The sequence below is a fragment of the Pseudomonas sp. 8AS genome (genome assembly GCF_902506505.1).
GTDB lineage: Bacteria > Pseudomonadota > Gammaproteobacteria > Pseudomonadales > Pseudomonadaceae > Aquipseudomonas.
This window is the reverse complement of sequence record NZ_LR733406.1, coordinates 336755-452097: the sequence shown is the minus strand read 5'-3', so window position 1 is coordinate 452097 and position 115343 is coordinate 336755. Positions and strand designations below refer to the sequence as shown.

The 115343-nt window shown below is 64.6% G+C and carries 97 protein-coding genes, 1 pseudogene and 1 riboswitch (2 of these 99 running past the window's edge); of the genes and pseudogenes, 77 read left to right on the top strand and 21 right to left on the bottom strand.

The genetic code is table 11. From position 1 onward, the window contains the following. Positions 1-534, bottom strand: partial view of an acetyl-CoA carboxylase biotin carboxylase subunit gene (locus GV001_RS02020; protein WP_160077617.1) — the beginning only. It extends 882 nt beyond the left edge of the window; 534 of the gene's 1416 nt are visible here — the first part of the coding sequence; the start codon lies at positions 532-534; the stop codon falls past the left edge of the window. A 188-nt stretch (positions 535-722) separates the two neighbouring features. Between GV001_RS02020 and GV001_RS02015 the strand changes: the two genes are divergently transcribed. The 15 genes from GV001_RS02015 to GV001_RS01945 all read left to right on the top strand — a co-directional run bounded on the left by GV001_RS02015 (position 723) and on the right by GV001_RS01945 (position 15819). Further along, entirely contained in the window at positions 723-1685 is a 963-nt protein-coding gene (locus GV001_RS02015) for a LysR family transcriptional regulator (RefSeq protein ID WP_178091794.1), read from the top strand. A gap of 73 nt (positions 1686-1758) precedes the next feature. Next, on the top strand, positions 1759-2439 hold the full coding sequence (locus tag GV001_RS02010) for a GntR family transcriptional regulator (protein WP_160077615.1): 681 nt from the start codon (positions 1759-1761) through the stop codon (positions 2437-2439). A 116-nt stretch (positions 2440-2555) separates the two neighbouring features. Then, positions 2556-3494, top strand: a complete 939-nt coding sequence (locus GV001_RS02005; RefSeq protein ID WP_160077613.1) for a 4-hydroxyproline epimerase — start codon at positions 2556-2558, stop codon at positions 3492-3494. Further along, entirely contained in the window at positions 3491-4603 is a 1113-nt protein-coding gene (locus tag GV001_RS02000; protein ID WP_160077611.1) for an FAD-binding oxidoreductase, read from the top strand. The genes GV001_RS02005 and GV001_RS02000 overlap by 4 nt, the downstream gene beginning before the upstream one ends. Beyond that, on the top strand, positions 4596-4829 hold the full coding sequence (locus GV001_RS01995) for a 2Fe-2S iron-sulfur cluster-binding protein (protein WP_160077609.1): 234 nt from the start codon (positions 4596-4598) through the stop codon (positions 4827-4829). Before GV001_RS02000 ends, GV001_RS01995 begins: the two co-directional genes overlap by 8 nt. Further along, positions 4829-6070, top strand: coding sequence for an FAD/NAD(P)-binding oxidoreductase (locus tag GV001_RS01990; protein WP_160077607.1), 1242 nt, complete (start codon positions 4829-4831; stop codon positions 6068-6070). The genes GV001_RS01995 and GV001_RS01990 overlap by 1 nt, the downstream gene beginning before the upstream one ends. Before the next feature lie 189 nt (positions 6071-6259). Beyond that, a complete protein-coding gene (locus GV001_RS01985) occupies positions 6260-7027 on the top strand; it encodes an AraC family transcriptional regulator (RefSeq protein WP_178091793.1) in 768 nt (255 codons plus the stop codon). Between the two features lie 305 nt (positions 7028-7332). After that, positions 7333-8097: a transporter substrate-binding domain-containing protein gene (locus GV001_RS01980; RefSeq protein ID WP_372238568.1), complete on the top strand. Its 765-nt coding sequence runs from the start codon at positions 7333-7335 to the stop codon at positions 8095-8097. Between the two features lie 31 nt (positions 8098-8128). Next, positions 8129-9871: an aconitase X gene (locus tag GV001_RS01975; RefSeq protein WP_160077603.1), complete on the top strand. Its 1743-nt coding sequence runs from the start codon at positions 8129-8131 to the stop codon at positions 9869-9871. A 20-nt stretch (positions 9872-9891) separates the two neighbouring features. Next, the gene (locus tag GV001_RS01970; RefSeq protein WP_160077601.1) at positions 9892-10557 is read left to right on the top strand and encodes an amino acid ABC transporter permease; all 666 of its coding nucleotides are present in this window, start codon (positions 9892-9894) and stop codon (positions 10555-10557) included. An 11-nt stretch (positions 10558-10568) separates the two neighbouring features. Continuing rightward, positions 10569-11219, top strand: coding sequence for an amino acid ABC transporter permease (locus GV001_RS01965; protein WP_160077599.1), 651 nt, complete (start codon positions 10569-10571; stop codon positions 11217-11219). Continuing rightward, positions 11212-11934, top strand: coding sequence for an amino acid ABC transporter ATP-binding protein (locus GV001_RS01960; protein ID WP_160077597.1), 723 nt, complete (start codon positions 11212-11214; stop codon positions 11932-11934). Before GV001_RS01965 ends, GV001_RS01960 begins: the two co-directional genes overlap by 8 nt. Positions 11935-11972: 38 nt before the next feature. Further along, entirely contained in the window at positions 11973-13010 is a 1038-nt protein-coding gene (locus GV001_RS01955) for a proline racemase family protein (protein WP_160077595.1), read from the top strand. Between the two features lie 141 nt (positions 13011-13151). Next, on the top strand, positions 13152-14096 hold the full coding sequence (locus tag GV001_RS01950) for a dihydrodipicolinate synthase family protein (RefSeq protein ID WP_160077593.1): 945 nt from the start codon (positions 13152-13154) through the stop codon (positions 14094-14096). 139 nt (positions 14097-14235) lie between these two features. Continuing rightward, positions 14236-15819, top strand: coding sequence for an aldehyde dehydrogenase (NADP(+)) (locus GV001_RS01945; RefSeq protein ID WP_160077591.1), 1584 nt, complete (start codon positions 14236-14238; stop codon positions 15817-15819). Between the two features lie 166 nt (positions 15820-15985). On the opposite strand, the gene GV001_RS01940 is transcribed toward GV001_RS01945, so the two are convergent. The 3 genes from GV001_RS01940 to hexR form a co-directional block, all read right to left on the bottom strand. Next, entirely contained in the window at positions 15986-16993 is a 1008-nt protein-coding gene (locus GV001_RS01940) for an Ldh family oxidoreductase (RefSeq protein WP_160077589.1), read from the bottom strand. 116 nt (positions 16994-17109) lie between these two features. After that, positions 17110-17310, bottom strand: a complete 201-nt coding sequence (locus GV001_RS01935; protein WP_160077587.1) for a PA3496 family putative envelope integrity protein — start codon at positions 17308-17310, stop codon at positions 17110-17112. 128 nt (positions 17311-17438) lie between these two features. Further along, complete coding sequence (hexR, locus tag GV001_RS01930; RefSeq protein WP_160077585.1) at positions 17439-18305, bottom strand: transcriptional regulator HexR; 867 nt, start codon at positions 18303-18305, stop codon at positions 17439-17441. A 110-nt stretch (positions 18306-18415) separates the two neighbouring features. On the opposite strand from hexR, the gene zwf reads away from it, so the two are divergent. From zwf to GV001_RS01870, 12 genes are all read left to right on the top strand, one after another. After that, positions 18416-19843 (top strand): glucose-6-phosphate dehydrogenase, encoded by a 1428-nt coding sequence (zwf, locus tag GV001_RS01925; RefSeq protein ID WP_218583050.1) that lies wholly within the window; start codon positions 18416-18418, stop codon positions 19841-19843. 280 nt (positions 19844-20123) lie between these two features. Beyond that, complete coding sequence (locus GV001_RS01920; RefSeq protein ID WP_160077581.1) at positions 20124-20642, top strand: Hcp family type VI secretion system effector; 519 nt, start codon at positions 20124-20126, stop codon at positions 20640-20642. A 175-nt stretch (positions 20643-20817) separates the two neighbouring features. Beyond that, complete coding sequence (gene tssI / locus GV001_RS01915) at positions 20818-22911, top strand: type VI secretion system tip protein TssI/VgrG (protein WP_160077579.1); 2094 nt, start codon at positions 20818-20820, stop codon at positions 22909-22911. Further along, positions 22896-23726, top strand: a complete 831-nt coding sequence (locus GV001_RS01910) for a DUF4123 domain-containing protein (RefSeq protein ID WP_160077577.1) — start codon at positions 22896-22898, stop codon at positions 23724-23726. The genes tssI (GV001_RS01915) and GV001_RS01910 overlap by 16 nt, the downstream gene beginning before the upstream one ends. Positions 23727-23746: 20 nt before the next feature. Continuing rightward, positions 23747-27100: a LysM domain-containing protein gene (locus tag GV001_RS01905; protein WP_160077575.1), complete on the top strand. Its 3354-nt coding sequence runs from the start codon at positions 23747-23749 to the stop codon at positions 27098-27100. A gap of 4 nt (positions 27101-27104) precedes the next feature. Next, positions 27105-28088, top strand: a complete 984-nt coding sequence (locus GV001_RS01900; RefSeq protein ID WP_256664844.1) for a tetratricopeptide repeat protein — start codon at positions 27105-27107, stop codon at positions 28086-28088. Next, positions 28088-29062: a tetratricopeptide repeat protein gene (locus GV001_RS01895; RefSeq protein ID WP_160077573.1), complete on the top strand. Its 975-nt coding sequence runs from the start codon at positions 28088-28090 to the stop codon at positions 29060-29062. Before GV001_RS01900 ends, GV001_RS01895 begins: the two co-directional genes overlap by 1 nt. Positions 29063-29148: 86 nt before the next feature. Beyond that, complete coding sequence (locus tag GV001_RS01890) at positions 29149-29850, top strand: transposase (protein WP_160083117.1); 702 nt, start codon at positions 29149-29151, stop codon at positions 29848-29850. A 44-nt stretch (positions 29851-29894) separates the two neighbouring features. Further along, on the top strand, positions 29895-30662 hold the full coding sequence (locus GV001_RS01885; protein WP_160077571.1) for a hypothetical protein: 768 nt from the start codon (positions 29895-29897) through the stop codon (positions 30660-30662). A gap of 157 nt (positions 30663-30819) precedes the next feature. Then, the gene (locus GV001_RS01880; RefSeq protein WP_160083115.1) at positions 30820-31521 is read left to right on the top strand and encodes a transposase; all 702 of its coding nucleotides are present in this window, start codon (positions 30820-30822) and stop codon (positions 31519-31521) included. A 235-nt stretch (positions 31522-31756) separates the two neighbouring features. After that, positions 31757-33085, top strand: a complete 1329-nt coding sequence (gene yegQ, locus GV001_RS01875; RefSeq protein ID WP_160077569.1) for a tRNA 5-hydroxyuridine modification protein YegQ — start codon at positions 31757-31759, stop codon at positions 33083-33085. Between the two features lie 91 nt (positions 33086-33176). Continuing rightward, positions 33177-33265: riboswitch (glycine riboswitch) on the top strand. A gap of 118 nt (positions 33266-33383) precedes the next feature. Next, the gene (locus GV001_RS01870) at positions 33384-34004 is read left to right on the top strand and encodes a trimeric intracellular cation channel family protein (protein ID WP_160077567.1); all 621 of its coding nucleotides are present in this window, start codon (positions 33384-33386) and stop codon (positions 34002-34004) included. Between the two features lie 6 nt (positions 34005-34010). On the opposite strand, the gene GV001_RS01865 is transcribed toward GV001_RS01870, so the two are convergent. Beyond that, positions 34011-36890, bottom strand: a complete 2880-nt coding sequence (locus tag GV001_RS01865; protein WP_160077565.1) for a bifunctional diguanylate cyclase/phosphodiesterase — start codon at positions 36888-36890, stop codon at positions 34011-34013. A 185-nt stretch (positions 36891-37075) separates the two neighbouring features. On the opposite strand from GV001_RS01865, the gene uvrD reads away from it, so the two are divergent. The 3 genes from uvrD (at position 37076) to GV001_RS01850 (ending at position 40656) form a co-directional block, all read left to right on the top strand. Next, a complete protein-coding gene (uvrD, locus tag GV001_RS01860) occupies positions 37076-39283 on the top strand; it encodes a DNA helicase II (RefSeq protein WP_160077563.1) in 2208 nt (735 codons plus the stop codon). Positions 39284-39335: 52 nt separating this feature from the next. Then, positions 39336-40007: an outer membrane protein gene (locus GV001_RS01855; protein ID WP_160077561.1), complete on the top strand. Its 672-nt coding sequence runs from the start codon at positions 39336-39338 to the stop codon at positions 40005-40007. Positions 40008-40080: 73 nt separating this feature from the next. Beyond that, complete coding sequence (locus GV001_RS01850; protein ID WP_160077559.1) at positions 40081-40656, top strand: TetR/AcrR family transcriptional regulator; 576 nt, start codon at positions 40081-40083, stop codon at positions 40654-40656. A gap of 110 nt (positions 40657-40766) precedes the next feature. Here the strand turns inward: GV001_RS01850 and GV001_RS01845 are convergent, their stop codons facing one another. Next, positions 40767-41399, bottom strand: a complete 633-nt coding sequence (locus GV001_RS01845; RefSeq protein ID WP_160077557.1) for an FMN-binding negative transcriptional regulator — start codon at positions 41397-41399, stop codon at positions 40767-40769. 160 nt (positions 41400-41559) lie between these two features. On the opposite strand from GV001_RS01845, the gene GV001_RS01840 reads away from it, so the two are divergent. The 4 genes from GV001_RS01840 to GV001_RS01825 all read left to right on the top strand — a co-directional run bounded on the left by GV001_RS01840 (position 41560) and on the right by GV001_RS01825 (position 45496). Then, positions 41560-42399 (top strand): Tim44 domain-containing protein, encoded by an 840-nt coding sequence (locus tag GV001_RS01840; protein WP_160077555.1) that lies wholly within the window; start codon positions 41560-41562, stop codon positions 42397-42399. Positions 42400-42527: 128 nt separating this feature from the next. After that, a complete protein-coding gene (locus GV001_RS01835) occupies positions 42528-42896 on the top strand; it encodes a VOC family protein (RefSeq protein ID WP_160077553.1) in 369 nt (122 codons plus the stop codon). Between the two features lie 11 nt (positions 42897-42907). Next, the gene (locus tag GV001_RS01830) at positions 42908-43342 is read left to right on the top strand and encodes a 3'-5' exoribonuclease (RefSeq protein WP_160077551.1); all 435 of its coding nucleotides are present in this window, start codon (positions 42908-42910) and stop codon (positions 43340-43342) included. 150 nt (positions 43343-43492) lie between these two features. Further along, the gene (locus GV001_RS01825) at positions 43493-45496 is read left to right on the top strand and encodes a PhoX family phosphatase (protein WP_160077549.1); all 2004 of its coding nucleotides are present in this window, start codon (positions 43493-43495) and stop codon (positions 45494-45496) included. Between the two features lie 219 nt (positions 45497-45715). On the opposite strand, the gene GV001_RS01820 is transcribed toward GV001_RS01825, so the two are convergent. After that, complete coding sequence (locus GV001_RS01820; RefSeq protein ID WP_160077547.1) at positions 45716-46180, bottom strand: aminoacyl-tRNA deacylase; 465 nt, start codon at positions 46178-46180, stop codon at positions 45716-45718. Between the two features lie 145 nt (positions 46181-46325). On the opposite strand from GV001_RS01820, the gene GV001_RS01815 reads away from it, so the two are divergent. Continuing rightward, positions 46326-46733: an SMI1/KNR4 family protein gene (locus GV001_RS01815; protein ID WP_160077545.1), complete on the top strand. Its 408-nt coding sequence runs from the start codon at positions 46326-46328 to the stop codon at positions 46731-46733. 69 nt (positions 46734-46802) lie between these two features. Here GV001_RS01815 and GV001_RS01810 read toward each other — a convergent pair whose 3' ends face one another. The 4 genes from GV001_RS01810 to GV001_RS01795 form a co-directional block, all read right to left on the bottom strand. Next, positions 46803-47495, bottom strand: a complete 693-nt coding sequence (locus GV001_RS01810) for a sensor histidine kinase KdpD (protein WP_160077543.1) — start codon at positions 47493-47495, stop codon at positions 46803-46805. Beyond that, complete coding sequence (locus GV001_RS01805) at positions 47492-49096, bottom strand: tetratricopeptide repeat-containing response regulator (RefSeq protein WP_160077541.1); 1605 nt, start codon at positions 49094-49096, stop codon at positions 47492-47494. The genes GV001_RS01810 and GV001_RS01805 overlap by 4 nt, the downstream gene beginning before the upstream one ends. 200 nt (positions 49097-49296) lie before the next feature. Continuing rightward, positions 49297-49959 carry a GntR family transcriptional regulator gene (locus GV001_RS01800; protein ID WP_160077539.1) on the bottom strand — a complete coding sequence of 221 codons (663 nt, stop codon included), beginning with the start codon at positions 49957-49959 and terminating at the stop codon, positions 49297-49299. Between the two features lie 146 nt (positions 49960-50105). Beyond that, positions 50106-50876, bottom strand: a complete 771-nt coding sequence (locus GV001_RS01795; protein WP_160077537.1) for an SDR family NAD(P)-dependent oxidoreductase — start codon at positions 50874-50876, stop codon at positions 50106-50108. A gap of 122 nt (positions 50877-50998) precedes the next feature. On the opposite strand from GV001_RS01795, the gene GV001_RS01790 reads away from it, so the two are divergent. The 5 genes from GV001_RS01790 (at position 50999) to GV001_RS01770 (ending at position 56392) form a co-directional block, all read left to right on the top strand. Continuing rightward, a complete protein-coding gene (locus tag GV001_RS01790; protein WP_160077535.1) occupies positions 50999-52390 on the top strand; it encodes an aspartate aminotransferase family protein in 1392 nt (463 codons plus the stop codon). A gap of 141 nt (positions 52391-52531) precedes the next feature. Beyond that, positions 52532-53899: a glutamine synthetase family protein gene (locus tag GV001_RS01785; RefSeq protein ID WP_160077533.1), complete on the top strand. Its 1368-nt coding sequence runs from the start codon at positions 52532-52534 to the stop codon at positions 53897-53899. Between the two features lie 41 nt (positions 53900-53940). Continuing rightward, positions 53941-54699: an SDR family NAD(P)-dependent oxidoreductase gene (locus GV001_RS01780; protein ID WP_160077531.1), complete on the top strand. Its 759-nt coding sequence runs from the start codon at positions 53941-53943 to the stop codon at positions 54697-54699. A gap of 648 nt (positions 54700-55347) precedes the next feature. After that, positions 55348-55824: an acyl-CoA thioesterase gene (locus GV001_RS01775; protein WP_160077529.1), complete on the top strand. Its 477-nt coding sequence runs from the start codon at positions 55348-55350 to the stop codon at positions 55822-55824. Positions 55825-55984: 160 nt separating this feature from the next. Next, positions 55985-56392: a DUF3301 domain-containing protein gene (locus GV001_RS01770; RefSeq protein WP_160077527.1), complete on the top strand. Its 408-nt coding sequence runs from the start codon at positions 55985-55987 to the stop codon at positions 56390-56392. Positions 56393-56511: 119 nt separating this feature from the next. On the opposite strand, the gene GV001_RS01765 is transcribed toward GV001_RS01770, so the two are convergent. Then, positions 56512-57393, bottom strand: a complete 882-nt coding sequence (locus GV001_RS01765) for an alpha/beta fold hydrolase (RefSeq protein ID WP_160077525.1) — start codon at positions 57391-57393, stop codon at positions 56512-56514. A gap of 327 nt (positions 57394-57720) precedes the next feature. Beyond that, positions 57721-58689, bottom strand: coding sequence for a GTP-binding protein (locus tag GV001_RS01760; protein WP_160077523.1), 969 nt, complete (start codon positions 58687-58689; stop codon positions 57721-57723). Between the two features lie 73 nt (positions 58690-58762). On the opposite strand from GV001_RS01760, the gene GV001_RS01755 reads away from it, so the two are divergent. Next, positions 58763-59116: an NADH:ubiquinone oxidoreductase gene (locus GV001_RS01755; protein WP_160077521.1), complete on the top strand. Its 354-nt coding sequence runs from the start codon at positions 58763-58765 to the stop codon at positions 59114-59116. Between the two features lie 7 nt (positions 59117-59123). Here GV001_RS01755 and zigA read toward each other — a convergent pair whose 3' ends face one another. After that, positions 59124-60329 carry a zinc metallochaperone GTPase ZigA gene (zigA, locus tag GV001_RS01750; protein WP_160077519.1) on the bottom strand — a complete coding sequence of 402 codons (1206 nt, stop codon included), beginning with the start codon at positions 60327-60329 and terminating at the stop codon, positions 59124-59126. Positions 60330-60500: 171 nt separating this feature from the next. On the opposite strand from zigA, the gene folE2 reads away from it, so the two are divergent. Then, positions 60501-61394 (top strand): GTP cyclohydrolase FolE2, encoded by an 894-nt coding sequence (gene folE2 / locus GV001_RS01745; RefSeq protein ID WP_160077517.1) that lies wholly within the window; start codon positions 60501-60503, stop codon positions 61392-61394. Positions 61395-61457: 63 nt separating this feature from the next. After that, the gene (locus GV001_RS01740) at positions 61458-61691 is read left to right on the top strand and encodes a hypothetical protein (protein ID WP_160077515.1); all 234 of its coding nucleotides are present in this window, start codon (positions 61458-61460) and stop codon (positions 61689-61691) included. 23 nt (positions 61692-61714) lie between these two features. Here GV001_RS01740 and GV001_RS01735 read toward each other — a convergent pair whose 3' ends face one another. The 4 genes from GV001_RS01735 to cfaB all read right to left on the bottom strand — a co-directional run bounded on the left by GV001_RS01735 (position 61715) and on the right by cfaB (position 67490). Continuing rightward, the gene (locus GV001_RS01735; protein ID WP_160077513.1) at positions 61715-63604 is read right to left on the bottom strand and encodes a DUF2207 domain-containing protein; all 1890 of its coding nucleotides are present in this window, start codon (positions 63602-63604) and stop codon (positions 61715-61717) included. Positions 63605-63682: 78 nt separating this feature from the next. After that, positions 63683-65632, bottom strand: a complete 1950-nt coding sequence (locus tag GV001_RS01730; protein ID WP_160077511.1) for a DUF2207 domain-containing protein — start codon at positions 65630-65632, stop codon at positions 63683-63685. Position 65633: 1 nt separating this feature from the next. Next, positions 65634-66200, bottom strand: coding sequence for a LemA family protein (locus tag GV001_RS01725; RefSeq protein ID WP_160077509.1), 567 nt, complete (start codon positions 66198-66200; stop codon positions 65634-65636). 105 nt (positions 66201-66305) lie between these two features. After that, positions 66306-67490: a C17 cyclopropane fatty acid synthase CfaB gene (gene cfaB / locus GV001_RS01720; RefSeq protein ID WP_160077507.1), complete on the bottom strand. Its 1185-nt coding sequence runs from the start codon at positions 67488-67490 to the stop codon at positions 66306-66308. A 548-nt stretch (positions 67491-68038) separates the two neighbouring features. Here cfaB and tssA point away from each other — a divergent pair. The 34 genes and pseudogenes from tssA to GV001_RS01550 all read left to right on the top strand — a co-directional run bounded on the left by tssA (position 68039) and on the right by GV001_RS01550 (position 112386). Further along, positions 68039-69601: a type VI secretion system protein TssA gene (tssA, locus tag GV001_RS01715; RefSeq protein ID WP_160077505.1), complete on the top strand. Its 1563-nt coding sequence runs from the start codon at positions 68039-68041 to the stop codon at positions 69599-69601. Between the two features lie 44 nt (positions 69602-69645). Beyond that, on the top strand, positions 69646-70143 hold the full coding sequence (tssB, locus tag GV001_RS01710; protein WP_160077503.1) for a type VI secretion system contractile sheath small subunit: 498 nt from the start codon (positions 69646-69648) through the stop codon (positions 70141-70143). A gap of 23 nt (positions 70144-70166) precedes the next feature. Further along, positions 70167-71642: a type VI secretion system contractile sheath large subunit gene (tssC, locus tag GV001_RS01705; protein ID WP_160077501.1), complete on the top strand. Its 1476-nt coding sequence runs from the start codon at positions 70167-70169 to the stop codon at positions 71640-71642. 5 nt (positions 71643-71647) lie between these two features. After that, positions 71648-72052 carry a type VI secretion system baseplate subunit TssE gene (gene tssE / locus GV001_RS01700; RefSeq protein ID WP_160077499.1) on the top strand — a complete coding sequence of 135 codons (405 nt, stop codon included), beginning with the start codon at positions 71648-71650 and terminating at the stop codon, positions 72050-72052. Between the two features lie 24 nt (positions 72053-72076). Then, the gene (locus tag GV001_RS01695; RefSeq protein ID WP_160077497.1) at positions 72077-72604 is read left to right on the top strand and encodes a PAAR domain-containing protein; all 528 of its coding nucleotides are present in this window, start codon (positions 72077-72079) and stop codon (positions 72602-72604) included. Further along, positions 72601-73458, top strand: a complete 858-nt coding sequence (locus GV001_RS01690; protein WP_160077495.1) for a glycine zipper family protein — start codon at positions 72601-72603, stop codon at positions 73456-73458. The genes GV001_RS01695 and GV001_RS01690 overlap by 4 nt, the downstream gene beginning before the upstream one ends. 31 nt (positions 73459-73489) lie before the next feature. Continuing rightward, positions 73490-74056, top strand: coding sequence for a hypothetical protein (locus GV001_RS01685; protein WP_160077493.1), 567 nt, complete (start codon positions 73490-73492; stop codon positions 74054-74056). 376 nt (positions 74057-74432) lie between these two features. Then, positions 74433-76223 carry a type VI secretion system baseplate subunit TssF gene (gene tssF, locus GV001_RS01680; RefSeq protein ID WP_160077491.1) on the top strand — a complete coding sequence of 597 codons (1791 nt, stop codon included), beginning with the start codon at positions 74433-74435 and terminating at the stop codon, positions 76221-76223. Beyond that, complete coding sequence (gene tssG, locus GV001_RS01675) at positions 76187-77194, top strand: type VI secretion system baseplate subunit TssG (RefSeq protein WP_160077489.1); 1008 nt, start codon at positions 76187-76189, stop codon at positions 77192-77194. The genes tssF and tssG overlap by 37 nt, the downstream gene beginning before the upstream one ends. Positions 77195-77205: 11 nt before the next feature. Continuing rightward, the gene (gene tssH / locus GV001_RS01670; protein WP_160077487.1) at positions 77206-79815 is read left to right on the top strand and encodes a type VI secretion system ATPase TssH; all 2610 of its coding nucleotides are present in this window, start codon (positions 77206-77208) and stop codon (positions 79813-79815) included. Between the two features lie 34 nt (positions 79816-79849). Beyond that, complete coding sequence (locus tag GV001_RS01665; protein WP_160083113.1) at positions 79850-81361, top strand: sigma-54-dependent Fis family transcriptional regulator; 1512 nt, start codon at positions 79850-79852, stop codon at positions 81359-81361. A gap of 16 nt (positions 81362-81377) precedes the next feature. Continuing rightward, complete coding sequence (locus tag GV001_RS01660; RefSeq protein ID WP_160077485.1) at positions 81378-83489, top strand: type VI secretion system tip protein VgrG; 2112 nt, start codon at positions 81378-81380, stop codon at positions 83487-83489. After that, positions 83486-84334 (top strand): DUF4123 domain-containing protein, encoded by an 849-nt coding sequence (locus tag GV001_RS01655; protein WP_160077483.1) that lies wholly within the window; start codon positions 83486-83488, stop codon positions 84332-84334. Before GV001_RS01660 ends, GV001_RS01655 begins: the two co-directional genes overlap by 4 nt. Beyond that, a complete protein-coding gene (locus GV001_RS01650) occupies positions 84331-85158 on the top strand; it encodes a hypothetical protein (RefSeq protein WP_160077481.1) in 828 nt (275 codons plus the stop codon). Before GV001_RS01655 ends, GV001_RS01650 begins: the two co-directional genes overlap by 4 nt. 5 nt (positions 85159-85163) lie before the next feature. Beyond that, positions 85164-87302 carry a lipase family protein gene (locus tag GV001_RS01645; protein ID WP_160077479.1) on the top strand — a complete coding sequence of 713 codons (2139 nt, stop codon included), beginning with the start codon at positions 85164-85166 and terminating at the stop codon, positions 87300-87302. After that, positions 87295-87630 carry a hypothetical protein gene (locus GV001_RS01640; protein WP_256664843.1) on the top strand — a complete coding sequence of 112 codons (336 nt, stop codon included), beginning with the start codon at positions 87295-87297 and terminating at the stop codon, positions 87628-87630. Before GV001_RS01645 ends, GV001_RS01640 begins: the two co-directional genes overlap by 8 nt. A gap of 63 nt (positions 87631-87693) precedes the next feature. After that, complete coding sequence (locus GV001_RS01635) at positions 87694-87828, top strand: type VI secretion protein (protein ID WP_160077477.1); 135 nt, start codon at positions 87694-87696, stop codon at positions 87826-87828. Positions 87829-87848: 20 nt separating this feature from the next. Continuing rightward, positions 87849-89078: a type VI secretion system-associated FHA domain protein TagH gene (gene tagH / locus GV001_RS01630; RefSeq protein WP_160077475.1), complete on the top strand. Its 1230-nt coding sequence runs from the start codon at positions 87849-87851 to the stop codon at positions 89076-89078. Between the two features lie 17 nt (positions 89079-89095). Then, positions 89096-89575 (top strand): type VI secretion system lipoprotein TssJ, encoded by a 480-nt coding sequence (gene tssJ, locus GV001_RS01625; protein WP_160077473.1) that lies wholly within the window; start codon positions 89096-89098, stop codon positions 89573-89575. 4 nt (positions 89576-89579) lie between these two features. Then, positions 89580-90911, top strand: coding sequence for a type VI secretion system baseplate subunit TssK (gene tssK, locus GV001_RS01620; RefSeq protein WP_160077471.1), 1332 nt, complete (start codon positions 89580-89582; stop codon positions 90909-90911). Between the two features lie 2 nt (positions 90912-90913). Then, complete coding sequence (gene icmH / locus GV001_RS01615; protein ID WP_160077469.1) at positions 90914-91777, top strand: type IVB secretion system protein IcmH/DotU; 864 nt, start codon at positions 90914-90916, stop codon at positions 91775-91777. Between the two features lie 6 nt (positions 91778-91783). After that, positions 91784-95305, top strand: a complete 3522-nt coding sequence (gene tssM, locus GV001_RS01610) for a type VI secretion system membrane subunit TssM (protein ID WP_160077467.1) — start codon at positions 91784-91786, stop codon at positions 95303-95305. After that, complete coding sequence (locus tag GV001_RS01605; protein WP_160077465.1) at positions 95305-96036, top strand: PP2C family serine/threonine-protein phosphatase; 732 nt, start codon at positions 95305-95307, stop codon at positions 96034-96036. Before tssM ends, GV001_RS01605 begins: the two co-directional genes overlap by 1 nt. Continuing rightward, positions 96033-97013, top strand: coding sequence for a serine/threonine-protein kinase (locus GV001_RS01600; RefSeq protein WP_256664842.1), 981 nt, complete (start codon positions 96033-96035; stop codon positions 97011-97013). Before GV001_RS01605 ends, GV001_RS01600 begins: the two co-directional genes overlap by 4 nt. Before the next feature lie 13 nt (positions 97014-97026). After that, positions 97027-99555, top strand: a complete 2529-nt coding sequence (tssI, locus tag GV001_RS01595) for a type VI secretion system tip protein TssI/VgrG (protein WP_160077463.1) — start codon at positions 97027-97029, stop codon at positions 99553-99555. Next, positions 99552-103010: a hypothetical protein gene (locus GV001_RS01590; RefSeq protein WP_160077461.1), complete on the top strand. Its 3459-nt coding sequence runs from the start codon at positions 99552-99554 to the stop codon at positions 103008-103010. The genes tssI (GV001_RS01595) and GV001_RS01590 overlap by 4 nt, the downstream gene beginning before the upstream one ends. Then, complete coding sequence (locus GV001_RS01585; RefSeq protein WP_160077459.1) at positions 103010-104335, top strand: hypothetical protein; 1326 nt, start codon at positions 103010-103012, stop codon at positions 104333-104335. The genes GV001_RS01590 and GV001_RS01585 overlap by 1 nt, the downstream gene beginning before the upstream one ends. Positions 104336-104363: 28 nt before the next feature. Continuing rightward, positions 104364-105590 (top strand): annotated as a pseudogene (gene tssI, locus GV001_RS01580) (type VI secretion system tip protein TssI/VgrG); the annotation flags it as partial. Positions 105591-105775: 185 nt separating this feature from the next. Next, positions 105776-106917 (top strand): IS3 family transposase gene (locus GV001_RS01575; RefSeq protein WP_160077457.1). Its coding sequence is split into 2 segments (ribosomal slippage): positions 105776-106028 and positions 106028-106917, totalling 1143 coding nucleotides; the frame shifts between segments, so codons are not numbered across the junction. 215 nt (positions 106918-107132) lie between these two features. Further along, positions 107133-109787: a glycoside hydrolase family 19 protein gene (locus GV001_RS01570; RefSeq protein ID WP_160077455.1), complete on the top strand. Its 2655-nt coding sequence runs from the start codon at positions 107133-107135 to the stop codon at positions 109785-109787. 1 nt (position 109788) lies between these two features. Continuing rightward, positions 109789-110496: a hypothetical protein gene (locus GV001_RS01565; protein WP_160077453.1), complete on the top strand. Its 708-nt coding sequence runs from the start codon at positions 109789-109791 to the stop codon at positions 110494-110496. A gap of 9 nt (positions 110497-110505) precedes the next feature. Further along, complete coding sequence (locus GV001_RS01560; protein WP_160077451.1) at positions 110506-110835, top strand: DUF3304 domain-containing protein; 330 nt, start codon at positions 110506-110508, stop codon at positions 110833-110835. A 232-nt stretch (positions 110836-111067) separates the two neighbouring features. Next, entirely contained in the window at positions 111068-111673 is a 606-nt protein-coding gene (locus GV001_RS01555; protein ID WP_160077449.1) for a hypothetical protein, read from the top strand. Between the two features lie 53 nt (positions 111674-111726). Continuing rightward, entirely contained in the window at positions 111727-112386 is a 660-nt protein-coding gene (locus GV001_RS01550) for a hypothetical protein (protein ID WP_160077447.1), read from the top strand. On the opposite strand, the gene glmS is transcribed toward GV001_RS01550, so the two are convergent. The 3 genes from glmS to glmU all read right to left on the bottom strand — a co-directional run. Continuing rightward, positions 112347-114209, bottom strand: a complete 1863-nt coding sequence (gene glmS, locus GV001_RS01545) for a glutamine--fructose-6-phosphate transaminase (isomerizing) (protein ID WP_160077445.1) — start codon at positions 114207-114209, stop codon at positions 112347-112349. The genes GV001_RS01550 and glmS overlap by 40 nt on opposite strands. Before the next feature lie 11 nt (positions 114210-114220). Next, on the bottom strand, positions 114221-114994 hold the full coding sequence (locus GV001_RS01540) for a DeoR/GlpR family DNA-binding transcription regulator (RefSeq protein ID WP_160077443.1): 774 nt from the start codon (positions 114992-114994) through the stop codon (positions 114221-114223). A gap of 137 nt (positions 114995-115131) precedes the next feature. After that, positions 115132-115343, bottom strand: the final stretch of a protein-coding gene (gene glmU, locus GV001_RS01535; protein ID WP_160077441.1) for a bifunctional UDP-N-acetylglucosamine diphosphorylase/glucosamine-1-phosphate N-acetyltransferase GlmU. It continues 1147 nt past the right edge of the window; the window shows 212 of its 1359 coding nt (coding positions 1148-1359); its start codon lies off the right edge, out of view; the stop codon is at positions 115132-115134.

Genomic DNA, 115343 nt, shown 5'->3' with positions numbered 1-115343 from the left:
CTGTTCCAGCTCCTCGCGGCTGTTGCAGCGGCGGATGCCGCGCCCGCCGCCGCCGGAGGTGGCCTTGAGCATCACCGGGTAACCGATGCGCTCGCCTTCGCGCAGGGCCTCGGCGATATCCGCCACGTTGCCCTCGGTGCCCGGGGTGCAGGGCACGCCGGCGGCGATCATGCTGCGCCGCGCCTCGGTCTTGTCGCCCATGCGGCGGATCACCTCGGCGCTGGGGCCGATAAACTTGATCCCGCGCTCGGCGCAGATCTCCGCCAGCTCGGCGTTCTCCGAGAGGAAACCGTAGCCGGGGTGGAGGGCGTCGCAGCCGGTTTCCACGGCCAGGTTCACCAGCTTGCGCGGGTTCAGATAGCCGGCCAGCGGGTCTTCGCCGATGCTGTGCGCCTCGTCGGCGCGCTTGACGTGCAGCGCCATGCGATCCGCCTCGGAATACACGGCCACCGAGCGGATGCCCATCTCGGCGCAGGCGCGCACGATACGGACGGCAATCTCGCCGCGGTTGGCGATGAGGATCTTCTTGATCACGAGCCTGGTTCCTCGATCACGTGAACAAACGGCCGCAGCAGGGCGGTCGACGGGTGACCGTACGAAGTGTAGCGGTCTTGCATTTACCCTACGCCGACGCGGTGATTAACCAAAATCAATATTTGTTGGGTTAGCCATTAGTAAAGACTTATAGTTGAACGAGTCAACCTTACCGGCGAGCCCTGGAAATGCGTAAATCATTGATGCGCATGACATTTCGTCAGCTGCAGATTTTCCGTGCGGTATGCGAGAGCCGCTCCTACAGCCGCGCCGCCGAGGAAATGGCCCTCACTCAGCCGGCCGTGAGCCTGCAGATCCGCCAGCTGGAGGAGCTGATCGACCAGCCGCTGTTCGACTACGTGGCCAAGAAGCTCTACCTGACCCCCGCCGCCGAGGCGCTGCTGAAAGCCAGCGAGGACATCTTCGGCCGCCTGGAGAGCCTCGACATGCAGCTCTCCGACCTGCAGGGCTCGCTGCAGGGCCAGCTCAACCTGGCGGTGGAGTCCAGCGCCAAGTACCTGGTACCGCACCTGTTCGCCGCCTTCCGCGCCCAGCACCCGGAAGTCAGCCTGCAGCTGGTGGTGATCAACCATGCCCAGGCGGTCAGGCGCCTGTCGGTAAGCCGCGACGACCTGCTGATCATGTCCCAGGTGCCCAGCGAGCTGGCGCTGGATTTCTTCCCGTTCTTCACCAACCCGATCATCGCCGTGGCGCCGCCGAACCATCCGCTGTGCTCGCTGCAGCGCCTGCGCCTGAGCGATCTCAGCGGCTTCCCCCTGCTGGTGCGCGAGGCCGGCTCGGGCACCCGCCGCGCCTGCGAGGAATACTGCCACCAGAAGCGCGCGCACTTCGCCCAGGTCATCGAGATCGGCTCGAGCGAATCCCAGGTCGAGGCGGTGATCGCCGGCCTCGGCCTGGCCCTGCTGCCGCGCCACGCGGTGCGCCTGGAACTGGCCGCCGGGCTGCTGCGCGAGCTGCCGGTGGAGGAACTGCCGCTGCTGCGCAGCTGGTGCGTGGTGCACGGCCGCGGCAAGCGCCTGTCGCCGGTGGCCCAGGCCTTCCTCGACTTCATCCGCGCCGAGCGGCTGCAGATCAACCAGCTGGCCGAGCGCTTCAACCAGCCCGGCCCGCGCAACGAAGACGAGCGGTAGAGGCCGCGCCAAGCGAAGCCAAGAGAACTTCGTATATTATATTCGCAAGACCTCAGCCATCAGGTATCGTCCCGTGCCTCTACCCACCTTCAGCGCGCCCAATCTTGGGCTCGCGCCATCGGCTTCGGAAACCATCGCCAAGCACCTGCGCGAGGCGATCATCTCGGGGCACTTCGCCGAGGACGAGCCGATCCGCCAGGACGACATCGCACGGCTGTTCAACGTCAGCAAGATCCCCGTGCGCGAGGCGCTCAAGCGCCTGGAAGCCGAAGGTCTGGTGCTGTTCCAGCGCAACAAGGGCGCGGTGGTCACGCGCATCTCGGAACCCGAGCTGGCGCAGATGTTCGAGGTGCGCGTGCTGCTCGAGGTGCAGGCCATTCGCCTGGCCGTGCCGAACATGACCGAGGCCACCTTCGCCCGGGCGGAAAGCATCTGCCAGGCGTTCCTCGGCGAGCTGGACGTGGGCCGCTGGGCCGAACTGAACTGGCAACTGCACACCTGCCTGTACGAGCCGGCCCAGCGGCCGTTCCTGGTCAGTCTGATCCGCTCCATCCACGACAAGCTGGAGCGTTATCTGCGCATGCAGATGAGCCTGTCGGAAGGCAAGGAGCGCGCCGACCACGAGCACCGCGACATCATCGCGGCGTGCCGCGCCGGGAATGCCGACCTCGCCGCGCAGCTGATCGAGGCGCACATCAACGGCGTCTGCCAGACCCTCTACGCCCAGCTGCCCGGCTACAAGCAGGGCACCTGACCGGGCGCCCGCCGCTGTGCCGATTTCGTCAGAGGGCCGGCCGAAATCCATCAAGCCGGGCGGGGCCGCGCAGGGTCACCCTTGCAGGCACCTTCCCTGCCCGTGGGGCCTGCCTGATGCAACGTATCCGTGTCCTCGACTCGCACACCGGCGGTGAACCGACCCGCCTGGTACTCGACGGTTTCCCCGACCTGGGCCCTGGCAGCATGGCCGAACGCCGCCAGTTGCTGGCCGAGCGCTTCGACCAGTGGCGCAGTGCCAGCGTGCTGGAACCGCGCGGCAGCGATGTGCTGGTCGGCGCCCTGCTGTGCGCGCCGGTCGAGCCGAGCGCCTGTGCCGGAGTGATCTTCTTCAACAACAGCGGCTACCTCGGCATGTGCGGCCACGGCACCATCGGCCTGGTGGCGTCCCTGGCCCACCTCGGGCGCATCGGCCCGGGCGTGCACCGGATCGAGACGCCGGTCGGCACGGTCGAGGCGACCCTGCACGAGGACCGCTCGGTCAGCGTGCGCAACGTCCCCGCCTACCGCCTGCACCAGGACCTGAGCCTGGAAGTCCCCGGCTACGGCCGGGTCTGCGGCGATGTCGCCTGGGGCGGCAACTGGTTCTTCCTGATCGCCGAGCACGGCCTGCGGGTTGCCGGCGACAACCTGGAAGCGCTCATGGCCTACAGCTGCGCGGTGCAGCAGGCCCTGGAGCACCAGGGCATCCGCGGCGACGACGGCGGCCTGATCGACCACATCGAGCTGTTCGCCAGCGATGCGCAGGCCGACAGCCGCAGCTACGTGCTGTGCCCGGGCAAGGCCTACGACCGCTCCCCCTGCGGCACCGGCACCAGCGCCAAGCTGGCCTGCCTGGCGGCCGACGGCAAGCTGCAGCCGGGGCAGGTCTGGCGCCAGGCCAGCGTGATCGGCAGCCAGTTCGAGGCCAGCTTCCAGTGGGCGGCCGACGGCTCGCAGATCATCCCGACCATTCGCGGCCGCGCCTACCTCAGCGCCGAAGCCGAGCTGCTGATCGAGGACGAGGATCCGTTCGCCTGGGGCATCCGCCTGTGAGCGATGCGCGCAGCGCCGACATCATCGTCATCGGCGCCGGCATAGTCGGCGCCGCCTGCGCCCATCAGCTGGCCCGCCGCGGCCTGCGCGTGCTGGTGCTGGACGCCGGCCTGCGCGCCGCCACGGCCGCCGGCATGGGCCACCTGATCGTGCTCGACGACAACCCGGCGGAACTGGCGCTCAGCCAGTACTCGGTGCAGCGCTGGCGCGACTGGGCCCACGAGATGCCCGAGGACTGCGCCTACCGGCAGAACGGCACGCTGTGGCTGGCCGCCAATGCCGAGGAAATGGCCGTGGCCGAAGCCAAGTTCGGCGTCCTGCGCGAGCACGGCCTGGCCTGCGAGCTGCTCGGCGCCCAAGCCCTGGCCGACTGCGAACCGGAGCTGCGCGCCGGCCTGCATGGCGGCCTCAAGGTCACCGGCGACGGCATCCTGTATGCCCCCAGCGCCGCCCGCTGGCTGCTGCAACAGGCCAATATCAGGCTGCGCCCGGCCCAGGTGGTGGAAGTCGCGGGCAACCGCGTGCGCCTGGCCGACGGCCAGTGGCTGGGTGCCGACGCCGTCATCCTGGCCAACGGCATGCACGCCACCGACCTATGTCCGGAGCTGCCGATCGAGCCGAAGAAAGGCCACCTGCTGATCACCGACCGCTACCCCGGCATGATCCGCCATACCCTGGTCGAGCTGGGCTACGTCACCAGCGCGCACAACGCCAGCGGCCCCTCGACCGCCGCCAATATCCAGCCGCGCCCGACCGGCCAGCTGTTCATCGGCGCCTCGCGCCAGTTCGGCACCAGCGACCCCGAGGTCGAGCCCTGGATGCTGGCCAAGATGCTGCGCCGCGCCGTCGACTACATACCCGGCCTGGCCCGACTCAACGGCATCCGCGCCTGGACCGGTTTCCGCGCGGCCAGCCCGGACGGCCTGCCCCTGCTCGGCGAACACCCGCACCAGCCCGGCCTGTGGCTGGCCGTCGGCCACGAAGGGCTCGGCGTCACCACCGCCCCCGGCAGCGCCGACCTGCTGGTCGCCCAGCTGTTCGGCGAGCAGGCGCCGCTGCCCGTCGCCCCCTATCTGCCCCAGCGCTTTCTCGGAGACGCGCATGCCTGAACTCAGTCTCGACGGCCGCCCGCTGCGCGTGGCCGAAGGCACCACGGTGGCCGCCGCCCTGGCGCTCGGCGCCGACGGCTGCTGCCGCTCCTCGGTCAGCGGCCAGCGCCGCGCGCCGTTCTGCGGCATGGGCATCTGCCAGGAATGCCGGGTGGACATCGACGGCCAGCGCCGCCTGGCCTGCCAGACGCTGTGCCGCGACGGCATGCGGGTGGAGACGCGCTGATGCATGTCGACCTGCTGATCATCGGTGCCGGCCCCGCCGGCATGGCCGCCGCCCTGGCCGCCGCCCCCAGCGGCGCGCGCATCGCCGTGCTCGACGACAACCCGGCCGCCGGCGGGCAGATCTGGCGCGACGGCCCGCAGGCGCAGCTGCCGGCGCTGGCCCGCGAGTACCGCCAGCGCCTGGCCGCCCAGGCCAATATCGAGCTGCTGCCGGCCACCCGCGTGGTCGCCCTGGCCGGCCCCCAGGCGCTGCTGGTCGAAGACCCGCAGCAGGGCCGGGTGATCCACTACCAGAAACTGATTCTCTGCACCGGCGCCCGCGAGCTGCTGCTGCCCTTCCCCGGCTGGACCCTGCCCGGCGTCACCGGCGCCGGCGGCCTGCAGGCGCTGATCAAGGGCGGCCTGCCGGTGCAGGGCGAGCGCATCGTCATCGCCGGCAGCGGCCCGCTGCTGCTGGCCAGCGCCGCCACCGCCCGGCACAACGGCGCCAAGGTGCTGCATATCGCCGAACAGGCCGGCTGGAGCGCCGTGGCCGGCTTCGCCGCACAGCTGCCGCGCTGGCCGCACAAGCTGCTGCAGTCCTTCGGCCTGTTCCACCCCGGCTATCGGGCGAACAGCCATGTCATCGAAGCGCTGGGCGACGGCCGCCTGGAGGCCGTGCGCCTGAGCATCGGCGGGCAGATCCGGGAAGTCGCCTGCGAGCGCCTGGCCTGCGGCTTCGGCCTGATTCCCAATCTGCAGCTGGGCCAGGCCCTGGGCTGCCGCATCGACGACGGCGCCATCGCCGTCGATGCCTGGCAGGCCAGCAGCCTGGCCGGGGTCTACGCCGCCGGCGAGAGCACCGGCTTCGGCGGCAGCGAAAAGGCCCTGGTCGAAGGCGCCATCGCCGGCCATGCGGCGGTCGGTGAGCACGCCGCGGCGCAGCGCCTGTGGCCGCAGCGCCAGCGCTGGCAGCGCTTCGCCGCCGCACTGAACGCCGCCTTTGCCCTCGGCAACGAGGTGAAAAAGCTGGCCCGGCCGGACACCCTGATCTGCCGCTGCGAGGACGTACCGCTAGCGGCCGTGGCCGATCAGCACGGCTGGAGCCAGGCCAAGATGGCCAGCCGCTGTGGCATGGGCGCCTGCCAGGGGCGGGTCTGCGGCGGCGCCGCCCAGGCGCTGTTCGGCTGGCAGCCGGCGGCGCCACGCCCGCCCTTCAGCCCGGCGCGCATCGACACCCTGCTCCAGCTCGGCGACGACTGAGCCCGTAGGATGGCTTGAGTCGCCTGCGACGATAGCCATCGCAGTGGCCCGCGATGGGTATCGCTGCACTCAACCCAGCCTACCGGAATAGCGCGCGAGCCTTCTAACAGGCGCCAAGGTGGCAGAGCGCTTGTCCGTTGCCGCCGTCGCTGCGCAGAATGGGCGCCTCCCAGCCCCGGCCCATCGCCCATGCTCGACCTGCTGCCGCCCGCCCCCGCCGACCTGCCCAGCCTGCTCGCCAGCCTGGGCGCCGTGGCGCCGCTGTTCGACGCCCTGCCCGGGGTGGTGTTCTTCATCAAGGACGAGGCGGCGCGCTACGTCATGCTCAACCAGACCCTGGTGCAGCGCCTGGGCTACCGGCACAAGGCCGAGCTGCTCGGGCGGCGCGCCGAGGAAGTCTTCCCGGACCGTTTCGGCACCCTCTATACGGCCCAGGATCACCAGGTCCTGGCCTCCGGCACCCAGCTCGAAGACCAGCTGGAGCTGCACCTCTACCCCGGCCGCCAGGCCGGCTGGTGCCTGACCCACAAGCTGGCACTGCGCGATGCCCAGGGCCGCATCATCGGCATGGCCGGGGTGTCCTGCGACCTGCCCAGCGCCCACTCCAACCACCCGGCCTACCGCAAGGTGGCGGCGGTCGATGCGCATATCCGCCAGCATTACGCCCAGCCCATCAGCCTCGGCGAGCTGACCGCGATTGCCGGCCTGTCGGTGGCCCAGCTGGAGCGGCACTGCAAGCGCATCTTCCAGCTCAGCCCGCGGCAGATGATCCACAAGGCCCGCCTGGGCGCGGCCACCCAGCTGCTGGGCCAGGATCTGCCGATCACCGAAATCGCCCTGCGCTGCGGCTACACCGACCACAGCGCCTTCAGCCGCCAGTTCAAGGCCCACACCGGCCTGTCGCCCAGCCAGTATCGCGACTCGCTCGGCACCCGCGCGCAGCCCACTGCGCCATAACGAGACACGCCGCTCCTTTATGTAACACCTGGGCGTAACCGTACGGCACATTTCGTGACTGTCCGGTCTCGCTCTCACGTTCCTTTCGCTACGCTGAACACGTCAGGCCTGCATTGCAGAGCGCTCCGGGCCGCCCGCAGGGCCACCGGGCAAGCTGGCATGCACTCTGCATATAAAATATCGTATACGAAATCTTCGGAACTTAATCCGATCCAGCACCTGCCCAACCGAACGACAGAAGAGAGATATCCATGAAATCCAAGCTTCTTTCCGTAGCAGTCTGCACCCTTCTCGGCTCCACCCTGATGAGCAACGCCTACGCCGACAAGCTCGATGACATCATCGGCTCCGGCAAGCTGCGCTGCGCCGTGACCCTGGACTTCCCGCCCATGGGCCTGCGCGATGAAAACAACGAACCCGCCGGCTTCGACGTCGACTATTGCCATGACCTGGCCAAAGTCCTCGGGGTCACCGCCGAAGTGGTCGAAACCCCCTTCCCGGATCGCATCCCGGCCCTGATCTCCGGGCGCGCCGACGTCATCGTCGCCTCCACCTCCGACACCCTGGAGCGCGCCAAGACCGTGGGCATGACCGTGCCCTACTTCGCCTTCCAGATGGTCGTGCTGACCCGCGAGGACGCCGGGGTGAACAGCTACGCCGACCTCAAGGGCAAGAACCTCGGCAACACCAGCGGCACCTATGAGGCCATCGCCCTGGAGAAGGACCAGAAGGCCTGGGGCGAAGGCAGCTTCCGCGCCTACCAGTCGCAGAACGACACCATCCTGGCCGTGGCCCAGGGCCACATCGACGCCACCGTGGTGACCAACACCGTGGCCGCCGCCACCCTCAAGTCGGGCAAGTACAAGGGCCTGAAGATCGCCGGCGACGCGCCCTACGTCGTCGACTACGTGTCCCTGGCCGCCAAGCGCAGCGAGTACGGCCTGATCAACTACCTCAACCTGTTCGTCAACCAGCAGGTCCGCAGCGGCCGCTACCAGGAACTGTGGCTGAAGTGGGTGGGCAAGGACATCGCCCCGGCCAACCTGACCGTTCCCGGCGTGTACTACTGATAACGCCCCGCCCAAGCCTGGAGACATCTGTATGTCTGAAGTCCAGATCAGCGGCCGCAGCCTGGTGCACGGCAGGGGCCAGGGCCCCTGGCTGTGCGCCGATGTGGGCCTGAGCTTCTGGGGCGGGATCGACCCGCTCAGCGGCGAGGTGATCGATCGTCACCACCCGCTGAGCGGTCAATCGGTGGCCGGGCGCGTCCTGGCCATCCCCAGCGGACGCGGCTCCTGCACCGGCAGCAGCGTCATGCTGGAACTGATCCTCAATGGTCATGCCCCGGCCGCCCTGGTGCTGGCCGAGGCCGACGAAATTCTCAGCCTCGGCGTACTGGTCGCCGAGCTCATTTTCCAGCGTTCGCTGCCGGTGCTGTGCATCGGTCATGAGCGCTTCGCCGAACTGCCCCGCGCCGGCTTCGCCCGCCTCGACGGCGAGCACCTGCAGCTGTTCGACCAGGCTCCGGCAACGGCCTGGCAGGCCGACGGCGCAAGCGTCGTGGCGCCGGCCACCAGGGTGACACTCAGCGCCGTCGACCAGGCCCTGCTGGCCGGCGAACACGGCAAGGCCGCCCAGGTCGCCATGCAGCTGCTGCTGCGCATGGCCGAACTGCAGGGCGCCGACGCGCTGATGGATATCCGCCAGGCGCACATCGACGGCTGCATCTACACCGGCGAGGCCTGCCTGCGCTTTGCCCGCCAGCTGCTCGAATGGGGCGCCCGCGTGCGGGTGCCGACCACCCTCAATGCCATCTCGGTCGACCAGCGCCGCTGGCGCGCCCTGGGCATCGACCCCGCCTTCGGCGAACCGGCCAGTGCCCTGGGCGATACCTACATGGCCATGGGCGCGGCGCTCAGCTATACCTGCGCGCCCTACCTGCTGGACAGCGCCCCCGAGCGCGGCGAGCAGATCGCCTGGGCCGAGTCCAATGCGGTGGTCTACGCCAACAGCGTGCTCGGCGCGCGGACCCTGAAATACCCGGATTTCCTCGATATCTGCATCGCCCTGACCGGCCGCGCGCCGCATATCGGCTGCCACCTCGACGCCGGCCGCCGGGCCACCCTGCGCATCGATGTGCCGGCCCTGGACGGCGCCGACGATGCCTTCTGGCCGCTGCTCGGCTACCACGTCGGCCTGCTCTGCGGCAGCGCCATCCCGGTGATCTGCGGCCTGGAGCGCAGCGGCGCCGGCAGCGACGAGCTGAAGGCCTTCGGCGCGGCCTTCGCCACGACCTCGGCGGCGCCGATGTTCCATATCGCCGGCATCACCCCGGAAGCGCCCGATGCCGAAAGCGCCCTGGGCGGCCAGGCGCCGCTGCGCCACCTGCGGGTCAGCCAGGCCGACCTGCTGGGCAGCTGGCACGAGCTGAACAACGCCAGCGAGCCCGCGGTGGAGCTGGTCGCCCTGGGCAACCCGCATTTCTCCCTCGGCGAATGCGCGCGCCTGGCCGAGCTCTGCCGCGGCCGCCGCAAGCATGCGCAGACCGCCATGGTGGTGACCTGCGGTCGCGCCGTGTTTGATCAGGCGGCAGCCGCCGGGCATGTCGCCTGCCTCGAGGCATTCGGCGTGCAGCTGGTCACCGACACCTGCTGGTGCATGCTCGACGAACCCGTCGTGCCGCGCCAGGCCCGGCGCCTGATGACCAATTCGGGCAAGTACGCCCACTACGCCCCCGGCCTGGTCGGCCGTCAGGTGCACTTCGGCAGCCTTGCCGCGTGCGTCGACGCCGCCTGCACGGGAACCAACCCCCTCCACGTTCCGGCCTGGCTCGGTCGCCACTGAGTCAAGGGAGCCACAGCGCGATGTTCGACTACACCTTTCACTGGCACACGGCGCTCAAGGCGCTACCGGACATGCTCGGCGGCGCCTGGGTGACCCTGGAGACCGCCGCCCTGTCGATGATCTTCGGCGTCCTCATCGCCCTGCTGCTGACGGTCATGCGGCAGATGCACAACCCGCTGCTGCGCCACTTCGCCAATACCTGGGTCTCGATCGCGCGCAACACGCCGTCGCTGTTCCAGATCTACATCCTCTACTTCGGCCTCGGCACCTTCGGCCTGCATGTCAGTTCCTGGGTCGCCCTGCTGGCGGGGATCACCTTCAACAACGCCGGCTACCTGGCGGAGAACTTCCGCGGCGGCCTCAAGGCGGTGCCGGACACGCAGATGCGTGCCGCGCGCTCGCTGGGCATGAGCGCGTTTCAGGCCTACCGCATGATCATCGTGCCGCAGCTGCTGCGCATCGTCTTCCACCCCCTGTCCAACCAGATGGTCTGGGCGGTGCTGATGACCTCGCTGGGGGTGATAGTCGGGCTCAACAACGACCTCACCGGCGTGACCCAGGACTACAACGTGAAGACCTTCCGCACCTTCGAGTACTTCGCCATGGCGGCGGTGCTCTATTACCTGATCGCCAAGACCATCGTGCTGGCTGCACGGCTGATGGCCTGGCGCCTGTTCCGCTACTGAGGAAGGCCGACATGTTTACTACCAGCCTCACCTCCAACGACCTGCTGTTCATGCTCAACGGCGCCTGGGTGACCCTGCAGCTGACCGCCGGCGCCATGCTCATCGGCACCCTGGCCGGGGTCATCTTCGGCCTGCTGCGCGCCTCCGCGCCGCGCCTCAGCCTGCCGCTGGCCTGGCTGCTGGATGTGTTCCGCAGCGTGCCGCTGCTGATCCAGTTCGTCCTGTTCAACTCGATGAAGAGCATCGCCGGGCTCGACATCAGCGCCTTCAGCGTCGGCTGCCTGGTGCTGGGCGTCTACTGCGCGGCCTTCTGCACCGAGATCGTGCGCAGCGGCATCCTCGCGGTGTCGCCCAACGTGCGCCGCGCCGCCCGCTCGCTGGGCATGAACTACTGGCAGGACCTGCGCTACATCGTGCTGCCGCTGGCCACCCGCGTGGCCTTCCCCGGCTGGCTGAACCTGGTGCTGTCGGTGATGAAGGACACGGCACTGGTCATGTGGATCGGCATCATCGAGCTGCTGCGTGCCTCGCAGACCGTGGTTACGCGCATTCAGGAGCCGCTGCTGGTGCTGTGCATCGCCGGCCTCATCTATTACGTCATGAGCCTGGTCGTGGCCCGCCTCGGCAACCGGCTGGAAAAAAGGTGGCAGGAAAATGATTGAGATCGACAACGTCTATAAATCCTTCGGCGAGCTCGAAGTCATCAAGGGCGTCAGCCTGACGGTGAACAAGGGCGAGGTGGTGTCGATCATCGGCGGCTCCGGCTCCGGCAAGTCGACCCTGCTGATGTGCATCAACGGCCTGGAGCCGATCCAGAAGGGCAGCATCCGCGTCGACGGCATCGAGGTGCACGCGCCGGGCACCGACCTGAACAAGCTGCGGCAGAAGATCGGCATCGTGTTCCAGCAATGGAACGCCTTCCCCCACCTGACCGTGCTGGAGAACGTCATGCTGGCGCCGCGCAAGGTGCTCGGCCTGAGCAAGGAAGAGGCCGAGGCCATGGCGGTCAAGCAGCTCACCCACGTCGGCCTGGCGGAGAAGCTCAAGGTGTTCCCCAGCAAGCTTTCCGGCGGCCAGCAGCAGCGCATGGCGATCGCCCGCGCCCTGGCCATGAGCCCGGACTACATGCTGTTCGACGAGGCCACCAGCGCCCTCGACCCACAGCTGGTGGGCGAGGTGCTGGACACCATGCGCCTGCTCGCCGAGGAAGGCATGACCATGATCCTGGTGACCCACGAGATCCGCTTCGCCCGCGACGTGTCCGACCGCGTGGCGTTCTTCCGCAACGGCCTGGTGCACGAGATCGGCTCGCCCGAGCAGGTCATCGGCAACCCGCAGAAGCCGGAGACCGCGGACTTCCTCAAGTCGGTGCTGTAACCAGCCCCAAGCCCATCCCCGCCAACCAGGAGACAGCAATGCGTTCGAGCAAGGTCATCCATGTGGTCAGCTGCCACGCCGAAGGCGAGGTCGGCGACGTCATAGTCGGCGGCGTCGCCCCGCCGCCAGGCGCCACCGTCTGGGAGCAGTCGCGCTGGATCGCCCGCGACCAGGAGCTGCGCAACTTCGTGCTGAACGAGCCGCGTGGCGGCGTGTTCCGCCACGTCAACCTGCTGGTGCCGGCCAAGGACCCGCGGGCGCAGATGGCCTGGATCATCATGGAACCGGCCGACACCCCGCCGATGTCCGGCTCCAACTCGCTGTGCGTGTCCACCGTGCTGCTCGACAGCGGCATCCTGCCGATGAGCGAGCCGCAGACCCGCCTGGTGCTGGAGGCCCCCGGCGGGCTGATCGAGGCCGTGGCCGAGTGCTCGGGCGGCAAGGTGCAGCGGGTCGAGGTGAAGAACGTGCCGTCCTTCGCCGACCAGCTGGACGCCATGATCGAGGTCGAAGGCCTCGGCAGCCTCAAGGTTGACACCGCCTACGGCGGCGACAGTTTCGTCATCGCCGATGCGCGCACCCTGGGCTTCGCCCTGAGCGCCGACGAGGCCGCCGACCTGGCCGCCATGGGCCTGAAGATCACCCGCGCGGCCAACGAGCAGCTGGGCTTCGTCCACCCCACCAACCACGACTGGGACCACATCTCCTTCTGCCAGATCGCCGCCCCGCTGGAGCGCGTCGACGGCGTGCTGAGCGCCGCCAACGCGGTGGTGATCCGCCCCGGCAAGATCGACCGCTCGCCCTGCGGCACCGGCTGTTCGGCACGCATGGCGGTGATGCAGGCGCGCGGCCAGCTGCAGGTGGGCGAACGCTTCGTCGGTCGCTCGATCATCGGTTCAGAGTTCCACTGCCGCATCGACAGCCTGACCGAGGTTGCCGGGCGCCCGGCCATCGTCCCCTGCCTGTCCGGCCGGGCCTGGATCACCGGCACCCACCAGCACCTGCTCGACCCCGACGATCCCTGGCCGCAGGGCTACCGCCTCTCGGATACCTGGCCGGTCGAGCCGAAGCCGTAACCGCTGTTTTTCAAGATTTGCCAACCGCCGCCTCGCCGGCGCTATGAACCGGGCTCAGGCCCAACCCGTGTAAACAAGGGCTGAAAACGACCCTTTTCTTTCGTATACGAAATACTTTGACTCTGCCCAGGAGGCAACAGCATGAACAGCTCCATCTTCACCGGCACCATCCCCGCCCTGATGACCCCCTGCACCGCCGAACGCAAGCCGGACTTCGACGCCCTGGTGCGCAAGGGCAAGCAGCTGATCCAGGCCGGCATGAGCGCCGTGGTCTACTGCGGCTCCATGGGCGACTGGCCGTTGCTCACCGAGGCCGAACGCCAGGAAGGGGTGGCGCGCCTGGTCGCCGCCGGCATTCCGACCATAGTCGGCACCGGTGCGGTGAACAGCCGCGAAGCCGTGTCCCACGCCGCCCACGCCGCCAAGGTCGGCGCCCACGGCCTGATGGTCATCCCGCGCGTGCTGTCCCGTGGCGCTTCGCCAGCCGCCCAGGAAGCGCACTTCGCCGCCATTCTCGAAGCGGCGCCGCAGCTGCCGGCGGTGATCTACAACAGCCCGTACTACGGCTTTGCCACCCGCGCCGAGCTGTTCTTCAAGCTGCGTCGCCAGTACCCCAACCTGATCGGCTTCAAGGAATTCGGCGGCGCCGCCGACATGCGCTACGCCGCCGAGCACATCACCTCGCAGGATGACCAGGTGATTCTCATGGCCGGCGTCGATACCCAGGTGATGCATGGCTTCGTCAATTGCGGTGCGACCGGCGCCATCACCGGCATCGGCAACGTCCTGCCGCGCGAAGTGCTGCAGCTGGTCGAGCTGAGCAAGCAGGCCGCCAAGGGCGACGCCATCGCCCGCCGCCGTGCCCTGGAGCTGTCCGAGGCGCTCAACGTGCTGTCGTCCTTCGACGAAGGCTGTGACCTGGTCCTCTACTACAAGTACCTGATGGTGCTGGGCGGCGACCCGGAATACAGCCTGCACTTCAACGCAACCGATGCGCTCAGCGATGCCCAGCGCAACTACGCCGAAACCCAGTACAAGCTGTTCCGCCAGTGGCACGCCAACTGGTCGGCCGAACAGGAAGCCTGATCGCCGTGCTTCGGCCGGGTGCTCACATGCATCCGGCCGATCCGGCATGCCATAGCCAGGTTGATCGGCAGTTTGCCGCGTTCAACTGAACAGCTAAGGCCTTTTCGTACCTGCTCACAGGCCCCAACAGGAGCTGACAATGCCCGCCATCACCGGCCACAACTTCATCGCCGGCGGCCGTAGCGCCGCCGGTAGCGTCACCCTGCAGAGCCTCGACGCCACCACCGGCGAGGCCCTGCCCTACAGCTTCCACCAGGCCACCGAGGCCGAGGTGGACGCCGCCGCCCGTGCCGCCGCCGCCGCCTACCCGGCCTACCGCAGCCTGAGCGCGGTGCGCCGTGCCGAATTCCTCGAAGCCATCGCCACCGAGATCGATGCCCTCGGTGACGACTTCGTCGCCATCGTCTGCCGCGAGACCGCCCTGCCGGCCGCGCGCATCCAGGGTGAGCGCGGCCGCACCAGCGGCCAGATGCGCCTGTTCGCCCAGGTGCTGCGCCGCGGCGATTTCTATGGAGCGCGCATCGACCGCGCCCTGCCCGAGCGCCAGCCGCTGCCGCGCCCGGATATCCGCCAGTGCCAGCTGGGCGTCGGCCCGGTAGCCGTATTCGGCGCCAGCAACTTTCCCCTGGCGTTTTCCACGGCCGGCGGCGACACCGCCGCGGCGCTGGCCGCCGGCTGCCCGGTGGTGTTCAAGGCCCACAGCGGGCACATGGCCACTGCCGAGCGGGTGGCGCAGGCCATCGTCCGCGCGGCGGAACAGACCGGCATGCCGGCCGGGGTGTTCAACATGGTCTACGGCGGCGGGGTCGGCGAATGGCTGGTCAAGCACCCGGCGATCCAGGCGGTGGGCTTCACCGGCTCGCTGAAGGGCGGTCGCGCCCTGTGCGACATGGCCGCCGCGCGCCCGCAGCCGATCCCGGTGTTCGCCGAGATGAGCTCAATCAACCCGGTGCTGGTGCTGCCGGCGGCCCTGGCCGCGCGCGGCGAGCAGATCGCCCGCGAGCTGGCCGACTCGGTGGTGCAGGGCTGCGGCCAGTTCTGCACCAACCCGGGCCTGGTCATCGGCATCGCCTCGCCCGCCTTCAGCCTGTTCAGCGCCAACCTGATCGCCGAAATCGGTCGGCGCCCGGCGCAGACCATGCTCAACAGCGGCACCCTGCACAGCTACGCCAAGGGCGTGGCCGCGCTGCACGCCCACCCCGGTGTGCGCCACCTGGCCGGCCAGCCGCAGGAAGGGCGCCAGGCCCTGCCACAGCTGTTCCAGGCCGATGTGCGGCTGCTGCTGGAGCACGACGCGCTGCTCCAGGAAGAGGTGTTCGGCCCGACCACCGTGCTGGTTGAAGTGGCCGACCAGGCTGAGCTATTGAACGCCCTGAACGCCCTGGGCGGTCAGCTGAGCGCCAGCCTGATCGCCGAGGCCGCCGACCTGGAGCAGGCCGCGCCCCTGGTGGCGCTGCTCGAACAGAAGGCCGGACGGCTGCTGCTCAACGGCTACCCCACCGGGGTGGAAGTGTGCGACGCCATGGTCCACGGCGGCCCCTACCCGGCCACCTCGGATGCCCGCGGCACCTCGGTCGGCAGCCTCGCCATCGAACGCTTCCTGCGCCCGGTGTGCTACCAGAACTACCCGGACGCCCTGCTCCCGGACGCCCTGAAAAGCGCCAACCCGCTGGGCATTGCCCGCCTGGTGGACGGCAAGAGCACGCGGGAGCCGCTGCTCTGATTCGTGTCGGCACGGATCGGTAGCTTCCGCACCCCTTACCCCGGCCTTGCGCCGGGGTTTTTTATCCTGCGTACCCGCCCTGTGGCAGGGGATAGGTTGGCGTTGAGCGAAGCGAAGCCCAACAGCCCGGGCCCGACCCGGGCTCAGGAATCTGTCGGCACCGCGTTCAAGCCAGCAACTCCAGCAGATCCTTGTGCAGTGCCCGCGGGATCTCCACCCCCTCGACCAGGCTGCGCGCGCGCGCCTCGTAGCGGCGTTGCGACGGCAGGCGCGCGCCCTGTCCCTGGATCGCCGCGAACAGCGCTTCGGCCCGCAACAGGTGCTGGTCGGCATCGGCGCCGAGGAAGCGTTGCGGATCGAAGGCGATGATCAGCTCGCCATGGAACGGCAGGCCCTTGCTGCCGGCATCGTAGGCCAGCGATTCGGCACTGGTCAGGTCACCGATCAGCGGGCCGGCGATCAGCTCGACCATGGCCGACAAGGCCGAGCCCTTGTGCCCGCCGAAGGTCAGCATGGCGCCGTGCTCCAGCACCTCGTTGGCATCGGTGCAGGGCCGTCCCTCGGCATCCACCCCCCAGCCCTCGGGCAGGGCCTGGCCGGCACGGCGATGCAGCTCGATATCGCCGCGGGCGATGGCGCTGGTGGCGAAATCGAAGATGAACGGCTGGCCATCGGGACGCGGCCAGCCAAAGGCGATCGGGTTGGTGCCGAACAGCGGACGCTTGCCCCCGGCCGGCGCCACATAGGCCTGGGTCGGGTTGCAGGCCAGGCCCACCAGCCCCTGCTCAGCCAGGCTTTCCAGCTCGACCCACAGGGCCGAGAAATGCACGCAGCGGTTGATCGCCAGGGCGGCGATACCATTGGCCCGGGCCTTTTCGCACAGCACCGGCAGGCCGGCCTGGAAGGCCAGTTGCGAGAAGCCGCCATTGGCCTCGACGCGCACCACGGCGGGCGCCTGATCGATGACCTGCGGCTCGGCATCGGCGACCACCTTGCCGGCCTTGAGCGTGGCCACGATACCCAGCAGGCGGTACAGGCCGTGGGAGGCGCAACCATCACGCTGGCCGGCCACCACCGTGGCGCTGATGGCCTCGACATAGCCTTCGCTGAAGCCGTGTTTGCGCAGGATGGCCTGCGCCAGTTCGCGCGCTTGCGCCAATGTCAGTCGGATCATGTGGGGCTCCCTTGCTATCCACTGGCTACAGTGGCCTGCGGGAGCCCTCCAGGCTTGATCGCTTTGCCGTGCGCCCATGCCGAATTCGGCACAGCCCGAATCCGGCCGCGCAGCACTCAGTGGAAATGGCGGACGAGTTGCGGCGTCATCAGACCGCCCATGGCGCCCAGCTCGGGGAAGTCGCTGACTTCCTGATTCAGCCGGCGCTGTTCCGAATAATCCTCGATGGCCCGGCGAAAGCGCATGCGGCGCAGGTCTTCCTGCTGGCGGCGCGAGCGGCTGGCGGACTGTTGCTGGTCAGCGTGATGGCGGGACATGGCACGACTCCAGTGCGGATGCGGGAAGCATCAGCATGCGGGGGAGCCATGACGGTTTGCCGACAAGGTGGTGAAGATCGGGTGACGCCAGCGCCCAAGAGCCGGCCGGCTAGCGCTGGGCGCCCCGTTCAATCCTCGGCGGCGCGCACCGACTTGGGTGACAGACGCAGGCTGCGCAGGCTGCGCTTGACGCTTTTCAGGTGGTTGACCAGGTCCGGCCCGCGGGCCATGGCCACGCCCATGGCCAGCACGTCGATCACCACCAGGTGGGCGATGCGCGAGGTCAGCGGGGTGTAGATCTCGGTGTCTTCCTGCACGTCGATGGCCAGGTTGACCGTGGCCAGGTCGGCCAGCGGGGTCTGGCTGGGGCACAGGGTGATCAGCGTGGCGCCGGACTCGCGCACCAGGTTGGCGGTGATCAGCAGGTCCTTGGAGCGCCCGGACTGGGAGATGCAGATGGCCACGTCGGTGGGCTTGAGGGTCACCGCGCTCATCGCCTGCATGTGCGGGTCCGAGTAGGCCGCGGCGGTCAGCAGCAGGCGGAAGAACTTGTGCTGGGCATCGGCGGCCACCGCGCCGGAGGCGCCGAAGCCGTAGAACTCGATGCGCTGGGCATGGGCGATGGCGTTGATGGCCTTCTGCAGGGCCTGGGTATCCAGGCGCTCGCGCACCTCCATCAGGGTGTGCAGGGTGGTGTCGAAGATCTTCAGGCTGAAGTCGGTGACCGAGTCGTCTTCCTGGATCGCGAACTGGCCGAAGCTGGCCCCCGCCGCCAGGCTCTGCGCCAGGCGCAGCTTGAGGTCCTGGAAGCCGGTGCAGCCGATGGCGCGGCAGAAGCGCACGATGGTCGGCTCGCTGATGCCGACCTCGTGGGCCAGGTCGGCCATGGAGCTGTGCATCACCGCCGAAGGGTCCTGCAGGACGTAGTCGGCAACCTTGAGTTCGGACTTGCGCAGCAGATGGCGGGACTGGGCGATGTGTTGCAACAGATTCACGGGCGGGACTCGGGTTATGATCAGGCTGTAGTGATCTTGTAGTTATACTACATGAGCGACTGCACCGCACAGGCAAACCCGGAGTCATCCTGTTGAACACCCCCTGCGACATGCTGGTTTTTGGCGGTACTGGCGACCTGGCCCTGCACAAGCTGCTGCCCGCCCTCTACCACCTGCACCGCGACGGCCGCCTGGCCGCCGACATGCGCATCCTCGCGGTGGCGCGCAACGTGCTCAGCCGCGGCGACTACCAGGCCCTGGCCGAGCGCCGCTGCCGCGCCCAGGTGGCGCGCAGCGACTTCGACAACGCCACCTGGGCCAGCTTCGCCGAACGCCTCGACTACCTGGCCATGGATGCCTCGCAGAGCGCCGAATTCGGCCGCCTGGGCAAGTTCCTCGGCGCCGGCAGCTGCCAGCGCGGACGCATCTACTACCTGGCCACCGCCCCCGACCTGTTCGAGTCGATCGCCGAGAACCTAGCCATCGCCCGCCTGGCCGGCGAGCACACGCGCATCGTCCTGGAAAAACCCATCGGCCACTCGCTGGAGTCGGCCCGCGAGATCAACGCGGCGATCGGCGCGGCGTTCAGCGAGGCCCAGGTGTTCCGCATCGACCACTACCTGGGCAAGGAGACGGTGCAGAACCTGATGGCCCTGCGCTTCGCCAACGCCCTGTTCGAACCGATCTGGCGCGCCGGGCACATCGACCACGTGCAGATCAGCGTCAACGAGACCCTCGGCGTGGAGAACCGCGGCGCCTACTACGACCATGCCGGCGCCATGCGCGACATGCTGCAGAACCACCTGCTGCAGCTGCTCTGCCTGGTGGCCATGGAGGCGCCGGTGCGCTTCGACGCCGAGGCGGTGCGCAACGAGAAGGTGAAGATCCTCGAGGCGCTCAAGCCGATCAGCGGCCTGGACGTGCAGGACAAGACCGTGCGCGGCCAGTACGCCGCCGGCAAGATCGGCGGGCAGGAAGTGCCGGCCTACTACTTCGAGAAACAGGTCGACAACGACAGCGATACCGAGACCTTCGTCGCCATCCAGGCCGAGGTCGACAACTGGCGCTGGGCCGGCGTGCCGTTCTACCTGCGCACCGGCAAGCGCATGGCGCGCAAATGCTCGGAGATCGTCATCCAGTTCAAGCCGGTGCCGCACCGCCTGTTCGAAGCCAGCCAGGCCAACCGCCTGGTGATCCGCCTGCAGCCGGAGGAGCGCATCAGCCTGCAGCTGATGGGCAAGAGCCCGGGCAAGGGCATGCGCCTGACGCCCATGGAACTGGACCTCAACCTGGCCCGGGTATTCCCGCAGAAACGCCGCTGGGACGCCTACGAGCGCCTGCTGCTGGACGTGATCGAGGGCGATTCGACCCTGTTCATGCGCCGGGACGAAGTCGAGGCGGCCTGGGCCTGGGTCGACCCGATCCTCGAAGGCTGGCTGGAGTACTACCAGAGCCCGCGCCCCTACCCGGCCGGCAGCGACGGCCCGGAACAGGCGCAGAGCCTGCTGGAGCTGCAAGGCCGCACCTGGCAGGACTGACTGCGCCAGTTATTGCACAGCCCGGCCGCCGTCAGCGCCCGCCGAACACCCCGCAGCCCCTGCCCGCCACGGCCCTTGGCCGCCTGCGCAGGTTTCTGCGCAGCCCTGCGCAAAGCCTTGCACAGCTTTCTGTGCGCCAATTGGCAGGCGTGTTTTCCCTCGACCAAAGAGAAGACGCAACCATTTGTTTTTGAATGACTTTTCATTACTGGCACAGCTCTTGAACTGAACCTGGCTCCCGGACCAGACAAGGTCCATGACCCAGGCAAGGAGAGCACTCATGCCAACACCCGCGTATATGACCCTCGAAGGCACCAAACAAGGTCTGATCACCGCTGGCACCTTCACCGAGGATTCGGTCGGCAACATTTTCCAGGAAGGTCATGAAGACCAGGTGCTGGTACAGGCCTTCAACCACCAGGTGATCATCCCGCGTGACCCGCAGTCCGGCCAACCGACCGGCCAGCGCGTGCACAAGCCGCTGATGATCACCAAGGTGTTCGACAAGTCCTCGCCGCTGATCTTCAACTCGCTGACCTCCGGCGAGCGCCTGAACAAGTGCCGCATCGAGTGGTACCGCACCTCCGCCACCGGCACCCAGGAGCACTACTACACCATCGAGCTGGAAGACGCGGTGATCGTCGACGTGCAGTCGCGCATGCCCAACTGCCAGGACCCGGGCATGGCCCACTTCACCCACCTGGAAGACGTCTACTTCACCTACCGCAAGATCGTCTGGACCCACGAAGTGTCCGGCACTTCCGGCTCGGACGACTGGCGTTCGCCGATCTCCGCCTAAGGCAGTGCGCCGCTCGGGTTGAGCCTGAGCCAGGGAGAGGGGCATTTTTGCCCCCCGCGTCACTGCACGCCCGTGGCGCATCCCGGACAATGCACAGGCCTGCAGGAACGCAGACCGCACTACCCGCATCGGCCAGGTCTCCTGGCCGATGCCATTTCGGCAGAAGGAACAACGGATGTTCGCCCCAGCCAACCAGACCCATCTCAGCCTGAGCATCGAAGGCGTCGCGCACGACCTGCAAGTGCTCGAACTCAAGGGCTTCGAGGCCCTCAGCCAGCCCTTCGTCTTCACCCTGGAACTGGTCAGCGAACAACCCGACCTCGATCTTCAAGGCCTGCTGCACCAGCGCGCCTTTCTCGCCTTGTCCAGCCAGGGCAATGGCATCCACGCCTACATCCACCAGGCCGGCCGTGGCGAATCCGGCAAGCGCCTGACCCGCTACCAACTGGTCCTGCGCCCGCAGCTGGCCTACCTGGCGCACCGTACCAACCAGCGCATCTTCCAGCAGCTCAGCGTGGCCGAGATCATCGCCAGCATCCTCGAAGAGCACGGCATCGTGCAGGGCGCGTACAAATTCCAGCTCGGCGCCAGCTACCCCAAACGCGACTACTGCGTGCAGTACGACGAGAGCGACCTGCACTTCGTCCAGCGCCTGTGCGAGGAAGAAGGCATCCACTACCACTTCCAGCACAGCCAGGAGGGCCATGTGCTGGTCTTCGCCGACGACCAGACCGCCTTCCCGCGCCTGGCTCCGGTGGCCTATCAGCAGGACTCCGGCCTGGTCGCCGATGATCCGGTGATCAAGCGCTTCGGCCTGCGCCTGGCCACCCGCACCAGCCACGTCACCCGCCGCGACTACGACTTCGAGAAGCCGCGCCTGCAACTGGAGGCGGCACATAAAGGTGAGGCCAAGCCGGATCTGGAAGATTACGACTACCCCGGCCGCTTCACCGACCGCAACCGCGGCAAACACCTGTCCCAGCGCAGCCTGGAACGTCACCGTAGCGACTACCAGCTGGCCGAAGGCAGCAGCAACCAGCCCCTGCTGCTCAGCGGCCACTTCCTCGAACTGACCGCCCACCCGCGCGCCGACTGGAACCAACTGTGGCTACTCAACGAAATCCACCACGAAGGCAAACAGCCGCAAGTGCTGGAAGAGTCGGTCACCGACTTTCTCGGCGGCGCCCGCGCCACCTCCGGCCCGGCACAGCAGGGCGCGGCCGATAGCTTCCAGCAGGGCTACCGCAACCGCTTCAGCGCCACCCCCTGGGACATCCCCTATCGCCCGCCGCTGAACCATCCCAAGCCACGCATCCTCGGCAGCCAGAGTGCGGTGGTCACCGGGCCCAAGGGCGAGGAAATCCACTGCGATCAGTACGGCCAGGTAAAAGTGCAGTTCCACTGGGACCGCGAGGGCCAGGCCGACGACAAGACCAGCTGCTGGCTGCGCGTCTCCAGCAGCTGGGCCGGCGACCGCTATGGCGGTATCGCCATCCCGCGGGTCGGCATGGAAGTGCTGATCACCTTCCTCGAAGGCGACCCCGACCAACCGCTGCTCACCGGCTGCCTGTACCACGCCGAGCATGTGGTGCCCTACGACCTGCCGGCGAACAAGACCCGCACGCTATTCAAAACCCTCAGCTCGCCCGGCGGTGGCGGCTACAACGAGCTGCGTATCGAGGATCGCAAAGGCCAGGAACAGATCTACCTGCACGCGCAGAAGGACTGGGACGAAAACGTCGAAAACGACCAGAAGATCCGCATCGGCCACGAACGACACGACACGGTCGAAGCCAACAGCTACACCGAGCTGAAGGCCGAAGAACACCGCACCACCCACGCCGACCGCAAGGTGGAAATCCGCGCCAACGACCACCTCACCGTGGCCAACAACCAGCACGTGAAGATCGGCACCGGCCAGTTCGTCGAAGCCGGCAACGAAATCCACCTGTCCAGCGGCCTGAAAGTCGTGCTCGAAGCCGGCGCCGAACTCACCTTCAAGGCCGGCGGCAGCTTCGTCAAACTCGACGCCAGCGGCATCACCCTCAGCGGCGCAATGGTGAAGATCAACTCCGGCGGCGGGCCGGGGAGTGGCTCAGGGGCGGCGCCGCTATTGCCGGGCAAGGTGAGGGCCGCGGACAGCGATAAAGCCGGCGAGCTGTTGATTGCAGCGCCGTTGAACAGACTGGTGCCTGGTTTAAGTCCGCTGTGCGGCAAACAAAGCAACGGTGCCTGCAGCCGCGGAGATTGCCCATGCATGAAGGGCTGAGCGAGTTCCTGAAATTGCCGCGCCGCGAATTGCCCATGGGTGGCAACGGCCTGCATTTCATCATCGACCCGGCAAGGCAACCGGAAGCCCTGGCGCAGCTCTATAACTGCGGCCAGCCCATCGAGGTGGAATACCTGCTCCATGCAACGGAGTTTGCCCACCTGGCGGAAAGTGGCCCGATCTGGGTCAACGTGGGCAGAAGCCACGAGCTGACACAACTGTGCGCCCGCCTGTGCCAAGAGCGCCAGGCCGGTATTGCCATCAGAGCCGAGAACCCTCAGCAGGCTTTGGCCCATGCACGCAGTCTGCTGAAGATCAGTGACGGCTCAGGCGGGCAAAGTCTGGCGACCTACTATCAGCCCGCGCTCTGGGCCGCACTGGCGATGACGGCATTGGCACAGGCTGCACTCTTTGGCCCCTGGTCGGCGGTTGCCAGCCCGGCCCTTGTACACCTACAGAACGGCCCAGGTCGGTGGCTTGATTGGCAGCCCCTTGCGGGCCGCTCTGCCACGGCCAACTCTCTCGCCTTGGCCGACAACAGCGAAAACGCCTACGCCACCCTCCGCTGGCTGTACTGGATCGATCAGGAGCACCGAGCCTTTGACTCTCCTACACAGGCAGAACTGTCCGCCTTGATCGACAACCTCAACGCACTCGGCGAACACGGCATTACCGATGAACGCCACCTGCTGCGCCTGACCGAGCTATTACGCGGGCCCGCCCTGGACTCCCGACCAGCCGTCATGGCCATCCTGCAAGACAGGGCGAAGGCCTTCCTCAAGACAGAGCGCCTGCAGGAACTGGGCGCCTCTTAATCCAGCTGAACGGATGCACTATGGAACTCATCAATTACGTCGTCCGCAGCGGCGACACGCTGACCCAAATCGCCAACCAGCACGGCAGCACGGTTGCCGAACTCCTTGAGCTCAACAGTTTCATTGGCAACGCCGATCATATTGCAGTGGGTTGGAATCTCAGCGTGCTGGTTCGCACGGCGCCTGCTTCGGTCCCAACGGCCAAAGCAGGGAGCTTAATCCCTTTAGTCGCAACAGTGCCGGCCAAGGCCTCCTTGGTGCTAAAGCTGCCTCCGCCGCCCAGCTTCCCAGAGAAGCTACGCACGCTTTTCGACAATGCCACGCACCCTTGTAAGCGGCACTTTGCCAACATCATCTACGCCACCCATGAGCAGTCCTTCTGGCTTCTACCCAAGGAGGCCGATGAAGCGCTCAGCGAATCGGCGCACATACTCGAACAGCAGGTGGCACCGAGCAAAAGCAAGGAAGAACGCAAGAAAGGCCTGGATGCCTGCGGGCTGCTGGACTACTTCATGGAGCCCAACCTGAGCTTTTTTCTCGAAGGCCAGGACAAAGAGCGGATGGAGTTTTTCGAGCGCGAGCATCCCGATATCGCCGACCTCAACCTGGCCATCAAGCTCCAGGACCGCGCCCTCGGTATCGAGCCACTACATACCGGGCCGACCAACGACCGCGCTGAAGCCTCGCGCAGGGCCGCAGAGGATATAAAAAGAATCCCGGATGGCATGGCCAGACGCCATAAGCTGCAGAGACTGCAGTACGAATGGAAAAAGCTGCGGGATATCGCCGTCAAGAAAGCAGAGGCGCAGAACTACACCTACCAGAATGGCAGCCTGTTCACCGAAGAGGCGATGAAAGCCAAGGAACGTGTAGACCACTATCTGAAGACCCGCCAAGAGGTGCTCAAGTACGGGGAGCTGCCCACCTACGAGCAGGAAGAACTGGCCAAGCTGCTCGAGCAGCAATACCAGCGCTACCAGGAAATCCAGGAATTCACCAAGAATTACGGCCCCAACCTCAAGTACTCGGAAATCTTCACTGAACTGGTAGCCCTGGAGGCCTACAAGACCTATATCGACGCCATCATCAAGGTCGCCGACTATGGCCTGGCCGTCCCCGAATTCGCCCTGATCATGACGCCTGCTGGTGCAGGCAGCGGCGTCCAGCGCTTCAAGCAATACCAGGAGCACCTCGCCAAGCAGCAGGCCGTCGAAGACGAAATGCGCGAGAAGTACGAGGGCTGGGTCAAAAGCACCGGCCAGAACATGCTACCCCCGGCCGGCCTGCTCGCAGCCGAGCGGGCAGCCTGGGATGCCGAGCAGACGCAGCTCCAGGAACTCTACGAAGAGGCTCAACAGGCCGTGGCGAACAGCAAGCCGCGCCGGCATCTGCTCTGGAACCCAGAACAATTCCAGCCTCGCCCCATCGAACGCCTGGTCAAGAGCGACTTCCCCCTGCACGAAGTCAGCTGGCCGGACAGCCCCAAGCCGTTAGGTCATACCAGCATGATGGTGCTCAATGGGCTGGCCAAACCCAGCATCAAGAAGACTGCAAGCTTCTCCGGTAACAGCAGCGCCCAACCAAGCTCGCGTAGCGCCTTCAGCGACTGGCTGATAGGCATGGGCGCATACGAAATAAAGGATCAGGGCGACTGGTTCGATAACAACGGCTGGTTCAAGGTAGAGCTTTTTTACGATCATCTGACCAAGCTGGGCTGGCAAGTCGACTCCTTGCAGGATGCCGCCACCCGCAAACAATGGGGGGACCGCCTGTGCGAAGTGCTGTTCCTCGATAGCGTCAGACGCAGCCTCAGGCTGTTCGACCGCAGCCCACAAGCCCAACTGGTGCGCTTCCTCTCGGCACCGCCGGAGCGTATCCAGACCAGCACGGAAGCATCGGGCCCCACGCTGCGCGATGCGACCGCCAGCTTCGAAACTACCCTGGATATCGACCTGGCCCGCGGCGAGGTCGAGATTTTCAATATCGAACTACCCAAGGCCAAAGAAGCCCAGCCGGTGCAGGCCAAGTACATCAACTACCTGGACGAAATCGCCACCCTGGAACTAGGCAAATTTTCGGCCTGTTTCAATGCCCGCGCCTGGGGCTTCGCCGGCGCCTCCTTGCAACTGGCAGCCAATCTGGACCTGTCGCCGAACCGACTTCGCTATGGCTCCGCTCTCGATCCTATCGAGCCTGCCACCCGCGAAGAAAACACCACCAGCATGGCGCGTACCGAGGACATGGGGAAGATGACCTCCGCGCCCGTGCAACTCGAAGATGGTGCCAGCGCCAGCTTCAAACTCTTTGCCGGGGTACAGGCAGGTATAGAGGTGACCGGGCAACTCAACTGGCTGCCGCCAAAGGGTCTGGTCAGCACCCGACTTCAGGTAGGCGAGACTAAAAAAACGGAAGAGAAATGGCTCAACCTCGCCCATCTCACTGCGGAAATTTCTGCCGCCGTCGGCCTGGGCATCGATAGCGAGGTGTCCCTCTCTCTCGACCAGGGTCGATTTATTCTGCGCCTGAAAGCCTCACTCATCGCCGGCCCCGGCGCCAGCGGCAGCTTCGCCTTTGCCTTGGGCTACGAGGCCATCGGCGAGCTACTCGACGTGCTGCGCCGGGAACTGCGCAAAAACATGTACCACCCACTGAAGTGGGTCGACGGCAGCGCGTTCGACTTGCTCAGCAAACTCAATATCTTCGGTGCTCTCGGCATGGATGTCGGCATGATCTACACCCTGTCGCTGACCACGGTCGATGCCGTGGCCGATCTTTATGAAGCGCTCACTGCAGGAGGCAACGGTGGGCCTGTTGCTAACACTATTATGACCTACCGCAAACCGGCTGAGCTGGAACGCTGGTTTATCGATGCGCTACCCGAGTCGCTCGGGCCGATGCTGATGACGCTGATCAGTCCGGCGGAGGCATTCGAGATTAAGGCTAACGATATCGTTGATGGTAGAAGCCATGAAGATATAAAGACATACAGCGAAGTCGAGTGCTGGTTACTACAGCAACAAGCCATCGAACGAATACTGGGCTGGATTGTGCAAAACGCTCAACGCAATAGCACCATTCATGCGGCCCAACGTCAGTTCGAAGAGACATGCACGCGCATGAATCGTTTCGGCAGCAAACCGCCGAAACCGGGACAAGCCTATTGCGAAAATCGAATGCGCATGGACCACTTCATGGAGGTCAAGGTGATGAGTATCGGCCAGGATGCCAATAGAAACGAACGTATGCGCGCCAGTTACCGTGAGCACGTCAGCGCTCTTGGGCAACTAAAAGATGGCTTCTGCCAAGTAACCAATCACTACGGCATTACCTATATGCCTGGCGGCCACGCCACCTATAACGGCCCAGGCGAATAAATCCGTGAGAAAGAATATGCCTATCAAAAACCTGATCGCAGTCTTGGCCATTTCACTCTGCAGCCATGTAATAGCCGCTCAATTGACACCCCAGCAGCAAGCCGCGAAAGAACGCGGCATTATGCTCTATAACCAATACAAAACCGCCATACCTGAGTTACGAATTGCTGCCGAAGCAGGCGATAGAGAATCTCAGTACTTTCTAGGCGAGGAATTGCGCCTTACCAACCGATATATGACCACAGAGGCCCAAAAGTGGTACATAGCTGCCGCCGAACAAGGCGACTATTACGCAATGTTCCGGCTATCGGACACAGACAACGACCTATGCAATGCAATGAAGAATTGCCCACCAGGCTCCCGTTCAAGTGAAGATTGGACCAGGCTGCTCTGGAAAACAGCCGAGCCCTTAGCCGAAAAAGGTGACGGGGAAGCAATGATGATTATGTACAACTCAACGGGAGAACTTGAGTGGCTGGAGAGATCCGCATCAGCAGGTTATGCCAAGGCCCAGTGGCTGCTCGCCAATCGTTATAAAGAAGGACATGGCTTCTTCTTCCCTCCATGGAAGCGCTCGGAACAGATTGAAGAACTACTGAGAAAGTCTTCTGAAGGCAATTTTGTCAACGGCATGGGTGAATATATGGGCATCTTGCAGGAGAAAGGTGACTTGGCCGCCGCTCGCGCCTTGCTCATAAAAATCGCGGAAACCGGTGACGAGGGAGCAATTGGATCTTACGGAGCCTACCTTGCACACACCCCCAACACATTAGATTTTCCGCTCGACCTGGTAAAAGGCTATGGACTTATATTCTTGCTACTTGAACTCGACGGAGGTGGTGGCGCAAAAGAATATGCCGAGGATATCCTTCCAGAAATCGCCGCCAAAATGACGCCTGGACAAATCGAACAAGCCAAAGCCTTCGCCAAGAAGTGGAAAGCAACTCATCCACCGCTTTCTTATTTCCCTGAAAAACTGGGATTCTAATGTCAATAAAACAAATAGCTGCTGTGCTGACTGGATTTTTAGTATGCGCAGCAGTCCATTCCGCTCCGCTCACATCGCAACAACAAGCAGCTAAAGAGCGCGGCATCACGCTCTACAACCAGAACAAAGACCCAGAGTACGAACTGCGCATTGCAGCTGAAGCAGGCGACAAAGAGGCACAATATTATTTAGCCGAAGACCTACGACGTACCAGTCGCTATACAACGACAGAGGCTCACAAGTGGTATACCGCTGCAGCCGAACAAGGCGACCTATATGCAATGCGTAGATTGAGCTCTATGCAGAGCGACCTTTGCATAGCCATGGGTAACTGTCCTAACGGTCTAAAAAGACCTGAAGATTGGCATCAGAAGCTACTTGCGACCGCAACCCCGCTAGCTGAAAAAGGCGACGGCGAAGCGATGTATCTGCTGTACCACGCCACTAACGATTTAGAGTGGCTTGAAAAATCTGCCGCAGCCGGTTATGCCCACAGTCAATTTTGGCTGGCATTAAAATATACACAAGGAGATAAATTCTTTTTATTCCCTTGGGAAAAGGATGCTGCAATAGAGAGCTTATTGAGGCAGTCCGCAGAGGGCGGAGACCCTAAAGGTACGACAAGGTACTATGGGGTATTACATAAAAAGGGTGACTTAGAGGGCGCAAGGTATTGGCTGAAAAAAGGAGCGGAAACCGGCCACACTGTTTCCTTCTCTAACTATGCGCTATTTCTTTCAGACCCAAACAACCCTCTAGAGCTCCCAATAAACCTCGTCGAAAGCTATGGCCTAATGTCCTTGCTACTTGAGCTCGACGGCGGTGGAGACATGCTCCCGTTCGCTAAAGATGAATTACCTAGAATTGCAGCGCAGATGACACCTGAACAAATCCAACAGGCCAAAGCTTTCGCCAATGAATGGAAAAATACGCACCCGCCACTGTCTTATTTTCCGGAAAAGCTGGGGTTCTAAATATTTGCGAAAAAGGGGACAGATTTATTTTCTGACTATATTTATGGTCGACTAAGCTGATGTCTTCCATGGATGGAGGGAAAGACATGCCAAGGATGGGGCGTATTGTGTTGCCGAACTATCCGCATCATGTGGTGCAGCGTGGACACAATCGGCAGGTGGTATTTGCGGCGGAAGATGACTACCAGCGCTACCTGAGTGATCTTCGTGAGCTCAAGGATGTATTCGGCGTAAAGGTCTATGCCTACTGCCTGATGACCAATCATGTTCACCTGCTACTGGCTCCGGGTGACTTGGTGGCCGGGCTTGGGCAATTGATGAAGGCCCTGGCAGCAAGGACCACACGCTATCGCAATCGCCTGGAGGGGCGCAGCGGGACGCTTTGGGAAAGCCGCTACAAGTCCAGTGTCGTGCAAACCGACATTTACCTGCTCGCCTGCTCCCGCTATATCGAGCTCAACCCGGTGCGTGCCCGCATGACTGCAGAGGCGGGTGACTATCCATGGTCCAGTTACCGCGAACGCTTGGACATGGGTTGCAACAGTGATTGGCTGGATGCAGATCCCTGCTTTCTGGCGTTGGGCCGTGATCAGGTGGAGCGGCGTGAGCGTTACGAATCCTATGTCAAGCAGGCTGCTTCTTTAGAGGAAACCAGTCTGATTCGAGAGGCACTACAGCGCGGGCAATTAACGGGCAGCAGCCGATTTATCGATGAGATCGAACGGGTTACAGGCCTGCGAATTGAGCAGAGAGGTCAGGGTAGGCCGAAGGTAGATGCTGGAAAATAAATCTGTCCCCTTTTTCCTGCCCGCAGCCAGTTATTAAGACGACCATGAACAACGACCTGCAAATCCTTCTCGACCTGTTGCGCTGGAGCAAGCCTATCGAGCTCCCGCAACACCACCAGTGGAAACACGAAGATCAACCCGCCTTATTGGAATGGCGTATTAGGGCCCGCCCCTACAACACGACCATTGCTAATGGCATGTTTGCTTTCATGACCATAGCCATGGTCATAGTATTTTATTTGATGCTACACACCGACAATGACCTCTCCACCCTTGGGAAATTTGCATGGAGCCTCCCCCCCTGCGCTGTTTTCTTGGCTGCTCTTTACGGAACCACCCACCAAAAAACTAAATTCGCCTACCGCTTTACCAAAGCTGGCATGGAGGTATGCGAATGGAAGGAACTTTCCCAGGCGTTGCTGGTGTTCGTGAAGTGGTTCGCCATCTTCTCGGCCATTGTCGTCGTCTTCCTCATTGCCCTGGACCCCAGCGCATTCATACTCGCCCTGGCCGGCCCCGGCGGCATGGGGCTGGTCTATCTGGCAATGGCCAACTCCAAGGGCTTTAAGGACATGCACACCGAATACCACCACCGGGACTGCAAGTGGGATAAATTCAACCGTGCTTCTATCTACACTCAGCGCTCAATCATCGGCTTGCACTTCGACTACTTCAACACTCACCGTCAGGAAATGGACAAGGGCATCCTATTCATATACTGCAGAAAGAAAAAACTCAGCACCGCCATCGACTTCCTGAAAAACCATTTATCGCATCTGGAATGGCAAGAAGAAAAAATCGAAGTTTACTGACTCCAACGCAACAGCCAGTTCAACCATGAACAACGACCTGCAAATCCTTCTCGAGGAAAAAGAGGAAAAAGGGGACGAGGAAAAAGGGGACAGATTTATTTTCTGACTATATTTATGGTCGACTAAGCTGATGTCTTCCATGGATGGAGGGAAAGACATGCCAAGGATGGGGCGTATTGTGTTGCCGAACTATCCGCATCATGTGGTGCAGCGTGGACACAATCGGCAGGTGGTATTTGCGGCGGAAGATGACTACCAGCGCTACCTGAGTGATCTTCGTGAGCTCAAGGATGTATTCGGCGTAAAGGTCTATGCCTACTGCCTGATGACCAATCATGTTCACCTGCTACTGGCTCCGGGTGACTTGGTGGCCGGGCTTGGGCAATTGATGAAGGCCCTGGCAGCAAGGACCACACGCTATCGCAATCGTCTGGAGGGGCGCAGCGGGACGCTTTGGGAAAGTCGCTACAAGTCCAGTGTCGTGCAAACCGACATTTACCTGCTCGCCTGCTCCCGCTATATCGAACTCAACCCGGTGCGTGCCCGCATGACTGCAGAGGCAGGTGACTATCCATGGTCCAGTTACCGCGAACGTTTGGGCATGGGTTCCAGCCATGAATGGCTGGATGCAGATCCCTGTTTTCTGGCGTTGGGCCGTGATCAGGTGGAGCGGCGTGAGCGTTACGAATCTTATGTCAAACAGGCTGTTTCTTTAGAGGAAACCAGTCTGATTCGAGAGGCACTACAGCGCGGGCAATTAACGGGCAGCAGCCGATTTATCGATGAGATCGAACAGATTACAGGCCTGCGAATTGAGCAGAGAGGTCAGGGTAGGCCGAAGTTAGATGTTGAAAAATAAATCTGTCCCCTTTTTCCTCCGTTGCACCTGATTCAGACTCGCGGAGCCCGCCGAAATGCCTGTTGCGACAGGTTGAAACGGGGCGTCGGATTCGTCGCGGGAAACTATCCCTGAGCCACAGGAGCGGAGCCGGCCGCTACCGAGCCCCGCACCCAGGCCATAGACCCACATCAATACCCCGCGCCCCACACCGCCCTAGAATCGACGGCCGTTTCAACAGCCGTCGATTACCGCCATGCCCACACTTGCCAAACCCGAACTGCTCTGCCCCGCCGGCACCCTCAAGGCCATGCGCTATGCCTTCGCCTATGGCGCCGATGCGGTGTATGCCGGGCAGCCGCGCTACAGCCTGCGCGTGCGCAACAACGAGTTCGACCACGCCAACCTGGCCATCGGCATTGACGAGGCCCATGCCCAGGGCAAGCAGTTCTACGTGGTGGTCAATATCGCGCCGCACAACGCCAAGCTGAAGACCTTCCTCAAGGACCTCGAACCAGTGGTGGCGATGGGCCCGGATGCGCTGATCATGTCCGATCCGGGGTTGATCATGCTGGTGCGCGAGCACTTCCCGCAGATGCCGATCCACCTGTCGGTGCAGGCCAACGCGGTGAACTGGGCCAGCGTGGAGTTCTGGCGCCGCCAGGGGCTGAGCCGGGTGATCCTGTCGCGCGAGCTGTCGCTGGAGGAGATCGGCGAAATCCGCCAGCAGGTGCCCGACATGGAGCTGGAAGTATTCGTCCACGGCGCCCTGTGCATGGCCTATTCCGGGCGCTGCCTGCTGTCCGGCTACATCAACAAGCGTGACCCCAACCAGGGCAGTTGCACCAATGCCTGCCGCTGGCAGTACCAGGCCCACGAGGGCGAGCAGAACGAGCTGGGCGAGATCGTGCGCTGCGGCAGCGCCCAGGCGGCGCCAACCCTGGGTGCCGGGCCGAGCACCGAACAGCTGTTCCTGCTCGAAGACAGCAGCCGCCCCGGCGAGCTGATGGAGGCCTTCGAGGACGAGCACGGCACCTACATCATGAACTCCAAGGATCTGCGCGCCGTGCAGCACGTCGAGCGCCTGGTGCAGCTGGGCGTGCATTCGCTGAAGATCGAGGGCCGCACCAAGAGCCACTACTACGTGGCGCGCACCGCCCAGGTGTATCGCCAGGCGATCGACGACGCGGTGGCCGGGCGGCCGTTCGACCGCCGCCTGATGGACGACCTGGAGTCCCTGGCCAACCGCGGTTACACCGAGGGCTTCCTGCGCCGCCATGTGCATGACGAGTACCAGAACTACCAGCGCGGCAACTCGTTCTCCGAGCGCCAGCAGTTCGTCGGCGAGCTGACCGGCGAGCGCCGCGGCGCGCTGGCCGAGGTCAAGGTGAAGAACCGCTTCGGCATCGGCGACCGCCTGGAGCTGATGACCCCGGAGGGCAACATCAGCTTCACCCTGGAGCACCTGGAGAAGGCCAATGGCGAGGCGGTGGACGTGGCCCCCGGCGACGGCCACATCCTCTACCTGCCGCTGCCGGCGCAGATCGACCCACGTTATGCCCTGCTGATGCGCCATCTCGACTGAGGCCATGCCGGCGCACGGCCGAAGCCGCTCTTACGGGGCGGCGCGGCTGGCCAAAGGTCTGGGCGACAAGCGCCGGCGCAGCCCCTATAATCCGCGCCCCGCAGGAGAGTGGGGGCCCCGGGCCCTCCGCCGAAGGCGCAAACTCCCATAATCGCTCAGGCTCAGAACTGCGGATTCCATACCAGCCGACTGGAGAGCGGTTGCCCAGGCAACCCACCGAAGGGGCAAGCGGCCCAGCGCCGCACAAACTCTCAGGTACACAGGACAGGGGGAGAGGCACCTGACGCAGGAATTCTGTGTGCTGACCTATGCCTATCTGATTGCCATTACCGCCGAAGCCATGTCCGGGGCACTTGCCGCCGGGCGCCGCAACATGGACCTGTTCGGCGTCAGCCTGATCGCCTTCATCACCGCCCTGGGCGGCGGCACCGTGCGCGACATGCTGCTCGGCAACTTCCCGGTGAGCTGGACGCAACACCCCGCCTACATCTACCTGACCGTGTGCGCCGGCCTGTCGACCATGCTGGTCGCGCGCTTCATGCACCACCTGCACCGGCTGTTCCTGCTGCTCGACGCCATGGGCCTGATCGCCTTCACGGTGATCGGCTGCAACGTCGCCCTGCGCCTGGGTTATTCGCTGCCGGTGGTGGTGATGGCCGGGATCATCACCGGCATCTTCGGCGGCATCCTGCGCGACATCCTGTGCAACCGCACGCCGATGGTGCTGCGCAAGGAGCTGTACGCCAGCGTCTCGCTGCTGGTCGCCCTGCTCTACCTGGGCCTGCGCCACCTCGGCGTGGCCGAGGACCTCAACCTGCTGGCGTCCTTCGTCTTCGGCCTCAGCGTGCGCCTGGCGGCGATCCGCTGGTCCTGGTCGCTGCCGGTGTTCTCCTACAGCGAAGAACGCTGGGACAGCTGAGCCGGTTCAGCAGATCGCCGCATGGGCGCGCAGCAGCTCGGCGAACTGCTCGGCCGGCAGCGGCGGGCTGATCAGGAAGCCCTGGATCTCGTCGCAGCGCTGGGCCTTGAGGAAATCCATCTGCGCCTGGGTTTCCACGCCCTCGGCGACCACCTTGAGCTCCAGGCCGTGGGCCATGGCGATGATCGCCCGGGTGATCGCCGCGTCCTCGCCACCGACCGACAGGTCGCGGACGAAGGTCTGGTCGATCTTCACGTAATCCACCGGGAAGCGCTTGAGGTAGCTGAGCGAGGAATAGCCGGTGCCGAAGTCGTCGATCGCCAGCTTGACGCCGAAATCGCGCAGCTGCTGGAAGGTGCTGATGACGTTCTCCACGTTGTCCAGCAGGTGGCTCTCGGTCAGCTCCAGCTCCAGCAGGCGCGACGGCAGGCCGGTTTCGTCGAGCACCTGATGCACCAGGCCGACCAGGTTGCCTTGGCGCAGCTGGTGCACCGACAGGTTTACCGACACGCGCAGATCGACCAGGCCCTGGCGCTGCCATTCACGCGCCTGCAGGCAGGCCTGGCGCAGGACGAACTCGCCGATCGGCGCGATCAGCCCGGTTTCCTCGGCCAGCGGGATGAAGTCGCTCGGCGGCACAAGGCCCAGCTGCGGGTGGCGCCAGCGCACCAGCGCCTCGGCGGCGTTGAGGCTGTCGTCGGCCAGGCACAGCTTGGGCTGGTAGAACACCTCCAGCTGGCCGTCGCTGATCGCCTTGCGCAGCTGGTTCTCCAGCTGCAGGCGCTCCAGGGTGCAGGCCTGCAGGTTGTCGGTGTAGAACTGGAAGGTGTTGCCGCCCAGGTGCTTGGCATGCTGCACGGCCATGTTGGCCTGGCTGATCAGCGCGGAGATTTCCCGCGCGTTGTCCGGCAGCAGGCTGATGCCGATGGAGGCGCTGAGCACCAGCTCGTGGCCGCCGACATCCATCGGCGTGCGCAGCTTGCTGAGCAGGCGGCTGGCGGTGCGCGCCAGGATCGACAGGCTGCCGAAATCGTCGAGCAGGATGGCGAACTCGTCGCCGGACAGCCGCGCGATGGTGTTGGCCTCCGACGCGGCCTGGGTCAGGCGCCGCGCCATCTGCCGCAGCAGCTGGTCGGCCACTTCATGGCCGAGGCTGTCGTTGAGCAGCTTGAAGCGGTCCAGGTCGATATGCAGCATGGCCAGGCTGCGCCCGCTCTGCCGCGCGCGCTCGCCGGCCTCGTGCAGGCGCTCGCGGAACAGCGTGCGGTTGGCCAGGCCGGTCAGCTCGTCGTAGTGCGACAGGTAGCGCAGGCGCTCCTCGGTCTGCCGCCGCGACGACAGGTCGGAGAAGAAGCCGACGATATGGCTGACCTGGCCGCGCGTATCGCGCACCACGTTGAGCTGCAGCCACTGCGGGTACAGCTCGCCGTTCTTGCGCGTCTCGATCAGCTCGCCGCGCCAGCAGCCGTGCAGCTCCAGCTCCTGGCGGATCAGCTGGTACTGGCGGCGCGCGTCGCGGCTGCTGATCAGGGTCGCCACGCTGCGCCCGAGCACCTCGTCCTTGCGGTAGCCGGTGACCTGGCTGAACGCCTGGTTGACCGACAGCAGCAGGTAGTCGGCATCGAGGATGACGATGCCTTCGCTGGTCGCCTCGAATACCGTGGCGGCCAGGCGCTGCTGCTCGTCGCGCAGCCGGCGCCCGGTGATGTCGCGGCGGGTGCCGAGCATGCGCAGCACCTGGCCCTGCGCGTCGCGCTCCACCGCCCGGCCGCGGTCCTCGACCCAGCGCCAGCGGCCGTCGGCATGGCGCACGCGGTATTCCACGCAGTAGCCGTCGGTACGGCCCTTGAGGTGCTCGACCAGGGCCCGGCGCAGCAGCGGCAGGTCGTCCGGGTGCAGGCGCGGCTTGAGGTGGCTGAGCACGCCCTTCACCTGCTCCTGGCTGATGCCGAAGATGCTTTCCAGGTGGCTGTGGTGCACCTGGTCGGTCTGCAGGTCCCAGTCCCACAGGCCCAGCTCGCTGGCCTCCAGGGCCAGGGCCAGGCGCGCCTCGCTCTTGCCCAGGGCATGGCTGGCATCGTCCAGCTCCAGGGTGCGCTGGGCCACGCGGATTTCCAGCTCGTCGTGGGCCTGGCGCAGCTCGCGCTCGGCGCGACGGCGCTGTTCCACTTCGCGGGCCAGCTCCTGGTTGAGCCCCTCGGCACTCGCGCGGGCCAGCTCCAGGCCGCTGATCAGCGCCTGGTTCTGGAAGCGCTGCAACAGGCTGCGCTGGACCAGACGATTGACCTGCCAGGCCACCACGCACAGGCTCAGCAACAGCAGCAGGCCCAGCGCGCCCCAAGCCTGCAGCCGCGGCTGCGCACTCAGCAGGGTGTAGGCGATGAACGGCAGCAGGCACGGCAGGGCGAACACCAGGAAAGCCGAACGGCTGACGGCATAGGCGACACTGGCGAACAGAATGGCGGCGGCAATCAGGCCGTAGACCAGCGCCTGCAGCAGAAAGCGGTCGCCCGGCACCAGCACCACGGCGGCAAACGCCAGGGTCAGGCCGGACAGCCCGGCCCCGAGCAAAAACATCTGCCGCCACTGCGGGCTGGCCTGGCGCGCAGGCGAGGCGCCATTGAAGGAAGCCATCTGGATCAGGCGCAGCACCGCCAGCAGCACTACCCAGACCAGCCAGCCGGCCAGCAGCAGGGTCTGCTCGCCGCCCCACAGCAGGCCGGCACAGACCAGCGCGTTGAGCAGCATGAACAGGGTGGGCACCTGGGAGCCCTGATAGAGCAGGCGTGTCTGTTCGGCCGCAATTTCACTGGCGAACTGCTGGCGAATGGCGCGCGCATCATCGAGCGACAGGGCTGCCGTCGATCCTGTAACGGGGGTGGTCATAGGCGATTTTCTTGTAATGGTTTGCCCGACTTTGCCCGAGCATACCCGAGCTAGAGCGTCTGCCAAAGCCTTTTGCAGGCCCGGCGCAACCGCGCACCGACAAAAGGCGCACAGCTGTTCACTGACTGATCGGTTCAATCCGGTCACGGTTTGCCGCCCCCTGCCCCGGCCCGTAGAATGCCGCGATGCACAATGATCCCGCCTCTTTCGACCCAGAACTTCTCCTCGCCTCCCTCAACGATGCGCAGTGCCAGGCCGTGGCCGCCCCGCTCGGCCGCCAGCTGGTGCTGGCCGGCGCCGGCTCGGGCAAGACCCGCGTGCTGGTGCACCGCATCGCCTTTCTCATCCAGTTCCTCGGTGCCTCGCCGTACTCGATCCTGTCGGTGACCTTCACCAACAAGGCCGCCGCCGAGATGCGCCAGCGCATCGAGCAGATGCTCGGGCTCAACCCCAACGGCATGTGGGTCGGCACCTTCCACGGCCTGGCCCATCGCATCCTGCGTGCGCACTGGCAGGAAGCCGGGCTGGCGGAGAACTTCCAGATCCTCGATTCCGACGACCAGCAGCGCCTGGTCAAGCGGGTGATCCGCGAACTGGGCCTGGACGAACAGCGCTGGCCGGCCAAGCAGGCGCAGTGGTTCATCAACGGGCAGAAGGACGAAGGCCTGCGGCCGAAGAACATCCAGGCCGGCGGCGACCTGTTCCTCGCCACCATGCTGAAGATCTACGAGGCCTACGAAGCGGCCTGCGCGCGCACCGGGGTGATCGACTTCGCCGAGCTGCTGCTGCGCGCCCTCGACCTGTGGCGGGATAACCCGGGCCTGCTGGCGCACTACCAGCAGCGCTTCAAGCACATCCTGGTCGACGAGTTCCAGGACACCAACGCCGTGCAGTACGCCTGGCTGCGCTTCCTCGCCAAGGGCGGCGAGAGCCTGATGGTGGTGGGCGACGACGACCAGTCGATCTACGGCTGGCGCGGCGCCAAGATCGAGAACATCCAGCAGTACAGCAGCGACTTCCCCGACGCGCAGATGATCCGCCTGGAGCAGAACTACCGCTCCACCGCCGGCATCCTCAAGGCCGCCAACGCCCTGATCGCCAACAACAACGGGCGCCTGGGCAAGGAACTGTGGACCGACGGCGACGACGGCGAACCGCTGTGCCTGTACGCCGCCTTCAACGAGCACGACGAAGCGCGCTACGTGGTCGAGAGCATCGAGCGGGCACTAAAGACCGGCCTGTCGCGCAGCGAAATCGCCATCCTCTACCGCTCCAACGCGCAGTCGCGGGTGCTCGAAGAAGCCCTGCTGCGCGAGAAGATTCCCTACCGCATCTACGGCGGCCAGCGCTTCTTCGAGCGCGCCGAGATCAAGAACGCGGTGGCCTACCTGCGCCTGCTCGACGGCCGGCACAACGATGCCGCGCTGGAGCGGGTGATCAACGTGCCGACCCGTGGCGTCGGCGAGAAGACCATCGAGGCCATCCGCGAGCATTCGCGCCACAGCGAGCTGTCGATGTGGGCGGCGATGCAGCAGCTGCTCGCCAACAAGGCCCTGCCGGGCCGCGCCGCCGGTGCCCTGGCGGCCTTCGTCGAGCTGATCGAGAACCTCGCCGCCAAGGTGCTGGATATGCCGCTGCACCTGATGGCGCAGACGGTTATCGAGCAGAGCGGGCTGATCGCCTGGCACCAGGCCGAGAAGGGCGAGAAGGCCCAGGCGCGGGTGGAAAACCTCGAAGAACTGGTCAGCGCCGCGCGCAACTTCGAGAACAACGAGGAAGAGGAAATGACCCCGCTGGCGGCCTTCCTCACCCACGCCTCGCTGGAGGCCGGCGACACCCAGGCCGACGAGCACGAAGCTAGCATCCAGCTGATGACCCTGCACAGCGCCAAGGGCCTGGAATTCCCCATGGTGTTCCTGGTTGGCATGGAAGAAGGCCTGTTCCCGCACAAGATGAGCCTGGAAGAACCCGGCCGCCTGGAAGAGGAACGCCGCCTGGCCTATGTCGGGGTGACCCGCGCCATGCAGCACCTGGTGCTGACCTACGCCGAGACCCGCCGCCTGTACGGCAGCGAGACCTACAACAAGGTCTCGCGCTTCGTCCGCGAGATTCCGCCGGCGCTGATCCAGGAAGTACGCCTGTCCAACAGCGTCAGCCGCCCCTACGGCAGTGGCAGTTCCAGCAGCGGCACCGGCAGCATGAGCATGTTCGCCAACGCCGAAGTGCCGGACACCGGCTTTCGCCTCGGCCAGCACGTGCGCCATGCGCTGTTCGGCGACGGGGTGATCCTCAACTTCGAAGGCAGCGGCGCCCAGGCGCGGGTGCAGGTCAACTTCGAGGCCGAAGGCAGCAAGTGGCTGATGCTCGGCTATGCCAAGCTGGAAGCGCTGTAGCCAGCCACACCCCTACGCCTCAACCACCCCCATAAGAACAAGGACTATATCGATGAAACGCGCCCTGCTCCTGGCCAGCCTGCTGGCCCCATTGACCGCCCAGGCTGCCAGCTTCGAAGGTGGCTACATCGGCCTCTACACAGGTTATGCCTGGGCCGAGGACGAAGGCACCAGCTACAACCAGGCCACTGGCCAGAAAAACGGCTGGACCCAGGAGACCAACCCCAGGGGCGCACAGTACGGCGTGCTGGCCGGCTACAACTGGCTGCTGCAGAACAACTGGCTGGTCGGGGTGGAAGCGGATTACGACGGCCGCATCGAAGGCAGCGACCGCAACTACCAAGAGTTCAACGGCATCCGCGTCGAGGTTTTCCCCAGCACCAGCGATATCGAAGCCAGTGGCTCGCTGCGCGGCCGCCTCGGTTACCTGCCGACCCCCGACCTGCTGCTGTTCGCCACCGCCGGCTATGCCTATGCCCAGGTCGAGCGCGAATGGCAGGACGGCCTCACGGGCCTGAGCGAGTCCCACAGCGATGGTCAGGGCGGCTGGACGGTCGGGGCCGGCGCCGAGTACCTGCTCAGCGATGCCGTTTCCGCCCGCGTCGAGTACCGCTATGCCGATTACGGCACGGAGAAGGACATCGCCGTCGACATGTGGAACGAGGAATACAACCAGCGCCTGACCGAGCAGAGCCTGCGCCTGGGCGCCGCCTACCACTTCTGATCGCGCCGCCCGCCCGTCGCATCCCCCGCGCACCCTCCGCTCAGCCAGCATACTGGTGAGCGGAGGTGAGCCCATGCCCCGCGCGACCCCATCCGCCGACAAGATCCTCGACTGCGCCCTGCACCTGGCCGACCGCTGCGGCTGGGAGCGCTTGCACCTGCATGAGGTCGCCGCCGAGCTGGACAGCGACCTGGCCGCCATCGCCCGCCACTACCGACAGAAGGACGACCTGGTCGAAGCCTGGTTCGACCGCGCCGACCAGGCCCTGCTGGCCCGCGCCAAGGGGGCCGACCTACCCGGCCTGAAGACGGAGAAACGCCTGGAGGAACTGCTGGTCGCCTGGCTGGCCAGCCTCGCCACGCACCGCGCGGTGACCGGGCAGATGCTGCTGTACAAGCTGGAGCCGGGGCATATCCACCTGCAGCTCGGCGGCCTGCTGCGCATCAGCCGTACCGTGCAGTGGTGGCGCGAGGCCGCGCTGCGGCAGAACCTGCACCTCTCCCGCATCGCCGAGGAGAGCCTGCTGAGCGCCGCCTACCTGCGCACCTTCGTGCACTGGCTGCGCCACCCCGAGGAGGGCGAGGCCGAGCTGCGCGCCCTGCTGCGCCGCCAGTTGCGCTGCGGCCCGCTGCGCTGGCTGCTCAGGTAGGCACCCCGGCTTGTGTGGGAGCGGCTTTAGCCGCGATGCCTTTTCCCTGCCAAGCATCGCGGCTAAAGCCGCTCCTACAGAGAATCACCCCGCGCTTCTGCTCCGGCCGCTCAGGGCAGGCGCTGCATGCACTCGGCCAGGCGCCGCTCGCTGTCCCGCGGCGACGCGGCCAGGCCGTCACGTACTCCGGCGAAGTCGGCGGCGCTCTTGTTCTGGCTGAGCTTGAAGCTGCCCTCGATGCGGCTGATCGGCAGGGCGAAGCCGACGATGGCGCGCAGCATGCTGTCGATATAGTCGGCCGGCGCATCGCTCACCGCCCACGGCCGTTCGCGGCGCCGCTCGTGCTTGTCGCTCAGCGCGCTGACCAGCGCCAGCAGGCGCTCGCGCTCGTCGAACACCTCGGCGCGACCATGGGCATGCACCGCCTGGTAGTTCCAGGTCGGCACCGCCTTGCCGTGCTCGGCCTTGGTTGGGTAGAAGCTCGGGCTGACATAGGCCTCGGCGCCCTGGAACACCACCAGCACCTCGGCGCCATCAGCCAGGGCACGCCATTGCGGGTTGGCCCGGGCGAAGTGACCGTAGAGGGTGCCGAACTCGCCCTCGCCGGGCACCAGCAGCAGCGGCAGATGGCTGGCCTGCAGACCCTGCTCGCCCTGGCAGACCAGCGTGGCCATGCCACTGTGCTCGATCAAACCGTGCAATTCGGCCAGCTCGCTGACGGCAAACGCCTTGGGGATATACATGCAGACACCTCGGGGCAAACAAGCAAGGCACAGATGTAGCGCAAGCCCGGCAGAGCGAACAGACACAGTTGTACATAAATCCGGAAACACACTGGGCTGGCCTTTGCCCGCCGGACTGGGCAGGATGGCGCGCGTACCACCACATTACCGGGATACCCTCATGCAGCGCTTTCTCAGCATCGCCCTGGCTCTGTGCCTGGGCCTGACTCTCAGCCTCGACGCCAGCGCCAAGCGCATGGGCGGCGGCAAGACCTTCGGCTCCGCGCCGACCCACCAGACCCGCCAGGCCGATGCGCCAACCGCCGCACCGACCACTGCCACCGGCACTGCCGCCACCGCCGGGCGTACCGCGCCGGCCGCCAGCGGCGCTTCGCGCTGGCTCGGCCCGCTGGCCGGCATCGCCGCCGGCGGCCTGCTTGCCTCGATGTTCATGGGCGACGGCTTCGAAGGCATCCAGCTGCTCGATATCCTCCTGCTCGGCCTGGTCGCCTTCGTCATCTTCCGCCTGATCGCCTCGCGCCGTCAGGCCCATGGCCAGCCGGCCATGCCCGGCGGCATGCAGCGGCAGATGCCGCAGCAGGCGATCTTCGGTGCTGGCGGCGCAGCCGCCCGTCCGGTGATCAAGGCGCCGGCCTGGTTCGACGAGCAGCGCTTCATCGCCGCCGGCCGCGAGCACTTCCTCGCCCTGCAGCAGCACTGGGACGCCGCCGAGATGGACAAGATCGGCGAATTCGTCACCCCGCAGATGCTCAGCTTCCTCAAGGAAGAGCGCGCCAGCCTGGGTGAAGGCTTCCAGTCCACCTACATCGACGACCTCGACGCACAGCTCGACGGCATCGACGAACTGGCCGACAAGACCGTCGCCACCCTGACCTTCCGCGGCGTGGCCAAGACCTCGCGCTTCGACCAGGGCGAAGCCTTCAGCGAAAGCTGGCGCATGGAGCGGGTCAACGGCGAGAACCAGCCCTGGCTGGTGGCCGGCATCCGCCAGAACGGCTGATCCACATGCGTTACGAAAAACCCGGGCCCGGCCCGGGTTTTTTATGCCCGTTGCCAGCCAGGCGCATTTCGCCTTGTACTTGCCTCGGCTTGCGCTAGATTCTGCCCACCCCCCACGAGGACATCGTCATGATCGGATACTCAATGATCGGCACCGCCGACCTGGACAAGGCCAAGGCCTTCTACACCGAGCTGCTCGCCGAACTGGGCGCCAAGCTGGTGATGGATGTCGGCCGCGCGGCGTTCTACGGCAAGGCCATGGACCAGCCGATGCTGGGCGTGTGCCTGCCCTACGACAAGCAGCCGGCCAGCGTCGGCAATGGCAGCATGATCGCCCTGCCTGCCGGCTCGCGGGACAACGTCGACAAGCTGTATGCCAAGGCCATCAGCCTCGGCGCCAGCGACGAAGGCGCCCCCGGCGAGCGCATGCCGGGCTTCTACGCCGGCTACTTCCGCGACCTCGACGGCCACAAGCTGGCCTTCTTCCACATGGGCTGAAACCTGCGCGCATGCACACCCTGTACCTGGACACCGAGTTCACCAGCCTGAGCGCCGACTACCGGCTGATCAGCCTGGCCCTGGTCGATCCGGACGGCGCCGAGTTCTATGTGGAACTCAGTGACGGCTGGGACGCTGCCGACTGCTCCGAATTCGTCCAGGCCATCGTCCTGCCCCAGCTCGACCTGGCCCGCCACGGCCACAGCCGCAGCCAGGCCCGCGCCGCCCTGCAGCAATTCCTGCAGGGCTACAGCGCCGTGGAAATCGTCAGCGACGCCCTGGCCTGGGACTGGCCGCTGCTGCTCGAACTGTTCGGCCGCCCCGGCCTGCCCGCCCATGTCAGCTGCCGGGAAGACACCACGCTACTCAGCGACCTCGACGAGGCGGCCATTCCTCACCACGCCCTGCTCGATGCGCGCCTGATGAGCCGCGCGGCAAAACCCTAGGGCTTCGCCAGCACGACGGGCACAACGAGCACCACGACAAAGGTTAACCCGCGCACAAAGCATCGACTCGCCACACAAGCGTCACGCTTCCGTCTTCTTCCCTCGCTAGCGTCAGGGCTCCGTCGCCATCCTCCCAGAAGGAACCGAACCGTGAGCCTCGACCCCCACCACGCCGTGCTGTTTGGCAGCGGCGATGAACTCCCCAGCAACCACTCCCACAACCCGCACCTGAGCGAGCTGATCGACCAGCGCCGCCGCCAGCTGCTGGCCGGCGGTGCGGCCCTCGGCGCCCTGGGTTTCCTCGGCGTCGGCCTGCCGCAGGCGGTGGCAGCCGCCGAGCCGGCAAGCGCCGCGCGGCCGCCGTTCGGCAAGCGCAACCGCCTGCCGTTCGACGCCGTGCCGATCAGCCGCGCCGACGCCATCACGGTGCCGGCCGGCTACCGTGCCACGGCCTTCGTGCCCTGGGGCACGCCGATCTGCGGGCGCTACCCGGCCTTCCTCGAAGACGCCAGCAACAGCGCCCAGGACCAGGCCGAACAGGTCGGCATGCACCACGACGGCATGCACTTCTTCCCCCTCGACGCCCAGCGCAGCCTGGTCGGCGGCCGCCAGTCCAACCACGGCCTGCTGGTGTTCAACAACGAATACATCGACGCCCCGTTGCTGCACCCCAACGGCCCGACCACGGTGGACGGCAAGCGCAGCTCGCCGGAGGAAGTGCGCAAGGAAATCAACGCCCACGGCGTGACCATCATCGAGATCCGCCGCGACGTGCGCGGCGACTGGCAGCTGGTGCCGGGCCGCTACAACCGCCGCGTCACCGCCGCCACGCCGATGCAGATGGCCGGCCCGGCGCGCGGCCATGCCCTGCTCAGAACCCTGCACAGCCCGGACGGCAGCGCCAGCCGCGGCACCCAGAACAACTGCGCCAACGGCTACACGCCCTGGGGCACCTACCTGACCTGCGAGGAAAACTGGGCCGGCTACTTCGCCAGCCGCGACGCCGACCTGCCGCGCGAACTCAAGCGCTACGGCCTGCGTTCGAGCAGCCGCTTCGGCTGGGAGACCCTGGCCGGCGACGAATTCCAGCGCTTCGACGCCACCCGCAAGGCCGCCGACGCCAGCGGCGACTACCGCAACGAACCCAACCACTTCGGCTGGATCGTCGAGATCGACCCCTTCGACCCCGACTCCACCCCGCTCAAGCACAGCGCCCTCGGCCGCTTCGCCCACGAAGGCCTGATCTTCGCCCCGGTGCAGGCCGGCAAGCCGCTGGTGTGCTATTCCGGCGACGACTCGCAGAACGAATACATCTACAAGTACGTCAGCCGCGCCAAGTACCGGCCGCTGCTGCGCCAGCCGGGGCGCCTGCTGGACGAGGGCACCCTGTACGTGGCCCGTTTCAACGCCGACGGCAGCGGCGACTGGCTGGCCCTGGACATCCATGACGCAGCCTTCCAGGCCGCCTGCAGCGCCGCCGGGGTGAGTTTCGCCGACCAGGGCGAAGTGCTGATCAACACCCGCCTGGCCGCCGATATCGCCGGCGCCACCAAGATGGACCGCCCGGAATGGGGCGCGGTCAACCCGGACAACGGCGAGGTGTACTTCACCCTGACCAACAACAGCTCGCGCACCACGGCGGACGCCGCCAACCCGCGCGCGGCCAACCCCTACGGGCACATCATCCGCTGGCGCGAAGACCGCCGCGACCACGCCGGCCAGCGCTTCGCCTGGGACCTGTTCCTGCTCGCCGGGCCGCAGGCCGACAGCCGCGGCCCCGGCGGCGCGGCGCTGGACGAGAGCAACATCCTGGCCAGCCCGGACGGCCTGTGGTTCGACCCGGACGGGCGCCTGTGGATCCAGACCGACATGAGCGGCAGCCAGCTGGCCAGCGGCCCGTTCGGCCACAACCAGATGCTGGTGGCCGACCCGCGCACCGGCGAGATCAAGCGCTTCCTCACCGGGCCGATCGGCGCCGAAGTCACCGGCATCAGCGCCACGCCGGACTTCCGCACCCTGTTCGTGAATATCCAGCACCCCGGCGAAGGCTCCACCGCGAGCAACCTGCTCAGCACCTGGCCGGACGGCCCCGGCCGCCGCCCGCGCTCGGCCACCGTGGTGATCACCCGCGAGGACGGCAAGCGCCTGCTCTGAATGGTGGTTAGCGAGCTTGGCCCCTGACAGGTCTCTGCTGCGCACCCATGTGTCCCGGCTGAACACACGGCGCACCCTACGGCAGCCTGGCGTGCAGCGCTCAGTGCGGGCGCCCGCCCCGGCGCACCCGCCGCCGCGCCAGCGAACGGCGGAACCAGAAGCACGGCGGTGTCGTTGGCGGCAGTGGCGGGCCGGCATGGCCGCCGCGACCCTTGCGGCTCAGTGACACAGCTCGCACACCTCGGCGTGCGGCACCAGCTTGAGGAACTGCTCCATCTCCAGGTGCACCAGGTTCTCGTGGTCGCCGGCCTCCAGGTAGATGTCCTGTTGCCGGGTCAGCTGCGGGTCGATCAGCATCGGCATGCCATAGGGCTCACCCAGGGCCGGTACCGCACCCACCTCGCAATCGCTGAACAGGCCGGCGACGGCCGCCTCGTTGCTCAGTTGCCAGTCCACCTTGTTCTGCCGCACCCGGCCCAGGTTCAGATGGCGGCTGGCCGGCACCACGGCCATCAGGAAACGCCCGTGGCGGTCGTCGAGGATCACCGGCTTGGCCACCCGCTCGGCCGGCACATAGGCCACCCGGGCCGACTCCAGGCTGGTGGCCGAGCGCGGATGGGCCACCAGTTCGAATTTGCAGCGCGCACTGGCCAGGCTGCGCTGTACGGTTGTTGCCATGCTCATCTCACACCTCCCGGCCCCGGCCCTTGCCGGGGCGCTCCAGCAAACATCCTTCCTACTGTACAAATTTTAGCCAATTCGCCGGCGCTTTTTCCTCCCGCCGCGCACTACTGTATAAAGCCCATCCCATTGCACGAGGACCGTCCCCATGGAAGAAGTCATCGAACAGCTGCGTGAACTCAACGAGCCGGTGCCGGTACCCCTGGAGCTGCCGGACGAGGAAACCCTGGTGGAAATCCAGGAACAGATCCTCATCCACCTGCCCTTCGAGCTGCGCGAGTTCCTGCTCAAGGTCAGCGACGTGGTCTACGGTCGCCTGGAGCCGGTCACCGCCGCCGACCCGCAGTCGCACACCTACCTGCCGGAAGTCGCCTCGGTGGCCTGGGACCTCGGCCTGCCGCGCGACCTGGTGCCGCTGTGCCAGGACGGCCGCGACTACTACGCCGTGGATGTGGAAGGCCAGGTCTGGCTGTGGGACGGCGACGAAGGCGAACTGACCGACGAGAGCTGGGACTCGGTGTGGCACTGGGCCCGCGACGTCTGGCTGGAAAGCTGAAAAGCGACACCCCGTAGCGGACGCCGTGCGCACGGCGCACCCTACGCAGGCATTGGCGGCAGGGGCGTATCAGGGCAGATAGATGCGGAACTCGCCGCCGCCCAGCGGGCCGCCGTTGCTGATCGCGATATGGCCGCGCACGCCGTTGCGCTCGTGCAGTTCGGCGATGCGCCCGGCGAAGTACAGGCCCAGGCCGGTGCTGCCGGTGCTGTGGTTGAGGCTGAGCACGTAGTCGGACTGCTCGGCGAGCATGGCCGGCGGGTAGCCCTGGCCGTCGTCGCAGATCGACAGCACCAGCCCCTCCGGCTCCTGCCAGGCGCGCACCAGCAGGGCACTGCGCGCATAGCGGATGGAGTTGGTGATGATGTTGGCCACCACCGAGCCGAGCAGTTCCTGGTCGAAGAAGCCCAGCAGGTCGAACTCCGCGACCTCGCAGCGCGCCTGGATATGGCGGCTCTGCAGCACCTCGTGGTGGCGCGCCAGCTGCGCCTCGATGAAGTCCTCCAGCTCGTGGTAGGCCGGGCGCAGCGGCAGCTGGTTGACCCCCAGCTTGTACAGGCCGAGCAGCTGCACCAGCATGCCGTTGAGGCGGGCGAACTCGTACTCGATGATGCCGTGCTCGCGGCCGTGCAGCAGGGCCTCGGGCATCTGCTGCAGCCACTGGCCGTGGGTCTGGGTGAGCATGGCCAGGGAGTTCTTCATGTCGTGCACGGTGGAGGCGATCACCGTGGAGAAATCCAGCCCGTCGCGTTCCCCGCTCATGCGCCGAACACCCGCCGGCGCAGCTGCTGGTAGCGCTCGTAGCGCGGGTCGCCGGGCGGCATCCGGTTCACCGCATCCAGGCAGCGCCGGCACTCCTCGAGCACGCCCGCCGCCGGCTGCTCGCCGCCCAGGCGCAGCAGCGACTGAGCGACGTTGAGGGCGATGCTGATGTTCTTCGGCTGCAGCGCCAGGGCCCGGCGAAACAGTTCCAGGGCATCGCCGAAGCGACTCAACTGGTAGGCGCGCACGCCCTGGCGATTGAAGTCGATGGCCTCCTGGCCGGCGGCGAGGATCTGCGGATCGTCGGTCTGCCTGGCGACCTTCTGCAGCACCGCCGGGTCGTCGCCGTAGATCTCCATGCAGCTCTTCAGCAGGCTGTCGCTGGCTGCCGCCTGGCCCAGCGCGCGCAACTGGCCGGCGACCTGCAGGGCGGCATCGGCGCAGAAGAACTGCGGCAGCTCGGCCATGCGCGCCACCACCTCCTCGGCCAGCCTGGCCGCCCGCGCCGGCTCGCCGGATTTGCCCAGGGCCCCGGCCTGCATCAGGCTGGCGCGCACCTGCAGGGCCGGGTCCTCGCCGTAGTATTTGTCCAGCTCGCCCATGGCCTGGCCGATCTCGGCCTGCACGCGCTTGTCCAGACTCTCGTCGCCGGCCTCGGCCAGCAGCGCCTGGGCCAGGCCCAGGTAGCTTTCCGGGCTCTTGAAGCGCGAGTTGCGGCCCTGCTCCATGGCCTGGCGATAGGCCTTGGCGGCACTGCCGAAGTCCTCGTTGTCCAGCGCCAGCTGGCCCAGCTGCATCTGCCGGCGGATGGCCAGCGGCGACAACTTCACCGCCTCCTCGAGAACCGCCTGGGCGCGCTGGTTCTCGCCCTGGGCCGCGAGCACCGCGGCCAGGCCGTCGTACAGCCCCGGCTGCATCGGGCAGGCCGGCAGCGCCCGCTCGTAGACTTCGCGGGCGCGGCCCAGCTCGCCGCGCGCCTGCAACAGGCGACCGAGGGCCAGGTAGGCCCAGGGCATGGCGCGGTCGGCGAGCACGGCGTTGAGCAGCTTCTCCAGTTCGGCGTTGCGCCCCAGTTCGCGCAGGGCGCCGGCCTGGTAGCGCTGGCACAGCGGCACGAAGCGCCGGTCCTTGCGGCTGAGGGCGTCGCAGGCGGCCAGCACGGCGGCCGGATCGCCCTTGTCCAGCGCCTGCAGGATCGGCTTGAGCGCGGCCTTGCGCTCCATCAGCCTGTCCAGGCGCTGGACCAGGCTGGCGCGGTTGAACGGCTTGGTCAGGTAGGCGTCCGGCTCGTGCTCCAGGGCGCTGAGGACCATGGCCTGGCTGCTTTCGGCGGTGACCATGACGAAGATGCACTGGTGGCTGATCAGCTTGCCGACCAGCAACTCCTCGAGCACCTGCTGGCCATTCTTGCCGGCGCCCAGGTTGTAGTCGTGCAGGATGATGTCGTAGCGTTTCTGCCGGCACAGGGCCAGGGCCTCTTCGCCGCGGTCGGCGGTGTCCACGTCGCGCGCGCCGATATCGCGCAGCATGGCCTTGAGCGAGCTGCGGAAATCGGAAAAGTCGTCGACGATCAGAAAGCGCGTGCTGCTGTAATCCGCCATCGGCTGGATCCTTGTACGGCCGCAAAAGTCACTGCAGTGTAAGAGCCTGCTCACGATCTCGCGAGCTAGAGCTATACAAGGCAAAAGCAGGCGAGGAAGCGCAGTTTACAAACTGTAAATGAGCTTTCCGAGCCTGTTTTTAACGCAGTAGAGCCGACGCGCAGCAGAGCGTGAACAGGCTCCAGGGCATGAATTGCCCCTCAACGCGCCGCTACCTCGCCCGGCTCCAGCTCCAGCAGGTTGAGGAGGAACCGGGCGAAGTAGATCAGGTCCTGCTCCATGGCCTGGCGCGCGGCCTTGGCGTCGCCGGCCTCGATGGCGGCGAAGGCTTCCTCGTGGAAGTCGTTGAGGCGCAGCGACAGGTCGGCGCCGGTGAACAGGCGGTTGAAGAACGGGCCGATCTGCAGCCACAGCGACTCGATCGAGCGCAGCAGTACCGGATTGCCGCAGGCGCCGTACAGGCACAGGTGGAACTGGCTGTTGGCGTCCAGGTAGGCCTGCACCTGGCGCTGCTCGATGGCCTGGTCCATGCGCGCCACGCAGTGGCGCAGCTCGGCCAGGTTGGCCGGGCTCAGGCGCGGGGTGGCCAGTTCCACCGCCAGGCCTTCCAGGCCCAGGCGCACCTGGAAGATGTCCTGGTAGCGCTGGCGGGTCATCGGCGGCACCCGCACCGAGCGCTGCGGCTCGCCTTCCAGGGCGCCCTCGGCGACCAGGCGCTGCAGGGCGGCGCGCACCGGCATCGGGCTGGTGCCCCACTCGGCGGCCAGGTCGCGGATCTTCAGCCGCTCGCCGGGCTGGAAGCGCCCGGCCAGCAGGCCTTCACGAATTTTTTGGTAGAGCTGGTCCTGCAGATTGTCGGCCATGGTCATTCACCTTTGGCCGGTGGCGCGGGGAGTTGGGCGAGGGTCAGCGAGCAGTTGCGCATGGTGATGTCCTTGTTGGGTTTGGCCGTAGGGTGCGCTGTGCGCACCGGGACTCGGCTCGGGCTGGCTGGTGCGCGCGGCGCACCCTACGGGGCCTTGTTTTCGATCAGGCAGTTGCCACCGTCGACTACCAATACCTCGCCGGTGATATAGCTGGCCTCGCGGGATGCCAGGAAGGCCACCGCCGCCGCCACTTCCTCCGGGCGCCCGGCGCGGCCGATCGGGGTATAGGTGCCGGCATGCCGTTCCTCTTCCGTGGAGGAACCCGTGGCGATCCAGCCGGGCGCCACGCTGTTGACCGTGATGCCCTGCTTGCCGACCTCCAGGGCCAGGCTCATGTTCATCCCCAGCATGGCCGCCTTGGCCGCGCTGTAGGCCGACTCGCCGGGATTGCTGCCGCGGGTGCCGGTGGTCGAGCTGATGTGCACGATGCGCCCGTAGCCACGGGCCTTCATCCCCGGCAAGACGCTGCGGGTGAGCAGGAAGGCGCTGGTCAGGTTGCGTGCCAGCGACAGGTTCCAGGTCGCCAGCTCCATGTCCGCCACGTCGGCGAACGGCTCCGGGCTACCCACCATGGCCATCCCGGCGTTATTCACCAGAATGTCGATATGGCCGAACTGAGCATGGGCCCACTCGGCCAGCGCCTTGACCTGCGCTTCGTCGGTGAGGTCGGCGGCCATGGCGCGAGCGTCTATACCTTCAGCCTGCAGCTCGGCGGCACGCTGCTGGATGCGCGCACTGCTGGCGGTGATCAGCACCCGCACCCCCTGCTGGCCGAGGCGGCGGGCGATGGCCATGCCGATGCCGCTGTCGCTGCCGGCCCCGCTGATCAGGGCCACTTGCTGTGTATTGTCCATTTTTATCGCAACCTGTGATCACAAATTTAGGAAAATCTAGCGCAATACGGTTTAAAAGACACCTATTGACTTATTTGTGATCACAAACAAAGATGTGCAGAAATTCGAACGAGGTGTTCAACATGACTGCCAGTGGCATCAGCCAAGCCGCCGTAGCAACCTTTGCCAGCCGCGAGCGCCAGCGCTTCATCGAGCGCAACCCCAAGTCCGTGACCCTGGCCGAGCGCGCACGCCACTCCCTGTACGGCGGCGTGCCGATGCACTGGATGGCCGACTGGTCGACCCCGGTGCCGCTGTTCGTCGAGCGGGCCAAGGGCGCGCGCTTCTATGACGTCGACGGCCATGAGTACATCGACTTCTGCCTGGGCGACACCGGCACCATGTTCGGCCACTCGCCGGACCCGATCGCCAAGGCCATCGCCGAACAAGGCAACAACGGCCTGACCACCATGCTGCCGGGTGAGGACGCGGTGGTCTGCGGCGAGCTGTTGGCCGCGCGCTTCGGCCTGCCGTTCTGGCAGGTCACCGCCACCGCCACGGACTCCAACCGCTACGTACTGCGCTGGGCGCGGGCGATCACCCAGCGCAAGACCCTGCTGGTGTTCGACGGCTGCTACCACGGCACGGTGGATGACGTGATGGTGCGCTGCATCGACGGCGAAACCGTGCCGCGCTCCGGCCTGGTCGGCCAGGCCTACGACCTGACCCAGTACAGCCGCTCGATCCCGTTCAACGATGTCGCCGCCCTGGAAGCCGCGCTGGCTAAGGGCGACGTCTGCGCCCTGCTCTGCGAGCCGGCGATGACCAATATCGGCATGGTGCTGCCCGAGCCGGGCTTCATGCAGAAGTGCCGCGAGCTGACCCGTAAATACGGCGCGCTGCTGATCATCGACGAGACCCACACCATCTCCACCGACATCGGTGGCTGTACCCAGCTGTGGAACCTCGACCCGGACTTCTTCGTGGTCGGCAAGCCGATCGCCGGCGGCGTGCCGTGCGGCATCTTCGGCTGCAGCGCGGCGATGGCCGAAGCCATGACCGCCGCGCGCAAACGTGCCAGCGAAGGCAGCCACGGCCACGGTCACAGCGGCATGGGCACCACATTGTCGGCCAACGCCCTGGCCATGCACTGCATGCGCGCCAACCTGGAACAGGTGATGACGCAGGCCGCTTACGCACACATGCTGCCGCTGGCCAAGCGCCTGGCCGACGGCTTCCGCAGCCTGATCGGCAAGCACGAGCTGCAGTGGTCGGTCACCGAGCTGGGCGCACGCAGCGAGTTCCAGTTCTGCCCGGTGTCGCCGAAGACCGGCGCCGAGGCCGAAGCCGCCTTCCACGACGAGCTGCAGATGGCCCTGCACCTGTACCTGATCAACCGCGGCATCCTGATCACCCCGTTCCACAACATGACCCTGTGCTGCCCGAGCACCACGGCGGACGACGTGGACAAATTGATCGGCATGCTCGACCAGGCCCTGACCGAGCTGCTGGCCATCCCCGGCGCCCGCGAGTAACCCCACCCATGGCTGATCGTGCCCACGCTCCGCGTGGGCACGCAGGCAGCGACGCTCCGCGTCGCATGGGGCGCAGAGCGCCCCGGATAGGTTCCCACGCAGAGCGTGGGAACCATCAATCCACCTGACAGAGAAACCACCATGCAATTCGCCAATCCCCAGGAAGCCCGCGACTTCCTCGCCGCCCATCCCGAAGTGCGCAGCATCGAGCTGATGCTGATCGACGCCAACGGCATCCCGCGCGGCAAGCTGCTGCACCGTGACGAACTGCTGGCCATCTACGAGAACGGCCGGCCGCTGCCGAGCTCGATCCTGGCGCTGACCATCCAGGGCGAGGACGTGGAAGAAAGCGGCCTGGTCTGGGAAGTGGCCGACGCCGACTGCTGGACCTACCCGCTGCCCGGCAGCCTGACCCTGCAACCCTGGCGTGCCACGCCCACCGGCCAGCTGCAGGTGAGCATGCACCCGAGCCAGGGCCTGCCGGCCGCCCCGGCCGATCCACGCCACGTGCTGGTACGCGCCATCGACCGGCTCAAGGCCGACGGCTACCACCCGGTGATGGCGGTGGAGCTGGAGTTCTACCTGCTGGACAAGACCCGCGACGCCAACGGCCGCCCGCAGCCGGCGCTGCAGGCCAACGGCGTGCGCCCGCAGGCGCCGCAGGTGTATGGCGTGTACGAGCTGGAGCAGCTGCAGCCGTTCCTCGACGACCTCTACGCCGCCTGCGAAGTGCAGGGCCTGCCGGTGCGCACGGCGATTTCCGAGTACGCCCCGGGCCAGGTCGAACTGACCCTGGAGCACCGCTTCGACGCGCTGCAGGCCATCGACGAGGGTGTGCGCTACAAGCGCCTGGTCAAGGGCGTGGCCAACAAGCACGGGCTGCAGGCCTGCTTTATGGCCAAGCCGTTCGGTGACCTGGCCGGCAGCGGCCTGCATATGCACGTGAGTTTGGCGGATGAACAGGGCAACAACCTGATGGCCAGCGAAGACCCGCACGGCACACCGCTGCTCAAGCACGCCATCGGCGGCATGATGGCCACGCTGAATGATGCCCTGGCGATCTTCTGCCCCAACGCCAACTCCTTCCGCCGCTTCCAGGCCAACAGCTACGCGCCGCTGGCCAAGAGCTGGGGCGTGAACAACCGCACCGTGTCGTTCCGCGTACCGGGCGGCCCGGCCAACAGCCGGCATGTCGAACACCGCATCTGCGGCGCCGACGCCAACCCCTATCTCGCGGCAGCGGCGATTCTTTCCGGCATCCATCACGGGATCAAAAACCAGATCGATCCGGGCGAGGAAATCATCGGCAACGGCTACGAACAGGCCCGCGAGACCCTGCCCACCGACTGGCTGACCGCCCTGCGCACCCTGGAAAATTCGACCTGGGCCAGGGAGGCACTGGGCGAGGACTTTCTCAAGGTATTCCTGGCGATCAAGTGGGCCGAGTTCCGCCAGTTCATGGGCGAGGTCGGCGAGCAGGACTGGCGCTGGTATCTGACCCACGCCTGACCCTACGCAAAGCCTAATTCTTTCCGCATACGGAGCCTGCCATGCCCCAACCCGTCGTACTGATCACCGGCGCCGCCGGCGGCCTCGGCCGTGCCCTGGCGCAACGCTTTCACCAGGGCAACTGGCGGGTGGTGGTGACCGACCAGAACAACGCCGGCCTCGCCGAGCTGGGCCACGAGCTGCCGCTGGCCGGCTCCATTCCCGCCGACCTGCGCACAGCCGAGGCCTGCCGCGAGGTGGTCAGCCGCGTACTCGGCCGGGTCGGCCGGCTGGATGCCCTGGTGAATGCCGCTGGGGTATGGCGCGAAGGGCCGGTGGACGAGTTCAGCGAAGAGGATTTCGACCTGCTCATGGCGGTCAACCTCAAGGCCCCCTTCTTCATGTGCTCGGCGGCCATTCCCCATCTCAAGGACAGCAAGGGCGCCATCGTCAATATCTCCAGCGATGCCGGGCGCCAGGGCAACCAGAACGCTGCGGCCTACTGCGCCAGCAAGGGCGGCCTGACCCTGCTCGGCAAGACCCTGGCGCTGGATCTGGCGCCCTTCGGCGTGCGCTGCAACACCGTATCGCCCGGCGATATCGACACGCCGATGCTGGCCTTCCAGGCCGAGCGCTACGGCAATGGCGACCCGCTGGGCTACTACCGCAGCCTGCTGGCCAAGTACCCGCAGGGTCAGGCCGCGCGCTTCGTCCAGCCTGGCGAGGTGGCCGAGCTGGCGTACTTCCTCTGCCAGCCGGGCGCCAGCGCCATCACCGGCGCCGACCTGGCCATCGACCTGGGCCTGTCGGCCGGCAAATAAACGCCGGTCGGGCGCAGCTTTTGTGGAAGCGGATTTATCCGCGATAAGGCCACCGCAGTGCCTGACTCAATCGCGGATAAATCCGCTCCCACTCAAAAGCACTTGCACAGGGATAGGGCCTCGCCGCACTGCCGGTTTTGCGGTGGCAACCAGCTCGCACCTGTCGGCACCCCGCCACAGCAGCGCTACCGCCAACCCGCCATCGCCCAGACCAAAGTGCGCGCCAATGCCCAGCGCTCCGCCGCAGTGCACGGGGCACCCAAAGGCAGCACAAGCAACGGGCTGTAACGCAGGGCGGTGAACATCAGGGGCGCCTCCTGGCGACTAGCAAGCACGCGGCTTAGGACCTGTTTACGATCTTCTGAATTAGAGCCAGACAAGGCAAAAACGGCCGAGGAAGCGCAGTTTACGAGTTGTAAATGAGCACTCCGAGGCCGTTTTTAACGCGGTATGGCCGCGAGTCAGGAGATCGTAAACAGGTTCTTAGCGGGCCGCGGGCGGATCGGAGATACTGCGCGGCTGCCGCGGCCGCAAACTTGCATGGCCCGGCGCGCTGGCCCCGCGAAGATCACCCGCAGCACCTATAACAATAAGCAGACCCGCAGGACTGCACAGGCCGGCACTTCCTTACTTGCCTATGAGAAACGCATGGAACTTGGAACCAACAAACTGTCGATGACCGTCCTGATGACCCCGGACATGGCCAACTTTTCCGGCAAGGTGCATGGCGGCACCCTGCTCAAGTACCTCGACCAGGTCGCCTACGCCTGCGCCAGCCGCTATGCCGGCAGCTACGTGGTGACCCTGTCGGTGGATCAGGTGATCTTCCGCGAGCCGATCAACGTCGGCGAGCTGGTGACCTTCCTCGCTTCGGTCAACTACACCGGCCGCACCTCGATGGAGATCGGTATCAAGGTGATCACCGAGAACATCCGCGAGCGCTCGGTGCGCCACACCAACAGCTGCTTCTTCACCATGATCGCGGTGGACGACAACGGCCAGTCCCAGCCCGTGCTACCCCTGCAGCCGACCACCGCCGACGAGCAGCGGCGCTTCTCCCAGGCGCAGCAGCGCCGGGCCATCCGCGAGGAGCTGGAGCAGCGCTACCTGGCCCTCAACGCCTGAGTCGCGCCCGCGCCCGCGGCAGCCGCCACGGGCGCGCATCCGGGCACCCGCCGATGGCCTCGTCGGCCGACGCTAACCAAGAAGCCGGGCCGTCGCAAGGGCGGGGGCTGAGTTCTGCGGGCCGCTCGGTTAAGCTGCCGGGGTTGCCCGTGGAGTTGTCATGCTGAGCCTGGCCGATCTGACCCTGCTGCTGTTGTGCGCCGCCGTCGCCGCCTGGCTCTGGCGTGGCCACGGCATTCGCGAGCGCGCCCTGGAACTGGTCAAGCGTCACTGCGCCAAGCTGGATATCGAACTGCTCGATGGCAACGTCGCCCTGCGCGGCCTGGCCCTGCAGCGCGACACCCGCGGCAACCGACGCCTGGCCCGGCTCTATGACTTCGAATTCACCGTCACCGGCGAGCAGCGCCTGAGCGGCAGCATCAGCATGTTCGGCCAGCAGCTCGGGCGCATCGAGCTGGACGCCTACCCGATCAGCACCCCGCAGGAGGAGCCGGTGGCCACCCAGCACGAGGCCAAGGTAATCCAGCTGCAGGACTGGAAGCGCCGCCACGACCGGATGGACCACTAAGCGTCTAGTGTCCTGTCCCGCTGATACGTGAGCAAAGCCGCCGGCGCTCGATGCAGGCGAAGAAGATTCGCTCCAACTCGGCCAGCGCCAGCCAGACCGCCTCGCGCGCGGCGCTCGGCTCAGCCGCGCGGCAGGAGGAAGTCACAGACCCGTTCGGCACTCTGCGCCGGCTGCTCCTGCATGAAGCAGTGCCCGCCCTCGACCTGCCGCTCGATCACTGCCGGGTTGCTCGCCGCCAGGCGCCGCGCCGACTTGCCGACGAAGGGGTAGCTCTTGCCGCCGTGCAGCAGCAGGGTCGGCGTCTGCACCTTGGCCAGCGCCGGCCACAGGCGCTTGGGGAAGGAACTGAAGATATCCACCTCGCGGCTGGGCCGGCATTTCAGCTCGACGCCGCCCTCGGCCGCGTCCTTCAGCGCGTGGTCGACATAGGCCTGCAGCGCCGCGTCGGTCCAGCCGCGGAAGATGCCGCGGCCCTGCAGCAGGGCGAAGGCCGTGGCGCGATCCGGCCAGTGCCTGCGGCGCGCCGCCGACTTCTTCGCCATGGTGTTGCGCCGGTGCAGGCCGAGCAGTTCGGAGAGGCTCATGACGCCGATCATCGGCGGGCTGAACAGCACCGGATCGAGCAGCACCGCGCGCTGGAACAGCTGCGGGTGGTGCGCCAGGATCAGGCTGGTGAGGACCCCGCCGAAGCTGTGGCCGAGGGCGAAGCACGGCACCGCGCCGAAGATCCCGCGGCCGGCCTCGAAGGCCTCCACGGCCAGCTCGGCGCTGCGGTTCCAGCCATGGAAGCGGCCGCCGTGCTCGGTTTCGCCGTGGCCCTGGACATCGCACAGCCACAGGTCGAACCGCTCGGCCAGCAGCGCCAGCATGGGCTCGTAGGTACGCCCGCAGAACCCGTTGCCGTGCAGGAAATGCAGCAAGGGCTTGCCGGACGGCGGCGTGTGCCAGCCGGTCAGGGTGAAGCCGGCGGAACTCGGGTGGGACCAGGAGAGCAAATGCATGGGGAACGCCGCAGAGGAAATCTGCGGCTAGTGTAACCAGCGCACCGGCAGGCGTCAGGCGGGCAAAGCCGCCGAATGTTCGGCGATAAAGCCATCCAATAGCCAGCTCCACGCGCGCCTGCTCTGGCTGGAGACCAGCCTGCACAGCGAGTCTGGCGCAGCCCTCCTAGTGGCCTGTGTGGCTAATCCGTGCATTCAAGCTCGAGTGCCAGGGTTTGCCAGACTAGGCGCCGCGACAAGTCGTAGCAGGGCTACGGCGAGGAGTGGCAACGACGTATGGCGAAGTCTGGCGCCGAAATTGGATATTTGAATTAACCAAACAGGCCACTAGTCACCCAGCAGGCAGGCCTGCAGGCCGCGCTGCAGTTCGGCCGCGTTCTGCGCTTCGGCGAAGATCAGCTCCAGTCGCGAATCCTTGCGCCACTCGCTGCTCTGCCAGTGCGGTGCCTGGCCGCCCAGGGCATTGGCCGACAGCCAGCCGGTATTGGTCTGCAGCACCAGCTTGGCCCGGCGCCAGGCCAGGCCGGCCAACCACTGCTGGACCCGCAGCAGTTCGAAGCGCTGGCTGGGGTGCCAGCGCCAGCCGATGCTCCAGCCCTCGGCCTGCTGCCGGGTCTGGCAGATCGGCGTGCGCGCATCGGTCCACAGCGCCAGCGGAGGCGGGGCACCTAGGGGCGGCTCGGCTGCCGCGCCCGCTGGCCCGGCGCGGCTCGCCTGCCCCGGCAGGTCGGCGAAGGCCAGGCGTCCCTGGCTGGTCCAGCGCAGCGGCAGCGCCGGCAGGCGCGCCGCCAGTTTGGCGCGGGCGGCCTGGTCCAGCTGCTCGGCCTTGTTCAGCAGCAGCAGGCCCATGGCACCCAGGGCATCGGCCTGCACCGCCGGCAGCGCCTCGCCGGCGGCCAGGGCGGCGGCATCCAGCACCATCACCGGCGGCTGCACGGCCAGCACGCCAGACCAGGGTGCCTCGCCCAGTTGCTGCAGCAGCTGCAGGGGATGGCCCAGCCCGGATGGCTCGATCAGCAGGCGGTCGGGCTGCGCCTTGCGCAACAGCCGCCCGAGGCCGACCTGGAACGGCGCGCCGTTGACGCAGCACAGGCAGCCGCCGGCCACCTCGGCCAGGCTGATGCCGTCGGCGTCGGTCGCCAGCAGCGCGGCATCCAGACCGATCTGGCCGAACTCGTTGATCAGCACCGCCCAGCGCTCGTGCGCCGGCTTGTCCGCCAGCAGGTGGCGGATCAGGCTGGTCTTGCCGGCGCCCAGCGGGCCGGCGATCACATGACAGGGGATATTCGTCAGCATGGCCCTATGGTGCGGTTTTGCCGGCTGGCGGAAAAGGCTAAAGTCGGCACTTTGCCTTTCAAGGATAAGCGGGATGCGTTCGATTGCCGTCGTACTGTTGCTCGGGTTGGCCGGCCAGGCCTGGGGCGAGGCCTGCGTGGTGCACAGCCAGGGCAGCCAGGTGGATGTGAAAGTCTGCCAGCAGAACCGCAGCATCCCGGCCAACCTGTTCCGCAACGGCTTCTGCGCCCCGCAACTGCAGGGGCAGAAGGTCGAGGTCAGCTTCGTCGCGCAATGCCCGGCCGGCGCGTTCGGCGAATGCCGCAATGCCCGGGTCAGCGGCACGCCCTACCAGCAGGACATCCACTACTACGGCGTCGCCAGCGACGCGCGCTACCTCAAGCCGGCCTGCGAACAGCAGAGCAAGGGCGTGTGGATGGCCCGCTAGGCCGGCATCAGGCCGCCTCCTCGATCCAGGCGCCGAACGGATCGGGCAAGCGCACCCAGGCCTCGGGGCCGGCGGCCATCTCGGCGTCGCTCAGCAGGCAGTCGTCCAGCTCGCGGCGCAGACGCGCGAAGTCGATGTGCTGGCCGATGAACACCAGTTCCTGACGGCAGTCGCCGACGGCGGCATCCCACTTGGCCATGACGCTGCGCCGACCATCCTCGTCCTGCGGCCACTGCGCCTCGGGCACGAAGCGCCACCAGCGCCCGGCATGGCCATGGCGCATCAGGCCGCCGGCCTGGGACCAGCTGCCGGCCTCCTGCGGTTTGCTGGCCAGCCAGAAGTAGCCCTTGGAGCGCAGCAGGCGGCCGTTGCTCCACTCGCCGCCGAGGAAGGCGAAGAAGCGCTCGGGGTGGAACGGCCGGCGCGCCTGGTAGGCGGTGGAGGCGATGCCATATTCCTCGGTCTCCGGCACGTGCTCGCCGCGCAGCTCCTTGAGCCAGCCGGGCGCCCGGGCGGCACGCTCGAAGTCGAAGCGGCCGGTGTCGAGGATCTGCTTGAGCGGCACCTGCCCCATCACCATCGGCAGGATCTGCGCCTCGGTATTCAGGCCGCGCAGGATGGCCGTCAGCTCCTCGCGCTCGGCGCCGGAGATCAGGTCGGTCTTGCTGATCAGGATGACGTCGGCGAACTCCACCTGCTCGATCAGCAGGTCGGTGATCGCGCGCTGGTCCTCCTCGCCCAGGGTTTCGCCACGGCTGGCCAGGCTCTCGGCGGCGTGGAAATCGCGCAGGAAGTTCACCCCGTCGACCACCGTCACCAGCGTATCCAGCCGCGCCAGATCGGCCAGGCTCTGGCCCTGCTCGTCGCGGAAGGTGAAGGTCTCGGCCACCGGCAGCGGTTCGCTGATGCCGGTGGATTCGATCAGCAGGTAGTCGAAGCGGCCGTCGCGGGCCAGCCGCGCCACTTCCTCCAGCAGGTCCTCGCGCAGGGTGCAGCAGATGCAGCCGTTGCTCATCTCCACCAGCTTCTCGTCGGCGCGGTTGAGGCTGACGTCGCGCTGCACCTCGCTGCCGTCGATGTTGATCTCGCTCATGTCGTTGACGATCAGCGCCACGCGCAGGCCCGCGCGGTTTTTCAGCACATGGTTGAGCAGGGTGCTCTTGCCGGCGCCGAGAAAGCCGGACAGCACGGTAACGGGGAGACGCTTATCCATCGGGTTTACCTCATCGATCACGGAGCGGTTTGTCGCGCTGCTGCTGGTGCTCCCTGGCCTCGCGCACAAGGTCGCGTTCACTTTCGCTCGGCGCGGCTCAGCCAGGTCAGGCTTTTGAATTTTCTTGTTATAACATAACATTAAATTCCAGCCACCACCGACGGATCGCCGATGAACACCCTCACCCTGCCGGATGTCGCCCTGCACGGCGCTACCTCGCAACAGACACTGGACTGGGTCGGCATGCGGCGGATCGCCCTGCCCTTGCGCCTGGCCGGCCAGGCGCTGGCGGGGCGAGCCAGCGCCGCCGTGAGCCTGGACGAGCCCGACGCACGGGGCATCCATATGTCGCGCCTGTACCTGGCGCTGGAGCAACTGGACGGCTGCGAGCTGGATAGCGCGGTCCTGCGCCAGGTGCTCGAGCGTTTCCTCGCCAGCCACCTGGGCCTGGCGCAGCAGGCGTACCTGGAGCTGGCTGGCGAGTTGCTGCTCAAGCGCCCGGCCCTGGTCAGCCCGCTGGCCGGCTGGAAAGGTTACCCCTTCGCGCTGCGCAGCCGCCTGGACGCCCAGGGAGGGTTTCACGTGGAACTGCAGTTGGAGATCGGCTATTCCTCGACCTGCCCGTGCTCGGCGGCCCTCGCCCGGCAACTGATACAGCGGCAATTCAGCAGCGATTTTGCAGGAAAGAGTCTCGATCATGCGGACATCATCGAATGGCTGGGCAGCGCCCAGGGCATTCTCGCGACCCCGCACAGCCAGCGCAGCAGCGCCACCCTGCAGGTGCGTCTGTCCCCCCATGCGACCGAGCTGCCGCTGCTGGCGCTGATCGAGGGCGCCGAACAGGCACTGGGCACCGCCCTGCAAACCGCGGTCAAGCGCGCCGACGAACAGGCCTTCGCCCTGGCCAACGGGCAGAACCCGATGTTCTGCGAAGACGCCGCCCGCCGCCTGCATGCCGCGCTGCGCAAACAACCCGGCATCAGCGCCTTCCACTTGCAGGTGGTGCATGCGGAAAGCCTGCATGCCCATGACGCCGTGGCGCGCAGCAGCTGGCACTGGTGCTGACGCTGACGGCGCGCGGCGGGCCTGCTACCGTGCAGCACCCCGACGCGCCACAGGAACCCCACCATGAACAGCCTGGCCCTGCTGATCCTCGCCCTGATGCTGCTGGCCGTGCTCGGCTGGGCGTTCTGGAGCTGGCGCAGCGCGGCGCAACTGCAGCAGCTGGCTCAGCGCGCGCAGCAACAGCGCGAGCTGATCGACGCGATGAACGAGGTGCTGGACAACCCCGTGCTCAGCGAAGACGAGCGACTGGCACACAGCCTGCGCCTGGCGGAGAAGCTGAAAGCCACCAGGCGCTGAGTGCGCTCGGCGCGCCCGCCGCCTTACCAGCCACCGCCGCCGCCACCACCGCCACCGCCGCCCGAGGAGCCGCCACCGGAAGACGGGCTACTGGACGAGGACGACGAGGAACCACCCAAGCGCGGACTGGGCGGCGGCGTCGAGGCGCTGGCCAGGGTTTGCGTCAGGCCCCGGGTGGCGCCGAAAGGGTCCCGGCCACTGAACCAGTCCGGCCGGTACTCGCGCAGCTCGGGCTCGATCGCGCCACTCTGCAGGGCATGGCTGAAGCGCGCGGTCCACTGCGCCTCGACGCCCAGCGCCATGGCATAGGGCAGGTGCTGCTCGTACAGGGCGATGCTCATCGCCGGCGCGGTGCCGACCCGGGCCAGGCTGTCGCCCTCGGCCAGACGCAGGTACTCGCGGTAGCCCTCCAGCTCATCCAGCAACTGCCGCGTCTGCCGGGTCGGGGCGCGCAGCAGGAAGCGGAACAGAATGACCTGCAGCCACAGCGCCAGCACCAGGCCCATCACCACATCGCCGACCCGGCTGGCGACGATGACCAGCAGGATCAGGGCGACCGACACACTGATGACCCCGGTAATGATGCCGTTGTCGCTACCGCTGTCGAAGGCGTAAACGGCGATGCCGCCGGCCACCGCACAGCCCAGCAGCAGCCCGAGCATTTCCCGGGTGTCACTGCCCTGCCCCGGGAGCAGCAGCAACAGGCTGCAGCCGCTGGCGATGAACAGGCCGAGCCGCCAGATATCGCTGTTCGTATCGAACCAGCGACTGGCGTACAGCTTGAGCTGCGTCGCAAAGGTCTGCAGGGCTTGCGCCAGACGCGGCTCGTAGCGCCGGCGCAGCAGCAGCGGCTGGGCATCGTCGCTAAACAGCTGATCCAGCAGTTGCTTCTCCTCGGCGCGGGCCTGCTCCCTGGCAACATCGCCCGGCAGCAGGCGCAAACCGCCGGACTCCGGGTCGTCCGCCAGACGCAGCAGGCGGCGGATGGCCATATCGGTCAGGCTGATGCCCAGCTCGCGGCTGGCCGTCTTGCCGGCGGCAAATCCGCGATGCCACATGAAGCAGGCAGCCGCCGGGCTGAGCCCTTCCGGCGCCGAGAAGCGCGCAATGATCAGGCCCTTGGCCGGATCACGCCCCAGCCGGTGCCACTGGTAGCCGTAGAAGGCCAACAGCCCCAGCACGCACAGACCACCGAAGAGGATGGCAAGGTTGTCCTGCAGCAAGCGCCACAGAGCGGCCAACGCTGCGGGCCGCTCGACCAGCCCGGCCGGCCAGGCGATCGCCAGGGTGAAGCCCTCGCCTGGATGCAAGGTACGCGTGGTGGCCAGCAGCACGCGATTATCCTGGCGACCGAGCTCGCGGTAATCGGTGCCGCGACTGCCCCGCACGCCGGTGTAGCCGCTCAATGCGCCGATCGCCGCTCCCGCGGGCAGCAGCACCTCGGCGCTGGCCGCCAGGATCGGCAGGCTCCAGGCATTGCCGGTGACGTTCCAGTACAGCTCATCCTCGGTGTCGCGATGGGCCAGCTGGGCATCCAGGCGATAGCGCAGTTCATAGCGATAACGACCGGGGTCGAGCAGCCGGTCGGCCGAGCCCAGGTAGAAACGCACGCCATGCCCCGACGACTCTTCGCGCACGGGCTCCGGCCGGCCGTCGCGGGTCACGCCGAGCAGGGTGATCGGCGTCTTGCGCTGCAGGCCATGTTCCAGGCCGTAACGGGTCGGAATCTCGCGAAAGATACCGCGCCGAATCTCCCGGCCTTCGGCCTGCACGGTGATGCGCTCGGTAACCAGCAGGTTGCCGTCGGGCTCGACCTGCAGGGTCACGTCAAAGGATTCGATCAGTTCCTGCGCACCGGCCAGCCCCGGCAGCAGGCACACCAACAACAACAGGGATTTCAGCCATCCAGGCATGGGCAACGCTCTCCATAGCAAAAGCAAAATCGGCGCCCGGCCGGGTGCCGCGGGGTCCATCGATGGGTTACTGGCGGGCTACCAGCCGCCACCGCCTCCGCCTCCGCCACCGCCGCCCGAGGAGCCGCCACCGGACGAGCCGCCGGAAGAGCTGCCGGACGATGACGGGCTGGGCGGCGGCGTCGAGGCGCTGGAAGTGGCGCTGCTCAGACCGCCGACCAGGGCCCCGGTCAGGGCGCTGGGGGTGGCGAAGCTGCTGCGGCTGCGGTACCAGTCCGGGCGGTACTCGCGCAGCTGCGGGTCGATCAGCCCGGCATCCAGGGCCGCGGTGAAGCGCGCGGTCCAGGCCGCCTCGACCTGCAGGGCCATGGCGTAGGGCAGGTGCTGCTCGTACAGGGCGATGCTCATCGCCGGCGCCGTGCCGGCACGCGCCAAGGTCTCGCTTTCGGCCAGGTGCAGGTAGTCGCGATAGCCCTCGAGCGCGTCCAGCAGGCGGCGCCCTTCCAGGGTCGGCGCCTCCAGCCAGCCACGGAACAGGATCACCAGCAGCCAGAACAGCGCCAGCATCACCATCACCAGCGGCGCCACGTTGCTCAGCAGCACGCCCAGGCCGATCAGCCCGGGGATGACGAACACCGCCCCGGCGATGGTCAGGCCGACGCCGCCGCTGTCCGCCCCGCCGTCGCGCAATGACTGGATGCCGAAGATCAGCAGGAAGCTGCCGGCCAGGCCGAAGCCCAGGGTAAACGCCAGGCCGAAGATGACCAGGCCGACCTGCTCCTCGCCATTGGCGCTGGCAAACACGCTGACCAGGCTGCCGAGCAGCGCCCAGACCAGGCCCAGCCACCAGTAACCGCGGTTGAGGCTGAACCACTGCTTGCCGCGCTCCTTCAGCGCCGCGCCATGGGCCTCCAGCGCCGCGGCCAGGCGCGGCACGTAGCTGCTGCCTACGCGCAGCGACTTGGACACCTTGCCATTGGGAAACAGCGCCTCGAGCAGGGCCCGCTCATGGCTCTGCAAGTCATCCGCCGTTGCCTCGCCGGGGCTGAGGACGAAGGCCGCGCCGCGCGGGCTGTCGGCCAGGTTCAGCTGCTTGCGGATCGCCAGGTCGGTGAAGCTCACGCTCAGCGCCTCGGCCGGGCTGTAGCCATTGCGCAAGCCGCGCTTCCACAGGTAGCCGACGGCGGCCGGGGCCAGGCCCTCGGGGGCGGAAAACAGCGGGATGATCACGCCCTTGCGCGGGTCGCGGCCGAGATCGTGCCAGCTCCACAGGTAGAAGGCGAACAGGCCGAGCAGCATCAGCAGGCCGACGAACACGCCGGGGTTGTCCTCGATCAGCCGGGCGATCTGTTGCAGGTGCGTGGGGCGCGCCACCAGGCCGGCCTGCCAGTCCACGGCAATGGTGAAGCCTTCGCCGGGTTGCAGGATGCGCGTGGTCAGCAGCATCAACTGCCGGCCCTCGCGGCTGGCCACGCGGTAATCCGCGCCGTTGTCGCCGACCCCGCCGGTATAGCCGGCGACATCGCCGATGCGCGCCCCCGCAGGCAACTGCACCAGGGCGCTGGCGACCTTGATCGGGAAGCTCCAGTCATTGCCGGTGACGTTCCAGTACAGCTCGTCCTCGCCGTCGCGCTGCAGCAGCTGGGCATCGATCAGGTAATGCAGCTGGTAGGTGTAGCGCCCGGGCTCCAGCTCATGCTCGGCCGAGCCCAGGTAATAGCGGATTCCGGCCCCCAGCGCCTCGCTGTGGAACGGCTCGCTCGCGCCGTCGCGGGTGACCTCCTGCATCTGCACCGGGGTACGCCGCTCGAGGCCATTGCCCAGGCTGTAGCGGGTCGGGATGTCGCGGTAGATGCCGCGGCGGATCTGCTCGCCCTCGGCCTGCACGGTGATCCGTTCGAGTACCTCCAGCATGCCGTCGGCACGCACCTCGAGGCTCACCGCGTAGTTCTCGATGACTTCCTCCGCCCAGCCCGCCGCGGGCAGCAGGCAGCACAGCAACAGCAGGGACTTCAGCCATCCTGGCATCTCAGAACTCCATCTTCGGCGACAGCCCCTCGCGGGCATCGTCCAGGGTGAAATAGGCGGCACAGGTGAAACCGCAGCTGCGCGCCACCAGGTTGCTCGGCACCGATTCGACCAGCACATTGAGTTCGCGCACCGCCCCGTTGTAGTAACGGCGGGCCATCTGGATCTGCTCTTCGAGCTCGCTGAGGTTGCGCTGCAGGTCGAGGAAGGCGCCATCGGCCTTCAGCTCGGGGTAGTTCTCGACCAGCGCGAAGGTGCGCAGCAGGGCGGCCGTGAGCTGGGTTTCGACCGCCGCGCGATCCGCGGCGCCATCGCGCTCATGGGCCTGGGCCTCGCCGCGACGGCTGGTCAGTTCCTCCAGGGTGTCGCGCTCGTGCGCCATGTACGCCTTGAGGCAGCTGACCAGGCTGGGGATCAGGCTGGAGCGGCGCTTGAGCTGCACGTCGATGCCGCTCCAGGCCTCGGCCACCCGCGCCCGGTTGAACACCAGGCGGTTGTAGCAGTAGATGATCGCGACCAGCAGCAGCGCCGGCACGGCCACTGCGCCCCATAACCCGAGTCCTTGCATGTCCTGCTCCCGCGCCGCTCCAAAGTGCCGCAGTCTACCTGCCGCGACGGCAATCCGCCGTCGACTGCGCCACAGGCCCTCGGCGCCCGGCACAGGAACCCCGGTTCAGCGGTAGAGATCGGCGCGGCTCCAGGGCAGCTCGTGGCTGCCGTCGGCATGCGGGCGGCTCGCCAGCACCTGGTGCAGGTTGACCCAGCCCCGGCGGAAACCATGGGCGCAGCCGGCCAGGTACAGGCGCCAGATGCGCAGGGCCTTCTCCGGTACCAGGGCGGCCGCCTGCGCCAGGTGCGCCTCCAGGTTGTCGCTCCACAGCTGCAGGGTGCGCGCGTAGTGCAGGCGCAGGCTTTCCACGTCGACCACTTCCAGCCCGGCCGCACTGAGGTCGGCACTCAGCCGCGCCAGGTGCGGCAGCTCGCCGTAGGGGAACACGTAACGCCCGATGAAGTCGCCGGCACCGCGGCCGACCTGGCGGCCATCGACATGCCGCGCGGTAATCCCGTGATTCAGCACCAGGCCGCCGGGACGCACCGCGCCGAACAGCTGGCGGCAATACAGCGGCAGGTTGGCGTGGCCGACATGCTCGAACATGCCGACGCTGACCACCTTGTCGAAGCGGCCGTCCTGCGCCAGGTCGCGGTAATCGAGCAGCTCCAGATGCACCTGCCGCTGCAGGCCGGCCTGCGTCACCCGCCGCCGTGCCAGCTGCAGTTGCGCGCGGCTGAGGGTGATGCCGTGCACCTCGACGCCATATTCGCGGGCGGCAAACAGGGCCAGACCGCCCCAGCCGCAGCCGACATCCAGCAGGCGCTCGCCCGGCTGCAGGCGCAGCTTGCGGCACAGGTGCTGCAGCTTGGCAGTCTGCGCCGTTTCCAGGTCTTCCGTGCCGCTGGGGAAATAGGCGCAGGAATAGATCATCCGGCTGTCCAGCCAGAGGGCGTAGAAGTCGTTGGACAGGTCGTAGTGGTAGCTGATGGCCGCGGCATCGACGGCCTTGTCATGGGCGAGGAAATCCACCGCACCGGGGTTGTCGTCGCCAAGCAGGGCTTCACTGAGCCGGTCCGTCAGCTGCACCACCTGCATGATCGGCCCATCCAGCTCCAGCCGGCCCTCGACATAGGCGCTGCCCAACGTATCCAGGCTCGGCCGCTTGAGCTCGAGCAGCAGGCTCGGATCCTTGACGATCAGGGTCACCTGCGGTCTGGCGCCGAGATCCAGCTGCTCGCCGTTCCACAGGCGCAGGCGCAACGGCAGCTGCAGATCGCGCAGCTGGGTGGCTAGTACGGCAAGCATGCTCGGCCTCCTCGCGCTTCGATCCTACAAACGATAGACCAGCGCAATGGCCATTTGCCGCCCTGACCGGCATGCCGCCAGGGGCTTCGCCGACCAACGGTAGCGCACGCGCACGCGTCATGCGCCCGAGCGCCGACACAGGCAATACGCCAATGGGCAAAAGTTGTCCGCGGTCACACTAAGTTGCCCGTTCGCACCGACAACTGTGATGCACGCCCGGTTAACCGGTAAGTATTTACTTACAACGCCAGCGGCATATTTCCAATTGTTATTAATTATTTAAGACAACTTGTCCACCGCGTCAGTATTTCCCGACCAGCACTTTCGCCCGTCGTTCCCGGCAATCATCTTGGTTGCAATGCAAGTCACACTTTCTGCGCTTGCCCACCCCCACCCTCAGGTCTAGGATGCCCACCCCATAGGGATTGTGCGCAACTTGTTGCACACGAATATGCGCAACAAGTTGCGCACATGAGACAACAAACACACTTATCAAGTGCGCTCGATGGGTGTTTGCAAGTTGCTCTGGTTAATTGAAAGGTCACGGAATGACTGCCGCCAACCCGCTCGCCGATCATTATCTGCACCTGGCCAACTCTCCAATTAAAGAAGGGGATTTTGCCGGTGCGGATATTCGTTATTCGCCAGAATACGAAGTGCTGGAAAGCGAGCTGGAAAAGGCCGCGGCCATGCATCAGACCGATGCCATCGACTGGCAGAAAGTCCGTGAGCAGAGCGAGGCCCTGCTACGCCAGCAGTCCAAGGATCTGCGGGTCGCCAGCTGGCTGACCTGGAGCCTATACCAGCGCGAACACCTCAGCGGCCTGCAGGCCGGCCTGGGCCTGCTGCTGCAGCTGTGCAGCCAGCACTGGCACGAGCTGCACCCACGCAAGGAGCGCACCCGCGCCGCCGCCTTCGCCTGGCTGACCCCGCGCCTGGAAAAGGCCCTCGGCGAAGACATTCCGGTGGCCAGCCAGCTGCCGCTGTTCCGCTCGCTCGCCGAGCTGCTGCGCAAGCTGGAAGGCTGCCTCTCCGCTCACCTGGGCGAAGACGCCCCGCTGCTGCTGCCACTTTGCCGACGCATCGACGAGCAGATCAACCGCGCCAGCCAGGGCCAGACCGAGCCGGGCGTGGTCGGCGCGGCCCTGGCCCAGGTCAAGCAGGCCGCCAGCCAGGTATTCAGCGCCAGCACGCCGATCGACAACGAACGCGATGCGCACAAGTCCCTGCGCGCCCTGCAGGACGGCGCGCGGCCGCTGTGCGCCTGGTGGCTGAAGCAGAAGGCCAGCGACATCCGCGCCCTGCGCCTGGCGCGCACCCTGCTGTGGCTGCCGATCGATGGCCTGCCGCAGGCCAATGCCGAACAGATCACCACCCTGCGCGGCCTGCCGGCGGACAAGCTGGCCGGCTTCGCCGAGCGCTTCGCCGCCGGCCAGTACGCCGACCTGCTGGTGGAAGTGGAAGCCAGCATCGCCCGCGCGCCCTTCTGGCTGGATGGCCAGCGCCTGGCCTGGGAATGCCTGCAGGAGCTGAACGCCGAAGCCGCCATGGTCGAAGTGGAGATGCAGCTGGCGCTGTTCCTCCAGCGCGTGCCTGGCCTGGAAGAGCTGTGCTTCCACGATGGACTGCCGTTCGCCGACGCCGAGACCCGCGCCTGGATCGGTGCCCAGGTGCTGCCGCATCTGCAGGCGCCCAGTGCCGAGCCAAGCGTTCAGGTCGGCGCCGGCGGCGAGCTGCCGGCCTGGGAAGTCGCCCTGCAGGCAGTGCTGCCGCGCCTGCGCAAGGACGGCCTGAAGCCCGCCGTGCAGCAGCTCAAGCTGGGCATGGCCCAGGCCCAGGGCGGCCGCGCGCGGTTCTTCTGGCAGCTCGCCCTGGCGCGCCTGTGCAGCGCGGCGAAGAAGCACGAACTGGCCAAGACCCAACTCGAATCCCTCGACCAGACGCTGCAGGCCTCCGGCCTCGGCGAGTGGGAACCCGATCTTGCCCTGGAAGTGCTGCGCCTGCTGCACAACTGCTACGAGCTGCTGCCGCAGAGCCAGACGATCCGCGAACGCAAGGAAGAAATCCACCGCAGGCTGTGCCACCTCGACCTCGAAGTGGTGCTGGATTGAGGCCGCAAGGCCCGTACATACCGAAAACGTAAAGGAGAACAGCCATGGCCAAAGAAGGCTCGGTAGCCCCCAAGGAACGCATCAACGTCACCTTCAAGCCCGCCACCGGCGGTGCCCAGGAAGAGATCGAACTGCCGCTCAAGCTGATGGTCCTCGGTGATTTCACCCAGCGCGCCGACGAGCGCAAGATCGAGGACCGCAAGCCGATCAGCATCGACAAGAACAACTTCGACGAAGTGCTGGGCAAGCAGGAACTCAACCTGACCTTCGCCGTGCCCAACCGCCTGCAGGATGAGCAGGACAGCGAGGAGCTGCCGGTGCAGCTGCGCATCAACTCGATGAAGGACTTCAACCCCGCCGCCGTGGTCGAGCAGGTTCCCGAGCTGAAGAAGCTGATGGAACTGCGCGACGCCCTAGTCGCCCTGAAAGGCCCGCTGGGCAACGCCCCGGCCTTCCGCAAGGCGATCGAAAGCGTGCTCGCCGACGACGACTCGCGTGACCGCGTGCTGAGCGAACTGGGCCTGACCCAGCAAGACGCCTGAACCCTCGACAAGGAAGCCCGAGCATGAGCACCAGTGCAGTAGTGGACACCACCCGGAATGTCGCCGAAGCCGGCATTCTCGACCGCATCATCGCGGAAACCCGCCTGACCCCGGACGACGAGGCCTATGACATCGCCAAGCGTGGCGTGTCGGCCTTCATCGAAGAGCTGCTGAAGCCACACAACCAGAACGAGCCGGTGAAGAAGGCCATGGTCGACCGCATGATCGCGGAGATCGACGCCAAGCTCAGCCGGCAGATGGACGAGATCCTCCACCACGCCGACTTCCAGGCCCTGGAATCGTCCTGGCGCGGCCTCAAGCTGCTGGTCGATCGCACCAACTTCCGCGAGAACACCAAGCTGGAGATCCTCAACGCCTCCAAGCAGGACCTGCTGGACGACTTCGAGGACAGCCCGGAAATCACCCAGTCCGGCCTGTACAAACACATCTACACCGCCGAGTACGGCCAGTTCGGCGGCCAGCCGGTCGGCGCCATCGTCGCCAACTACTTCTTCGACCCCAGCTCGCCGGACATCAAGTGCATGCAGCACGTCGCCTCGGTGGCCTGCATGGCCCACGCGCCGTTCATCGCCGCCGCCGGCCCGAAATTCTTCGGCCTGGAGAGCTTCACCGGCCTGCCCAACCTGAAGGATCTCAAGGATCACTTCGAGGGCCCGCAGTTCGCCAAGTGGCAGAGCTTCCGCGAGCGCGAAGACGCGCGCTACGTCGGCCTGACCCTGCCGCGCTTCCTCCTGCGCAACCCCTACGATCCGGAAGAGAACCCGGTGAAGAGCTTCGTCTACAAAGAGAACGTGTCCGGCGACCACGAGCACTACCTGTGGGGCAACACCGCCTACACCTTCGCCTCCAAGCTGACCGACAGCTTCGCCAAGTTCCGCTGGTGCCCGAACATCATCGGCCCGCAGAGCGGCGGCGCGGTGGAAGACCTGCCGCTGCACCACTTCGAGAGCATGGGCGAGATCGAGACCAAGATCCCCACCGAGGTACTGGTTTCCGACCGCCGCGAGTACGAGCTCGCCGAGGAAGGCTTTATCGCCCTGACCATGCGCAAGGGCAGCGACAACGCCGCGTTCTTCTCCGCCAACTCGACGCAGAAGCCGAAATTCTTCGGCATCAGCGAGGAAGGCAAGACCGCCGAGCTGAACTACAAGCTCGGCACCCAGCTGCCCTACCTGTTCATCGTCAACCGCCTGGCGCACTACCTGAAGGTGTTGCAGCGCGAGCAGATCGGCGCCTGGAAGGAGCGCACCGACCTCGAGCTGGAACTGAACAAGTGGATCCGCCAGTTCGTCGCCGACCAGGAGAACCCCAGCTCGGAAGTCCGCAGCCGCCGTCCGCTGCGCGCCGCGCAGGTGATCGTCAGCGACGTGGACGGTGAGCCGGGCTGGTACCGCGTCAGCCTCAACGTGCGCCCGCACTTCAAGTACATGGGTGCCGATTTCACCCTGTCCTTGGTCGGCAAGCTGGACAAGGAGTAACGGCCATGAGTTACGGCAGCCTGTTCGAGCGCCTGGGTGGCGAAGCCGGCAAACGCGCCGGCTGGAGCCATGAGGTGTCCGCCATGGCCTCGGTGGCTGCCCACCTGGCGAAGATGCTCAGCACCCGGGCGGGCAGCGTGCAGACGCTGCCCGACTACGGGTTGCCCGATCTCAACGATATGCGCCTGTCGCTGCATGACGCCTTGCAACAGGCGCGTATCGCCATCGAACGCTTCATCGAAGCGTACGAACCGCGCTTGACCCAGGTGCGCGTGGTGTCACTGCCACGCGACCACGATCCGCTGAGCCTGGCCTTCGCCATCGAAGGCCAGCTGGAGATCGACGGCGTCAGACGCCCCGTGAGTTTTGCCGCGCAGCTGGATGGCAGCGGGCAAGTGAAGGTCAGGTAAGGGCCTGTTCAAAGGAGAGCATGGATGTCCGGTAAACCCGCCGCCCGCTTGGGCGACCCCACCGCCTGCCCGGTTCCCGGCCATGGCAGCAACCCCATCGCCGCCGGCTCGCCCAACGTGCTGTTCGACGGCCTGCCTGCCGCCCGCCAGGGTGACGCCTCCGCCTGCGGCGGCGCGCTGGTCGGCAATGTGATCCCGACGGTGCTGATCAACGGCAAACCGGCGACCACCATCGGCACCCTGGGCAACCACGGCAATGTGGTGGTGGCGGGGTCGGGGACAGTGTTGATTGGGGCTAGTGGGGGCGGGGCGGCATTCACGGCGCCCCAACCGGTGACCTTTGCCGGCGTATTCGACGAGCAGTTTCGTGTGCTCAGCGATGAAGGCCAGCCTCTGGCCAACGTTCCTTACTTCATCCGCGATGCCGCAGGAAAGACCTACCAAGGTTTTACCGATGCCGCCGGAAGAACACCTCGTATCGCTACCCCGAATCAGCAGAACCTGCAGGTCTCGGTAGGCGTGCATGCCCTGGAACAGTGGGGACAGGTATGACCCAGTACCAGTGCACAGCCGAAACCAACCAACAGCCGGGATCTACACGTGATCTGCCAGGCTACTTGATGCCAGCGCGCGCATTCTTCTTCGTGATTGTGGAGGAGCCCGGCAAAGACGGATTTTTGGTACGCAAAATCTACGCCTCTGACAAAAGCCCCTACATGAAACAGATGAACCTGACACCACTTCAGGAGCTTTCAGAGTTGAATCCCGAGAGGTACGGGATGCAGCCCAAGGGGCCGAACGCACCTTACACAGTTGCGGAGCATGTCATGGGCGAAGGGAAGAATATTTCCCAATACATATCGACCAGTTCGATCTTCCCGCAAGGCTCGCCACGCTTTGATGGGCGCAGCATCTTCATTGATATACACAAGGCCCAGCAGGCTGGAGCCCGCCTGGTATCGACCGAGGAAATCCTGCGCGATCTAGCCGCATACAAAGCCCAGCATCCGCACCTTGCAAAACGAATCGACAAAATTTCCTCCTATGTCCGGGACATCGACAAGGAAGTTCTGGTTCACGGCAAGAAGGTGCCCGCTAGCGCGATCTTCACCCCGGAGTCCCTGAAAACAACAAAGGGCATCGTAAAAGGCGCCCGTGTTGTTCAAGTGCTGGGTATTGCCTTTACCGCCTACGACCTGACAACGGCAACACAGGAGTCCATCCGGCAGGCCGGCGGATGGGGGGCGGCTTGGGCTGGCTTCAAGGTTGGTGGTGCAGCCGGTGCCGCATTGGGTTTTGAAACCGGCCCTGGGGCAATCGTTACTGGGCTGATTGGCGGCATCGTGGTCGGTGCCGCCGGCTACTTTGGTGCAGATTGGGTTGCCGACCATATCTATGAAAACTAACGAAGCCGGCCAACGGTAAGGCGAGATGCGAATGAACTTGATCAAATTCTTAATGGCGAAGCTTCGAAAGGAGCATCCCAATACGAACTTCGCACCAGTCCCTGATAATCCAGACATCGCCAAGGGCAATGAACGCTTCAATCCATATCCTGCCAAGACCTTTCTAGGCGGGCAGCACCTGTATGCCTACTACTTGATTGTCATGCTCAAGCACGACGACGCCCCAAAACTGCAGGAGCTCATAGCGACCCGATTTGGCAATCAAGAACTGAAAAACGGGACAACCCTGTGCAATGAAAATCAGGAATCCCTCGCAGTCGCCTACCACGATGAATTCGGCGGAATAGTTGTTGAGGTAACTACTAATTCAATTCCTCTGATTCGAGAACTCGACTCACACTTTCCGGCCCCACCACCACCTTGGATCGCTTTTCCGAAAATGGAGCCTATAGAGGCACAGATGGATAAGCAGGGCAGTCTTGAATACTGGTGGAACCATATCTGGCTGCCATTCTGGTCGACCCGCACGCCGATAGAGAAGGAGCGATACCTTCTGGAAAATGGCGCTACTGCGGAATGGAGCGAGGTGCTCTCTTGAGTTCTCTAGATCCATCAAGTTTCGACGTAAACACTCATGACAAAGCAAATCAGCATCCCACTAAGCGAATTTTCACTATTCGTTTTCGTGCTCAGCTCTCCCATATTTTTTCTGGCCCTGCTTCTTTCAGTTTTCGCTCTCAAGAAGCACAACAGGTCATGGATGTTTTATGGGGTCTGGATTGTGCTTGGGCTAGTGGCAAATCCGCTAATAACCATAGTTCTCTGGCTTGGAGCCGGACACTTGGCAGAGCGACTGCCCACAGGAGGAATGGCGGCTTTTATCCCGGCACTGATAGCCGCTCTACTCACTACAGCGCCAGTTTTCTTGCTACGACGCAAAAAGCGCTGACTTCGTACTCAAGGAATGAGTCCTGATGTCCTTCAACCACTACTACCAGAGCGAACTCTCCGCCCTGCGCCAACTGGGCAAGCGCTTTGCCGAGCGCAGCCCGGCGCTGGCGCCGTTTCTTGGTCAGGCCGGGCGCGACCCGGATGTGGAGCGGCTGCTGGAAGGCTTCGCCTTTCTCAGCGGGCGCCTGCGGCAGAAGCTCGACGACGAGTTGCCGGAGCTGACCCACTCGCTGATGCACCTGCTGTGGCCGAACTACATGCGCCCGCTGCCGGCCTTCAGCATGCTGCAGTTCGACCCGCTCAAGCGTCCCGGCCCGGCCATCGCCGTGCCGCGGCATACGCCGGTGGAAGCCAAGGCCATCGAAGGCGTGACCTGCCGCTTCCGCACCGCCTTCGCCTGCGAGGTGCTGCCGCTGGCGCTGAACGGCCTGGACTACTCGGTGAAGGGCGACGGCGCGCTGCTCAGCCTGCGCCTGGGCATGAGCGCCGATGGCCACCTCGGCGAAGTCGAGCTGAGCAAACTGCGCCTGCACCTGGCCGGCGAGCGCTATATCAGCCAGCTGCTCTACCTCGGCCTGCTGCGCCACCTCGGCGGCATCCAGCTGGTGTTGCTGGATGGCGAGGGCAAGCCGCTCAAGGATGCCTACGACCAGCCGCTGCCCGGCTTCGCCCTGGCTGCCAACAAGGTCGAGGCGGTGGGCTTCGCCGAAGACGAGGCACTGGTGCCCTACCCGCTGAACACCTTCCGCGGCTACCGCCACCTGCAGGAATACTTCGCCTTCCAGGACAAGTTCCTGTTCGTCGAGCTCAAGGGCCTCGAGCTGCTCAAGCGCCAGCCGGCCGAACTGCTGGAGCGTGCGCGCGGCCTGGAGCTGCGCTTCGATATCCAGAAGACCGGCCTGCAGCGCATCCGCCCGACCCTGGACAACGTGCGCCTGTACTGCACGCCGGTGGTCAACCTGTTCGCCCACGACGCCATCCCGATCCGCCTGGACGGCAAGCAGGATCAGTACCTGCTGCTGCCGGCCGAATTCGAGACGCGCCACTGCGCGGTGTTTTCGGTGGACCGGGTGACCGGCTGGAAGCCCGGCGGCATGGGCTACGAGGAATACGTGCCGTTCGAATCCTTCGAGCACGACGCCAGCTTCGACGTGCCCAAGGCCCGCCCGCACTACAGCGTGCGCCAGCAGCCATCGATGCTCGGCGACGGCCTGGAAACCTGGCTGAGCTTCGGCATGCGCCAGCAGGATCAGCAGGAAACCCTGTCCATCGAGCTGACCTGCACCAACCAGAACCTGCCGCGCCAGCTGGGCCTGGGCGCTATCTGCCTGCCCAGCGAAGACACTCCGGAATTCCTCACCTTCCGCAACATCAGCGCGGTCACGCCGAGCTACGCGCCGCCGCTGCACCGCGACTACCTGTGGAAGCTGATCAGCAACATGTCGCTGAACTACCTGTCGCTGGCCAACGTCGAGGCGCTCAAGGTGATCCTCGAGACCTACGACCTGCCGCGCCACTACGACCAGCACGCGCTGAAGGTCAGCCAGCGCCTGCTCGGTGGTCTGAAGAAGATCGCCCACCAGCATGTCGACCGCCTGCATCGCGGCCTGCCGATCCGCGGCGTGCGCACCGAATTGACCATGGACCAGGACGGCTACCTGGGCGAAGGGGACCTGTTCCTGTTCGCCTCGGTGCTCAACGAATTCTTTGCCCTCTACGCCAGCCTCAACAGCTACCACGAGCTGCGCGTACACAGCACACAGGGAGAGGTGTACCGATGGACGCCGCGCATGGGGCAGCAGCCCCTGCTCTGAACCGGCTCAGCCGGGGCATCCGCGAGTACAGCCTGTTCCAGGGTGTGCTGCTGGTGCTGGACCGCTTGCGCACTGCCCATCCCGAACTGGATGAGGAGCAGCTGTACGAGCGCCTGGAATTCCAGGCCAACCCCAGCCTGGGCTTCCCCGGCAGCGATATCGATCGCGTGCAGTTCTTCGAGGAACACGGCGAGCTGCGCGCGCAGCTGCGCATCAACCTGGTCAGCCTGTTCGGCGCCGGTTCGCCGCTGCCGGCCTTCTATGGCGAACAGGCGCTAGGCGACAACCCGGACGGCAACCCGACCCGCGAATTCCTCGACCTGTTCAACAACCGCCTGCAGCGCCTGCTCCTGCCGATCTGGCAGAAATACCGCTACTACGCGCGCTTTCAGCGCGGCGCCAGCGACGTGTTCTCCAGCCAACTGTTCGCCCTGATCGGCCTCGGCGGCGAGCAGATCCGCGCCGCCGAGGACCTCAACTGGAAGCGCCTGCTGCCCTACCTCGGCCTGCTCAGCCTGCGCGCCCACTCGGCGGCGCTGGTCGAGGCGGTGCTGCGCTACTACTTCAAGCACGCCGACCTGCGCATCGAGCAGTGCGTCGAGCGCCAGGTACAGATCATCGGCGAGCAGCGCAACCGCCTCGGCCTGGCCAACAGCCAGCTGGGCGAAAGTCTGGTGCTCGGCGAGCGGGTGCGCGACCGCGGCGGCAAGTTCCGCATCCATATCCGCCAGCTCAGCTGGGCACGTTTCCACGAATTCCTGCCGATCGGCACGGGCTACCAGCCACTGTGCGCGCTGGTGCGCTTCACCCTGCGCGACCCGCTCGACTACGACATCCGCCTGGCCCTGCGCCACGAGGAAATCCGCGAGCTGCGCATCGGCGCCGGCAACCCCTGCCACCTCGGCTGGACCAGCTGGCTCGGCCACGAACAGGCCGATGGTGTGGTCACCATCGGCAGCATGACTCACTAAGGACAGAGAGAATGATCAACGTCGACCTACAACAGTTGGTGCAGGCACTGGACGCCGACACCCGCCGCGACCTCGAAGGCGCCGCCGAGCGCTGCCTGCAGCGCGGTGGCAACAAGATCCTGGTGGAAGACCTGCTGCTCGGCCTGCTCGAACGCCCGCACGGCCTGCTGGCTCGTGCCCTGCAGGATGCCGAAGTGGATGCCGGCGCCCTCGCCAGCGCCCTGCAACCGCGCGGCGAACACAGCGCCTCGCGCAACCCGGTGTTCTCCGCCGAGCTGGTGCAATGGCTGCAGGACGCCCTGCTGGTGGCCAACCTGGAGCTGGGCCAGAGCCAGGTGCAGCAGGCCGCGCTGATCCTGGCCCTGCTGCGCAACCCCATGCGCTATGCCGGCAGCCACTACCAGCCGCTGCTGGCGAAGATCAACGCCGAGCGCCTGCGCGACTTCGCCCTCAGCCAGCAGCCGCAAACCGCCGCCGGCAAAGCCGCCGCGCCGGGTGAATCCAACCTGCAACGCTTCACCCACAACTTCACCCAGCAGGCCCGCGACGGCAAGCTCGACCCGGTGCTGTGCCGCGACGGGGCGATCCGCCAGATGATCGATATCCTCGCCCGCCGGCGCAAAAACAACCCGATCGTGGTCGGCGAGGCCGGCGTCGGCAAGACCGCCATAGTCGAGGGCCTGGCCCTGCGCATCGCCAGCGGCGAAGTGCCGGAGGTGCTCAAGGGCGTCGAGCTGCTGTGCCTGGACATGGGCCTGCTGCAGGCCGGCGCCAGCGTCAAAGGCGAGTTCGAACGGCGCCTGCAGGGGGTAATCGACGAAGTGAAGGGATCGGCCAAGCCGATCATCCTGTTTATCGACGAGGCCCACACCCTGATCGGCGCCGGCGGCCAGGCCGGTGGCTCGGACGCCGCCAACCTGCTCAAGCCGGCCCTGGCCCGTGGCGAGTTGCGCACCATCGCCGCCACCACCTGGAGCGAATACAAGAAGTACTTCGAGAAGGACCCGGCCCTGGCCCGGCGTTTCCAGCCGGTGCAGCTGCACGAGCCGACCGTCCAGGAAGCCGTGACCATCCTCCGTGGCCTGGCCCCGGTGTACGAGAAGAGCCACGGCATCTACCTGCGTGACGACGCCGTGGTGGCCGCCGCCGAGCTGTCGGCGCGCTACCTGGCCGGTCGCCAACTGCCGGACAAAGCCGTCGATGTACTCGACACCGCCTGCGCGCGCGTACGCATCAGCCTGGCCGCCGCCCCGGAAGCGCTGGAACGCCTGCGCGGCGAGATCGCCGAAGGCCAGCGCCAGCGCGAAGCCCTGCGCCGCGACCTGGATGCCGGCCTGCCGATCGATGGCGAGGCCCTCGATCAGCTGGAAAACCGCCTGCTGCAGGCCGCCACCGAACTGCAACAGCTGAACAGCCGCTGGGACGAGCAGCGCCAACTCGCCGAACGCCTGCTGCAACTGCGCCAGCAGTGCGCCAGCGCCCGTCTGGGCAGCACTGACGTAGCCCGCGACGACAACGCCGAACCCCAGCCGGAGCTGGCCGAACTGGAAGCCGAACTGCGCGCCATTCAGGCCGAGCTGGCTGCGGCCCAGGCCGCCGAGCGCCTGGTCAGCCATGAAGTCTGCCCGCGCCTGGTGGCCGAGGTGATCAGCCACTGGACCGGCGTGCCGCTGAGCCAGCTGGCCCGCGAACACAACGCCAAGGTGGCCGGTTTCGCCCATGACCTGCGCCAGCGCGTGCGCGGCCAGGAGCAGGCGGTAGTGGCCCTCGACCGCGCCATGCGCGCCAGCGCCGCCGGCCTGAACAAGGACGATGCGCCGGTCGGCGTATTTCTGCTGGTCGGCCCCAGCGGCGTCGGCAAGACCGAGACCGCCCTGGCCCTGGCCGACCTGCTGTACGGCGGCGAGCGCTTCCTCACCACCATCAACATGTCCGAGTTCCAGGAGAAGCACACGGTTTCCCGGCTGATCGGCGCGCCGCCCGGCTACGTCGGCTACGGCGAGGGCGGCATGCTCACCGAGGCGGTGCGACAGAAGCCCTACTCGGTGATCCTCCTCGACGAGGTGGAGAAGGCCGACCCGGACGTGATGAACGTCTTCTACCAGATCTTCGACAAGGGCGTGGCCAACGACGGCGAAGGGCGCGAGATCAACTTCCGCAACTGCCTGATCCTGATGACCAGCAACCTGGCCAGCGAGCAGATCGCCCAGCTTTGCAGCGACGAGCAGCGCCCGGCCGCCGAGCAACTGGAGCAGGCCATCCGCCCGGCCCTGAGCCGTCACTTCAAGCCGGCGCTGCTGGCGCGCATGCGCGTGGTGCCCTACTACCCGGTGGCCGGCAGCGTGCTCGAGGAGCTGGTGGCGCTCAAGCTGGCGCGCCTCGGCGAACGCCTGGCGCGCCGCCAGCTGGGCTTCAGCCACCACCCGGCGCTGCTCGGCCACCTGGCCGCGCGCTGCCAGCACAACGACAGCGGCGCGCGGCTGATCGACCAGTTGCTGGAACAACAGCTGTTGCCGCAGATCGCCGACCGCCTGCTGGATGCCATGGCCGCCGGCGAAAGCCTGCAGCAGGTGCACGCCACCCTCGACGGTGAAGGAGCGCTGGTCTGTGAATTCGCCTGAACGCCTGCCGCCCCAGCTGCCTGAGCCACCCCAGCTGCTGCAGCGCATCGCCCAGCCGCTGCCCTATGCCGAGGCCCTGCTGGAGCAGTTCGGCCAGCTGTCGCGCCTGGCCAAGGCCGACGACCTGCCGGCCGGCCTGGTGCAGGCCGCCGCGCAGCTCGCGAGTTGCGAACTGAGCCAGCTGTACCTGCTCGACAGCACCCACACCCGCCTGACCCTGGCCGGCGAATGGCTGGATGGCCAGGCGCATCCCGAGCACAGCGCCAGCCTGCCCAGCGACTACGACGGCGAGCAGCTGCTGCAGTACTGCCTGTGCCAGAACCGCCACCTGAGCCTGGCCAACCTCGACCACAACCTGCACGAAACCAGCTTCCTGCCGGCCCGCGACCAAGCCTGGCGCAGCCTGCTGTGCCTGCCGCTGCAGGACGAGCAGGGCCGCGTCGGCGGCCTGCTGCTGCTGGCCAGCCACGCGATCCGCGAACTGGAAGGTTTCGCCGGCTCGCTGGCCAGCCTCGGCACCTTCGCCCTGACCCAGCACCAGCTGCTGCAACGCCTGCGCGCGTCGCAGGCCACGCCGCTCAGCACCACGCCGGCCAGCCTGCCAAGCAGCGGCTACGGCCTGATCGGCAGCAGCGCGCCGATGCGTGCGGTCTACCAGCTGGTCGGCAAGGTGCTGCACAACCCGGTCAGCGTGCTGCTCACCGGCGAGACCGGCACCGGCAAGGAAGTGGTCGCCCGCGCCATCCACGACTGTGGTTTCCGCCGCAGCCAGGCATTCATCGTGCAGAACTGCGCCTCGCTGCCGGAGAACCTGCTGGAGAGCGAGCTGTTCGGCTACCGCAAGGGCGCCTTCACCGGCGCCGAGCGCGACCGCAAGGGCCTGTTCGACGCCGCCGACGGCGGCACCCTGTTTCTCGACGAGATCGGCGACATGCCGCTGGCCCTGCAGGCCAAGCTGCTGCGCGTGCTGCAGGAAGGCGAAGTGCGCCCGCTGGGCAGCACCGCCACGCACAAGGTCGATGTACGCATCATCGCCGCCACCCACCGCGACCTGCGCGCGCTGGTCGAAGACGGACGCTTTCGCGAAGACCTGTTCTATCGCCTGTCGCACTTCCCCATCGCCCTGCCGCCGCTGCGCGAGCGTGCCGAAGACATCCTCCAGCTGGCCCGCCACTTCGCCACCGAGGCCGCCTGCTTCCTGCAGCGCGATGCCTATCGCTGGTCCGAGGCGGCGCTGGACCACCTGGCCGGCTACGCCTTCCCCGGCAACGTGCGCGAGCTCAAGGGCCTGATCGCGCGCGCCGTGCTGCTGTGCGAAGGCGACGAACTGCTGCCCGAGCACTTCAACCTGCACCCGGCCAACCCGGTCGAAGACAACTGCATGAACCTGCGCGAACGCCTGGAGCGGGTCGAACGCAACCTGCTGCTCGACTGCCTGCGCAAGAACCGCGGCAACCAGAGCCAGGCCGCCCGCGAACTGGGCCTGCCGCGACGCACCCTGCTGTACCGCATGGACCGGCTGAAGATCAGCCCGGCCGATGTCTGAAGATCAAGGAGCGATCATGTTTACGGCAGCCAATAGCGCTCACATCACCCTGAGCATTCAGGGCATCAGCAGCGACCTGCAGGTTCTCGCATTCGAGGGCCGCGAGGCGCTCAACCAGCCGTACCAGTTCGATATCGAGCTGGTCAGCCAGGACCCGCAGCTGGATCTGCAGGCGCTGCTCAACCAGCCGGCCTTTCTCGCCTTCGGCCCCTCTGGCGGCGGCGTGCATGGCCTGGTCTACGCCATCGAACAGGGCGACTCCGGCAAGCGCCTGACCCGCTACCGCATCAGCCTTAAGCCGCAGCTGGTCTACCTGCAGCATCGCCATAACCAGCGCATCTTCCAGCAGCTGAGCGTGCCGCAGATCATCGCGCAACTGCTCGAGGAACACGGCATCCAACAGGGCGCCTACAAGTTCCAGCTTGGCAGCGTCTACCCCGCGCGTGACTACTGCACCCAGTACGACGAATCCGACCTGTTCTTCATCCAGCGCCTGTGCGAAGAGGAGGGCATCAGCTTCCACTTCCAGCACGGCGAGAATGCCCATGCGCTGGTATTCGGCGACGACCAGACGGTGTTCCGCAAGCTGCCGGCGCTCAACTACCAGCAGGACAGCGGCCTGGCCGCCGAGCAGGCGGTGGTGCGTGCGTTCAACGTGCGCCTGGCCACGCGCAGCACCCAGGCCAGCTTCCGCGATTACGACTTCGAGAAGCCGCGCCTGACTCTGCAAGCCACCCAGAACAGTGCGTTCCAGCCGAGCCTGGAGATCTACGACTTTCCCGGGCGCTTCACCGAGCGCGCACGCGGCAAGCACCTGGCCGGGCGCACCCTGGAGCGCCTGCGCAGCGATTACACCCAGGCCGAAGGCAAAAGCGACGCACGCCTGGCCAGCGGCCACTTCCTCAGCCTGCAACAGCACCCCTGCGCGCAGTTCAACGACCTGTGGCTGCTGTGCGAGGTGTGGCACGAAGGCAAGCAGCCGCAGGTGCTGGAAGAGTCGATCACCAACCGCCCCTCTCCCTCTGGGAGAGGGGCCGGGGGTGAGGGTGTCTCCGGCAGCTCGGACGGCTTCCACCAGGGCTACCGCAACCGCTTCCGCGCCACGCCCTGGGCCGCCCCCTTCCGCCCACCACAGGAACACCACAAACCCAAGGTGCTGGGCAGCCAGACCGCCGTGGTCACCGGCCCCAAAGGCGAGGAAATCCACTGCGATCAGTACGGCCGGGTGAAAGTGCAATTCCACTGGGACCGCGAGGGCCTGGCCGACGACCAGACCAGTTGCTGGCTGCGCGTGGCCAGCAGCTGGGCCGGCGACCGCTACGGCGGCATCGCCATCCCGCGGGTCGGCATGGAAGTACTGGTCACCTTCCTCGAAGGCGACCCCGACCAGCCACTGGTCACCGGCTGCCTGTACCACGCCGAACACGTGGTGCCCTACGACCTGCCGGCGAACAAGACCCGCACGCTATTCAAGACCCTCAGCAGCCCCGGCGGTGGCGGCTACAACGAGCTGCGCATCGAGGATCGCAAGGGCCAGGAACAGATCTACCTGCACGCGCAGAAGGACTGGGACGAAAACGTTGAAAACGACCAGAAGATCCGCATCGGCCACGAGCGCCACGACACGGTCGAAGCCAACAGCTACACCGAATTGAAAGCCGAGGAGCACCGCACCACCCACCGCGACCGCAAGGTGGAAGTGCGCGCCAACGACCACCTCACCGTGGCCAACAACCAGCACGTGAAGATCGGTACCGGCCAGTTCGTCGAAGCCGGCAATGAGATCCACTACCACGCTGGCAGCAAGGTAGTGATCGACGCCGGCATGGAGCTCACCGCCAAGGGCGGCGGCAGCTTCCTCAAGCTAGACCCCAGCGGCATCACCCTCAGCGGCGCGACGGTGAAGATCAACTCCGGGGGTACACCGGGCAGCGGCTTGGGCATCCGCATACTCAGCCCGGTGATTCCGGGAGCGGTGGATCAAGATAACACGGGGGCAAAACCCAAGCTCGCCCTGGCCAACGCCCAACTGCAAATGGCGCGCAAGGCACGCCTGCTCGGCGCAAGTCGTTGCCCGATTTGCGAAGCATGCCGGGAAGGTTTGTGTGCAACAGGGGCTCGCACATGATCGAAACAGCGCAAAGCTGGCTCAATGAACAGCTATCCCAACAGCGTGAACTGCTGCTGGTGATTGACCGCCTGGCCGAGCCGGATCCGATCAAGGAACTGTTCAGCGCAGACCTGATGCAGGACTACGTCAATCTCTATCAAGGCACCGAGTTTGCAGACCTGGCGGATATCGGCCCCTGTCTGGTGCGCTTGAGCAACCCAGGCGCCGCGCTTGTGTACAGCCTGCTCGAGACACCGCAGCGTAACTGGGGCTGGCTGGCCAGTACGCCGCACATCGATCTGCCGCTCCTCACCCAACACTGGCGCGCGCGCCTGCTGATCGACGAAGAGGGGCAGCGCTCGCTCTACCGCTTTCAGGACAACCGGGTAATGGCCCGCAGCCTGACTCATCTAAAAGAGCAGCAACTACTACCGCAGTTGCTCGGCCCATTGAACAGCGTGCTGTGCTGGGACGGCGAGGCATGGCACAGCCATGAAAATCCACAATCAGGCCCTGCTTCCTATAGCCAACCTGCACCCTGGTTATACCCGGAGCCCAGCGCCATTCGGCAGGAAACCCGCCTCGCCAATCTCGAGCAATGGCTATGGGAAAACCAACCGGAAGAAACCTCTGTGCTGGCCAGGCACTGCAATGTGCGCAGCTGGCTCGAAGAGTCGCTCACCCTAACGGATGACTGGGGCTGGCTTGCGCCAGAGCAAGTGGCCTTTCTGCTGAGCACAAGACGTGGTCCCCTGCTCTCCAGCCCCGGCTGGCAGCCCTTGCCGGAGGAAAGCTGCGACAGCCACTTCACACGTTGCCGTTTGTTTTTCAGCCAGCCCTCACACATGGAGCAATCCGTATGAAGCGCTGTATTTTGCTGTTATCCATATCACTCCTGTCGGCCTGCTCCTTGCTCGGCAACGCCGCCAAGGAAGGGGTGATCAGCGCTACCGGCTACCCCAGCCTCACCCGCTTCACCCTGGAGGGTAGCCTGCCGCCGGCTTCGAGCCTGCAGTACACCGCCTACTACCAGCCCGAGCGACCCGCCGCCTGCACCTTCTACAGCCCCAATGCGGGCGGGGAGATGCCGCGCAAGCATATCGAGCAGGAAGAAACCGGCAGCAAGGCCGAGGCGCAGACCTTCAGCTACCGCATCCCGCTGGCCTACCACGAGGCCGGCTGCGAGATGAAGCTGGAGGCCGTGCAACTCAACATCTATATCACCTATGCCTCAGGCGACTTCGGCACCGGTACCTATAGTTCCGGGCTGAGGGTTTACGACGACCCACCGGCAACGGTGCCGCACTTCCCCGCCAGCGGCGTGCGTGAGCTGCGCGGCACATGTATGTGGCTGTTTCGTTTGATCGGCAAGACCAATTCCCTGGTGAAGATCCTGACTTGCCACAAGGCCGACGAGCACTGGCAGGTGCCCCAGGACTATGACAAGCGCAGCGGCGTGGGCACTGCACTACGGCGGGATGAACTGGATGGCAAGACCGTAAGGGTGGAGTTCCAGCAGTCCGAAGAAGAGCGCCCGTTCTATCGAGGGACTTGGTTGAACACCGAGTCTGGCTGGAAGCCCTGCATAGAAACCGACAAGTACCTGCGCTGCCAAAACCCACCAACATTCAGAACCTTCCAGATGAATGGCCGTGAATGCACGGTCTATCCGAACTGCACGGAGTGATGCTCATGGACGAGACATTTGCCGCGGCCCTTGCCGCACAGGGCCAGCAGTGCCCGTTACGCAAGCAATGGGTGAGCCTGCGCTTGGTCGACGAGTTCGGCGATGGCCGGCCCTATGCGGGGCTGACGTTCCAGTTGGTCGACACACAGGGCGAGCAGTACGACGGTGTTCTGGATAGCGATGGTTATGCGCTGGTCGAGAATATGTACTGCGGGCCTGCTCTAGTTCAGCTCTCCAAGCCATATGAAGGGGGGGTGGATACTTGGTACGAACGCTTAATGGTTCGGGAAAGTTACGCCCTCCCCATCACAGCCCTTCAGGTCGCAGCCGAACAGACTCTCCGACGCCCAACCGAACAACCCAGCCCCAGCCCGGCCCGTGGTGCGCGTGAACAGGCTGAATTCTATCGGGTGGAAGTACGCGATCTGGTCGAGGTGACCAGCCATCTGCCGCCCGCCTCGACCATTCTCGCGCCGCGCCCCTCGGCGGTGCTGGCGGCCAATGGCGCGGCCAACGCCAGCTTTGGCGTGGCCTTGCTGCCCAACCGCCACCATGTGCTGGAAGTAAAAGCCTTGCGCGCCTGGCGCCCGCTGCTGTCGCTGACCCCCGAGTTTTCCGCGCTGGACGCTTACCAGCTGGCCTTGTTCACCACCCTGGCCTATGCCGATTTCGGTCATGTATTCAAGCCGGGCCAGGAACAACCGACGTACCCGCAGCCCGGTAGCATCGGCCATGTGTTGAATGCACGTCTGGCGGAGATCCAGACCGGCGCGCCGAACGACGAGCCCGGTCGCTTCGCCAAAGTCGACAGTTACTACCCGCTACTGGAAGAGGTGCCCTATTCCAAACGCCTGGAGGTGGTGCCCTATGATCCTCAGCGCTATACCAAGGACACGGAACGCAAGCAACCCTGGGAGCTACACAGCCTTAACCACGCTGACACCAATACTCAGGCTTATATCAGCCACGACGATCGCATGATCCTGATCGGCGTACGCGGCACCCAGGAAAATCCACCTGACTTGCTGCGCGATATCGACGCTGCCCAGGTACTTTACAAGGAAGGCGTAGGTCAGGCGCACCATGGTTTCTACGATGCCTTCCAAGCGGTTAAAAAGTTCGTTACTCCCTATCTAGCCAACTTCTTCACCGGCCATAAGATCGTCGTCTGCGGGCATAGTCTGGGCGGGGCCATTGCATTGCTTTTGGCGGAATGGATACGTCGTGACAAAAAGCTTAAAGCAGAAGTCCTGCTCTACACCTACGGCGCTCCCCGCGCCGGTGACCGGGCCTTTGTCGAAGGCGCCAGCGCGCTGGTGCATCACCGCATCGTTAACCACAACGACCCCATCCCCAGCGTACCGACCACCTGGATGGATACCGACAACCGTCTGTTGATACCGGGCGCGGTGGCCCTGATCGGCGGCGCCACCGGTCCCGGGGCACTGGCGTTTCTGGCAGGCGTGGCGAACCTGCAGGGCGACCCTTTCCAGCATCACGGCCACCAGCACCACTTCCTGCCACTGACACTTGGCGCACAGGAAGAAACCTCGGTGCTCTGGCAGCCCGACTGCTCCGGTATCGAGGATGCCGGCTGTGCCTATTACGGCGCCAAGGCCGGTGCAGACATGCCTGACCGCGCGGCCTTCATGAAGCAGCTGATATCCATCGAACAGCACTTCATGACCAGCTATATCCCGGCTTGCCACGCCACCTTGCTGCGCTGGAAAGCCGCCAGCGAATCGGCCACCAACACCTACTTGAGTGCCCGTGAAGCCCGCTGGCTGGAGCGCGAAATCGCGCACTACCGAGAAAACCTGGAGGCCTGGGAGGCCCAGGCGCGGCGCCGCTATGAAGCACTAGGTAGCGACAACCGCATCGGCTCCGTGGTGCAAAAACGCCGGGAGCTGGAGCGCGCCCTGCAACGGGTACAAGACGAGAAAGAGCGCCTGCCCACCACGCTAGGTCGCATAGCCCAACTCTCTCACCAACGTATTGGTAAGTCCGAGCTCTATGGCGCCCAGGCAGCCAACCCGCTGCTCGACAGCCTGATCAGCCGCTGGTTGCAACATCCGCGTAATCAGCCATCGCAGACCTCATTGCATGCACGGCTGCCGCGGGATAGGGAAATCACATATGCCTGAACACAAGGGACTCCATCGGAAAACTCACCTACTCATCGGCACCCTGCTGAGCGCTTTGCTTTGCCTGGACGGCTGCTCCGGCAACTCCCAATCCAGCGACGTCTCCGACTACGTAAGTAGCAGGGACAACTGTGATGCTCTACGTGGAGATATACCTGAGCCTACCGAGCCGGATCGGCTCAACCGGGTTATCAGCGATATCAATAAATACTGCAAAGGCACCGACCAAAGGCTTAAGCAGTTAAGAGAAAAATACTCCGGCAACGAGAGCGTTATGAAAACGCTCTCAAATTACGAAGAAAATATTGAAGCCGGCATGAGTTTTTAGATTTCTTCATCAAGGGCAGCTAGCTGCAAGAAACCGAATATGTCTGGACACAAGGTACTCCGTATGAAAACGCTCCCACTGATTACCACCCTGCTGGCCGTCCTGCTTGGCCTGGCCGGCTGCAGCGGCAACTACAAATCCAGCGACGACGACTACCGCCCGCTGGGCGATCCGCAAGCCGAACAACGCGCCAAGTAACACCCAGGAGCACACAGACCATGGAACTGGTTTTCGACGTCGTCAGCGCCCAGCAATTCGCCCCCGGCCTGCTGACCAGCAAGAGTTTCAAGAAGAGCGGCGGCGTGATCGGCCGCGGCGAGGACTGCGACTGGGCGATCCCCGACAGCAAGCGCATCCTCTCCAGCCGGCATGCCCAGGTCAGCTACAGCGACGGCCACTTCTACCTGACCGACACCAGCAGCAACGGCATCCAGCTCAAGGACAGCGGCGCCAGCCTGCGCCATGGCGAGCCACTGCGCATCCAGCACGGTGACGTGTTCTGCCTGGGCGAGGTGGAAATCCGCGCCCGCGTGCTGCAGGACCCGGCGCAGTTCGAGGAGCAGATCGGCCAGCGCCAGGCGGCCGGCAGCATCATCCCGGATGACGCCTTCCTCGACCTCGACCCGATCGCCGCCCTCGAACAGCGCCCCCGCGGCTACAGCAGCCTGGATGAATTCGCCGGCCTGGTGCAGGAGCCGGAGGAACAGTTCGAGCGCAGCCAGTACGCGCGCATCGACATGGAAAGCCTGCTGCTGCCGGAGCTGGTGGAGGCGCCGGTGGCTGCCGAGCCGATTGCCGTGCGCGTCAGCGAGCCGAGCGCGCAGCCGCGCCCGACGGTTGCCAGCGAGCCACAGGACGCGGCGTTCTGGCAGCGCTTCGGCGACGCCCTCGGCGTGCCGCTCGACGACCTCGACGAAGCCGGCCGTCAGGCCCTGGCGCTGAATGCCGCACGCCTGCTCAAGCAGAGCATTGGCGGCCTGCAGCAGAGCCTGCGCACCCGTGGCGAGCTGAAAAACGAACTGCGCCTGGCCCTGACCACCGTGCAGAGCGCCGGCAACAACCCGCTCAAGCACAGCGCCGATGCCAGCGAGGCGCTGCAGGCCCTGTTGCGCAGCAACAAGCCCAGCCAGCTGGCCGCCGAGCAGGCCGTCGGCCGCGCCTTCCGCGACCTGCAGGCGCACCAGGTGGCGCTGTTCGCCGCCAGCCGCGCGGCGGTCAAGGGCCTGTTCGACCAGTTCGCCCCGGAGCAGCTCACCCTGCGCTTCGAACAGGAACGCAAACCGCTGCTGGCCACCGCCGGCAGCCGCTGGCGCGCCTACCAGCGCCAGTACCGCCTGCTCGAGCAGGACGACGACTGGAGCCAGCGCCTGTTCGCCCGCGACTTCGCCAAGACCTACGAAGAGCAGGTGCGCCTGATCGCCACGCTCAACACCGACTTCCAAGAATGAAAGCAAGGATGAATGCCATGCGCCGTCTTATCAGCCTCAGCCTGTTGCCTCTACTCGTCGTCCTGGGCGGCTGCGCCAGCCTGTCGCCCTTCTCGGACAAGACCAAGCTCGACCTGACCCTGGCCGCCAGCGACGACCTCAACCCGGACCTGCACGGCCGCCCCTCGCCGATCGTGGTGCGCCTGCTGGAGCTGAAGAATCCCTCGTCGTTCAACAACGCCGACTTCTTCTCCCTCTACCAGCGCCCGAAGGAATCGCTGATGCCCGACCTGGTCAGCTTCGAGGAGCTGGAAGTGCGCCCCGGCGAAACCCGCGAACTGAAACTTGCGGTGCAGCCGGGCAGCCGCTACGTCGGCGTGGTGGCCGCCTACCGCGATCTGCCGGAGGCCAGCTGGCGCTTCGTCGTGTCGCTGCAGGAAGGCGAGATCAACCAGGCCGGCGTGAGCCTGGACAAGCGCGGCCTGCAGGCGCTGAGCGACGCACAGGAAGAGGACTGAGCACATGGAAATGCTCAAGGTAGTCTGGCAAGAAGGGATGCTCCTGCGCCCGCAGCACTTCCAGCAAAGCGACCGTTACTACGAACACCAGCTCAAGGCCCGTACCCGCCTGCTGGAGGTCTATCCCTGGGGCTTCTTCAGCCTGGAGATCGACCGCCAGTTCCTCGGCATGGGCAAGCTGGTGCTGAGCCAGGCCGGCGGCGTGCTGCCGGACGGCAGCCTGTTCGAGATCGACGCCGCGCGCGAGCCGCTGGCCATCGACGTGCCGCCGAACACCTCGGCCACCCCGGTGTACCTGGCCCTGCCGCTGGTCACCGGCAACCACATCGAGAGCCGCCGCGCCGAGCAGCAAGACGTGCTGGCGCGCTACCGCGCCCAGGAGCTGATCGTGGCCGACTCGAATGCCGGCGACAGCGCCGCCAGCCAGGTCAGCTGCGGCCGTCCGGACTTCCGCCTGCTGCTCGGCGAGCAGCAGACCGACCAGGCCTTCGTCAAACTCAAGGTCGCGGAAATCCTCGACACCAGCCCGGACGGGGTGGTCGTGCTCGACCCGGACTTCAGCCCGACCTTCCTCCATGTGCAGGCGTCGAACACATTGCTGGCCTACCTCAAGGAAGTGATCAGCATGCTCGGCCACCGCGGCGACATCCTCGCCGAGCGCGTGCGCGCGGCCGGCAAGCTGGGCAATACCGAAGTCGGTGACTTCCTCATGCTGCAGCTGGTCAACCGCTACGAGCCGCAGCTGCGCCATTACCTGTCGCTGGAGCAGCTGCACCCGGAGCGCATCTACCGCGAGCTGGTCGGCCTGCTCGGCGAGCTGGCCACCTTCGCCAGCGACCACAAGCGCCCGCGCCTGGACAGCCGCTACCTGCACAACGACCAGGGCGGCAGCTTCCGCAAGCTGATGGACGCGCTGCGCCAGGTGCTGTCGATGGTGCTCGAACAGCACGCCATCGAGCTGCCGCTGCAGCAACGCCAGTACGGCATCCAGGTCTCGCCGCTGCAGGACCACAAGCTGCTGACCAGCGCCGAGTTCATCCTCGCCGCCAGCGCCCAGTGCGACTCCGAGGAGCTGCGCAAGCGCCTGCCGGCGCACCTGAAGATCGGCGCGGTGGAGCGCATCCGCCAGCTGGTCAACCTGCACCTGCCGGGGATCAAGGTGAAACCGCTGCCGGTGGCGCCGCGGCAGATCCCCTTCCACTCGGACAAGACCTACTTCGCCCTGGAGCTCGGCTCGGAAGAGCTGGCGCAACTGGAAAGCTCGGGCGGGTTTGCCTTCCACGTGTCCGGGGACTTCTCCGGGCTTGAGCTGAAATTCTGGGCGATCAGGAGCTGAACATGATCAAGGAAGCACAGGACAAGACCGTCGTCCTCAACCGCCAGACTGCCGGCGCGGCGCGCAGCCCGCTGACCGACTTTGCCGCACCGCCCATGGAGCAGCTCGAGGAACGCATGGTGTATGCCGCGCGCATGCGCCCGGCGGAAGTCTTCAACATCAGCTTCAACCCGCTGGTGGCCGCCAGCGCGCTGCTGCTCTCGGAAGTGGTGCGGCTGAAGAACAGCGCCAGCGCGGAGAACTTCCAGGCGCTCAACGAACGCCTCAACGTGGCGATCAAGCTGTTCGAGCACCGCGCCCTGCAGGAAGGCGCCGAGGGCGGCCAGGTGATGGCCGCGCGCTACGTGCTGTGCACGGTGGTCGACGAGGCGGTGGTGACCACGCCCTGGGGCAACGAGAGCGCCTGGTCGCAGATGAGCCTGCTGTCGAGCTTTCACAACGAGACCTTCGGCGGCGAGAAGTTCTTCCAGCTGCTCGAGCACCTGTCGCGCAACCCGGTCAAGCACCTGGCCATGCTCGAGCTGATGTACATCTGCCTGTCGCTCGGCTTCGAGGGCAAATACCGCGTGCTGCCGCGCGGCATGCTCGAACTGGAAGCGATCCGCGACAGCCTGTACCGGCAGATCCGCCAGCTGCGCGGCGACATTCCGCGCGAGCTGTCGCCGCACTGGCAGGGCCTCAAGGACGGCCGTCGGCGCCTGGTGCGCATAGTGCCCGGCTGGCTGGTGGCGGTGGCCACGGTCGCTGGCCTGGCCCTGCTCTACACCGCTTTCAGCTGGGTGCTGCACGAGCAGCGCAGCACCGTGCTGCAGCCCTACCAGGCGGTCGAGGTCGTTCCGGCCGCCGCGCAATCCACTCAGGGATAAGTTGAGATGAAGGATTTTCTCAAGAAAACCGCCACCTTCCTGCGCCAGACCTGGGTCTGGAGCCTGTGCCTGGTATTGTTCCTGGCCCTGCTGGTGTGGTTCGTCGGGCCGCTGCTGGCAGTGGCCGACAGCAAGTTCTGGGAATCGGCGGCCAGCCGCCTGGTCAGTATCAGCCTGCTGTTCCTGGCCTGGGGCCTGTTCATCGTGTTCATCAGCTGGCGCGCCAATCAGCGCAAGAAGGCCGAAGCGGATGACGTCGACGCCCAGGAGCGCCTGCGCCGCGACGGTCTGATCAGCGAGGAACAGGTCGAACTGCGCGGCCGCTTCAAGCAGGCCCTGCGCACCCTGAAGAGCTCCAGCCTGTACCGCGGGCGCAGCGACAAATGGCGCAACGAACTGCCCTGGTACCTGCTGATCGGCCCGCAGGGCAGCGGCAAGACCAGCCTGCTGGACTTCTCCGGCCTGGACTTCCCACTGAGCAAGGGCGACGCCCAGCGCCTGACCAAGGACGTCGGCGGCACCCGCTACTGCAACTGGCACTTCGCCGACCATGCCGTGCTGCTCGACACCGCCGGGCGTTATCTCAATCAGCCGGACGTGGCGGTCGACAGTCGCGCCTGGCACACCCTGCTCAACCTGCTGCGCAAGCGCCGCGCGCGCCCGCTCAACGGCGTGCTGGTGAACATCCCGGTGGACAGCCTGCTGTACCACAACGAGCTGGAGCTGGAGAACCTGGCCCGCCAGGTGCGCCAGCGCCTGCACGAGATCCACGCCGAGCTGCGCGTGGAAGTGCCGGTGTACCTGGTGCTGAGCAAGGCCGACAAGATCCTCGGTTTCGACGAGTTCTTCGACCAGCTGAGCCGCGAGGAAAGCGACCAGGTGCTCGGTGCCAGCCTGCGCAAGGAGCAGAACGCCACCGAAGCCGGGGTGATCCGCCAGGAGTTCGAGGAACTGCTGCGCCGCCTCAACAGCCAGGTGATCCTGCGCATGCACCAGGAGCGCGACACCCAGCGCCGCGGCCGCATCCTCGACTTCCCGCACCAGCTCGGCCAGCTCGGCGAGCGCCTGTGCCTGTTCGTCGAACTGGCCTTCAGCGGCAACCGCTACCAGCGCTCCAGCCACCTGCGCGGCTTCTACCTGACCAGCGCGCCGCAGCTCAGCGATGCGCTCGACCCGAGTACCACCAGTATCGGCCGCAACCTCGGCCTGGCCGGCAGCACCCTGCCGACCTACCGCAGCGGCCGCGCGCGCTTTATCAACCAGCTACTGAGCCGGGTGATCTTCCCCGAGGCCGATCTGGCCGGGCTGGACGACAAGGAAGTACGCCGCATCGACTGGCGCCAGCGCGCCCTCTATGCCGGTGCCGCCGCCTGCCTGGTGCTGTTCGGCCTGCTCTGGGGCAACAGCTACTCGGCCAACCATGGCCGCCTGGAGCAGCTGCGCGAACTGGCCCAGCAACTGGGTCGCGCAGGCGAGAGCCTCAACCCCAAGGACGAGGCCCAGCAGGTGCTGCCACTGCTCGACAGCAGCTATGCGGCGACCCAGGTGTTCCCCGCGCCGAGTGCCGCCGCCCTGCTCGAACGCGGCGGCCTGTACCAGGGCGCGGAAGTTGATCCGACCGTGCACCAGGCCTATCGCCGCCAGCTGGAAAGCGAGCTGCTGCCGCGCGTCGCCCGGCAGCTGGAAGGCCAGATCCGCGCCAACCGCGACGACCGCGAGCTGCTGCTCGGCAGCCTGCGCGCCTACCTGATGCTCAACTTGGAACAGCGCCGCGAAGCCGCCTACCTGCAGGACTGGCTGGCCGCCGACTGGTCGCTGCGCTATGCCGGCGCCGAGCCGACGCAGAAGGGCCTCAACGGCCACTTCCAGCGCCTGCTGGCCGAACCATTCGCCGCCTACCCGCTGAACGATGCGCTGGTGGCCGAGGCGCGGCAGATTCTGCGTAACGAGTCGCTGGCCAACGTGGTCTACCGCATGCTCCGCGACCAGGCCCGCAGCCTGCCGGAATACCGCCTGAGCCAGCAGCTGGGCAGCCAGGCCACGCTGTTCCTCGGCAGCGACTACAGCATTCCCGGGCTGTACACGCAGAAGGGCTATCAGCAGTACTTCGTCGCCCAGGGCCTCGGCCTGGTGCGCGACATCCTGCGCGACAACTGGGTGCTCGGCGAAGGCAACCAGCTCAGCGACCAGGATCTCGGCCGCCTGCTGGTGGAACTGGAGCAGCTGTACTTCCGCGACTACGCCAACTACTGGGGCGAGGCCATCGCCCAGCTCAGCCTGGAGCCGATCGGCAACACGGCCCAGGGCATCCTCCAGCTGTCCGCACTGACCGCGGCCAACTCGCCGCTGCTGCAGGTGCTGGTGGAAGTGCGCGAGAACACCCGCTTCGACCTGCCGGCAGCCGCCGACCAGGTCGACCAGCTGGCCGCCCAGGCCAAGCTCGGCAAGAAGGCCAAACTGGCCGCCGCCGCAGCCGAACAGGGCATCGGCGCCATCGCCAAGAGCCTGCCGGACACCGCCCGTCGTGCCCTGCAACGGCGCTTCGAACCGCTGCACCGGCTGCTCGATGACAACAGCGGCGCCGGCCCGGAACTGGCCGCCACCCTGCAGGCGCTGGATGCCCTGCAACTGCAGTTCAGCGGCCTGGCCCACGCCAGCGCCCCGGAACAGGCGGCTTTCGAGATGGCCAAGGCGCGCATGGCCGGCCGCCCGGATGCGATCAACCAGGTGCGTAGCAGCGCCGCACGCCTGCCGCAACCGGTGGGCAACTGGCTGAGCCTGATCGCCGACGACAGCTGGCAGCTGGTGCTGAACGACGCCTACGGCTACCTGAACAAGCGCTACCGCAGCGAGCTGTACGCCTTCTACAAGGAGTCGCTGTTCAAGCGCTATCCGTTCAGCGCCAAGAGCGACAGCGACGTGGCGATCGCCGACTTCCGCGAGTTCTTCAAGGCCGATGGCGTGGCCGACGGCTTCGTCGACCGCTACCTCAAGGCCTTCGTCAGCGACAGCGAAGGCAAGTACCAGCTGCGTCGCCTGGACGGCCAGGGCCTGCCGCTGTCGCCGGCATTCCTCAAGCAGATCAACCAGACCCAGGTGATCCGCCGCAGCTTCTTCGCCGAGAACCCGAGCGAGCCGCTGGTGCTGTTCAAGCTGGAGCCGTTCACCCTCGACTACAGCCTCAACCGCGCCGACTTCCAGTACGGCGGCAAGCAGATGGAATACCGCCACGGGCCGATCGTCGCCACCGCGTTCCGCTGGCCGGCCGAAGGCGACAGCGAGCGCAGCAGTCTGGTGCTCGAAGAACAGGGCGGGCGCCGCGTCGGCATCGAGAAAAGCAGCGGGCCCTGGGCGCTGTTCCGCCTGCTCGACCTGATGCAGGTCGAGCAGCACAGCGGCCGCGACGTGCTGATCCTCAAGGCCAACCTGCAGGGCCTGCAGGCCAAGTACCTGTTGCACAGCCAGCGCTCGCCGAACCCGTTCGACGCCAGCCTGCTGCGCGACTTCAAGCTGCCGGCGACGCTTTGATGGAAGTCGCCAACCTGCTCTGGCACAGCGCCGCGCGCACCGACACCGGCAAGGTGCGGGCGCGCAACGAGGATGCCTTTCTCGACCAGCCGCAGCGCGGCCTGTGGGTAGTCGCCGATGGCATGGGCGGCCACCAGAATGGCGACCTGGCCAGCCGCCTGATCGTCGAGAGCCTGGGCGAGCTGGACCCCGCCGGCAGCTTCGAGCAGCGCCTGGAACGCCTGCGCGACTGCCTGCACCGGCTCAATCGGCACCTCAGCCTGGGCCTCACGGTGACCAGCGACAACCCCGACATGCTGGTCGGCAGCACCGTGGTCGCCCTGCTCGCCGCCGGCAGCCGGATGGCCTGCGTGTGGGCCGGCGACAGCCGCTGCTACCTGCTGCGCGGACGCCAGCTGTACCAGTTGAGCCGCGACCATTCGCTGCTGCAGCAACTGGTCGACGAGCGCGGCATGAGCGTCGAGGAAGCCATGCGCCAGCCGGCCGCCCATGCCCTGACCCGGGCCATCGGCGCGGCCGAGGAACTGCAGCTGGATATCCTCGAACTGGAAAGCCTGCCCGGTGACGTGTTCCTGCTGTGCAGCGACGGCCTGTATCAGGACCTCGACCACGACCAGCTCAGCGCCGCGCTGATCCGCCCCAGCGCCGGCCTGGCCCTGCAGCGCCTGTTCGAACTGGCGCTGGACGGGCCGGCCCGCGACAACCTCAGCGCCGTGGTGATCAACCGATGAGCAGCGCGATGAACCACCAGGCCGCAGCCACCGCCGCCAGCGCCGACCTGACCCTGATGGCCGGCAGCACGGCCAAGGCGCCACGGCCCTTGCCCAAGGACCTGCCGCCCGTGCTCTGCGGCCGCTACCGCATCGAACGCCTGCTCGGCGTCGGCGGCATGGGCGCGGTGTACCGCGCCCGCGACCTGCTGCGCGAACAGTTCGGCGACCCGCAGCCCTATGTGGCACTGAAAACCCTCAGCGAAGACTTCGCCGAGTACCCCGACGCCAGCGCCCTGCTCTACAGCGAGTTCGCCCTCAGCGCGCGCCTGAGCCAGCGCAACCTGGTGCGCCTGTACAGCTTCGAGATCGACCCGCCCAGCCAGCGCGCCTTCATCACCATGGAGCTGCTCAAGGGCTGCACCCTCGACAGCCTGCTGCAGCAATACCCCAGCGGCCTGCCCTGGGCCGAGGCGCGCACCATCAGCCTGAGCCTGCTCGAAGCCCTGCACTATGCGCACGGCCAGGGCGTGCTGCACGGAGACCTGAAGCCGAGCAACCTGATGCTCGGCGACAGCGAGCTGCGCCTGTTCGACTTCGGCCTCGGCCAGGCCATGGATGGCTTTCTCACCGGCCTGCCGCGCCTGTCGCGCAGCCGCTTCGCCGCCTGGACGCCACGCTACGCCGCCCCGGAACTGCTCGACGGCGCACCCCTGAGCGCCGCCGCCGATGTCTATGCGGTGGCCTGTGTGATCTACGAACTGTGCAGCGGCCAGCATCCTTTCCGTCGGCAAAGTGCTAAACAGGCCAAGGCAATGGAACTGCCGCTGCATGCCCCCGCCGATATGCCCCGCGCCCTGTGGCCGGCCCTGCGCGCCGCGCTGGAGTTCGACCCGGCCCAGCGCAGCAGTCTGCCCCGTTTGCTGCGCGCCTTCCGTGAACAGCAGCGCCCGGCTTCCCGGCTGCCGCGCTGGCTGCGTCGCCGGCCAGCCCTCTGACAAGGACGACAGAATGTTCAACCCCGCCAACCAGACCCACTTCAGCCTGACCCTCGACGGCCAGCGCCACGACCTGCAGGTACTCGAATTCCACGGCCGCGAAGCGCTCAACCAACCCTACCGCTTCGAGGTGGATCTGGTCAGCGAGCGCCCCGACCTCGACCTGCAGAGCCTGCTCGGCCAGCCCGCCTTCCTCGCCTTCAGCCCGGACGGCCAGGGCATCCATGGCCTGGTGCACGACGCCGCCCAGGGCGAGTCCGGCAAGCGCCTGACCCGCTACCGCCTGGTGCTGCAGCCCAAGCTGGCCTGGCTGGCGCAACGCACCAACCAGCGCATCTACCAGCAGCTGACGGTGCCGCAGATCATCGCCCTGGTATTGGAGGAGCACGGCATCCTCGGCGGCGCCTACCGCTTCCAGCTCGGCCCGACGGTTTATCCAGCGCGCGACTACTGCGTGCAGTACGACGAGAGCGACCTGCACTTCATCCAGCGCCTGTGCGAAGAGGAAGGCCTGCACTATCACTTCGAACACAGCAGCACCGGCCATGTGCTGATCTTCGGCGACGACCAGACCAGCTTCCCACGCCTGGGCCAGCCCACCGCCTACGTGCAGGACAGCGGCATGGTCGCCGACGAACCGGTGATCAAGCGTTTCGCCCTGCGCCTGGCCACCCGCAGCAACCGCGTGACCCGCCGCGACTACGACTTCGAACAACCGCGCCTGCTGCTGGAGGCCGCCGCCAAGAGCGAGTTCCAGCCTGACCTGGAAGACTACGACTACCCCGGCCGCTACACCGAGCGCACACGCGGCAAACACCTGGCCCAGCGCGCCCTGGAACGCCACCGCGCCGACTACCAGCTGGCCCAGGGCGAGAGCGACCAGCCACGCCTGGTGACCGGCCACCTGCTGGAAATCTCCGACCACCCGCGCCGCGAATGGAACGACCTCTGGCTGCTGCAGGAAGTGCTGCACGAAGGCAAGCAACCGCAGGTGCTGGAAGAATCCATCACCAGCTTCCAGGGCGGCGGTCTCCCCTCTCCCTCCGGGAGAGGGGCCGGGGGTGAGGGTCCATCCAGCAACTCGGACACCTTCCACCAGGGCTACCGCAACCGCTTCACCGCCACCCCCTGGGACGTGCTGCACCGCCCCACCCTGCGCCATCCGAAACCCAAGGTACTGGGCAGCCAGAGCGCCGTGGTCACCGGCCCCAAGGGTGAAGAAATCCACTGCGACCAATACGGCCGGGTCAAGGTGCAATTCCACTGGGACCGCGAAGGCCAGGCTGACGACACCACCAGTTGCTGGCTGCGCGTGTCCTCCAGCTGGGCCGGCGACCGCTACGGCGGCATCGCCATCCCGCGCGTGGGCATGGAGGTGCTGGTCACCTTCCTCGAAGGCGACCCCGACCAGCCGCTGGTCACCGGTTGCCTGTACCACAAGGAACATGTGGTCCCTTACGACCTGCCGGCGAACAAGACCAGGACCGTCCTCAAGACCCTCAGCTCACCCGGTGGTGGCGGCTACAACGAGCTGCGCATCGAGGACCGCAAGGGCCAGGAGCAGATCTACATCCACGCCCAGAAGGACTGGGACGAGAACGTCGAGCACGACCAGAAGATCCGCATCGGCCACGAGCGTCACGACACCGTCGAGGCCAACAGTTACACCGAGCTCAAGGCCGAGGAACACCACACCACCCATCAGGATCGCAAGGTGGAGGTGAAGGCCGAAGACCACCTGACCGTCACCCAGAACCAGCACATCAAGCTCGGCACCGCCCAGCTGACCAAGGCCGGTCGCGAGATCCACCTCAAGGCCGGGCAGAAGATGGTCATCGAGGCCGGCGTCGAACTCACCCTCAAGGCCGGCGGCAGCTTCATCAAACTCGACCCCAGCGGCATCACCCTGGTCGGCCCCCTGGCCAAACTCAACGCCGGCGGCGCGCCGGGTTCGGGTAGCGGCATCGCCATCAAGCAGCCGTTGCAGCCGGGGATGGCGGACAAAGACAAGGCGGGGAATCTTTTGGATGAGGCGCAGACCGGCAGGCTCACAACCTATACGCCGACTACTGAAGTGCCCGACCTCCGCTTCAATATTCGTCTGGCAGACAGACCCGGTAAGGACGGCCTGCCACTCGCTGGAGCCGTTTGGCGCATCGTGCGGATGCACCAACCGACCTGGAAAAAACTTGGCCGAGTGCCACCGGAAGACCTGATAGCCAAAGGCGAGTCGGATGATCAAGGGCTGGTCAATCTAAGCGATGGCGACCAGAAAAAGTTGTCCCTTGAGTATGCGAAGCACCCAAAGATGCTCTGGTTGGTATACCCAGGCCAATGCATCTCACTGCAGGTGCACTTGGAGAGCAATTGGAGTGAAGAGCAGATGCAAGCGCTTGCCGTTGCCAGTATGGATTTCAGCACAAAACCTCACTCGAACCTCGAACACGCTGATGCTCGCCATGACAAGGAATGTGCCATGGACGACTGGGCGCTTTCCGACGCAAACGCTCTGTACAACAAGCTCAAGGAATTCTTCGCATGACCCAGATGAATGGGATCCACGCCAAGCAACTGGATCAGATCAATACCCGGGAAGGTCAAGCACTATGCGCAACATCGGCGCCGGGGTGGTTCATCAGACCGAACAGCCCTCTGGGTGAGGCCTTTTCACCTCAGCGTGCCGGCAATGCCGTTAAGTTCTTCACCACCGGCACTGACTACTTCAAAGATATTGCCCAAGCGATCAAAAACGCCAAAAAATCGATATTCATCACCGGCTGGCAAGTCAACTATGAGGTTCGCCTCGACGGTGAGACCCGACTCTGGGATTGCCTCTACCATGCAACTCGCAAGGCGGATGCACCCGATATATACCTTATGCCCTGGCTCTCGCCGAAAGCGGCAGTAGATACCGGTGACTTGGAAACCATGCTGGCCGCATTTGTACTAAATGCTGGGTTAAAGCAGCGCAAGGTTTGGTGCTTTCCGGCCATTCAACAAAGCGACATGGGCAACCTGGGCACCTTCTTCTCGCACCACCAAAAGATGGTGGTGATCGACAATGAAATTGCCTACGTCGGCGGCATTGACCTCGCCTATGGCCGCGACGATGACAATAACTTCCGTCTGGCGGCCGGCAAACGTACTGCCCAAGAATTGTACAATCCGTGCATTCCGCCATTGTTTGAGATTGAAGGGCACAAACAATACCCCTACATGACCACTGCCGAATTGATCGGCGCTGCTTTGATGGAAGGTGACGGAATCAGCAAAGTACAGCGCAAAATAGCCTGGGCAAAAGACAACAAGATGTTTAATGCCATGCGCAGTAGTGGCAAAGAGTTTGGCGAATGGCTTGATAAGAAAGGAGATAGTGTTCTTCGCTTTTTTGGTGCTGGCGCTGCTGACACCGTCGGTGGTGTCATCCAAATCGCCGAGTTCGTCCACAACCAGCTCACCCCTGAAAATATCGAGGCGTGGAAGCGAACTTTGCGCCAGTGGAAGACCTCTTTCGACGCTCTATTGCAGGAGCTGAATGTAGGGCTCAACACAGCCGAAACTCGATTGGATGCAGAAACCACTACCTTCGAGCATACCCAACACGGTCTCGCAACCTTACGCCGTGAGGCGCAGGCCATCAACGCCGCTATTTCTGGCTGGTTACTACAAGCAGAGCAGCACAAAGCCCTGACCCCACAGGACGCACAAAAACTAAAAGCCCAGGCCAGCAACATTCAAGAACGGATAGAGCGCTGGGTCACTCAAGCCGAGCAGCAAATTCCACGAGCTAAAGTCGCCAGTGCCAAGTTCAAAGCCCATCTCGCCAGGCTGAAAAGCCACCTTGAAATCTGGAAGAATCAAGTCGCATCCAAATTCGACCAACTCAGCACCGAGTTGCTCGCGTGGTCCGAGCAAGTCAGAAAATCCGGCCAAGCGCTGAGCAAAGAGCTGATCACCCGAGGCACGGAACTGGTCAATCTATGGGTGGAGCAAACCGGTGTGGGGGCATTCTATGCGTGGTTGAACAACACCCCGACCTCCATCATAAGCGCCAAGGCGATTGAAGAGTTTGACACCATCTCCACTCCATTCGCGCTCTATCTGCACTCCGCGTTGGATCGCCTGGCCGAAGCTCAGAAAGCGCAGCCCTATTCCTACCTAGCCAACCCCAATACCCGCCTTCTGCCCAAAGGCGGCATGATGCTAGACAGCAAAACTCAACCACGCATGCCTTGGCACGACGTGCACATGCGCCTGGAAGGCGCCTCGGTATATGACCTGTCGCGTAACTTCATCTCGCGCTGGAACAGTCTTCAAGCGCGCTTCGACGGTAAAAAGCAGTACATGCCGCCTCTGCTGGTGGGTGTACTGACGTTCTTCGATGACAACCTCGAACCCATCCCGTTCAAAGCACATTACATACCGCAACCGCAGAAGGTTCCGAACAAAGGGGCGATCACCGCTCAAGTATTGCGCAGCGCACCGCTGAAACTACTCCACGAGGAGCACAAAGGAGCCCAACGCTCCGGCAGTGCCAGCCTCCCGGCTGCGCAATCGCGCCAAGCCAACTGCTTGCAGGCCACGTTGCAGGCGATCTCCAGTGCCCAGCATTTCATTTACATAGAAAACCAGTTCTTTCAGAGCGTCTATGGGAAAAGCATTCCTGAGGAGCTGAATGCCACACCCGGACCCATGACCAGTTTGATGAACGTAAAGGGGCTGCCTGGCTACGACCGATATGCGGCTCGACTGCGCCTCGACAAGCTTGAGGAGAACCCTACAAACCTGCACAAGATCGACTACCACGAACTGGCGGACATGATCCGCACCCGCGAGGCGGAAACCTTCACTAATGGTCTGCTACAGGTGCTTAGTAACCAAAGCGCGATGGAAGCCCTGCGCGCTATGCAAGAACCCCAAGCCCACCTGCTCAACCCCCTTAACGAGGCGCTCGCCGAGCGCATCGAGCGCGCCATTGAGATGGGCGAGAATTTCCACGTCTATATGGTGCTACCGGTTCACCCGGAAGGCCCTCTCAATGCCATCAATCTGATGACCCAGGTTCACCTCACCATGCAGAGCCTTTCGCTTGGCGAACACAGCCTGATAAAGCGAATTCAGCGGGCTATGGCGATCAAAGGTTATATGGATAGGGGACAGACGGAAGAGCAGGCAAACAGGCAGATAGAGTTGAAAGACAAGGATGGTGTTTTCCTCTATGAGGAGGAACAGTGGCAGCAATATTTGACGCTGCTCAACCTGCGCACCTGGGAAATGCTGGGGGGCCGCCCCATTACCGAGCAAATCTATGTGCATAGCAAACTGCTGATTGCCGACGACCGGGTCGCCATCATCGGCAGCGCCAATATCAACGACCGCAGCCAACTCGGTGACCGCGACTCGGAACTGGCGGTAGTGCTTTCCGGTGGAGCGGCCGTCACTACCCAGATCGATGGCCGCTGCGCCTACCCGGTCTGCCAGCCGGTGCAGCAACTGCGCGTGGCCCTGTGGCGCAAACTGTTCGCCCTGGAGGCGAGCGATCCCGGCATTATGGTCGCCCCGGCCAGCCACCTAGCCAGCACCCTGATGCAGCCAGCCGCCCCCAGTACCTGGCAAGCCATTCAAACCCAAGCAAACGAGAATGCCAAAGCCTACGAAGAGGTGTTCCCACATATACCTCGCAACGATGCCTCCATCTGGCCCACCTGGCCGCAAATGAGCACCGCCCGCGCCACCCCCAATCTGCCCGCCGAACAGGTGGATGTCTTTATGCCCTTCGAGCAAGGCTTCTGGAAACACCCGCGCCACTCGCAACGCCCAACTGAAATAAAAGGTTTTATCACCGCGCTGCCGGTGAACTGGACTCGCCAGGAGTACAACGACTCCACCTTTAACCTGACCGTCCTCGCACAGATCGAACCCCGACCGTCCGCAGGCACCTCTGCTACTGCCCTCGCCAGCCACTTTCCAACCGCCCCTGACAACGAGGCCACCTGATGCGCCTGTTCACACTTGCCATTGCTCTGCTTCCTTTCTTAGCCCTAGCAGAACAGACTACTACGGCGACCGATTATAAAAAGCCCGACGGCTGGCGCACTGAATGCCTCGGTCGCTCACAGTTCGACATGCCACCTGACGCCGTTTGGCATTTGAAAGTGCCCTATGACGACTCGATCAGCTACAGCCCAATAGACCCATGGTTCGGAGATCGGATCCACTACGGCAGCGCGCCGCTGGATAACATCTATCAACTGGTCAATATCAAAGTAAGCCCCAAGACAACCCGAGAGCTGTTTGATCAGGCAGTCCGTATTGAGGTGCCCAGTAAAGAGGAGGCTCAACTTCGAGTGCTGGAAGGTCAAATCAAAGCGAAGGAACAGCAGTACGATCGTAACAAAGATGATTGGACACAGCACCGTAATGAAGTACGAGCGATGGAAGACGAATACCAGCGCTACAAAAAAATGTTCAACGATATTTTTGTCCTGCCGATGATAATTAATGACGTCAGAAAGAATGGCCGACCGACTGATAAGTTAGAGACTGAACTCAAATCCTATAAGATGGAAGTTGCAACCCTGCCCACGGATGAGCGCTATGAAAAGGAACGCACCTTCGATCTCGGCCTGCCCGATGCTGCCGGAGCCTGGCACCCGGACAAGCTGATCGTTCATCTGTGGCGCAATGAGCGTATCTACACCTTCGAGTTCGGCCCACGCGACTCGGAGTTCAAAAGCAGCTTTGAAGCAGTTGAGCCGCTGGCCCGTGACCTCCTTACGCGCTTTCGCCCGCGTGCCGAGTTCGAGATTCCAGAGGAAACAGGTTTCTGCATTCCATTCGGCTTTATCGCCGATGACGGCACGCCGCACTACGATCTGATGATCGCCTGGCACCCCGCCGCCAATCCCTACCTGCTGCACAACCTTAAACTGAGTGACAACCCCGGTCATATGCTGGAACTGTTACCCATGCTGACCAAGCGCATGATGGGCAATCCATTCCCCGGCGCAGTGAGCATCGACAACTTCGGCCCACGCCGCATCGACATCGGCAACAGCAAAGGCACCCTCACCGGGCGGCGCATCCAGGCCATCGAACCCGAAGGCGACCGCCTCTCGCCACACGGGCAGTACGCCTTCAACGTGGGCGCTGTCGCCAGTGAACATACACCGACACTGCTCTACAAACTCGAAAGCTACGCCAACGACAACCCACCGCCCCAATTCGAGCAAACCGAAGCCGAGGTATTGACCTTTATGAAGAGCTTTCGCCCGCTACCGGGTGTAGCCAAGCAAATAGACACCGCGGCCAACAATCAGTAGCCATGAGCACAGCACCCAAGGCTACGCACTGCTCTTCGGCGACGACCAGACCAGCTTCCCACGCCTGGGCCAGCCCACCGCCTACGTGCAGGACAGCGGCATGGTCGCCGACGAACCGGTGATCAAGCGTTTCGCCCTGCGCCTGGCCACCCGCAGCAACCGCGTGACCCGCCGCGACTACGACTTCGAACAGCCGCGCCTGCTGCTGGAGGCCGCCGCCAAGAGCGAGTTCCAGCCTGACCTGGAAGACTACGACTACCCCGACCGCTACACCGAGCGCACACGCGGCAAACACCTGGCCCAGCGCGCCCTGGAACGCCACCGCGCCGACTACCAACTGGCCGAAGGCCGCAGCGACCAGCCCCGCCTGCTCAGCGGCCACCTGCTGGAAATCTCCGACCACCCGCGCCGCGAATGGAACGACCTGTGGCTGCTGCACGAGGTGATCCACCAAGGCAAACAGCCGCAGGTGCTGGAAGAGTCGATCAGCAACTTCGGTGCCGGTGGAGATGGGGCATCAGGCGACTCCGACTTCCACCAGGGCTACCGCAACCACTTCAGCGCCAGCCCCTGGAACATCCTCTACCGCCCACCCCTGCAGCACCCGAAACCGCGCGTGCTGGGCAGCCAGACCGCGGTGGTCACCGGGCCCAAGGGCGAGGAGATCCACTGCGATCAATACGGCCGGATCAAGGTGCAGTTCCACTGGGACCGCGAGGGCCAGGGCGACGACACCAGCAGCTGCTGGCTGCGCGTTTCCAGCAGCTGGGCCGGCGACCGCTACGGCGGCATCGCCATCCCCCGCATCGGCATGGAAGTGCTGGTCACCTTCCTCGAAGGCGACCCCGACCAGCCGCTGGTCACCGGCTGCCTGTACCACAAGGAACATGTCGTCCCCTACGACCTGCCGGCGAACAAGACCCGCAGCGTGTTCAAGACCCTCAGCTCCCCCGGCGGTGGCGGCTACAACGAGCTGCGCATCGAGGATCGCAAGGGCCAGGAGCAGATCTACATCCACGCCCAGAAGGACTGGGACGAAAACATCGAGCACGACCAGAAGATCCGCATCGGCCACGAACGCCACGACACGGTCGAAGCCAACAGCTACACCGAGCTGAAAGCCGAGGAACACCACACCACCCATCTGGATCGCAAGGTGGAGGTACGCGCCGATGACCACCTGACCGTGGCGCAGAACCAGCACATCAAACTCGGCACCGCCCAACTGACCCAGGCCGGCCGCGAGCTCCACCTGGCGAAGTGATTGCCTATCGAATAGACCAGACCTATCCCGAGACACAGTACGGCTCTACCAATATGCCAGGGTCCGGTTCGGGGGCTGTAACCGCTAAATACTCGACTAGTTTCGTGCTGGTGTGGCTCAATGATTCTGGACACCCCGATAGGGCGTTAAGCTTCGCCCAGCCATGAGGTGTTTGCGTGACCAGAAGATCATTCAGTACAGATTTCAAACTCGAAGCAGCCAGCCTGGTTTTGGATCAGGGGTACTCCATTCCCGAAGCCTGCAAATCGATAGGCGTAGGCCCGACTGCATTGCGTCGCTGGGTAGAGCAACTGCGCAGCGAGCGTGGCGGCACTACACCACCACGCAGCAAAGCGCTGACTCCTGAGCAAAGGCGCATACAGGAACTGGAAGCCCAGGTTCGGCGCCTAGAGCGGGAGAAAGAGATTCTAAAAAAGGCTACCGCTCTCTTGATGTCGGACTCCCTCGATCAGTAGCGCTGATTGAGGCATTGGGCGAGCGTTATCCACGAGCCGAACTGTGCCGGGTGTTTGATGTGCAGCGCAGCAGCGTTTACGAAGCATGCAAACGCCGTCGCCGAGTTGATCACAGGCGAATTGCCTTGCGTCAGCTGGCTGCCGAGCTTCATGCACAAAGTCGTGGTGCCGCAGGAGCCAGAACATTATCGGCAGCGCTGCGAATACAGGGTGTGCAGGTTGGTCGCTTTCTGGCTGGACGCCTGATGAAAGAAGCCAGGTTATTCAGCTCGCAATGTCGCAAGCATCGCTACCGCAAGGCTGATGGTGAAAGCGCCATTGCGGCCAACACACTGGATCGGCAGTTCACAGTGAGCGGCCCCAACCAAGTGTGGTGCGGTGATGTGACATACATCTGGGCGGGTAATCGCTGGATTTACCTGGCGGCAGTCATGGATTTGTATGCGCGCCGCATCGTCGGTTGGGCACTGTCCAATCGACCTGACTCGCAGCTCACGACACGCGCGTTACGCGTGGCCTACGAGTCCCGAGGTTGCCCGCAGCAGCTGATGTTTCACTCTGACCAGGGTTGCCACTACACCAGCATTGAATTTCGCCAGATGCTCTGGCGCTACCGTATCAAGCAGAGCATGAGCCGCCGCGGCAACTGCTGGGACAACGCGCCGATGGAGCGTTTTTTCAGAAGCCTGAAAACGGAATGGATGCCGGAGCATGGCTATGCCAGCCAAGGGCAAGCTGAGGCTGATGTGCTGCGCTACCTGACGGATTACTACAACCATCAACGACCACACAGCTACAACGGATACAGAACGCCAGCGGAAACCGAATCACTGGCCGGATAAACCTAAACCAGTGTCCAGTTTTCGTTGACCACAACATAAAACACCAGCTGACACTGCCACCGGCACCGCCCCCTCCTCCCCCATCCACAAGTGAAGCAACCACGCTTCCCTCAGATACGGCATCTACAGATGCCAGCACCGAAACTGATCCTGCACCAACCAGTTCTGGGCCAGCAGCTGCAGAGCCCGAGTGCCTGACTTTCTATAGCTTGTATATGCACTTGCTCGACTTGACCGGCTATGAGGCCAACCCAACACTTCAACGCCCAGCGTTCTGGGGTGCTGGGCTCTGCAAAGTCAAGTCCGACGCTCCCGACAAGGTTCGGGGTTTGAACGTGCGGGAGCATTACAAGGTGGTTGAGTCGAATGAGCATTATGCCCAGTACCAAAACAAGCTCACGACCTTGCCACGCGGTACCCGGATCGAAACGGGAGAGGCGGCTGCTAGCCCCAATCACAACTGGCGCAGGCTGATCAGGGCTACTCCCGCAGTGGAAGGCCTAGCAGAGAACACCGGCTGGGTTTACGTCCTGGAAGCCAAGGAGCTGGCAGAAAATCAGTATCTCGTCAGCGAAGACAAATCCACAGACATTCCCGCAATAGAACAGATTGGTCTGCATGTCCGCGAGAGCGCCAATGCCAGCAGTAATGTCCTCGCCGTTCTACCTCATGGCACCGAGATACAGGTAAGTGGGGAAGGTAACTACGTGAAGCTGGAGGCCATCGTCAGCGGAAATGCCATTCCGCCACTGACCGCGGGTGCCGATGGCAAGCTTCCGGGCTACGTCTGGCTGCAGTCCTTGGAGGCACAGCGCTCACCCAATGACTTGGCCAAGGACAATGTCTATCCCCTGCCCGTGGCTCAAAAAATCAAGGCCGGCGAACTGATCGGTCATATGGGTCTTTATCAGGAACACGATCAAGAAGGCCCAACATCTCGCCTGCATTTGGAAGTGTTCAGCTGCGAGGATGTGCCGGCCTTTATCGAAAAGAGTAAGCAGCGCGCCGAGTCTCTCCCTAACGATCAGAAGACCCTGATCATGGTAGGTAAACGCTCGACAATTATTCAGCCCACCTCAGCGGATACCCAAATTTCCGCCAATTATGATGTGCGAACCTCTACCGATACACCCACCGAAGGCTGCTGGGTCAAGGTGCAGCCCTACGCCGTATTGAAGATCAACAAGAGCGACTTGGGTGCCTATAGCAGCAAGCAATATGCCTTGGATGCCAACCAGAAAAGCGCTCTCGCTACCACACACGGTATCGATGTAAGCGAAATGCCGGATAAGGTCGACTTCCTGATGGAAACTTATTTGGCCGATGGCACCGATCCGCAGCCCTATACCAGTGGCGCCATTCCAACCTCACGCCCCATGCGCAAGATAGGGGTGAAGCTGGACACCCCTGTTTGGGTCAAGCGCAGCATGCTCGATGCGCAAGGTCAGCGCTCAAGCACCAGCGGAGTACTTGAAGCGTGGAAGAACTTCCCCCTGAGCCAACGTATCGACGGTGTAGCTTGCGGCTTCGATCGAATTCTAAGCAAAGCCTCTTGGAGCGACCTCGGTGTCGACCATAAAGCCATCGACGCAGACACAACCCGCTGGTGGTACGTGAGAGTCGCCAACGCCGCCGACCAAGATGTCTCTGGCTGGATATGCGAAAAAGATCTCATAGTGACCCAACACTCTCCGTGGGGGTGGCCCGGCTTCAGCTACCTAAAAGACGCGACCACCCTCGTCAGTCAGCACGCGCAGGCTCTTAACACTCAAGGAGAGCTCTCGACGGAAGAAGTCCAGACGTACGCCGCCAAAATCGACGAAGCTGAACATGGGCCAATTTTTCAGAGCCTATTCGAGATCATTGACCAACCCAATAACGAAGGCATACGTGATAAAGAGCTTACACCACTCGAAATCAAGAACGCGTTAGACAAACCATGGCTAGCTCAGCAACTATCCTTGCTTATAACTAATTACGAGAGCGAATGGTTTTGGAAGGAGGAGAAGTGGGATGAGCTGGATAAATTGATGGGCCATACTCCAGCCGATCAGAACTTGGATTGGGTGCGTGAAAAGGAGCGGATACAGAAGCTGTCATGGTGGAGTGATATAGCTGGGACACATGGAGTCAGCACTCATGGATTGACTTGGCACATCCACCCCATTGGCATGTTGGCAAACTACGCAAGTAAGCAGGAACTGATAAATATCGATAAGTTTATTGAGACATACACCCCTTTGCATCCCACATTCAACAACACAGCCAATCTCGGGATCACGTCAAAGGAAAATCTCAAGGAATTCTTGAAAAATATAAACAAATACTACTCAGAGCATGACGAAAAGCCAAACAGGTACGAACTCGCCTATATGCTCGCAACTGCAAGACACGAAATGTACCACTTTCCAACCGGCGAGTACTTCAGCAAGAAACCTGAAGTAGGAGACTATCATTACTTCGACAAGTACGACCCCGTACTGGCTGACACTCCGCAAAAACGGCAGAATGCCATAGACCATGAGAATACTGTGGAAGGAGATGGTTTCAAGTACCGTGGACGTGGCCCGGTTCACCTCACGTGGAAAGTAAACTACAGAAGAGCAATGGAAAAATTCGGCCCCGACTTTGTCAACAATCCAGATTTGGCAGCGGAATTTGAAAACTCCGTGCCAATCATGATATGGGGAATGAAAGCCGGAATATTCACAGGAAAGAGTATTGGTGAATACATAAAAAGCACCACTGTAGATTATGAAGGCGCGCGCAGGGTTATCAATGGTGTCGATGAGAAAGTACTGATTGCTTCATATGCAAAGAAATTCGAAGAAATTCTTAAAAATTCTTCCTCAGCACCAACGGAATTCTGAAATGAAAACATCACTTATCGCGGTATCATTCGCAATAGTTTTCTCTGCTAACGCGGCTGAAATAATTAAAGGAGAGAACGGAAGCATTATTTTAGATAGCAAGCCAAACCCAACAATTTACAAAGACATAACGCAATCCAGGGATGGTATCTATAGAGACCTAATCCAGACTAACAGCACCCCCGCACTATTCACTTCAGGTGGCGCAGACATCATTTATACGCTGAAGGAGGAAAATGGGAAAATCATTATCGATTGCGCCATTGCCGAAACCAGAAGCAATCAAACTGGCATATCCATAAGAAAATCCATGTGCAACATAAATAAAGAGCTGGATGCAGACTATGCAGAACTAGGATACATATACACCGATCAATGGAAGGATGAGGTCTCAAGCATTGACATTACCAAGCTGACCCAGAGTATGGAACCGTTGGATATAATCAAAGGGAACCTGAACGGGATCGAAATACACGAAAGGTACAACACCATTTCCCAATTGAAAAATACAACTCCAGAAACATATCTTAAGAAAGGAAAAAACTGCTACAACATCCCTGACAACAAGACTTTTATAAATTATTCGACCACCAACCCCAGCCAACCTCTGAATATTTCAATACTGACTGACGCCGAAAACTACATTTTTAACGTATACGAACAAAAAGATCTAAACTCTCTTGACTACATTCCATGCAGCGGAAAATAATTTTTTGAATTGGCTACGCCTCTTTCACCGGCGTTCAGCCAATGGCACGTCGACGCTCAGTACTCAATCGTAAACAAGGCGACGCAGTACAATAGGTACAATAGGGGACAGACCACGATTATTAAACGTGGCCTGTCCCCTAATACTCTCACCCGCCACCGCGCCACCGTCGAGATTCCTCGCTATGAAGTCGTAGGCAGCATGAAAGTCCACTTTCTGCCCTGCGATCAGGTGCTGGTCGCCGTCAATAATGTTCAACCGGGTTACCCAGGCTACCCCCACAACGACGTCATCAACGCGCTCAATTTGGAGGAGCCTGAAACATGTCCCAACACCTAAACCTTACGTTCTGCTTCCTGCTGGCATTGCTTATAGGCGGCTGCCAGGCCCAACCGCCCAAACTCCTGCACCCCTCGGTAGAGAAAAGGGGACGGATTTATTTTACGCGCTGACTCTTGGGTTAATAAATCCGTCCCCTTTTCTCTCTAACCACTCCATGGCCAGCTGATGCACATTTCACCGAGCGCGACAATCTAACTAAAAATTCCGTAAAATATCTAGGGGATCATTAATGAAACTAATTGTAGCATTATTATTTTCAGCACTCAGCATAAACACACATGCTGAAAGCCAAAATATAAAACTACAATGCCAAGAGCATAAAGAAGGCACAAATTTAAAATTAACATTAGTTACCACTGGAATTAAATTTGAAATATCGAACGCTCAGAAGAACTGTAAATCAGAATTCACCTACAGTAAATCAACAGAGGGTAAAGAGTTATTTATAATAAAATCATGGCCCACAAGTGACGAATTTGGAGAAAATGCTCAAAACGATATATTTATCTCATCAGCACCAGATAAAAAAGCGATATACATAGGTTCCATTCCAGTTAGTGCAAATTTTATAAATGAAAAAACCTACAAAAATATATCACAAGTCGGCGGCTCAATTTACGAAACAATTTATATAATAAACACCAACGCGATATCCATACGGCAGCCCAGCAAAGAGCTTATGTTTTCTGATACACAATGTATTTATTTAAAAAAAGACAGCAATACCTGCAAAAATATTACCGGAACATTTGAAAGCCCGATCTGTATTTACAATATCGAAGGTCGAAAAATACTAGAAGAACCCTCAAACTGCTCGAGTCTGTCCCTAGAGTAAGATTTTTATAAAACTCACAAGCAATGACGGTTACCGCCCCATCAGAAGTAGTGATGCGAATTACAGAATTTATAAGAACTAGCATCCTGATCCTCGCAGCCTCCACGGTTTCCATTTGTCTGGTGGAGGACTTTTCCGAAAGCATTGAGATTCCGGACAGCCAATGGCGCGTCGATACCCAATGCTCAACTGTCAGCAAAGCAATGCAATGCGCGATCTCTGTCAGCGATGGCACGCAGGAAGAGAAGGTGCTCGATTACCCCGCAGCCCCCGCATCAGCAAGCTATGAAGCAGGTGTATTCCTACTGACCTTCGGCTGCGGAACCGCCTGTTCGGCTACTTACGCCTACAAGCTCGGCGGCTCACTGGGCGGGCCATTCCCGTTGGTTGAAATCGTCGATAGCGAACGGGAAGTCGTGATGAGCCTGGGAGACCGATCGGTACGCTTCTACCGGATGTTCGACGCCACCGATAAACCGCTGCATGAGGTCACTCCCAAGTTCGGCGGCTACAGCCTGCTGGAAAGCATCGCCGACACGGGCATCGAGGATCACGTATTCCGCATGACTTACCAAGGCCAGCGGAGCTGGAGATGCTGGAATACGAAGCACCTCCGCTGCCGTAGCGCCAATAAAAAGCGGGCCATTGGCCCGCTTTCTCTTTTCGCTCTCAGTTACTCCACCGTCACCGACTTCGCCAGGTTGCGCGGCTGATCGACATCCGTGCCCTTGAACACCGCCACGTAGTACGACAGCAGCTGCAACGGCAGGGTGTAGAGGATCGGCGCCAGGGCGTCGTGGATGTGCGGCATGTTGACCACGTGGGTGCCGGCACCGTTGCTCATGCCGGCTTGCTGGTCGGCGAAGACGATCAGTTGACCGCCGCGGGCGGCGACTTCCTGCAGGTTGGATTTGAGCTTTTCCAGCAGCTCGTTGTTCGGCGCCACGGTGACCACCGGCATATCGCTGTCCACAAGCGCTAATGGCCCGTGCTTGAGCTCGCCGGCCGGGTAGGCTTCGGCGTGGATGTAGGAGATTTCCTTGAGCTTGAGCGCGCCTTCCATGGCCACCGGGTATTGTGCGCCACGTCCGAGGAACAGGGTGTGGTGCTTCTCGGCGAACAGTTCGGCGATCTTCTCCACGGTCTTGTCCATGGCCAGGGCTTCTCCCAGGCGGGTCGGCAGGCGGCGCAGTTCTTCCACCAATTCGGCGACCACACCGGCTTCGAGGGTGCCGCGCACTTGGCCGAGGGCCAGGGTCAGCAGCATCAGGCCGACCAGCTGGGTGGTGAAGGCCTTGGTCGAGGCCACGCCGATTTCCGGGCCGGCATGGGTCAGCAGGGTCAGGTCGGACTCGCGCACCAGGGAGCTGATGCCGACGTTGCAGATGGCCAGGCTAGCCAGGTAGCCGCCGTTGTCCGGCGCGCATTGCTTGGCGTTGCGCAGGGCGGCCAGGGTGTCGGCGGTTTCGCCGGACTGGGAGATGCTGACGAACAAGGTGTCCGGCTGTACCACCACCTTGCGGTAGCGGAACTCGCTGGCCACTTCGACCTGGCAGGGGATGCCGGCCAGACCTTCGAGCCAGTAACGGGCGACCATGCCGGCGTGGTAGCTGGTCCCGCAGGCGACGATCTGTACGTTACACACCTTGGCGAACAGCTCGGCGGCTTGCGGGCCGAAGGCCTGGACCAGCACGTGGTCAGTGCCCAGGCGACCTTCCAGGGTGCGCTGCACGACCTTGGGCTGCTCGTGAATTTCCTTGAGCATGAAGTGGCGGTACTCGCCCTTGTCGGCGGCCTCGGCGCCTTCGTGGTACTGCACTTGCTCGCGCTGTACCGACTGACCGCTGGCGTCCCAGATCTGCACGCTGTCGCGACGGATTTCGGCGATGTCGCCTTCTTCCAGGTACATGAAACGGTCGGTGACCTGGCGCAGGGCCAGCTGGTCGGAGGCCAGGAAGTTCTCGCCCAGGCCCAGGCCAATCACCAGCGGGCTGCCGCTGCGGGCGGCGAGGATACGGTCGGGCTGCTTGGCGCTGATCACGGCCAGGCCATAGGCGCCGTGCAGCTCGGGAATCGCGGCCTTGAGGGCGACAGCCAAATCGCCGTGTTCAGCCAGCTTGTGCTGCAGCAGGTGGACGATGGTTTCGGTGTCGGTGTCCGAGGTGAACACGTAGCCCAGGCCTTGCAGGCGGGTGCGTAGCTCTTCGTGGTTCTCGATGATGCCGTTGTGCACCACGGCCAGTTGTTCGCCGGGCGCTTTACCCGAGAAATGCGGGTGGGCATTGCGCTCACTGGGCGCGCCGTGGGTGGCCCAGCGGGTGTGGGCGATGCCCAGGTGGCCGTTGAGCGGCTCGCCGGCCAGGGCCTGGCCCAGCTCGGCGACCTTGCCTACGCGGCGGCAGCGCTGCAACTGGCCGTTCTGGGTGAAGACCGCCACGCCGGCGCTGTCGTAACCGCGGTACTCCAGGCGCTTGAGGCCTTCGACCAGGATCGGGGTGATGTTGCGTTCGGCGACGGCGCCAACGATGCCACACATGGCTGTTCTCCTTAAGGTTGCACGGCGGCGAGGATCAGGGTGATGCCACGCGCCTTTATCTGTTCGGCCGCCTGGGCATCCAGGCGGTCGTCGGTGATCAGGGTATGGACGCTGCTCCAGGGCAGCTCCAGGTTGGGAATCTTGCGGCCGATCTTGTCGCTCTCGACCATGACGATGACTTCGCGCGCCACCTCGGCCATCACTCGTGACAGGCCCAGCAGCTCGTTGAAGGTGGTGGTGCCACGCTGCAAGTCGATGCCATCGGCACCGATGAACAGCTGGTCGAAGTCGTAGGAGCGCAGCACCTGCTCGGCGACCTGTCCCTGGAAGGACTCCGAGTGCGGGTCCCAGGTGCCGCCGGTCATCAGCAGCACCGGCTCGTGCTCGATATCGCGCAGGGCGTTGGCCACGTTCAGCGAGTTGGTCATCACCACCAGGCCGGGCTTGTAGCCGAGCTGCGGGATCATTGCCGCCGTGGTGGTACCGCTGTCGATGATGATCCGCGCATGTTCGCGAATGCGTTCGACCCCGGCGCGGGCGATGGCTTGTTTGTAACTCGAGACCGGCTGCGCCGGCTCGCCGATCAGCTCCTGCGGCATGGGCACCGCGCCACCGTAGCGGCGCAGCAGCAGGCCGTTTTTCTCCAGGGCGGCGAGGTCCTTGCGAATGGTCACTTCGGAGGTGGCGAAGGCACTGGCCAACTGGTCGACACTGACCTCGCCCTGCTCGCTGAGCAGAGCGAGGATGGTGTGGCGACGTTGCGGTGTGTTGCGCTTGGAGATCATTAAGTTTCGAATCGAAAGATAATTGCGCGAATCAAAACCTAACGAAAGCTGATGGTCAAGCCTGAAACGGACAAAAGGCGGCCTGGGCCGCCTTTTAGTGAGAGATGGGTATCGCTGCGCTCAACCCATCCTACGGTTCACTTCTTGGTCGGGCGTTTCCAGCCTTCGATATTGCGCTGCTTGGCCCGGCCGACGGCCAGGGTCTTGGCCGGTACGTCCTGGGTCACGGTGGAGCCGGCGCCGGTGGTGGCGCCATCGCCGAGAGTCAGGGGTGCTACCAGAGAGCTGTTGGAACCGATGAACACGTCCTCGCCCAGCACGGTGCGGAATTTGTTGGCGCCATCGTAGT

Excerpts from the sequence above, each read along its gene's own strand:
- GV001_RS01990 (WP_160077607.1), top strand. The coding sequence starts at position 4,829 with ATGCATGTCGACCTGCTGATCATCGGTGCCGGCCCCGCCGGCATGGCC.
- GV001_RS01830 (WP_160077551.1), top strand. The coding sequence starts at position 42,908 with ATGCACACCCTGTACCTGGACACCGAGTTCACCAGCCTGAGCGCCGAC.
- GV001_RS02005 (WP_160077613.1), top strand. The coding sequence starts at position 2,556 with ATGCAACGTATCCGTGTCCTCGACTCGCACACCGGCGGTGAACCGACC.
- tssI (WP_160077579.1), top strand. The coding sequence starts at position 20,818 with ATGTTCGCCCCAGCCAACCAGACCCATCTCAGCCTGAGCATCGAAGGC.
- GV001_RS01840 (WP_160077555.1), top strand. The coding sequence starts at position 41,560 with ATGCAGCGCTTTCTCAGCATCGCCCTGGCTCTGTGCCTGGGCCTGACT.
- GV001_RS01845 (WP_160077557.1), bottom strand. The coding sequence starts at position 41,399 with ATGTATATCCCCAAGGCGTTTGCCGTCAGCGAGCTGGCCGAATTGCAC.
- GV001_RS01760 (WP_160077523.1), bottom strand. The coding sequence starts at position 58,689 with ATGCTGACGAATATCCCCTGTCATGTGATCGCCGGCCCGCTGGGCGCC.
- tssC (WP_160077501.1), top strand. The coding sequence starts at position 70,167 with ATGAGCACCAGTGCAGTAGTGGACACCACCCGGAATGTCGCCGAAGCC.
- GV001_RS01835 (WP_160077553.1), top strand. The coding sequence starts at position 42,528 with ATGATCGGATACTCAATGATCGGCACCGCCGACCTGGACAAGGCCAAG.
- tssB (WP_160077503.1), top strand. The coding sequence starts at position 69,646 with ATGGCCAAAGAAGGCTCGGTAGCCCCCAAGGAACGCATCAACGTCACC.
- uvrD (WP_160077563.1), top strand. The coding sequence starts at position 37,076 with ATGCACAATGATCCCGCCTCTTTCGACCCAGAACTTCTCCTCGCCTCC.
- cfaB (WP_160077507.1), bottom strand. The coding sequence starts at position 67,490 with ATGCTTGCCGTACTAGCCACCCAGCTGCGCGATCTGCAGCTGCCGTTG.
- GV001_RS01910 (WP_160077577.1), top strand. The coding sequence starts at position 22,896 with ATGCATGAAGGGCTGAGCGAGTTCCTGAAATTGCCGCGCCGCGAATTG.
- GV001_RS01655 (WP_160077483.1), top strand. The coding sequence starts at position 83,486 with ATGATCGAAACAGCGCAAAGCTGGCTCAATGAACAGCTATCCCAACAG.
- GV001_RS01640 (WP_256664843.1), top strand. The coding sequence starts at position 87,295 with ATGCCTGAACACAAGGGACTCCATCGGAAAACTCACCTACTCATCGGC.
- GV001_RS01725 (WP_160077509.1), bottom strand. The coding sequence starts at position 66,200 with ATGCAAGGACTCGGGTTATGGGGCGCAGTGGCCGTGCCGGCGCTGCTG.
- GV001_RS01770 (WP_160077527.1), top strand. The coding sequence starts at position 55,985 with ATGCTGAGCCTGGCCGATCTGACCCTGCTGCTGTTGTGCGCCGCCGTC.
- GV001_RS01765 (WP_160077525.1), bottom strand. The coding sequence starts at position 57,393 with ATGCATTTGCTCTCCTGGTCCCACCCGAGTTCCGCCGGCTTCACCCTG.
- GV001_RS01540 (WP_160077443.1), bottom strand. The coding sequence starts at position 114,994 with ATGATCTCCAAGCGCAACACACCGCAACGTCGCCACACCATCCTCGCT.
- GV001_RS01785 (WP_160077533.1), top strand. The coding sequence starts at position 52,532 with ATGCAATTCGCCAATCCCCAGGAAGCCCGCGACTTCCTCGCCGCCCAT.
- GV001_RS01960 (WP_160077597.1), top strand. The coding sequence starts at position 11,212 with ATGATTGAGATCGACAACGTCTATAAATCCTTCGGCGAGCTCGAAGTC.
- tssI (WP_160077463.1), top strand. The coding sequence starts at position 97,027 with ATGTTCAACCCCGCCAACCAGACCCACTTCAGCCTGACCCTCGACGGC.
- GV001_RS01570 (WP_160077455.1), top strand. The coding sequence starts at position 107,133 with ATGCACTTGCTCGACTTGACCGGCTATGAGGCCAACCCAACACTTCAA.
- GV001_RS01775 (WP_160077529.1), top strand. The coding sequence starts at position 55,348 with ATGGAACTTGGAACCAACAAACTGTCGATGACCGTCCTGATGACCCCG.
- GV001_RS01660 (WP_160077485.1), top strand. The coding sequence starts at position 81,378 with ATGTTTACGGCAGCCAATAGCGCTCACATCACCCTGAGCATTCAGGGC.
- GV001_RS01940 (WP_160077589.1), bottom strand. The coding sequence starts at position 16,993 with ATGATCCGACTGACATTGGCGCAAGCGCGCGAACTGGCGCAGGCCATC.
- GV001_RS01890 (WP_160083117.1), top strand. The coding sequence starts at position 29,149 with ATGCCAAGGATGGGGCGTATTGTGTTGCCGAACTATCCGCATCATGTG.
- glmS (WP_160077445.1), bottom strand. The coding sequence starts at position 114,209 with ATGTGTGGCATCGTTGGCGCCGTCGCCGAACGCAACATCACCCCGATC.
- GV001_RS01795 (WP_160077537.1), bottom strand. The coding sequence starts at position 50,876 with ATGGACAATACACAGCAAGTGGCCCTGATCAGCGGGGCCGGCAGCGAC.
- GV001_RS01600 (WP_256664842.1), top strand. The coding sequence starts at position 96,033 with ATGAGCAGCGCGATGAACCACCAGGCCGCAGCCACCGCCGCCAGCGCC.
- GV001_RS01730 (WP_160077511.1), bottom strand. The coding sequence starts at position 65,632 with ATGCCAGGATGGCTGAAGTCCCTGCTGTTGCTGTGCTGCCTGCTGCCC.
- GV001_RS01880 (WP_160083115.1), top strand. The coding sequence starts at position 30,820 with ATGCCAAGGATGGGGCGTATTGTGTTGCCGAACTATCCGCATCATGTG.
- GV001_RS01820 (WP_160077547.1), bottom strand. The coding sequence starts at position 46,180 with ATGAGCATGGCAACAACCGTACAGCGCAGCCTGGCCAGTGCGCGCTGC.
- GV001_RS01585 (WP_160077459.1), top strand. The coding sequence starts at position 103,010 with ATGCGCCTGTTCACACTTGCCATTGCTCTGCTTCCTTTCTTAGCCCTA.
- GV001_RS01685 (WP_160077493.1), top strand. The coding sequence starts at position 73,490 with ATGAACTTGATCAAATTCTTAATGGCGAAGCTTCGAAAGGAGCATCCC.
- tssE (WP_160077499.1), top strand. The coding sequence starts at position 71,648 with ATGAGTTACGGCAGCCTGTTCGAGCGCCTGGGTGGCGAAGCCGGCAAA.
- GV001_RS01885 (WP_160077571.1), top strand. The coding sequence starts at position 29,895 with ATGAACAACGACCTGCAAATCCTTCTCGACCTGTTGCGCTGGAGCAAG.
- tssG (WP_160077489.1), top strand. The coding sequence starts at position 76,187 with ATGGACGCCGCGCATGGGGCAGCAGCCCCTGCTCTGAACCGGCTCAGC.
- GV001_RS01810 (WP_160077543.1), bottom strand. The coding sequence starts at position 47,495 with ATGAGCGGGGAACGCGACGGGCTGGATTTCTCCACGGTGATCGCCTCC.
- GV001_RS01985 (WP_178091793.1), top strand. The coding sequence starts at position 6,260 with ATGCTCGACCTGCTGCCGCCCGCCCCCGCCGACCTGCCCAGCCTGCTC.
- GV001_RS01735 (WP_160077513.1), bottom strand. The coding sequence starts at position 63,604 with ATGCCTGGATGGCTGAAATCCCTGTTGTTGTTGGTGTGCCTGCTGCCG.
- GV001_RS01895 (WP_160077573.1), top strand. The coding sequence starts at position 28,088 with ATGTCAATAAAACAAATAGCTGCTGTGCTGACTGGATTTTTAGTATGC.
- tagH (WP_160077475.1), top strand. The coding sequence starts at position 87,849 with ATGGAACTGGTTTTCGACGTCGTCAGCGCCCAGCAATTCGCCCCCGGC.
- GV001_RS01780 (WP_160077531.1), top strand. The coding sequence starts at position 53,941 with ATGCCCCAACCCGTCGTACTGATCACCGGCGCCGCCGGCGGCCTCGGC.
- tssM (WP_160077467.1), top strand. The coding sequence starts at position 91,784 with ATGAAGGATTTTCTCAAGAAAACCGCCACCTTCCTGCGCCAGACCTGG.
- icmH (WP_160077469.1), top strand. The coding sequence starts at position 90,914 with ATGATCAAGGAAGCACAGGACAAGACCGTCGTCCTCAACCGCCAGACT.
- tssF (WP_160077491.1), top strand. The coding sequence starts at position 74,433 with ATGTCCTTCAACCACTACTACCAGAGCGAACTCTCCGCCCTGCGCCAA.
- yegQ (WP_160077569.1), top strand. The coding sequence starts at position 31,757 with ATGCCCACACTTGCCAAACCCGAACTGCTCTGCCCCGCCGGCACCCTC.
- GV001_RS01950 (WP_160077593.1), top strand. The coding sequence starts at position 13,152 with ATGAACAGCTCCATCTTCACCGGCACCATCCCCGCCCTGATGACCCCC.
- GV001_RS01695 (WP_160077497.1), top strand. The coding sequence starts at position 72,077 with ATGTCCGGTAAACCCGCCGCCCGCTTGGGCGACCCCACCGCCTGCCCG.
- GV001_RS01945 (WP_160077591.1), top strand. The coding sequence starts at position 14,236 with ATGCCCGCCATCACCGGCCACAACTTCATCGCCGGCGGCCGTAGCGCC.
- tssK (WP_160077471.1), top strand. The coding sequence starts at position 89,580 with ATGGAAATGCTCAAGGTAGTCTGGCAAGAAGGGATGCTCCTGCGCCCG.
- tssA (WP_160077505.1), top strand. The coding sequence starts at position 68,039 with ATGACTGCCGCCAACCCGCTCGCCGATCATTATCTGCACCTGGCCAAC.
- GV001_RS01590 (WP_160077461.1), top strand. The coding sequence starts at position 99,552 with ATGACCCAGATGAATGGGATCCACGCCAAGCAACTGGATCAGATCAAT.
- GV001_RS01850 (WP_160077559.1), top strand. The coding sequence starts at position 40,081 with ATGCCCCGCGCGACCCCATCCGCCGACAAGATCCTCGACTGCGCCCTG.
- zigA (WP_160077519.1), bottom strand. The coding sequence starts at position 60,329 with ATGGATAAGCGTCTCCCCGTTACCGTGCTGTCCGGCTTTCTCGGCGCC.
- GV001_RS01920 (WP_160077581.1), top strand. The coding sequence starts at position 20,124 with ATGCCAACACCCGCGTATATGACCCTCGAAGGCACCAAACAAGGTCTG.
- GV001_RS01935 (WP_160077587.1), bottom strand. The coding sequence starts at position 17,310 with ATGTCCCGCCATCACGCTGACCAGCAACAGTCCGCCAGCCGCTCGCGC.
- GV001_RS01865 (WP_160077565.1), bottom strand. The coding sequence starts at position 36,890 with ATGACCACCCCCGTTACAGGATCGACGGCAGCCCTGTCGCTCGATGAT.
- GV001_RS01635 (WP_160077477.1), top strand. The coding sequence starts at position 87,694 with ATGAAAACGCTCCCACTGATTACCACCCTGCTGGCCGTCCTGCTTGGC.
- GV001_RS01645 (WP_160077479.1), top strand. The coding sequence starts at position 85,164 with ATGGACGAGACATTTGCCGCGGCCCTTGCCGCACAGGGCCAGCAGTGC.
- GV001_RS01555 (WP_160077449.1), top strand. The coding sequence starts at position 111,068 with ATGAAACTAATTGTAGCATTATTATTTTCAGCACTCAGCATAAACACA.
- GV001_RS01980 (WP_372238568.1), top strand. The coding sequence starts at position 7,333 with ATGAGCAACGCCTACGCCGACAAGCTCGATGACATCATCGGCTCCGGC.
- GV001_RS01995 (WP_160077609.1), top strand. The coding sequence starts at position 4,596 with ATGCCTGAACTCAGTCTCGACGGCCGCCCGCTGCGCGTGGCCGAAGGC.
- tssH (WP_160077487.1), top strand. The coding sequence starts at position 77,206 with ATGATCAACGTCGACCTACAACAGTTGGTGCAGGCACTGGACGCCGAC.
- GV001_RS02015 (WP_178091794.1), top strand. The coding sequence starts at position 723 with ATGCGTAAATCATTGATGCGCATGACATTTCGTCAGCTGCAGATTTTC.
- GV001_RS01955 (WP_160077595.1), top strand. The coding sequence starts at position 11,973 with ATGCGTTCGAGCAAGGTCATCCATGTGGTCAGCTGCCACGCCGAAGGC.
- folE2 (WP_160077517.1), top strand. The coding sequence starts at position 60,501 with ATGAACACCCTCACCCTGCCGGATGTCGCCCTGCACGGCGCTACCTCG.
- GV001_RS01805 (WP_160077541.1), bottom strand. The coding sequence starts at position 49,096 with ATGGCGGATTACAGCAGCACGCGCTTTCTGATCGTCGACGACTTTTCC.
- tssJ (WP_160077473.1), top strand. The coding sequence starts at position 89,096 with ATGCGCCGTCTTATCAGCCTCAGCCTGTTGCCTCTACTCGTCGTCCTG.
- GV001_RS01550 (WP_160077447.1), top strand. The coding sequence starts at position 111,727 with ATGCGAATTACAGAATTTATAAGAACTAGCATCCTGATCCTCGCAGCC.
- GV001_RS01905 (WP_160077575.1), top strand. The coding sequence starts at position 23,747 with ATGGAACTCATCAATTACGTCGTCCGCAGCGGCGACACGCTGACCCAA.
- zwf (WP_218583050.1), top strand. The coding sequence starts at position 18,416 with ATGCTGGTTTTTGGCGGTACTGGCGACCTGGCCCTGCACAAGCTGCTG.
- GV001_RS01975 (WP_160077603.1), top strand. The coding sequence starts at position 8,129 with ATGTCTGAAGTCCAGATCAGCGGCCGCAGCCTGGTGCACGGCAGGGGC.
- GV001_RS01790 (WP_160077535.1), top strand. The coding sequence starts at position 50,999 with ATGACTGCCAGTGGCATCAGCCAAGCCGCCGTAGCAACCTTTGCCAGC.
- GV001_RS01740 (WP_160077515.1), top strand. The coding sequence starts at position 61,458 with ATGAACAGCCTGGCCCTGCTGATCCTCGCCCTGATGCTGCTGGCCGTG.
- GV001_RS01815 (WP_160077545.1), top strand. The coding sequence starts at position 46,326 with ATGGAAGAAGTCATCGAACAGCTGCGTGAACTCAACGAGCCGGTGCCG.
- GV001_RS01690 (WP_160077495.1), top strand. The coding sequence starts at position 72,601 with ATGACCCAGTACCAGTGCACAGCCGAAACCAACCAACAGCCGGGATCT.
- GV001_RS01605 (WP_160077465.1), top strand. The coding sequence starts at position 95,305 with ATGGAAGTCGCCAACCTGCTCTGGCACAGCGCCGCGCGCACCGACACC.
- GV001_RS01970 (WP_160077601.1), top strand. The coding sequence starts at position 9,892 with ATGTTCGACTACACCTTTCACTGGCACACGGCGCTCAAGGCGCTACCG.
- GV001_RS01800 (WP_160077539.1), bottom strand. The coding sequence starts at position 49,959 with ATGGCCGACAATCTGCAGGACCAGCTCTACCAAAAAATTCGTGAAGGC.
- GV001_RS01650 (WP_160077481.1), top strand. The coding sequence starts at position 84,331 with ATGAAGCGCTGTATTTTGCTGTTATCCATATCACTCCTGTCGGCCTGC.
- GV001_RS01965 (WP_160077599.1), top strand. The coding sequence starts at position 10,569 with ATGTTTACTACCAGCCTCACCTCCAACGACCTGCTGTTCATGCTCAAC.
- GV001_RS01565 (WP_160077453.1), top strand. The coding sequence starts at position 109,789 with ATGAAAACATCACTTATCGCGGTATCATTCGCAATAGTTTTCTCTGCT.
- GV001_RS01855 (WP_160077561.1), top strand. The coding sequence starts at position 39,336 with ATGAAACGCGCCCTGCTCCTGGCCAGCCTGCTGGCCCCATTGACCGCC.
- GV001_RS01755 (WP_160077521.1), top strand. The coding sequence starts at position 58,763 with ATGCGTTCGATTGCCGTCGTACTGTTGCTCGGGTTGGCCGGCCAGGCC.